Here is a 95,447-nt window from a genome sequence, read left to right on the forward strand (position 1 = left end):
CGTTCGCGCCTTCGCGTGAAACCAATCACGCCACCCACCCCGGATACTTGGCCTGCCAATCGGCCGTGTTCTTCTCGATCCACGCCGCGCAAGCGCCCTTCGCCAGGTCGCGTACCCGGCCCATATAGGCCTGCCGCTCGGCGACCGAGATCACCCCGCGCGCCTGGAGCAGGTTGAAGATGTGGCTCGCCTCGATCGCCTGCTCGTACGCGGGGATCGGCAGCTTGGTCTCAAGGCAGTTCTCGCACTCGGCCGCCGCCTTGCGGAACTGGTCGAACAGCGTCTCGGTATCGGCGACCTCGAAGTTCCAGGTCGACATCTGCTTCTCGTTTTCGAGGAACACGTCGCCATAGGTCACGCCCGCGTCGTTGAACGCCAGGTCGTACACGCTGTCCTTGTTCTGGATGTACATCGCCAGCCGCTCAAGCCCGTAGGTCAGCTCGCCCGCGACCGGCTTGCAGTCGAATCCGCCCATTTGCTGGAAATAGGTGAACTGCGTCACTTCCATCCCGTCGCACCAGACTTCCCAGCCCAGACCCCAGGCGCCGAGCGTCGGCGACTCCCAATCGTCCTCGACGAAGCGGATGTCGTGCTTGGTGAAGTCGATGCCGATCGCCGCGAGGCTGCCCAGGTACAGCTCCTGCAAGTCAGGCGGGCTCGGCTTTAGGATCACCTGATATTGGTAATAATGCTGCAGCCGGTTCGGGTTCTCGCCATAACGGCCATCGGTGGGGCGGCGGCAGGGCTGGACGAAGGCGGCGTTCCACGGCTCGGGCCCCAGCGCGCGCAGCGTCGTGGCAGTGTGAAAGGTGCCTGCGCCCATGCGCATGTCATAGGGTTGCAGGATCAGGCAGCCGCGCGTGCTCCAATAATCATGGAGCTTGAGGATCATGGCCTGGAAGCTGAGGGGTTCCGACATGCGCCGTGCTTTGGCGTGGCAGGCCCGCGTTGACAAGGCGGCAGTGGTTCCGGTCTAGCTCCGCCCATGTTCCGCGCCCTCCTCCTGGGGCTCGCGCTGCTGCTCGTCGGCGGCTGCGGGTCCAAGCACGCCGCCAGTGACGCCGATCCCGCTTTGTGGGTGGTGAAGGACGCCGACACCACGATCTATCTGTTCGGCACGGTGCACATGCTCAAGCCCGGGCTGAGCTGGTTCGACGAGGGCGTGCGGAAAGCGTTCGACGAAAGCGGCGAATTGGTGCTCGAACTCGTGATGCCCCCTGAGGCGGAAATGCAGGCGCTGGTGAGCGAATTGGGCATGACGCCTGACGCCACGCTGCTGCAACAGCTGCCGCCCGAGGCCGTCGACAAGCTGCACGCCACGCTTGCCGAAGCGGGTTTTCCTGCCAACGCGCTCGACCGCGCCGAGCCTTGGCTCGCGGCGACCATGCTGTCGTCAATGCCGCTGCGCGAACTGGGCTACGACGAAAAAGACGGCGCGGAACAGGTGCTTACCGCTGCCGCCAAGAGCGCGGGCAAGCGGGTGTCGGGCCTTGAGACCGCGCGCGAACAGCTAGGCTATTTCGACACGCTGCCCCTCCCCGCCCAGCGCGCGCTGCTGTTGGACACGCTCAAGGACCTGTCGAACACGGGCGGCACCGTCGACAAGATGGTGGCCGCGTGGAGCAAGGGCGATGCCGATGGGCTGGGCAAGATCATGAACCAGGACCTCGCCCGCTCGCCAGAACTCGCCAAGGCGCTGCTGGAAAGCCGCAACCGCAACTGGGCTGGCTGGATCACCCGGCGGATGCACAAGCCGGGCACCGTGTTCGTCGCGGTTGGTGCAGGCCATCTTGCAGGCGCGCAGAGTGTGCAGGCGATGCTCGCGGCGAAGGGACTGAAGGTCGAGCGCGTCGATTACTGATCCTTGCCCCTCCTCCCCTTTTCCGCTACAGGCCGCCGCTTCCGCGCCAGGGTCATCCCTGGAGGCCTGGCCGGGAATGGAACACTTTAGCACATTGGAATCGACACATGAGCGACACGCTTACGCTGTCGGCCGAGACGCGCGAACAGGTTGGCAAGGGAGCCTCCCGTTTGCTTCGTCGTGAAGGCCGCGTCCCCGCCGTGATCTACGGCAACAAGGCAGATCCCGTCAGCATCCACCTGAACGAGCGCGAGCTCCAGAAGCTGCTCAACACCGGGCACTTCTTCAACTCGGTCGTGATGGTCAATGGCGAGCGCACGCTGCCCAAGGACGTGGCATTCGACGTCGTGACCGACCGTCCGCTGCATGTCGACTTCCTGCGCATCTCCGAGCACGCGACCGTCACCGTTCAGGTGCCGATCGTGTTCGTCGACGAAGACGAGGCCCCCGGCCTGAAGCGCGGCGGCGTGCTCAACATCGTCCGCCACGAGCTGGAGTTGGTGGTCGACGCGGCTGAGATCCCCGACCAGATCGAGATCTCGGTCAAGGGTCTGGAAGTCGGCGACTCGCTGCACATCTCGGCGGTCACCCTGCCGCAGGGCGCGACTTCGGCGATCACCGACCGCGACTTCACCATCGCGACCGTGGTTGCTCCGTCGGCGCTCAAGTCGAGCGAAGGCGACACCGAGACGGAAGTAGCCGGCGAGTAATCACTCCCGCTTCGCGGTTCAAAAGATCGCCTCCGCACCCTAGGTGCGGGGGCGATCTTCGTTTTAGGGACTATGCGCATGCAGCTCTGGGTCGGCCTGGGCAATCCGGGGCCGCAATATGCGATGCACCGGCACAATGTCGGGTTCATGGCGCTGGACGCCATCGCCGAGGTGCATGGCTTCTCCGCACCCAAGAAGCAGTTCCACGGCTGGACTCAGGAAGGCCGTATCGGGCCGGAAAAGATCATCCTGCTCAAGCCCGCGACCTTTATGAACGAAAGCGGCCGGGCGGTGCGCGCGGCGATGGACTTCTACAAGTTCACCCCCGCCGACGTGACGCTGTTCCACGACGAGCTCGACCTGGTGCCGTTCAAGGTGAAGGTGAAGATCGGCGGGGGGACCGCCGGGCATAATGGCCTGCGTTCGACCGACGCGCATATCGGCCCGGACTTCCGGCGCGTGCGGCTGGGCATTGGCCATCCCGGGCACAAGGACCGCGTCACCGGCTATGTGCTGGGCAACTACGCCAAGGCCGAGATCGAGCCGCTGACCGACATGCTCGGTGCCATCGCCGCCGAGGCGGAGTGGCTGGCCAAGGGCGATGACCCCCGCTTCATGAGCGACGTGGCGTCGCGGCTGCAGGACTAACAAAAAAGAAAGGGGCCCCGGTCGCCCGGAGCCCCTCTCTATCAGCCCATAAGGCCGCTTACTTCTTGCCGACGACTTCGCCGACCAGACGCTGGTCGGCGCCGTTGAAGGTACCGGTGCCGGCGAAGGTGATGCCGACTTCCTTGGCCTGCGAGCCAAAGAACCCGCCGGAGATCGTGCCGGACAGCGGGCTGCCCTGCGTGAAGCTGCCGGTGAACTGGTTGTTACCCACGCCAATCGCGCCCTGCGCCGTGAAGGTGCCGTAGGGCGTGGTGGTCGCGCCATTGGTGGTCGTCAAATTCATCGTGACATTGACCAGCCCGGTCGCGAAGTTGACGCTCACCGTCACCGTGCCGCCCAGGCGGCTGATCGTGGTGGCACCGCCAGCGACGCTGACCAGGCGGGCGTTGACGCGCGAGGTATAGGCCTGGGTGCCAGTGGTCGGCATGTCAGTCAGTGCGGTCGGATAGCCGAACACCGAGTAGGTGATGCGCTTGGCACCCGTGGCCGAGTCACCGCGCCACCAATTCGCATAGCTGGTCTGCGTGAACTGCAGGCCGGTGTCGCTGGTGTTGGTCGCAGCGGCGATGGTGTTGTTCAGGAATTCCAGCTGCGAGAACTTGCCTGCCGTCGCGGTATCCGTCGTGCGGAACACGAACTCGGGCGCCGTGGTCGCCGGCGGGGTGGTGAGGTTCGCCTGCTTGAAGCGCGCTTCCTCGGTGTTTTCGCGGATCACGTAATCGGCGGTGGCAATCGCGTTGCTGGTTGCCAGGCGGACGCGGTTCGACAGCATTTCGGTGCCTGCGACGCCGAGGGTCACTGCCCCAGCGTCCGGATTGCCGGTGTAGCTGGTGGTCGCGTTGATCGTCGAGAACTCGGCCGCGGCTGCCAGCGGGAAGGCAGCATAGGTCGGCGACGCAGTGGGCGTCGGCGTCGGGCTGGTCGTCGGCGTAGGCGTCGGGGACGCGTCGTCGTCGTCGTCGCCGCCGCTGCAGCTCGCCAGCGCCAGGCCCGCCAAAGCGGCGCTCATGATGATGTGACGGCGAATCATTCCGTGCTCCTCTGAACTCAAACTTTGCCGACAAGGGCTCGCCGCCCTGTACCCCAGGTGAACGGGGCTACGTCAAGCGACGAACCGAAGGCTCTGGCTGAGGACAAGGCCCGTTCGCCCCTCCCCGCTTCACGCGCCGCTCCGCCTGGCAGCGAGGGCTGGACGGCAGCTGGATATGCTCTGCAGTGCGGGCAAGCCCCTGGAGCAGGCGGCGCTCGCGCGACCGCAGCGCAGGCAAGTCGCCCAGCCCGATCCGCTGCCGGAGATCGGCCGGCACCAGATCCACGGCCGCCCGGATCCCGAGCCGCTGGATGGGACGCAGCGGGCGCGGCATCAGCGGCGCGTCCCGAAGGACCGACAGGAACTCGTGCAGGATCGGCGATGGGCCGAGCCGAGGCGTCATTGCCGCGAACAGCGCGTCGAGTTCGGCGCCGGAGGCCGGCGGCGCCTCCACCCCGTACAGCGCGGCACCGGCCCTGGACTCGGCGAAGTAGCGGTCACGTTCCACCGGCGAGACCGGGCGGGCATAACGGTGATAGGCTTCCATAAACGCCCAGGTCGCCGTCGCCTGCACCCATAGCAGCAACTCGGGATCGTCGGCGGCATAGCGGATGCCCTCGGGCGTCGTGCCGCGGATCTGCGCGTGCATGCGGTTGACCCGTGCCGCCGTCGCTTCGAACACGCTGCGCGCGCCATAGACCGTGACCATCGCCGCCATGCCCGTGCGGCGCAGCCGCCGGCCGGGATCACGCTTGAAGCTGCTATGATCCCACACCCCGTGGCGCACCCTGGGCTCGCCGAGTTCCAGCAGCACCGCCGCGATGCCGCCGATATAGAGCGTTACTGGATTGCCATAGACGTCCCACGACACCGATCCCGCGGGCACCACCGCCGGCTCGCCGGGAGGCACCGTGAAGTCCACGCCCTCGGGGGCGAGGACCCGCGCCGCGACCCGGTCGAGAAGGCTGCGAATCATGGCACAATCAACGCCCTTTTCCGCGCTTGGCTCCCCTGCGCGCGCGAGCGGCTGGAAACGCGCGCGCTTTCCGCCTATCGAGCGCGCCAACCAGCCGGCATTTTCCGGCGCCACCAGATCAGGATCACGTTCCCCATGGGTTTCCGCTGCGGCATTGTCGGCCTGCCCAACGTCGGCAAGTCCACACTCTTCAACGCACTCACCGAAACCGCCGCGGCGCAGGCGGCGAATTATCCGTTTTGCACGATCGAGCCGAACGTCGGCAACGTCGCCGTGCCCGATCCGCGGCTGGACAAGCTGGCCGAGATCGCCGGATCGCAGAAGATCATCGCGACGCAGCTCGGCTTTGTCGACATCGCCGGCTTGGTGCGCGGCGCGTCGAAAGGCGAAGGGCTGGGCAACCAGTTCCTGGGCAACATCCGCGAAGTGGACGCGATCGTCCACGTCCTGCGCTGTTTCGAAAATGACGACATCCAGCATGTCGACAACAAGGTCGATCCGATCGCCGACGCGGAGACGGTCGAGACCGAGTTGATGCTGTCGGACCTGGAAAGCCTGGAAAAGCGCGTTCCTAACCTCATCAAGAAGGGCGCGCAGGGCGACAAGGAAGCCAAGATCGGCGCGAGCGTGCTCGGCCAGGCGCTGGAGCTGCTGCGCGACGGCAAGCCCGCGCGCCTCACCGTCCCCAAGGACGATGAAGAAGCGCGCGTCTTCGCCCAGGCGCAGCTGCTGACCGGCAAGCCCGTCCTCTATGTCTGCAACGTCAACGAGGAAGACGCGGCCAACGGCAATGCGCTGTCGGCCAAGGTGTTCGAAAAAGCGAAGGCCGAAGGCGCCGAGGCGGTGGTCGTCTCCGCCGCGATCGAGGCCGACATCGCGACCATGCCGGTCGAGGAGCGCGCCGATTTCCTCGCCGAGCTGGGTCTGGAGGAAACCGGCCTCGCCCGCGTGATCCGCGCCGGATACAAGCTGCTCAACCTGCTGACCTTCTTCACCGTGGGTCCCAAGGAAGCGCGCGCCTGGACCGTGCACCAGGGCGCCACTGCGCCGAATGCTGCGGGCGAGATCCATTCGGATTTCGAGAAGGGTTTCATCCGCGCCGAGACCATCGCCTATGACGACTTCGTCGCGCTGGGCGGCGAGTCCAAGGCCCGCGAAGCCGGCAAGCTGCGCGCCGAGGGCAAGGCCTATGTCGTGCAGGACGGCGACGTGATGCACTTCCTCCACAGCTGATGCGACGCACCATGCCCGGGCTTTAGGTTAGGGCATGGTGAAGTTGAGAAAGTTGGGACGCCGCGCAAAGCGCCGCTGCGCGTTACCCGTCGAACGCCGCCAGGATTGGGCACGGCCCCTCGCCGCCCCGGCCGCATTCATGCGCCAGCTTGCGCAGCGCATCCCGCGCCCGGCTGAGTTCCGCGATTCTGGCGTCCAGCGCTTCCAGGCGTTCGCGCGCCAGTTCTCGGGCGCGGGACCTGTCGTTGCGCGCGTCGAGATCCAGCAGCTCGGCGATTTGCTCCAGGGTAAAGCCCGCCCCCTGGGCCGAGCGGATGAAGCGCAGGCGGCGTAGGTCCGGTTCGCCGTAGCGGCGCACGCCGCCATAGCTCCCGGTACGCGCGGGTTCGTCGAGCAGGCCGCGGCGCTGGTAATAACGCACCGTCTCCACGCCGACCCCGCCTGCGTCCGCCAACTTGCCGATCGTCATCGTCATGCCGCTTGACTCCGTACCATGGTACGGGCGCTATATGGCGGCGCATGGCGAACAATGCAAAGCGCGCGATGCTGTATCGCATGGTCATGCCCGGGCATGTCTGCCCCTATGGGCTGAAGTCGAAATGGCTGCTGAGGCGGCATGGCTATGCCGTGGACGACCGGTCTCTGCGCACGCGCGCCGAAGTCGACGCGTTCAAGGCCGAGCACGGCGTAGCGACCACACCGCAGACGTTTATCGGCGGCGAGCGGATCGGCGGGCATGACGATCTGCGCCGCTTCTTCGGCAAGTCCGTCGCGGACAAGAACGCGACCAGCTACAGGCCGGTGATCGCACTGTTCGCGATGACCGCGTGCATGGCGCTTGCAGCCAGTGTCGCTGTCGAGGGCGCCCCTTTCACCCTGCGCGCGGCGGAATGGTTCGTAAGCTTCAGCATGTGCGTACTGGCGCTCCTGAAGCTCCAGGATGTCGAGCGCTTCTCGACCATGTTCCTCAACTATGATCTGCTCGCCCGGCGCTGGGTGCCTTATGGCTATGTGTATCCCTTTGCCGAAGGGTTGGCAGGCGTGCTGATGACGGCGGGGGTGCTGACCTGGTTGTCGGTTCCGGTAGCGCTGGTGATCGGCGGCATCGGCGCGGTGTCGGTGTTCAAGGCAGTGTATGTCGATCGGCGAGAGCTCAAATGCGCTTGCGTGGGCGGCGCCAGCAACGTCCCGCTGGGCTTTGTGTCGCTGACCGAGAACCTGTTCATGGTCGGCATGGCGCTTTGGATGCTGCTGCGTCCGATGGGAGTGATGTGATGCGTACCACCCTCGTTGCCCTGGCGCTGCTCGCGCCATTTCCGGCCATCGCTCAAGACCATGCCGGTCATGGGCAGCATCCTGCGCTGCCGACTCAGGAAACCACCTCGCCGGCGGATCACAACACGATGGACCATGGTCACATGGATCATGGTGCGATGGTTGAGGACGGCGTGATGGTCGCGGACAGCCATGCACTCCCCGCGACAACGCCGGGCACCGGTACGTCGCTGCTGCCAGGGGCGGAGGGCGGCATGCGCGGCGTGCATCTGACGCATGGCGGCGACTGGATGGTGATGGCGCATGGCGACGTCATGCTCGCCTATACCGATCAGGGTGGGCTGCGCGGCGAGGATGCGGTGTTCTCCGGCTCCATGGCGATGCTGATGGCGCAGCGGGAATGGTCCGATGGCACCCGAGTGCGCTTCAATGGCATGTGGAGCCTCGATCCCGTCAATGGCCGGCGCGGCTATCCCAATCTGTTCGCCACGGGTGAGACGGCCAACGGACGCCCGCTGGTCGACCGCCAGCACCCGCATGATTTCTGGATGGAGCTGTCCGCCCGCGTCGACGTGCCGCTGGGCGGCGGTGTCTCCGGCTTCCTGTATGGCGGGCCGGTGGCCGAGCCCGCACTCGGGCCCTCTGCCTTCGTCCACCGCCGCTCGGCACGATACCTCCCGCTCTCGCCGATCAGCCACCATTGGTTCGACAGCACCCATGTGACCTTCGGCGTGGTAACTGCCGGGCTGGCGACGCGCGGCGTGCAGCTCGAAGCTTCCGCCTTCAAGGGACGCGAGCCGGACGAGGAGCGCTGGGGCTTCGACACGCCCAAGCTCGACAGCTGGAGCGTGCGGGCAAGCTTCACGCCTTCCCCCAATTGGGCGCTGCAGGTCAGCCACGGCCGGCTCGAACAGCCCGAGGCGATGCATGCGGGCGAGGATGAGCGCCGCACCACCGCAAGCGCGCATTACGCCCGTGGCGGCTTCTCCGCGATGGCCGCATTTTCGGCCAAGGACCGCGTGCCGGGCCAGACGCTCACCGCCTGGCTGGGCGAGGCGAACTGGAACCTCGACAGCCATCACACCGTGTTCGGCCGGGTGGAAAATGTCGGCAATGACGAGCTTTTCCCCGATCATGACGATCCGCTGCACGACACGAAGTTCCGCGTGACGCGTTTCGAGGGCGGCTACGCCTATCGCATCCCCTTTGGCCGGGCCGAACTGGCGCTGGGCGGTTCGCTGGCGGCCTATGCCAAGCCTTCCGCGCTCGATGCAGCCTATGGCGACCGTCCGCTTAGCTACACGCTGTTCGCGCGGCTGGCCGTGGGGCAGTAGGACTTTTTTCGGCAACAATTGGCTGGCATCGGCGCGGCCATGCGTTTCCCCTCCAAGCTTGCCGCCGCCGCGTTTGCCGCCCTTCTTCAGGCCTGTGCAACTGCCCCGGTGCCCGTTCCCGCATCTCCGGCCAACGCTGTGGCCGAGATGCGCGAGCCGGTGACGATCCTCGTGTCGATCGACGGGTTCCGCCCAGACTATCTGAAGCGGGGCGTAACCCCGGTCCTTTCGCGGCTGGCGCGCGAGGGCGTTTCCTCGCCGATGCGGCCCAGCTTCCCGTCCAAAACCTTCCCCAACCACTGGACACTGGTCACCGGCCTGCGCCCTGACCGGCACGGCATCGTCGCCAACAAGATGGAGGACCCGGCTCGCCCGGACGAGGTCTTCACCATGGCCGTGGACGATCCCTTCTGGTGGAGCGAGGCTCAGCCGATTTGGGTCGACGCTGAAAAGGCCGGTATTCGCACCGCCACCATGTTCTGGCCCGGCTCCAACGTGCCGTTCGGCGGCACCGTCGAGCCAGGCGGTCACAACAAGGTGGTGGGCGGCACGCGCCCCAGCGACTGGCAGCAGTTCAATCAGGCCGTGACTGGTGAGCAGCGCGTGAATGGCGTCCTCGATTGGATGCGGCGTCCAGCTGCAACCAGGCCCAAGCTGGTGACTCTGTATTTCGATACGGTCGACACCGCCGGCCACGCCTATGGTCCCAACGACCGGCGCACCACCGACTCCGTTGCCGAGGTCGACCGGATGGTAGGCCAGCTGTTCGACGGGCTCGCCGCCCTGCGCCAGCCGGCGAACCTGGTGATCGTCGCCGATCATGGCATGGCGGAAACCAGCAATACGCGCATCGTGATGCTGGGGCTGCCGACCGACAGCTATCATCTGGTGGAGGCCGGTCCCTACGCGGCGCTGACGCCCACGCCGGGCCGTGAGGCGCTGGTAGAAAAGGCATTGCTCCGCCGCCACCCGCACATGGAATGCTGGCGCAAGGGCGAAATCCCGGCGCGCTTTCATTATGGGCGCAACCCGCGCGTACCGGCGATCCTCTGCCTGGCGGAAGATGGCTGGCTGATCAGCGACAAGCCCGCCAAGGGGCCGTTCACGCAAGGCGCGCATGGCTATGATGCCGCGTCGCCCGACATGGCGGCGCTGTTCATCGCCCATGGGCCCGCCTTCCGCGCTGCCCAGTTGCCGGCCTTTGACAATGTCGACGTCTATCCGCTGCTCCGCGACCTGATCGGGTTGCCGGCGAAGCAGGATGTCGACGGCACCGACGCTCCCTTTGGACGCGTGATCGGCCGCTGACCGGCTTGCACGGGCGCCGCTTTCGTCCGAAGCTCGCGCCCATGCAGTATCTGGATGATCTTTCCGTCGGCGACCGGGCGAGTTTCGGCCGCTACGAAGTCACGCGCGAGGAAGTGCTCGACTTCGCGCGCAAATATGACCCCCAGCCCTTTCACCTGTCGGACGAAGCGGCGGCGCAGACGCATTTCGGCCAGCTGGCGGCAAGCGGCTGGCACACCTGCGCGATGACCATGGCGATGCTGGTCGAGCATATGAAAACAAATCCCCAGGCAAGCCTGGGCGCCGCAGGCACGGACGAGCTGCGCTGGCTGAAGCCCGTCCACCCCGGCGACGTGCTACGCTGCGAAACCGAGATATTGGAGATCCGCCCGTCGCAGAGCCGCCCGGATATGGGCAGCATCCGCAGCCAGATGACGACCTTCAACCAAAAGGACGAGCCAGTGCTCCGCTTCGTCGCGCTCGCCCTGCTGCGCCGGCGCCCGCAAGGCTGACCTGCGCTAGCTAGGCGGAGCGACAACCGGCGCTCCGCCTCTAGGCCTTATTGCGGGCGCTGCGTCCGCCCACGCCAAGTTCCGCCACTGCGCGGCGGGGCGCTGGAACCGCCGCCCCGATAGGTCGAGGCGCCCGGCGGTACATGGCGGCGGTCGCTCCAGGTGCCGCTGTTCGGACGCGGGGTCGTGGCATCGGGCCGCGGCGGGCGATTGCCGCCATTCCAGTCGGGCCGCCCCGGGCGGTTGGGCCGCGAACCATTCCAGTCCGGGCGGTTAGGCCGATCGGGCCGGGCGCCATTCCAATCAGGACGGTTCGGTCGGTTTGCGCCGTCCCCGCCGGGTCGGCCTAGCCGGCCATCATTCCACCCCGGGCGTCCCAGTCCGCCGGGCCGGTTGCCCCACTGACCCCAGTTCGGGCGGCGATCGCCGCGCCAGTCACGCCCGCGATTTTCCCAATAGCGGCGCTGTCCCTGGTTCCAGCGATATGGACGGCGATAGCGGTCGTACACATAGACGCCCGAGCCCGGATAATAGTAATCGCCATACCAGCCGAAATAGCTGCCAAGCCCCGCGCCGCCATAGCCGAAGCCATCATAGCCGAAGCCGTCATAGCCATAGCCGCCATAGCCACCGTAATCGGCAACGCCATAGCCCACCGAAACCCCTGAATAGCCATAGCCGTCCTCGGCACAGCCGGCAGTGGTCAGGCCAAGCGCAGCGAGCATGCCGGCGGCGAGAACAGAACGAAGACCCATGGCGAACCTCTCAAGCCGCGGAAGGACCGGCGCGGCGGCGGTGTTATGGCTTAGAAGAACGTGGCGTCCGAAGTGATGTTCCGCAATGCGCCAGCGCAGCGGTCCTCTCGCTCCGAACGTCCCGTTTTGCGCCAGCCTGCCTGAACCGCAGCTTGCTCGCCGCCCCTGCAGAACGCTCGATCAGTGTCCCTCGAACGCAACCAGCGAGGAGACCGTCACACCTTCGTCGCGCAGCGCCTCCGCCCCGCCCAGTTCCGGCAGGTCGATGACGAAGCTCGCCTGCACCACCTCGGCGCCCGCCTTGCGCAGCAGCCGCACCGCCGCGCGCGCCGTGCCCCCGGTGGCGATCAGATCATCGACCAGCAGCACGCGCGCACCCGGCGTGCATGCGTCGGCATGGATGGCGATCCGGTCGGTGCCATATTCCAGCGCGTAGTCCTCCGCGATGGTGGCGCCAGGCAGCTTGCCGTCCTTGCGGATCAGCAGCACGCCCGTGCCCAGCTTCACCGCCAGCGCCGCGCCGAACAGGAAGCCGCGCGCCTCGACTCCCGCCACCAGGTCGATCGGCCCCTGCACCTGCTCGGCCATGCGGTCGATGGTCAGCCGCAGCCCCTCAGGGTCGAGCAGCAGCGTGGTGATGTCGCGGAACATGATCCCCGGCTTGGGAAAATCGGGAATCGTGCGGATGCGCGCGCGGATGTCGTCATTGTCGTTGGTCATGGCGCTTCCTTGAAAACAGAAATCCCGCCGGAGCAAGGCTCGCGGCGGGACTTCTTCACTCAGGCAATGGTGCCGGCGCTCAGTGCTTCACGCCGCGCCACACCGTCAGATACGCACCATAGGCCAGGCCCGTGGCGAGGATCAGGAACAGCACCACCGCCACGCCGGCACGGTGCCGGGTCTGCAGCGTCGGCTCCGCGGTCCACACCAGGAATGCCGCCACGTCCTTCGACATCTGGTCCACGGTCGCGCGCGTGCCGTCCGAATAGGTGACCTGGTTTTCACTGGTCAGCGGCGGCGGCATCGCGATGTTCAGGTTCGCGAAGTACGGGTTGTAATGGGATCCATCGGGAGTCTTGGCCGCCGGGAACTTCTTGAGCAGCTCGGCCGGCTGGTTCTGATACCCCGTCAGCAGCGAGTGGACATAGGCCGCGCCGTCATGCCGCGCCTTCGTGATCAGGCTCAGGTCAGGCGGGCTGCCGGTGCCGGGATAGTATACCTTGGGGAAGCGGTCCGACGGCAGGTTGTCGCGCTCGCCCCAGGTACCCGCCTTGGGGTCCTGCACCGGCTGCTTGATCGCCCAGTCCTTCGCGATCTTCTTCACCTCGGCTTCGTTATAGCCGATCTTCTGAAGGTCGCGGAACGACACCAGGTTCAGCGAGTGGCAGCTGGCGCAGACCTTTTCATACACCAGGAAGCCGCGCTGCAGCTGGGCGTTGTCGAACTTGCCGAGCGGCCCGTTCGAAGCGAGTGCGAGTTCCTCTGGATGCTTGTGGAACTCCTCCTCGGCGCTTGGCGGCGTGGGTTCCTTGATCATCGTCGTGATGGTGCCGACCAGCGCCAGCAACAGCACGAAGATGAAGCCGGCACCGATCAGGAACTTGATGGAGCGCGTGAACAGCGGAAGCATGTGGTCGTTTCCCCTTACGCGCGCAGCGCAGTTTCGGTCATCCGCGAGCCGCCATGGTCGCCCAGCACTGCCTCGGTGATCGAGTTGGGCAGCGGCTTGGGACGCTCCAGGCGCGAGATGATCGGAACGACGATCAGGAAGTGCGCGAAATAATAAGCGGCGCAGATCTGGCTGGCGATGACGATGCCGGGCGTCGCCGCCGAACCACCGCAATAACCCAGCACCAGCACGTCGAGCACCAGGATCCAGAAGGCGATGCGGTAGCCCGGGCGGAAGTTCGCCGAACGCACCGGCGACTTGTCGAGCCAGGGCAGGAAGAACAGCAGGATGATCGATCCGAACATCGCCACCACGCCCCACAGCTTGGCCGGGATGATGAAGTCCGCGGTGAAAGCGCGCAGGATCGCGTAGAACGGCCAGAAATACCATTCGGGCACGATATGCGCGGGCGTCGAGAGCGGGTTCGCCGGGATGTAGTTGTCCGGATGGCCCAGCAGATCGGGGTAGAAGAAAATCAGCGTCGTGAACACGAGCATGAAGATGCCGACGCCGAAGCCGTCCTTGGCCGTGTAGTACGGATGGAACGGCACCGTGTCCTGCTCACCCTTCACTTCCACGCCGGTCGGATTGCCCGAACCCGGAATGTGCAGCGCCCAGATGTGCAGGATCACGGCACCGGCAATCACGAACGGCAGCAGATAGTGGAGCGAGAAGAAGCGATTGAGCGCCGCGTCGTCCGGCGCGTAGCCGCCCAGCAGCCACACGCGCACCCACTCACCGACCACGGGGATCGCCGAGAAGAAGCCGGTGATCACCTGCGCGCCCCAGAAGCTCATCTGGCCCCAGGGAAGGACGTAGCCCATGAACGCAGTGGCCATGACGAGGAGGAAGATCACCACGCCGATCAGCCACACCATCTCGCGCGGCGCCTTGTACGATCCGTAATACAGGCCGCGGAAGATGTGGATGTAGATCACCAGCAGGAACATGCTGGCGCCGTTGGCGTGCGCGAAACGCAGGAACCAGCCTGCGTTAACGTCCCGCATGATCGTGGCGTTCACGCTTTCGAACGCACCCACAGCGGAAGTGTGGAAGTGCATCGCCAGCACGATGCCGGTGACGATCTGGATAACCAGCGCCAGCCCGGCGAGAACGCCGAAATTCCAGAAATAGTTGAGGTTGCGCGGCACCGGATAGCCGGCACCGATCGCATTATAAACGAAGCGCGGCAGCGGCAGGCGGCTGTCCACCCACTGCATGACCGGCGATTTGGGTTCGTATTGGCGTGCCCAGGGAAAGCTCATCAGCGTCTATCCTCAACCGACCACGACGACAGTGTCGGACGTGAATGCATAATCCGGAACCTGAAGGTTCGTCGGCGCCGGCCCCTGCCGGATGCGGCCCGCGGTGTCATAGGCCGAGCCATGGCATGGGCAGAAATAACCCCCGAACGGCCCGCGATTCTCGCCTTCGCCGGCACCCAGCGGCACGCAGCCCAGATGGGTGCACACGCCCAGCGTGATCAGCCAGTTCTGCTTGCCTTCCTTGGTACGCTCGGCGAGCGTCTGCGGATCGCGCAGGCTCGACACCGGCACCTTGTCCGCCTCGGCGATCTCCGCCGGCGTCAGGTTGCGCACGAACAACGGCTGCTTGCGGAAGCTCGCCTTGATCGCCTGCCCCGGCTCGATCGCCGACAGGTCAAGCTCAGTGGTCGACAGCGCCAGCACGTCGGCCGAAGGATTCATGGAATTGATCAGCGGCAGCACCGCGACAGCGCCACCGACACCTGCCACCGATACCGCGGCGACCTTCAGGTAATCGCGCCGGCGTAGATTCTCGATGGTATTGCCGGGAGGAACCACGGTCTGATCGGAAGAAACACCGTCTTCAAGCGTCGCCATGCATCAGCCCTTGCACTTCGAAACAACCCGCGGCGGATGCGCGGAAACGGGACACGGGCGAGTATTCGCCCAAAACCCCCGGTGCCCCCGGCGGCAGGCAGGGGTGATAGACGGGCATATGGAACTTTGCCAACAGGGTTTTTGCTTGAGGCGAACACATGCCAATGCTTGCTGCGCTGCAGCAGGACTTCGAGCGCGCATTTAATACACGCTGTTTCGCGCGCAGGGGTGACGCCGTACAGCCGGGGCGCTAGTCGGCTGCGCGATGCGCATCGCCCTGTTCCAGCCAGAGATTGCCGGCAATGTCGGCACCATCCTGCGGGTCGGCGCCTGCTTCGATGTGGCGCTCGACCTGATCGAACCGATGGGCTTCCCCTGGAGCGACCGCAGCCGCAAGCGCGCCGCGATGGACTATGACGATCGCGTGGACGTGCGCCGCCACGCCGATTGGGATGCCTTTGCCGCCGCGCTGACCGGGCGGCTGGTGCTGTTCACCACGCGCGGCGGCGTCGCATTGCCCCAGGCGCGGTTTGAACGAGGCGACACACTGCTGTTCGGGTCGGAAAGCGCAGGCGTGCCTGACTTCGTCCATGCCCATGCCGACCTTGCGGTCAGAATACCGCTTCAGCCCGCCGCCCGATCGTTGAACCTGGCGGTTGCGGTAGGGATCGGGATCGCCGAAGCGTTGCGCCAGACGGAAGGATTTGCCCCATGATCGAACTCGACCCGCAACAACAGCGCGCGCGCAGCTGGTTCGAAAGCCTGCGCGATTCGATCTGCGCCGAGTTCGAGGCGATCGAGGGCGAGGCAGGGTCCGATGCCCGTTTCCACTATACGCCCTGGGATCGCGTCGATGCCGCGGGCGCGCAGGGCGGCGGCGGCGTACGCGGCGTGATGAAGGGGCAGGTCTTCGAAAAGGTAGGCGTCAACGTCTCCACCGTCGGCGGCGCGTTCGAAGGCGATTTCGCCAAGAGCATCCATGGCGCGGGCGAAGATCCCAGCTTCTTCGCCACCGGCATCAGCCTGGTCGCCCACATGGCCAATCCGCACGTCCCCGCCGTGCACATGAACACCCGCTTCCTGACCACCACCAAACGCTGGTTCGGCGGCGGCGCTGATCTCAACCCGCCCATTCCCTATGCCGAGGATACCGAGGCATTCCACGCCCGGCTGAAGGCGGCCTGCGACGCGCACGACCCGGCTCACTATCCGCGATTCAAGGAATGGGCGGACGAGTATTTCTACATCCCGCACCGCAAGGTGCACCGCGGCGTCGGTGGCATCTTCTACGATCACCTGGAGAATGACTGGGAAGCCGATTTCGCCTTCACCCAGGATGTCGGCCGCGCCTTTCTCGACATCTTCCCGGCACTGGTGCGCCGGCGCATGAACATGCCCTTCACCGACGCCGACAAGGCCCGCCAGCTCGAATGGCGCGGCCGCTATGCCGAATTCAACCTGATCTATGACCGCGGCACGCTGTTCGGCCTGAAGACCGGCGGCAATATCGACGCCATCCTGATGAGCCTGCCGCCCGTCGCGACATGGGACTGATCCCCGTCGCCGATGGCCAGGTGGCCACGGTGGTCACGTCCCTGGAAATGCGGGAGCGGCCCCGCCCGCGCCCGCTGCCGCCCTCGCCGTTGCGGCTGGTACGCTGGGCAGCACCGGCGAGCGACAAGTACCGCACGCTGTTCCGCCGCGTCGGCGCACCCTGGCTATGGTTCTCGCGCCTGGTGATGGCCGAGGACGCGCTGCGCGCCATCCTCGATGATTCGCGGATCGAGGTGTATGCCGCGGTCGACCGCCATGGGATCGAGCTCGGCCTGCTCGAAATCGACTTCCGCATGGAGGCAGGCTGCGAGCTATCCTATTTCGCGCTGGTGCCCGAAATGACCGGCAAGGGGCATGGCGGCTGGATGATGGCCCATGCCCTGCAACTTGCCTGGCGCAAGGGCGTCGAGCGGGTGCGCGTCCATACCGGTTCGCTCGACCATCCCCGCGCGCTCGGCTTTTATCGCCATCACGGCTTCACCCCCACCCGCCGCACGGTGGAAACCTTTGCCGATCCGCGCCTGGCGGGCATCCTGCCCGCCGACGCCGCGCCTCACGTCCCGCTGCTGGGCACCTCCGCCGCGCGGTAGATCGCGGCCTGCAGGATCACCATCGCCAGCGATCCCGCCGCCGACACCGCTGCGGTCAATATCTCCAGCGGCAGCTGCAACAGCGGCGATCCGCCGCTCCGCTCCACCATCAGCGTCACAGCACTGAACAACAGCGCACCGACATAGCTGCACGCGAACACCATCACGCACATACCCGCCACGACCCAGCCGCGCCGCGCGGTCATGCGCACGCTGTCCATCACCGCGGCGAACGGCCCTCGCTCGGGACGGGTCACCACCGCCGCGCCGGTCAGGAACGCACGTCCGCCAATGTAGAGCGCGACGATTAGCAACAGCATCGATCCCAGCGCCATGGTGAACAACACGCAGGTCCAGGCGATCAGCAGCAGCGGCAGCAGCTTCAGCGTGCGCGCCATGGCCGCGCCCAGCGTGGGCCGGCTCCGGTCAAGCAGCAGTACCAACACCACGCCGCTCCCGAATGTGAGCAGCACCAGTTGCAGCACGATCCACCCACCTTGCTGCGCCAGCCATTCGCTGACGATCCGCAGCAGCTCCTGCCGGTCCGCAGTCTCTACCTCCGGCATCGGCAGGAACAGCCGCGTTGCCAGCGTCGGCAGGAAGAAGAACACCGACGCGACACGCACCAGCAGATCGCGCTCGCTGCGCCACAGCGCGCGGGCATCGACGAATACGGCGGGAACGCTCCAGGTCATGCCAGGCCCGCCGGGTCCCCGTGCGCGCCCGATCGGGCTGCCAGCGCAAGGTACAGCTTGGCCGTGAACCCGGCGAGCACGACCGAGAAGCCCGACTGCACCGCCGCCACCACGATCGAGGTGAGCACGTCCGCCAGGCTCAGCCCTTCGCCCGATCCGCCCGCGACGAGTTCGAACACGCTGCCGAACACCACCTGCGCGGCGAGCTGCGCCACCCAGCTGACCACCACATAGAGGATCAGCACGCCCAGGATGCGGAAACCATGGCCGCGCGTCAGCTGCCAGCTGCGCTTGACCGCGCTCAGCGCCCGACGTTCACGCACGATTGTAGGCGTGACGACCAGCAGCCGCGCGCCGAACCACAGAAACGCGCCCAGCAGCACCAGCATATAGATGCCCGCGAACGCCGCCACGCCCGCGCTCATGTTCAGCGGCTGTTCGACCGAAAGCGCCATCAGGTCCTGCCCGCTCAAGCCGATCGCAATCGCAATTGGCGAAGCGAGCACAAGCGCGGCGAGCAACAGCAACACGCTCACGCCCAAAGTCGCCGGAAGCCGGCTGAGCGCCACCCGGCCGGCGCTGCGGTCGGACACCAGGTCCAGGCCCATCGCCGTGATCGCCAGCGTGCCCCATAGCGACAGCACGGCAAAACCCAGCTGCAACAGTCCGAGCAGCAATCCCAGCATGGTCCCGTCGCGCGGTTGCAGCGCCGACAGACTGCCCTGGATCGAGGCGGGCACGAAAAAGGCGATCAGCGCCACCGGCAGGATGGCCGCGACATTGTCGCCGAGAAACTCGGCCGTGCGATCCCAAACGGTGCCCATCTTGACCATGCGTGTTCATTCCCGTGCCGCAGCAGCGCGTCCTGCATCAAGGCCACGCGCCGGTCTGTTACCCGCCGCCCGATGCAATGCCAATGCTTGCGAAACCGCCCGCAGGCGCGCAATCGGCGCTGCATGGCATCCCCGATTGAATGGCGCGTCGAACCAGGGCGCATAGAATACGGCGCCGCCCATGCCGAAATGGAAGCCCGCGCCGCCGCCGTCACCGCGCGCGAGGCGGCCGAGCTTGTCTGGCTGCTCGAACATCCCCCGGTCTATACCGCGGGCACCAGCGCCGATCCCAACGAACTGCTCGACGCGCGCTTCCCCGTGCATCGCACCGGGCGCGGCGGGCGCTACACCTATCACGGCCCCGGCCAGCGCATCGGCTATGTCGTGCTCGACTTGCGGGAGCGGCGGCGCGACGTGCGCAACTATGTCCATGCGCTGGAAGGCTGGGTGATCGCCGCGCTGGGTGCACTCGATATCGAAGCGTTCCGCGCGCCCGGGCGGATCGGCATCTGGACACTGGAGGGTGGTGTAGAGGCCAAGATCGGTGCGATCGGCGTGCGAATCCGCCAATGGGTTACGCTGCACGGATTCGCAGTGAACCTGTCGCCGTCGCTGGGCGATTTTGCCGGCATCGTGCCCTGCGGGATCGCCGAATTCCCGGTCACCAGCGCGGCGGCGCTGAGCAAAAACATCTCGCCAGCCGCCTTCGATCAAGCACTCTCCGCCACATTTATGCCCTTTTTAGAGGCTCTCAATCCTTGAGACGCAAAATCGAGTCTTGAGGGGCTGCCCCGAACCGTCTAATGTACACTCCGGTTTGGGTATTAGCGGCGCGTGCGTCGTCCAAATCCATTATCTAGGGAGCTTTTACATGCGTGCAGTCATTTCCAAGATCGTTGCTGGTTCGATGATCGCCGGCGCGGCCCTCCTGGCCTCGGCTTGCTCGAGCAACGACTCGAACACCAACGTGACCAACACCACCGAAGTCGTCCCGACCGAGAACATCGGCGCAACCGACACGATGGTCACCAACATCGACACCGCTGCTCCGATGGACAACGGCACGATGACCGACACCAACATGTCGGGCGACATGACCGGCAACATGTCGGGCGACATGACCGGCACCACCGGCAACGCGATGTAATCATCGCGCGCAAGCGTGTTGAAATGAACAAAGGGCCGTCCGGGCGACCGGGCGGTCCTTTTTCTTTGCCTGGCCCCCCTCCGGACTCCGTAATTCCACGACTTCGCAAAAAAGGCTTGGGCCCGGACTCGAAACCCCGTAACCGTGCGGATGCAAAAGGTTAAAGAGGGCGCAATGCTCGGTTCGCGTATCGCAATCATCGTCGCCGGCGCCGCCGGTCTCTTCGCCGCAGCACCCGCTTCGGCGCAGTTCTACCTGAAGGCGCCCACGCTGCCGAATGGGCGCGTCACCGGTGCGGAGCCCGGCATCGTCGCCTCTACACTGGCCGACGCCTCGCCCGTCGAGCTTCGCGCGGCCCTGGTGTGGAACCTGCGCGCGGCGCTCAACGTCGCGGCACTGCAGTGCCAGTTCGAACCGACGTTGCTGACGCTGCCCAACTACAACGCGCTCATCAAGGATCACGCAGAAGAACTGCGTACTTCTTATGGAACGCTTGAGAAATATTTCATTCGAACGCTGAAGAATCCCAAGGCCGGTCAAACAGAACTCGACCGCTTCGGCACTCGCGTCTATTCCAGCTTCTCTGCCGTGTCGGGCCAGCTGTCATTCTGCCAGACTGCTGCCGCAATTGGCCATGAGGCGCTGTTTACCAAGCGCGGCGAGTTCGGCGACCTTGCGCACGACCGCATGCGCGAACTCCGCGCCAGCCTGACTGCCTGGGGCGATCCGCTGGTCGGCGGCAACGTGTCGTTCCAATATCCCAGCTGGGGCCCGCTGCCGGTGTTCGGCAACGCCAAGTGCTGGAAGAAGCAGAGCTACCAGATCAAGCGCTGCGGCCCGGTGAATATCGCCAGCCGCTAGGGGAGCACAAACATCCCCGTCATCCCGGCCTTGAGCCGGGATCCCGCTTCTTCTTCTGGAGGTTTGAGAGCGGGACCCCGGCTCAAGGCCGGGGTGACGAAGAATTCAAATCGGACTGATCCCCGGCGAAGGCCGGGGCCTAGCTGCCACCGGCCTGACGAAGCGTCCCGCGCTCTCGATAAACCTTTGCAACTGGGCCCCGGCCTTCGCCGGGGAACGGCTTTTTCGATTACTTCGCGCCCAGCCCCAGCCCTCAGCGCAGCCCCAACAGCTTGTGCGTCTGCAACGAAAGCCGCCACCGCGGCCGCGCCATGGCCAGCGCGATCGCCGCCTCCTGGTTCTCCACGGCCCGCACATCGTCCATCGGCTGCACCAGGAAGTGGGCAAAGCCCCACCCCTCCATCGCCTCAGGGTCTATCCCAGCCTGGGGCCAGACGAGCTTCAGCTCGTCGCCCGACTGTTGCAAGACCTCGCTCCCCGCCTTGGGGCTGATGCACACCCAGTCGATATCCGGATGCGTAGCGATCGTGCCGTTGCTCTCGATGGCGATGCGGAAGCCCCGCGCGTGCAGCGCCTCGACCAGCGCATCGTCGACCTGCAGCATCGGCTCGCCCCCGGTCAGCACCACGAAACGCCCCGCCCGGCCGGGCCCCCAATGCCCCAGCACCGCCTCGACCAGGGCCTCGGCATCGGCAAACTTGCCGCCGCCCAGCCCGTCGACACCGACGAAATCGGTGTCGCAGAACCGGCACACCGCCGTCGCCCGGTCCTGCTCACGCCCCGACCACAGATTGCATCCGGCGAAGCGCACGAACACTGCCCGCGCCCCGGCGTTCACGCCCTCACCCTGGAGCGTGAGGAACATTTCCTTGACGGCGTAGCTCATGGCGCGGTCGCGTAGACCGTCGGATCCGGCAGCCCGGCTTCCTGATAGCCCTTGGACCGCAGGCGGCAGCTGTCACAGAGCCCGCAATGCAGTCCCTCGGGCGTCGGATCATAGCAGGACCAGCTCTGCCCGGCATCGAGCCCCAGCCGCTCGGCCTCACGTGCGATATCGGCCTTGCTCATATGCTGGAGTGGCGCCTGGATGCGGAAGGGCTGGCCTTCCACGCCCGCCTTGGTGGCAAGCTCCGCCAGATTCTCGAACGCGGCGATGAACTCGGGCCGGCAATCGGGATAGCCCGAATAATCCAGCGCGTTGACGCCGATATAGATGTCGCGCGCGCCCGCCGCCTCGGCCCAGCCGAGCGCCAGGCTGAGGAAAATCGTGTTGCGCGCCGGCACATAGGTCACGGGAATAGTGTCCCCCACGCCGTCCTTGGGCACCGCGATGTCGTCGGTCAGCGCCGACCCGCCGAACGCGCGCAGATCGAGCGGGATCACCACATGGCGCTCGGCGCCGACCATGGCCGCGACGCGCCGTGCCGCTTTCAGCTCCACCTGGTGGCGCTGGCCGTAATCGAAGGAGAGCGCGAACACGCGGTGACCGTCCTCGCGCGCCCGCGCGGCGGACACCATCGAATCGAGTCCGCCGGAAACCAGTACAATTGCAACGCTGTCAGTCATGAAGGGTCCGCTAGCCGCTTTTCGGCGTCAGGAAAACAAGGGCGGCGAATGCCTTACTGGCACTGCCCGACGCGGCGCGCCTCATATTGCTCGGCAAAGGGGGCGCCATCGACGATGCCCGACGTGTCGATCACGACGGTGTGGGAGGTGTCGACGGTGATGCTGGTGCGGCCATGGCCGCGCCCCGGACAGGTATAGCGGACCGTCGCGGAGGTGCCGCCATTCTCCACCACGACATGCTCGCACCGCGCGCCCCAGTGGCGAAGCTGCAGCAGCGCGGCCGGATCACGCAGGCAGATGCCGCGCGACGCGCCTTCGCCGTCGCGCAACTGCCACTGGCCGCGCTCAATCGCCTTGAGCGAACTCAGCGCCGACTGGCGCTGCGCCACGGCTGCCCCGGCACTGCCAAGGACCAGCACACCGGCAGCCGCCGACAACCATGCACGCCGAATCATCATGAAGGAATCCCGACCGGCGCCACGATCAGCGCCGGTCGGGCAAATAATACCGCTCGGTACATTTTACAATGTGGACGGTGCGAATTCGTCCAGCGCCAGCGGGAAGACCTTGGAGCAAAAGGCGCAATCGACGCTGATCGTGCCTTGCTCGTCCGCCATTTCCGCACGGTCCTCCGCCGCGAACTTGGTGAGCACACCCCGGTAATATTCGGCGCTGCACCGGCATCCACGGGTCAGGTCGACGCCGCTCAGCACGCGCACTTCGCGCTCCTCGTTGAACAGCCGCCACACCAGGTTCTCCAGCGGGATCGTCGCATCGCCCAGCTCGTCGATGCCCATGGTGCTGGCGAGCGCTTCCACGCCGTTCCACTCCGGGTGATCGAGCCGCACGTGCAGCCGCTCACGGCCCACCTCGCCCTCCGGCAGATGCTGGAGGAACAGGCCGCCCGCCACCAGCTTGCCGTCCGCCCCGCGGCGGTGCTGCAGGCGGATCAGGCTCGGGATCTGCTCGGACTGGAAGAAGTAGCTCTGCGCCGCTTCCGCCAGGCTGTCGCCGTCCAGCGGCACGATGCCCTGATAACGCTCGCCGCTCGTCGTCTGGTCGAACGTCACGGCCAGATAGCCTTCGTTGAACAGCGACTTGATCGACGGCTTCTTGCCCAGGCGGCTCAGGCGCACTTCGTCGAACTGCACATAGCCGCGCAGCTCGCCATTCTTGTAATCGCACACCAGCAGCTTGACGACGCCACGCTGGGTCTGCGCCTGGATGGTCAGCTGTCCCTCGCCATTCTTCAGCGTCGAGCCGAGCAGCGCGGCCAGCGTCACCGCCTCGGTCAGGATCGCCTCGATCGGCGCGGGATAGCTGTGCGCCGACAGGATCTGCTCCAGCGCCGAACCCAGCCGCACCATGCGCCCGCGCGCGTGGCTGTCAGGCAGGGTGAAGCCGATCACGCGGTCGGTGTCATGCACGGGTGCGGTAGTCATCGAACGTCTCCGCCGTCCGCGGCCCACATGACGTGCCATGCGCGGTCCAGTCGAACGGATATGTTTGGGGTTGCAGCAAAGATAGGGCGCGAGCGCCGTACTTCAACTCAGCCGGGCCTGACACTGAACGCAGCCCCCAAGAGTTCCCCGGCGAAGGCCGGGGCCCAGCTGCCAAGGTCATCGAGCGGCAGTACACACCCGCGAATGCGTCGAAACTGAGCCCCGGCCTTCGCCGGGGAACAGGGTGTGTATCAGCGGCGCCCGCTCAGCCGATCTGCCCGAACACCCAGCGCAGCACCGACTTCTGCGCGTGCAGCCGATTCTCCGCCTCGCTCCAGATCAGCGACTGCGGCCCGTCGATCACCGCATCCACCACTTCCTCCCCGCGATGCGCCGGCAGACAGTGGAGGAACTTCGCGTCTGGCTTGGCGGCTGCCATCAGCGCCTCATCCACCTGGAACGGCATCATCGCGGCCAGCTTAGTCTCGGCATGGTCCTGCCCCATCGAAATCCAGGTGTCGGTGACGATGATGTCGGCACCCTCCACCGCCTCGCGCGCGCTGCCGACCACCCGGGCCCGGCCCCGCCCGCGCGCCACATCAGCCTCGCTCGGCTGGAACCCCTGCGGGCACGCCGCGACCACGTCGAAGTGCATCAGCCCGCCGGCTTCCATGATCGACGCGAGCACGTTGTTGCCGTCGCCCAGCCACGCGACCTTCAGACCCGGCAGTGCCTTGCCGCTCTCGATGATCGTCAGCAGGTCGGCCATGATCTGGCACGGGTGCGACGCGTCGGTCAGCCCGTTGATCACCGGCACGCTGGCATATTTCGCCATGTCGACCAGCTTCTGATGGTCGTCGGTGCGGATCATGATCGCGTCGACATAGCCCGAGAGCACCCGCGCGGTATCGGCGATGCTCTCGCCCCGCCCGATCTGCATCGAGCCGGCGTCCATCACGATCGACGTGCCGCCCAGCTGCCGGATCGCCATGTCGAACGAAACGCGGGTACGCGTCGAGTTCTTCTCGAAGATCATCGCCAGTACGTGGCCCGCCAGCGGCGCATCGGCGTCGGCGCGACCCTTGGGGAAGCCCGCGCGCGCCTCCTTGCGCTGAAGGGCGTCCGCCAACATCGCAGCAACACCGTCGCCGCCCGCATCGCTCAAGTTCAGAAAGTGGCGAGTCATTCAAATCCTCCCCGGCACGGGGAGGGGGACCGCGCCGCATCGCGGCGTGGTGGAGGGGGCCCGCCCCAAACCACCAGCTCGCGGAGAGCCCCCTCCACCATGCTTTGCATGGTCCCCCTCCCCGTCCCCGGGGAGGATCGTTTTAGTCATCGCTCGGCCCGGCGAACGTGCGCGCGCCTTCGCTGAGCCGTTCGACGCACTCGGCGATATGGCTTTCGTCGATCACCAGCGGCGGCAGCACGCGGAACACATTCTCGCCCGCCGCCACGGTCAGCAGCCCGTGATTGTCGCGCAGATGCGCCACAAAGTCGCGGCTCACTGCCGTATCCTTCATCTTGATCCCCAGCATCAGCCCCTTGCCGCGGATCTCCTCGAACAGGTGATCATGGTTCGGGATCATCTGCTCGAACGCCTGGCGCAGCCGCTCGCCCATGCGCTCGACGTTCGGCAGGAAGTCGGGCTCGAGCATCACGTCGAGCACCGCCTGCCCCGCCGCCATCGCCAGCGGATTGCCGCCATAAGTCGATCCGTGGGTGCCGATCACCATGCCCTTGGCCGCTTCCTCGGTCGCCAGGCAGGCGCCCAGCGGGAAGCCCGCACCGATGCCCTTGGCCACCGTCATGATGTCGGGCTCGATGCCATAATGCTCGTACGCCCACATCTTGCCGGTCCGGCCATAGCCGCACTGGATCTCGTCGAGGATCAGCAGCAGGCCGTGTTCGTCACACGCCTTGCGCAGCCCGGTGATGAACTCCGGCGTGCCGGCGGTCATCCCGCCCTCGCCCTGCACCGTCTCGACCAGGAAGCCCGCGGTCTCGCCGTCGATCGCGGCCAGCGCCCCTTCCAGGTCGTTGAAGGCGACATAGTCGAAGCCGGGCAGCAGTGGCTCGAACCCGTCGCGCATCTTGGCCTGGTCGGTCGCGGAAATCGCGCCGAGCGAGCGCCCGTGGAACGCGTTCTTGAAGGTGATCAGCTTGGTGCGCTGCGGGTTGCCATTGGCATAGTGATAGCGCCGCGCGGTCTTGATCGCGCACTCGATCGCCTCGACGCCCGAATTGGTGAAGAACACCGTGTCGGCAAAGCTGACGTCGATGATCCGCTGCGCCAGCGCCTCGCCCTGCGGGCTACCATAAAGGTTCGACACATGCATCAGCGTCGCGGCTTGCTCGGCGATCGCCTTCACCAGATGCGGATGGCCGTGCCCCAGCGCGTTGACTGCGATGCCGGCGGCGAAGTCGAGATACTGCTCGCCGCGCTCGCCATAGAGGTACACGCCCTCGCCTCGCACCGGCCGCACACCGCACCGCGGGTAAACGGGCATGAGCGGGGTAATCGGCATGGGATGGTACCTCCTTAAGGAAACGCTGGGGGAAAGCTCCAGAAACGCAAAAGGGCGGCCAACCGGACCGCCCGGATCAGGTGTTTACGAGGGGGAGGCGGGCTGCGTCAACCGCCATCCATCCTCAGCTCTTGAGCTTCCACCCCCTGCGGATCAGCGTGTAGCACAGCACCGCCAGCACCAGGTCCAGCCCCAGGATCACTGCCGTGCCCAGCAGCACCGGCGAGTCCGCCACGCCCAGGAACCCGTAGCGGAAGCCCGAGATGATGTAGAAGAAGGGGTTGGCGTGGCTGATCGCCTGGAAGGTCGGCGCCAGCCGGTCCACCGAATAGAAGGTGCCCGACAGCAGGGTCAGCGGCGACACGACGAAATTGGTCACCGCCGCGGCATGATCGAACTTTTCCGCCCAGATCGACGTCAGCACGCCCATCAGCGCCAGGAACACCGATCCCAGCAGCCCGAACCACAGGATCGCCCACAGATGCGCCGGCGCCACATGCACGCCGGGCCACAGCGCCATCGCCAGCCACACCGCGCCGCCCACGCAAAATGCCCGCGTGACTGCGCCACCCACCAAAGCCGCCAGCAGCTCGGAGGTCGACAGCGGCGGCATCAGGTAATCGACGATATTGCCCTGGATCTTGCCCACCAGCAGCGAGAAGCTGGCATTGGCGAACGCGTTGTTGAGCATCCCCATCACGATCAGCCCAGGCGCGATGAAATCGGCGAAGTGAATCTCGTGACCCTGCAGCGACACCGTGCGCCCGCTGCCGCCCAGCGCCACGGTAAAGATCACCAGAAACATCAGCGTCGTGACCGCGGGCGCCCAAACAGTCTGGAGCTGCACCTTGAAGAAACGGCGCACCTCCTTCACATAGAGGGTACGCAAGCCTCCCCAGTTGATGTTTCGGATTACCGGGACACCCGGCTCGGGAAGCGCTTGGCCGCTTGAAGGCTGGATGGTCATGGCGCGTTCGCGTAACTGCTGCCGCCGCCGCCTGCAAGCTGCCGACTCACGAGTAAGGAAGACGATGAGCTGGACCGAAGAGCGTATCGAATCGCTGAAGAAGATGTGGGACAAGGGTTCCACCGCCACCCAGATCGCCGAAGAGCTGGGCGGCGTCAGCCGCAACGCCGTGATCGGCAAGGCGCATCGCCTGGGCCTCCAGTCGCGCCCCAGCCCGGTCAAGCAGAACGAGGCAAAGGCCGCGGCCGCCCTCATCGCGCTGACGGCAGCCGCCGCCGCGCCCGAGCCCGTACCGGCGCCTGAGGAAGCAGCGCCCCCGCCGCCGGCTCCCAAGCCCGCACCGGCCGTCGAAGCCGCGCCCGAGCCTGCCCCACGCCCGGTGCGCGCCGCCGCGCCTGCGCCCGAGGTGGAAGCCGAAGCGGACGCACCCCAGGCAGCCGCACCTGAGCAGCCCGCCCCGCGTCCCGATGGTCCGGTGATGCGCTCGGTCGGTCCTGGCGGCTTCGTGCGCCAGAACCCGGGCGACCAGGCCCCGCCGAGCACGCCCGCGCCCCCGCGCCGCCTGGTCCCTGCCAAGCCCAGCGACGCGATCGCCGGCAAGACCAGCCTGCTCGACCTCAACGACCGCATCTGCAAATGGCCGCTCGGCCACCCGGGCGAGCCCGACTTCCACTTCTGCGGCGACAAGGTGAATCCGGGCTTCCCATATTGCGTCGCCCATTGCGGCCACGCCTATCAGGCGCAGCTCCCCCGCCGTGACCGCCGTCCCGGCCCGCCCCTCCCCTTCGGCGGCGCGCCCCGCCGCTAAGGGATCGAACACGAAAAGGCCGCCGGCAAAACCGGCGGCCTTTTTATTTGCGCCCTCGTCATCCCGGCCTTGAGCCGGGATCCCGCTTCTTCTTTCACCCGCCCGAAACGCGTGACCCCGGCTCAACGCCGGAGTGACGGAAAGAAAAGACGGAAGGGCCCCGCCGCAAGCACCACGCTCGCAGCAGAGCCCCCTCGCATCAGAACCGCAGGCTCGCCGTCACGCGCGCGCTGTGCCAGTCGAACCGGTCGTCGCTGCGACGCATGTCGGTGCCGGCCGGGTTCACCAGCAGGAACGGATTGGTGGTCACCGGCGCGCTGCCCGGGCCAACCGCCACGGTCGGGCTCTCGTCGTTGACGTTGGTGTAGGTGTAAAGCACGCCGATCGAGAAATTGTCGGCCACACGCTGCTCGATGCCGCCGCCAGCGGTATAGCCCCAGGCGTTGCGCTTATCGTCGTCCAGCGTGAAGCTGTTCGCCGTGTTGCTGGTCTCGAAGCCACGGTTCACCCGCACCAGCGCCGCACCGCCGGTGATGTAGGGCAGCGTGTTGCCCATCGCATAGCCGGCGCGCAGGCGGCCCGCCGCGTTCCAGTCGATCTGTCGGGTAAAGGCATAGCGCGCGGGCGTGACGCTGTACGCGCTGCTCGCGTCGGAGATGTTGGACTTGCCGAACTCGCCGACTGCGCCGACGACGATGTTGCCGAACTGCACGTCATAGCCGACATGGCCGGCATAGCCGACCCGATCGCTGTCCTGCTTGCACCCGGTCGGAGTGGCACTCACGGCGCGTCCGCCGCAAAAGCCCGGCCCGAAGGCATTCAGGCCTCCCCGAGTGCTCACGGTATCGCCGAACGAGCCATCCAGATTGGTGTCGAACTCGATCGGGGCGTCACGGTCGCTGCCCTGAAGGTCGAGCCCCGCGCTGATCCCGACATAGGGGCCGGTCCAGTCCCGCTCCTGCGCGAAAGCCGGGCCGGCGAGAACAAGAGTGGAAGCGCCGAGGAAAAGCGCGGTTACGCTACGCATGTACAAGGATCCTGATTTACATGGATTAAGCCCACTCAACGCGCGGCATCCCCCAGGTCTCCCCTCGACACACTTTGTAATACGGAGGCTCCCAGCGCAGCGGGGGAGGAAACAGCCGCCGCGCCAGCGGCGGATGACGGAGGGGCGCCGCGCACCGCGCGGACCACGCGAGGAGCCGCCACCACAAGCCCCCCTCAGCCCCACCCCGAATCTTTGCACCCGGCCCCTGCGTGTACTATGGTTGTTCCATGGCCGAAGACCTGTTTGCCGCACCCGGCGTGCCCTCGGGCACCTATGACGCATCCTCGATCGAAGTGCTTGAAGGTCTGGAGCCCGTCCGGCGCCGCCCGGGCATGTATATCGGTGGCACGGACGAGCGTGCGCTCCACCATCTCGCCGCCGAAGTGCTCGACAATGCGATGGACGAGGCGGTTGCCGGCCATGCCAACCGCATCGAAATCCATCTCGAAGTCGGCAACCGGCTGACCATCGTCGACAATGGCCGCGGCATGCCAATCGACCCGCATCCCAAATTCCCCGACAAGTCCGCGCTCGAAGTCATCCTGTCGATGCTCCACTCGGGCGGTAAGTTCAGCGGCAAGGCCTATGCCACCAGCGGCGGCCTGCACGGCGTCGGCATCAGCGTGGTCAACGCCCTCTCGACCGACACCGTCATCGAAGTCGCGCGCGACCGCCAGCTCTACCGCCAGCGCTTCAGCCGCGGCCAGACGCTCGGGCCCCTGGAGCATCTCGGCGGCACCCCCAACCGCCGCGGCACGAGCGTCGCGTTCAGCCCGGACGCCGAGATCTTCGGCCCGGAGCTGATCTTCAAGCCCGCGCGCCTGTACAAGCTCGCCCGCTCCAAGGCGTATCTGTTCGCCGGCGTCGAAATCCGCTGGCGCTGCGATCCCTCGCTCCTCACCGACGATACGCCGGCCGAAGCGGTGTTCCAGTTCCCCGGCGGCCTGGCCGACCACCTCAAGGAACAGATCGGCACCCGCGAATGCGCCTCGTCCGAATTCTTCTCCGGGCAGCAGGAGTTCCCTGACGGCCAGGGACGGGTCGAATGGGCGGTCGCTTGGCCGCTGTGGAGCGATGGCTCGTACAGCTGGTATTGCAACACCATCCCCACCCCCGACGGCGGCACCCATGAACAGGGCCTGCGCCAGGCGCTGGTCCGCAGCATGCGCAGCTTCGGCGACCTGGTCGGCCAGAAAAAGGCCAAGGACATCACCGCCGATGACGTGATGGTCGGCTCCGAACTGATGCTGTCGCTGTTCATCCGCGAGCCGCAATTTCAGTCGCAGACCAAGGACCGCCTCACCTCGCCCGACGCCACTGCGCTGGTCGAGAAGGCCGTCCGCGACCATTTCGACCATTTCCTCACCGACAAGATGGAACGCGGCAAGGCGCTGCTCGGCTATGTGCTGGAGCGCATGGACGACCGCCTGCGCCGCAAGCAGGAGCGCGAGGTCAAGCGCAAGACCGCGACCTCCGGCCGCAAGCTGCGCCTGCCGGGCAAGCTCACTGACTGCGCCGCCGACAGCCCCGAAGGCACCGAAATGTTCATCGTCGAGGGTGATTCGGCCGGCGGCTCGGCCAAACAGGCGCGCGACCGCAAGACTCAGGCGATCCTGCCGATCCGCGGCAAGATCCTGAACGTCGCCAGCGCGACGAGTGCGAAGATCGGCGCCAACCAGGAAATCGCCGACCTGATCCTGGCACTGGGCTGCGGCACCCGCAAGGACTGCGACCCCAGCCATCTGCGCTATGAGCGCGTCATCATCATGACCGACGCAGACGTCGACGGCGCGCACATCGCCACGCTGCTGATGACCTTCTTCTTCCAGGAAATGCCCGACCTGGTCCGCCGCGGGCACCTCTACCTCGCCCAGCCGCCGCTCTACCGCCTGACGGTGGGCTCCAAGTCGCTCTACGCCCGCGACGACGCCCACCGCATCGAGATCGAGAAGACCGCCTTCAAGGGCAAGAAAGTCGAAGTCAGCCGGTTCAAGGGTCTGGGTGAGATGAACCCCAGCCAGCTTAAGGAAACCACCATGGACCCCAAGACGCGCGGCCTGCTGCGCGTCACCCTGCCCCAGGAATATGAGGAGCGCGCAGGCGTAAAGGACCTGGTCGACCGCCTGATGGGCAACAACCCAGCCCACCGCTTCGCCTTCATCCAGGAAAACGCCGCAAGACTGGATGAAGAGGTAATCGACGCCTGAAATCAGGCTAAGTGATTGACTTAATTACCGTCGTTCCCGCCAGCAGGTGCAGCCATGCAACCATTTTCCGCGTCGACCAGATAGTCGCCTAGGACGCTAGCGCCTCCACCAGGCTCCGCACCTTCTTCTGTCGCCACTGCGGCAACGGCGCCACGAACCAGAAGCCGAAGCGTGCCGCCCTGGGTTCGCCCACCACCTCCAGCCGCCCCGCTGCAAGATCAGCGCGCGCCAGCAACTCCGGCACCGTCGCACGCCCCAAACCCTGCACCGCCGCCTCGATGGCGAGCCCGGCATCGGCGACCCGCACCAGCGATGCCTCGTCCTCCGCCAGGCACCCTGCCCACGCGATTGCCGTGTCGATCCCGCCCCCGGGCCGCTGCACGGTCACCATGCCATCACTCTCGATCGCCTCGCCCTCATGCTCGCCCGGCCCCTCGCCCCAGCGGATCGCCAGGTCGAGATTGGCCTCGGTGAAGTCCAGCGCCTCGTCGGCAGGGACCAGCATGAAGCGCAGGTCGGGATCGCGCCGGGCAACCTCCGACAGCTTTGGCATCAGCCATTTGGCAGTCAGGTCACGCGGCGCGGCGATGGTCAGCGACTTGGACGATTGCCCCGCCTGCATCGCGCGAACGGACTCTTCAAACTGGAGGAATCCTGCGCGCAATGCGACCAATCCAGCCTCGGCCTCGGGCGTCAGTTCCAGCCCCTTGGTGGTGCGCCGGAACAGCACTACACCTAGCGTATCCTCCAGCGCGCGGATCTGCTGCCCGACCGCGGCCGGCGTCACCGCCAGCTCGTCGGCGGCGCGGGTGAAGGACAGGTGCCGCGCAGCAGCATCGAGCACGCGCAGGCCGTTCAGGGGAAGATGGGTACGCTTCATCCCGCCACCGCCGGCGCGGTCAGCGCGAATTTCGGGATGGCGACGTCGAACGCCGCACCGTCGGCGGCTATCATGTGGTAGCTTCCCTGCATGTTCCCCGTCGGCGTCGTAAGCGGACACCCCGAGACATAGTCGAAACTCGCACCCGGTTCGATCACCGGTTGTTCGCCGACGACGCCCTCGCCTTCCACCGTGTGACGCATGCCGCGTCCATCCGTGATGATCCAGTGCCGAGTCAGCAGCTGGACCGGAGCCGACCCCTCATTCTCGATGCGGATGTGATAGGCCCAGAACCATCGCCCGCGCGCCGGCTCCGACTGTTCCGGGAGATAGGACGCCGACACCCGCACCATGATGCCACGGGTCTGCGCCTCTTCCGTGAACAGCGCCTTCATCATAGCCCGACTTGCCGCAACGCCTGATCGAGGTCGGCGATCAGGTCGTCGGCATCCTCCAGCCCCACATTCAGGCGGAGCAGATTCTCGGTGACGCCCATCTCCAGCCGCTTCTCCTCGGCCAAACCCGAGTGGGTGGTGGAGGAAGGATGCGTCATCAGCGAGCGTGAATCGCCGATGTTGTTGGAGATATCGATCAGCTCCAGCCCGTCGAGCAAACCATGCGCCTGCGCACGACCACCCTCGACCTCGAACGAGAAGATCGGTCCTGCAGCCGCCATCTGCCGCATGAACAGTGCGTGCTGCGGATGGCTGGGCAGTGCCGGGAAGTTCACCTTCGGCACCCGGCCTTCCAGGAAGGTGCCGACCTTTAGCGCGTTCTCGCTCTGCCGGCGGATGCGCAGGTCGAGCGTCTCCAGCCCCTTGAGCACCACCCAGGCATTGAAGGCGCTGAGCGTCGGCCCGGTGTTGCGGTGGAAGGGCAGCAGCGTATTGTTGATGAAGTCCTCAGTCCCCGCAACCGCGCCGGCGAGCACGCGGCCCTGCCCGTCCATCATCTTGGTGGCCGAATAGGCGACGATGTCGGCGCCCCATTCCATTGGCCGCTGGAGCGCAGGCGTGGCGAAGGCATTGTCGACCACCGTCTTGATGCCGCGCGCACGGGCGATGCCGCACACCGCCTCCAGGTCGACCACGTCCATGGTGGGATTGGCAGGCGTTTCGAAGAAGAACAGCTTGGTGTTGTCCTGGACTGCGTCCTGGAACTGCTGCGGATCGCGGGCATCGACGATCGTCGCCTGAATCCCAAACTTGGGCAGCAGCGTGTCGGTCAGCCAGCGGCACGAGCCAAACGCCGCGCGCCCGGCGACGATGTGATCGCCCTGCTCAAGCTGGCACAGCAACGCCGCCGTCATCGCCGCCATGCCGGTCGCCATGGAACGGCACGCCTCGGCGCCTTCCAACAAAGCGATGCGCTGCTCCAGCATTTCCACCGTCGGATTCTGGAGCCGGGAATAGGTCATCCCCTGCTGTTCGCCCGCAAAGCGGGCTGCAGCGTCAGCGGCGCAGTCATAGGCGTAGCCCGAGGTGAGGAACAGCGCCTCGCTGGTCTCGCCAAACTCGCTGCGTGCGGTGCCGCCTCTGATCGCCTGGGTAGCGGGCTTCCAGTTGCGGGTAATGCTGGGGTCTTGTCCGGTGCGGCGCTTCATGTGCCTGCTTTGCCGGGGCGCGCGCCCTTACGTCAACCAAGTCCGGCATGACGCCGGTGAAATGATCGTTTAGTGCGCGGGCATGCTCGATCGCCTCAAGGCCCTCAGGAACCGCCCGTTTCTCGTTGCCCTGCTGGTCGGGTTAGCCGCACAGTTGCTCTTCACCGTGCATCTCGACCGGCCGAGCCGCATCATGTTCGACGAAGTGCATTATGTGCCGGCGGCGCAGGCGCTGCTCGATCTGGCGAGCCCGCGGAACATCGAGCATCCGCTGGTGGGCAAGGAACTGATCGCCGCGGGTATTGCGCTATTCGGCGACAATCCCTTTGGCTGGAGAGCCTTTGCCACGGCCGCTGGCACTGGCACCGTACTGGCGGTGTTCGCCTTCCTGTGGCTGCTGACTACATCCATGCGCGCGGCGCTGGTCGGCGCGGCGCTTGCGGCACTTAACCAAACGCTGTTCGTCCAGGCACGCACAGGGATGCTGGACGTGTTCCTGGGCGCGTTCCTGCTCTGGGGGCTGGTGCTGCTGCTCTGGGCGATGCGCGGTACCGCACGGCAGGCCTGGACGCGGTGGACAGGCGCGGCGGTGTTGCTGGGGCTGGCAACGGGCGTGAAATGGTCGGCAGTGCCCTACATCGCGCTGATCGGCTTGGCATTCCTGGTCATCCGGCTGCGCGATGCGCGGCAGGCACGGCGTTCGCTGGCATGGGTGCTCGCCGGGCGCGACCAGCCGCACTGGCGAGGGATCGCTACGGTGCCGGGCCTGCTGGTGCTGGGGCTGGTCAGCGTCGCAACCTACTTCCTGACCTTCCTGCCTGCCTTTTTCTACACCAATGCGCCGCTCACGCTTGGGGAGCTGATCCCGCTGCAACAGCAGATGTGGGCGCTCCAGACACAGGTCCTGCCGTCCCACACCTACCAGTCCGACTGGTGGAGCTGGCCGCTGATGCTCCGGCCGATCTGGTATTTTTATGAATGGGATCGCGGTGCCCAGCGCGGCGTGCTGCTGATCGGCAATCCGGTGGTGATGTGGGGCGGCCTGGCCGCGGTGCTCGCCTGCTTCTGGGCTGGTCTTCGCGAGCGGTCGAACCGCGCGCTTGCGGTCGCGCTCTTATGGACCGCCTCGGTGGCGATCTACGCCATCATCCCGAAGTCACTGGGCTTCTATTATTATTACCACCTGTCGGGTCTGTTCCTGTGCCTGGTGATCCCGGTGGCGTTCCTGCACTTGGACCGGGGGCGCGGACGCGGATGGGAGGAATGGTTCCTGGTCGCGGCAGTGGTCGCCTTCGTCTACTTCTACCCGATCCTGGCCGCGTCACCGCTGAAGGATGCGCAAGGGTTCCAACATTGGATGTGGTTCCCCTCCTGGCGGTAAGCCTCAGTACCGCCCCCAGGTGAAGCGCGACGAAAGCACGAAGTTCCAGACTGCGGCAACGACGATCCCCGCCAGCGCCGACAAGCGCCAGTCGCCATGCTGGACGTTGTGGAGGAAGGCGGCCACGCCGACATTGGCGACCGCCCCCACCGCACACACCACGCAGAAGCTGACCCAGCCGCCCAGAAGGGCACGCGCGCCCTTCAGCCGCTGTTCGCGATAGGTGAGCGCGTTGTTGAGGAAGAAGTTGAACGTCATCGCCACCACGACCGCGACGATCGTCGCTGTCACGAAGGGCGCTTCCGCCAGTCCGAACAGCAGCTCCAGCACCAGGAAGTGGACGCCCGCCCCCAACGCACCGATAGCGGAGAACATGGCGAAGCGGACCGGCACGACCTTGCCAAACATTCGGTCATACAGTGCGATGAGATATTCCATCGCGACGACGTGATCGAGCTTGCTCTCGCCCTCGGTGCGGGTGCGGAACACATAGGGCAGTTCGACGAACCTGAGCGGCCGGGGCGAGGCGGTCATGATGTCGAGCAGGATCTTGAACCCGATCGCCGAAAGCGTCGGCACCAGGCCGCGCACGACTGCCGTGCGGATCATGAAAAAGCCGCTCATCGGGTCGCTCAGTTCGGCCTTGAGCACGCGGCGCGAGAGCTTGGTGGCGAAGGCGGACTTGGCCACCCGGTCGCGGTCCCATTCGCCGGTACCGCCGCCTTCCACGAAGCGCGATCCGACCACCACGTCGAGCGTCGGATCGGCGGCGAGCGCGTCCAGCATGCTGGGCAACAGCCGCTCGTCATGCTGGAGATCGCCGTCGATCACCGCCACCACCGGCGCGGCGGTGGCGCACATCCCCTCAATACACGCCGAGGACAGACCGCGGCGGCCGATGCGCTGGATGACCCGGACGCGCGGGTCGACGCGGGCGAGTTCGCGTGCGGCGTCGGCGGTGCCGTCCGGGCTGTCGTCGTCGACGAAGATCGCTTCCCAGTTGCGGCCCTGCAACGCCTGATCAAGCTTGGCGATCAGCGTCGGAACGTTGGCGCGTTCGTTGAACGTCGGGATGACGACCGCAAGCTCCAGTAGAGTGTGCACTAGAGGGCCCGAAGCACTGCGTCGCCCATCGCTTCTGTGGTGTCGGTGCCGCCCAGATCGGGGGTGCGGACGCCGCTTTGTAGCGCGGACGCTACGGCATCCTCAATGCGCTTGGCCGATGCTTCATCGTTCAGTGAGTAGCGCAGCAGCATGGCGGCCGACAGGATCGCCGCGCATGGATTGGCTTTTCCTTGCCCGGCGATGTCCGGCGCGCTGCCATGGATCGGCTCGTACATGCCGTTGGCGCCGCTGCCGCCGCTCAGCGATGCGGACGGGAGCATGCCGATCGAGCCCGCGCACATGCTCGCCTGGTCCGACAGGATGTCGCCGAACAGGTTGCCGGTGACGATCACGTCGAAGTCGGCGGGGCGGCGAACCAGCTGCATGGCGGCGTTGTCGACATACATGTGGGTGAGGCGCACGTCGGGATACTCGGTGCTCAGCTCATTGACGACGTCGCGCCACAATTGCGAGGTTTCCAGCACATTCGCCTTGTCGACCGAGCACAGCTTGCGCCGGCGGCTGCGCGCCGTTTCGAACCCGATGCGGACGATGCGCTCCACTTCGGCTTCGTCATAGCCCATCCAGTCATAGCCCTGGCGCAGGCCCTCCATCGTCGTGCGGCGCCCCTTCTCGCCGAAATAGACGTCACCGGTCAGCTCGCGCACGATGACGAGGTCGAGGCCAGCAACGACCTCCGTCTTGAGCGGCGAGGCGTCTTCCAGGCCCGGAAAAAGCTTGGCGGGGCGGATATTGGCGAACAGGCCAAGCTCGCGGCGGATGCCGAGCAACGCAGCCTCGGGGCGCAGACGCCGCTCCAGAGCCTCGAAGCGGGGATCGCCGATCGCGCCGAACAACACCGCATCGGCGCGCTTGGCGAGCGCGATCGTTTCAGGCGGCAGCGGCATGCCGCATTGCAGATAGGCGGCGCCGCCAACCGGCGCTTCCTCGAAGGTCAGGTCCAGGCCAAGCGCTTCCAGCACGCGGCGTGCCTGGGTGGTGACCTCGGGCCCGATACCGTCACCGGGCAGAACAGCAATCAGCGGCATCCACGCTCCTTCGAGAAACTCGGCCCCGCTTTGCCGCCCACGCCCCCGTTAAGCAACCGCCCGCTTGAGCCGGTCGATAAGCCGCGCGCGGTTGGCGAGCACATCGGCGCTCCGCCCGATCAGCAGATCGCGCTCCAGGAAGTGCCCGGTGAGCCGCAATCCATCCAGGATGTCGCCCCATTCCGCCGAGCCGCCTTGCGTCAGGAAGGACGGCAGGCGCAGCAGCCGGTCCTCATACCCGCTCGCCCCCGCGCGGCTCACCGCGATCCCGGACTTGGGGCTGACAAAGGCGAGGTCGTGCGTGGTGCCGGTGGCGGCGCAGCGCTCCAGGTCGAGGCCGAAGCCCAGTTCGGCGAGCAGTAGCAGCTCGTAGCGAACCATTGCCGTCGCCCAACCTCGGGCGGCCGGCGCCGCTTCGATGGCGGCCAGCACCCCGTCCAGCGCGCCATAGAGGCGGGGATAAGGCTGCGCCTCGGGCAAGGTCGCGGCGGTGAGCGCGGTCGCCCATTGCAGCGCTACTGCGGGCAACGGCTCACCGAACAGCGGCGCGCGGCTGTGGATCAGTTCCACGGTAAGCCCGGCCAACTGCTCCTCGGTACGCGAGCGCCATTCGCCCAGGATCAGGTTGGCAGGCTGTAGCACCGGCCGCAGCGCCCGCGACCGGCCGCCGCGCACATAGCCGGGCTGAAGACCATCGCTCTCGGTCAGCGCGCGGGCGACGGCGCCATGCTCGCCATGCCCGCGTACGCTCAGGAGAATGGCTTCGGCGCGCAGGTACATGGCGCCGTGCTAGCCGCGGCGAATCCTTTTGGCGAGGTTGCCGAGCCCCGCGCCCAGCACCAGCCGCTTGGCCAGCGCCACGCTGCGGTCGAAGCCGCCCAGCGCCGCCATGGTCATGCGATTGGCAAAGGACGGACGCAGCAGCAGCAGGTCGACGCACGACACACCGCCGGTGGCGAACTGGCGCTTGTGCTGCCCTTCCCCTTCCGTGAAGTCGAAGGTCGCGAACGCGCCCTCGTCGAACAGGTCGTGCACCGCCTGAAGCTGGAGCACGGCGCCCGGCGACAGTTCGTTGAACGCCGGATCATGCCCGACATAGGCATAGATCACCGTGTCCCCGACGATCGGGCAATACAGATACGCAGCAGGCTCGCCGCCGATATAGAGCAGCCAGGCGCGCACACGACCGACCGCGGCGGAGGCATGCATGCTGCGCACGAAATCGGGATTGTCGGGCAGCCCTGAACCCAGCAGCCGTTCCTGATAGGTGCGCAGCGAAATGCGGCGCGCGGCGTCGTGGAACGCCTCCATCTCCGATGGCGCGGAGAAGGCGCGGATATCGAGCTGACCGCCCGAAGCCGCCGCCACCTTCTTGGCCTTGCGGCGCAGGCTCTGGCGGGCATTGGACGACAGCCCGGAAAACCACCGGTCGAAATCCAGCGTCAGGTCGAGATAATAGCGGGTGTAACGCTGGCGCACAAAGGGCAGCATGCCGCCCGACGCCTTGACCAGCGGCCCCATCAGCCCCTCGGGTAGCGACGTCACGGCATAGCCATGCGCCGCCCGGTCTAGCGGCGGCAGTCCGGGCAAGCGGGCGGCGCGGGCATCCGCCAGGCTGAGCGGCACGCGCACCAGCGTACGGTCCACGCTCATCAGCGTGCGGGCACCGATCTCGAACTTCAGCTTGGTCTTGCGCAGGCGCGCGGGATCCGCGCGAACTTCGCTCATCGCGTTCATGCCGCGCGCTCTTCGACCCAGTTCGACCAGAGCTGTTCGGCCTGGCGCAGGCGCGTGCGCACCAGGCTCGGCGCCAAAGGCCGATCCTGCGCGTCGAGCGGCATCGCCGGGCAGTCGCGGAAATGTGTCGTCACCAAAGTCCCCTGCCGTTCCGCCAGCATGCGGCACAATGATTCGAACCGGCGGACGTGCACTGCGTTTGGCCGCGTGCCGGCCCGATTGGCAAGCTCGAAGCCATGTCCGACAATGGTCACTGCGGCGTGCCGTTCCCTGGCTGCGTGGGCCAGCGCCGCGCGCATCTCGGCCGAGGACAGCGCACAGATCTGGAAGTGGCGCAGATGCCCCGGGCGATCCTCGATACAGGTCACCGGCACTTCGACAATGCCGTGATGCGCGATCGGCGCGATCTGGCGCGCGGGCAAGCCGATCGCGCTGGGCCAGGGATGCTCCGAGCCGTTATGGCTCGAGTCATAACGAAAGCCGAGCGCGGCGAGCGCGCGCAGCGTGTCGTCGTTGGCGGAATAGGAGCCCGAGCGGAACGCGGTGAGTTCGCCTGCGCCCGCCTTGCGCAGCAGATCGGCGGCCTGCGCAATCAGTTCGCGCTGGCCGTCCAGGCCATAGTCGATCAGCTCGAACAGGCCGAAGCCAGCGCCCTTGTCGTCCGCGCGCGCACCCGTCCAGTTGGGATGAAGGTGCAGCTGCACCTCCTGCCCGGCGTGCAGGATACGCTCCACCACGCGCTTCACGGGGTCGAGGCCATAGACCAGCGCCGGCATGGGATCGACGAAGAAACAGGCCTTCAGGCTGTGACGCGCCAGTTGCTCCAGCTGCCAGCTCACGCCCACCCCGGCGGGCTCCAGCGAGCGTTGGGCGATGGTGGCGATGTCGTGCCCGGCGACATGGTGGCGCCACATCAGCTCGGTATCGATCGTGATGAAGGCGCGGGTAGACATGACGCGAGTGTAGGTGTGGGGCAGTGAAGATTGCGTTTCGGCGCAGGATTGCCCGCCCGGTCAGGGCAAGCGCGAACGAATCGCAGGCAACTCGCATGGGCGAAACCGCCCCCGAAGCGCTTGCTCCGGGGGTGGCACGCGTCAGGGCGTTACGCCGTAGCGGGCATATTGCTCGTCGATCCGCGGCCACATGAGGCGGGCTGCGGCAAGATCGGCATCGCCCGCCTTGTCACCCTTCTTCTTCAGGATGACGCCGCGCAGATACAGGCTGGCGGTCATTTCCGGCGCGACTTCGAGCGCCGCGTTCAAGTCCCCCAGCGCATCGTCGATCCGGCCCATGCGGTAATAGACCAGCGCGCGACTGTCATAGATCGCCGCGGGCTGCTCGGCGATCTCGATCGCTCGCGTGCAATCCTTGAGCGCAGTGTCCAGCGCGACGTTCAACGTGCCCTTCAGCCAGCACCGGCTGTTCAGCAGGTCGGCCTTGCCCGGGCTCGTCTTCACCGCCCCATCCATTGCGGCAATCGCCTCGTCCGGACGCTTCGCTTCGGCCAGAAGATCGGCCTGAAGCGTGACATAGAAGGCCTGTTCGTCTCCGCCGGCGTCGATCCGCTCGGCGATCATCGCCAAAGCGCCATCCTGGTCTCCCTCACGGAAGCGCAGCGTTGCGACGGTGTTCACTGCACCCATCGAGGAGGGGTCGAGTGCGAGCGCCGCTTCGGCGTCCTTCAGCGCGGCGGCGTCATCCTTCATCTGCTGGAGCACGCTTGCCCGCCTGAGATACAGGTCCGCGCTCGGGGCAATGCCGATCGCCTTGTCCAGATCGGCCTTTGCCATCTTCCAGTCCCAGACGCTTATGTGGAAGTCGGCCCGAGTGCTATAACCGCCGGCCTCATCAGGCGCTTGCGCGATAGCCTTGCCATAGCCGGCGAGGATCGGCTGCAGCGCGCCGCTGCGCCGCGCCTCCTCCACCTGCCGCCATCCGGACGGATAGGCTTCCGGCGCTGCGATCTTCAACAAGCGGTTCTTGGCCAGCGACATCTGGCTGCGCGCGGCGGGAATGTCGGCCGCCGCGATCTCGTCGCCCGTGTTCTCGACCCGGTCCTCCACATGCAGGACGCCGTTCGCAAGCGTTGTCGTCCGCTTGATCCGTGCGCCGCCGAGCATTGCAGGCAGGTTTTGATCGCCTTCCAGCACAAAGCCATCACCCTTGGCTGGGAGCGTCACTTTGGTGCGATAGATCACCGTCGCGGGCCCCGCCCCGGCAACCGGAATGTCCTTCCAGGCAGGACGCGCGCGATCCGGGGCGAAACTGACCTCACTGACGATCTTGTCCAGTGGCATGCGGTACCGGGATTGCTCAACGGTCCAAGGGCTGCCCGCAATGCCGGTTGCGCGCATCGTCGCCGTGCCGGTTTCCGCATCATAGCCCATGCTGCTGTCGAAGATCACAGCGCCGCCGCCCAGGACTCGCTCGGCAGTGCCCTGCGCCGCTTCGTTGCGCTGCTCCCTGGTCATCTGGCTGGAGGCGGCCTGCCCCATACCGGCCATCGGACCGCGCATCCGCAATTCGAGCGTAAAGGGCGTCGGCAGCCTCAGGCCCGCGCGCTGATCATAGTCGATGTCGATCTCGACCAGGGGGCGGGCCGGGGCGCGTGCGGGCGGCGACAGCAACTCGGCACCCTTGGCGCGGAGCGGCAGCACATGGCGAAAGGGGGGAACATCGTCCAGGTCCGCGAGCCGCGTGCCGGACCCCGTGCCGTCCAGCCACAGGCTCTTCCCCCCGATGGTCGCCAGCACCAGAACATGGTCGAACGCCCCTGCGCTGGGCAGGCGGCCGGGCACCTGATCCCCCAGGTTGATATTCGCCGCCACGGCTTCGGCCTCGATATCGAGCGCACGCAGCATGGCGAGCAACAGCAACGTCTTGGCCTTGCAGTCACCATAGCGCAGCGTCCAGGTCTGCCCCGGCGATTGCGGCACATAGTTGCCGCCAGCCATGCCGTTGAACAGGTAGCGCACTTCATCCTGCACGAGCCGCAGCGCGGCGGCCGCGCGGACGCGCTGGTCCTGCGATGTCGCAGCGATCTTGGCCACTTCGGCGGCGAGCGGGCTGCCGGGCGCGATCAGGCCGTCGGTCTTGTACAGCGGCGCCATGACTCGGGAGATCGACGCCCAGTCGGCGAAGCTGGACACCTCCAGGATTGGCAGCTTGCGGTAACGGGCGGGCGCATCGGCCGGCAGTTCGGGAAGCTTTGCCAAGGGCATCGCGATTTCGACTTCGTTGAAGCCGCCCTTGGTCACCACGGCAGGCTTCAGCCCGTCGACATAGGTGCGCCAGCGAAGATCGGTCCCCACCGGCCAGCTCAGCCGCGCGCGGGCGAACTTGGCGCGGTTGGGTGCGGCGAGCAGCCCCTGCGCCGCCTGCACATTGCCCTGCAACGCCTTGTCGCTAATGGTGGTGGAATAGGCGACGCGCAGCACGTCGCCGACGCGGAGCCCTTCGGCCTGGAGGGTGGCGGTCAGCACGCCGTTCAACTGGCGCTGTTCCAACTGCTCCTCGCGACGAAGCACCTGGAAAGGCTGCGCGCCCGCGACCAGGTCGATGACCTCGCCGCCGCGCAGGATCTGGGCGCGGTGGATGATCAGATCGCCGGCGTCAGGCTGCCAGGCGAGCTTCACCTGCCCCACTTCGCTCAACATCTGCGCGGTGACCGCCCGGACGGCCTGGTCTACATAGGACCAGAGTTGCCCGTCGCTGACGCGCTGCTGCTGATCCAGGATCACCAAAGCAGGATCGGCATCGCTCAGCTTGGCGACCTCCGGCGCGGGCGCGGCCAGCACCCAGCCGGGTGCCGGCTGGTACAACGGCTTGTCGCCGGCATGGGCCACCCCGGCCATGCACAGAAACGGAACCAGCGAAACGCCGCTACGCCACATCATACTTCCCCCCGACTATCGGGAACGGAAAGTAACGGCTCTCCTGCCCGACACAAGCCAAGTTGTTGTGCAGGCGCGATGCAGTGAAACGGAGCGGCTAACGGGCGTGGTAGAAGTCGTAGACTTGTTGCGCGACGGCGGCGGACACGCCGGGCGCCTTTTTCAGGTCTTCCAGGCTGGCGTTGCGCACGGCGCGGCCGGTGCCGAAGTGCATCAGCAGCGCCTTCTTGCGCGCCGGGCCGATCCCTGGAACCTCGTCCAGCGGCGAAGCACCGATCGCCTTGGCGCGCTTATCGCGGTGCGCGCCGATTGCGAAGCGGTGGACCTCGTCGCGCAGGCGCTGGAGGTAGAACAGCAGCGGCGAATTGACCGGCAACGTGAGTTCGCGCCCGTCCATCAGGTGAAACACCTCGCGCCCGTCGCGGCCATGGTGCGGGCCCTTGGCGACGCCGACTAGGCAGACATCCTCGATGCCGAGGTCCTCGAGCACACCCTTCACCGCATTGAGTTGCCCACGGCCGCCGTCGATCAGCACCAGATCAGGCCACTCGCCCTGCGTTCGATCCGGGTCCTCGCTCTGCGCACGCGCGAAGCGGCGGCCGAACACCTCGCGCATCATGCCGTAATCGTCGCCGGCGATGGTTTCGGGGCGCTTGATGTTGAACTTGCGATACTGGTTCTTGCGGAAGCCCTCGGGACCGGCGACCACCATGGCGCCCAGCGCATTGGTGCCCTGGATGTGGCTGTTGTCATAGACTTCGATGCGCTGGGGTGACTCGGGCAGATCGAACAGGTCCGCGACCTCGGCGAGCAGTTTTGCCTGGGTGGTGCTTTCGGCCAGACGACGGTCGAGCGCCTCGACGGCGTTGCGCTGCGCCTGTTCGAGCAGGCGGCGGCGGGGGCCCCGCTGCGGCACCCCAATCGCGACTCTGTGCCCCGACCGCTCCGCCAGCGCCTCGGACAGGAGCTTGGCTTCTTCCAAATTGCGGTCGACGAAGATCGTCTTGGGCGGCGGCACTTCCTCATAGAACTGCATCAGGAACTGGGTGAGCACTTCGTCCTCGGGCACTTCGTTGGTGTGCGCGGGAAAGAAGCTGCGATGCCCCCAATTTTGGCCGCCGCGGATGAAGAAGGCCTGGATGCCCATCGTGCCGGACTTGCAGGCGAGCGCGAAGATGTCGACGTCGCCCACGCCTTCGGCGTTGATCGCCTGGCTGCCCTGGATGAAGGTCAGCGCCTTCAGCCGGTCGCGCAGGATCGCGGCCAGTTCGAAATCGAGATTCTCCGCCGCGGCCTGCATCTGCTCGCCGAGCTTAGCCTGGACCTGGGTCTTCTTGCCCTGGAGGAAGTTGCGCGCGTCGCCGACCAGCTCGGCATAGCCTTCGGTGTCGATCCGCCCTACGCACGGCGCCGAGCAGCGGCGGATCTGGTACAGCAGGCACGGCCGGTCGCGGGTGGCGAAGAAGCTGTCAGTGCACGAGCGCAGCAGGAACAGCTTCTGGAGCGCGTTGAGCGTCTGCCGCACCTGCCCCGCCCCGGCGAACGGGCCGAAATAATCGCCCTTGTAGCGCCGCGCACCACGGTGCAGCTGGACGCGGGCGAAGTCGTGATCCTGGCGCAGCAGGATGAACGGGAACGACTTATCGTCGCGCAGCAGGACGTTGTACGGTGGGCGATAGCGCTTGATCAGCTGCGCTTCGAGCAGCAGCGCCTCGGCCTCGTTGTTGGTGGTGACGATGGTCATCGACCGCGTCTGCGCCACCATGCGCTGAAGCCGCTTCGACAGGCGGGTGACCTGGGTATAGTTGGTGACGCGATTCTTCAGCGCCCGCGCCTTGCCGACATACAGCACGTCGCCGCGCGCATCCTGCATGCGGTACACGCCCGGGCGGATGGGCAGCGTCTGTAGCACGTTGCGGATTGCTGCGACGCCGGCCTCCAGGTCGGGCGTTTCCGCGCCGCGAACTGTATAGGTCGCGGTTTCCTCGTTGAATCGATTGGGGGAATTGGGGTCCGACATTGCCAGCCGATCTAGGGAGTCGTGCGCCGCCGCGCTACTTCTGCGCGGCCGCGTTTTCCATGCGCTGCGCCTCGGCTTCGATCTGGTTCATCATTTCCTGCGCGCGCAGACCGATATCCTGGCGCTCACGCTGCTCCTTGGCTTGATGACGTAGCGCCAGGACAAGCACGGCCGCTGCGAGCACGAGCGTGACGATGCCGGCGATCTGGAGCCAGCGATAGCGAGGGTTCGGGGCCATGCGGCAGCCTTAGCCGCGCTTCGCCACGCCGTCATGAAAAATGCCGCCCCCCAGCATCCTGGAGAGCGGCATCTAAACCTTGCGAGACGGTCGAACTCAGTTGAGCCGGCCGAGCCCCGAAATGGTGTGGTCGACCAGCGAACGATCGGCCGCGGCATCGTGCTTCTGCGCGATGATCGCAGCAGCCGCCTTAGTCGCCGCATCGGCAGCCTTGGCGCGGATCGCGTCCACCGCGGCGCGCTCGGCCGCAGCAATCTTGTCCTCGGCCATCTTGGCGCGGCGGGCGGTCAGTTCGGCCGCGTCGGCCTCTGCCTTCGCCAGCACGCCCTTTGCTTCTTCCTCGGCATGGGCGATCATCGCCTGTGCCTCGGTTTCGATCGATGCGATCTTGCGGGCATATTCGTCGCGAAGCGCTTCGGCTTCGGCACGAAGCTGCTTGGCCTCGTCCAGGCGCGAGCGGATCGCCGCGATCTGCCCGTCGAGCCCGCGGGCGATCGCCGCCGGCACGCGCTTGAACACCAGCACCGCCAGGAAGACTGCCATGGCGATCGACACCCAGACGGTAGCGTCCAGTCCGAACACCGACGGATCGGGATGGTGCGTGCCGGTCGGGCCGACGCCGCCTTCCTCGGTGGAAAGCGCATGCTCGCCGGTATCGCGCAGCGGCATGCCCTCGCCGTGACGCGCGGCGGTCAGATTGTTGTCGGCAGCTTCGCCGCCTTGGACCTGTGCCTCAGCCATGGAGCACCGCCTTCACTGCATTCTCGGCCTCGAGCGCCGAAACCTCCGTACCCGACAGGCGTGCGACGATGTCGCGTGCCGCGTCGGCAGCCACGGCCTCGATCTCCGCAGTCGCGGCAAGCGTCGCGCTGGCGATGCGAGCCTCGGCTGCGGCGATGTTGGCATCCTGCGCAGCGCCGGCGGCCTTGAGCCGCGTTTCGGCAGCCGCAGCACCCTGTGCCCGTGCTTCCGCAACGCGCTTGGTCGCCGCTTCACGCGCCGCGTTCTCACGCGTCCGCCACTGCTCTTCGGCCGTATCAGCAGCCGTGCGTGCGGCTTCCGCCGCCGCCAGGTCGCTGGTCACGGTCTGGTCGCGCTGGTCGACGGTGGAAAGCACCCGGGGCAACATGCCCAGGCCGACCACGAAGAAGACGAAGCCGAACGCCAGCAGCGTCCAGAAGATCTGGGACGCGTAGGTATCGGCGATCTGTTCTATCTGAGGCATTGCAATCCCATGCCGAAAACGGGCCGGCGCTTAAGGCCGGCCCGGAACCGTTAGGCGACGAAGATCAGCAGCACTGCAACGACGAACGCGAGCAGGCCGAGAAGCTCGGCGGCCGCGAAGCCGATGAACATGTTGCCCTGCTGGCTGGCAGCGGCACCCGGGTTGCGCAGTGCGCCCTGCAGGTAAGCCGAGAAGACGTTGCCCACGCCCAGCGCGGCCAGGCCGGCGCCGATTGCTGCAAGGCCAGCGCCGAGGAGCTTGATCGAGTCTGCGTCCATTTAAGATACTCCCTAGAAAAGTTCGAAGTGGGTCAGGAAAAGCGGATCAATGATGGTCGTGCAGGTGCACGGCATCGTTGATGTAGAGCGAGGTCAGCAGCGCGAAGACATAGGCCTGCACGCCAGCCACCAGCATTTCGAGTGCCGACACACCGGCCATCAGCGCGAAGCTCGGCACGCCGACAAGGATGCCCAGGCCTGCACTGGTGTTGCCAGCGTTGATGATGAAGCCAGCCAGCACCTTCAGCAGGATGTGGCCCGCGGTCATCGCGACGAAGAGCCGCAGCGCCAGGCTGAACGGGCGCACCATGAACGAGACGAACTCGATCGGGGCCACGAGCAGCAGCACGGGGATCGGCGTCCCCTTCGGCGCGAACAGCGAGAAGAAGCGGAAGCCATGCTTGGCAAAGCCGACGACCAGCACAATCGCGAAGCTCAGGATCGCCAGCACGCCGGTGACGGTGAAGTGGCTGGTGACGGTGAAGGGGTGCACGCCGACAATGCCGAACGGCAGCAGGCCGAGCACGTTGGCGAACAGGATGAACATGAACAGCGAGAACACGTAGGGCGTGAACTTGCGTCCTTCCTTGCCGATATTCGCCTTGAGCAGGTTATCGATGAAGTTGGTGAAGGTCTCCACCATCAGCTGCCAGCGGCCCGGCACGATCGCGCGCTTCATGCCGCCCAGCATGAACACCCACAGCGCCACGGCTGCGACGCACATCCAAAGGGCCGAATTGGTGAACGCGATCTGGTGACCGGCCAGGTTGAAGCCGTCCCAGATGGTCTGCACCTCGAACTGGTGCATTGGATCGATCTTGCCGCCGCCTGCCGCCACGCTCGTTTACCCTCAAGCCCAGTTAGCCAAAGCGCCCGAAGGTTCTCACTTCGAGCGCTGGTTTGAAATCCGTATGATGTTCCTGAAAGCGCTGACTATTCCAAGGAACAGCAGCGTCAACAGGAGCCAAGGTGACGTGCCGAGCAGCCAATCGAGCGTATAGCCGATCACCGCCCCGCCGATCATGCCGCCGATCAGTTCGGCCAGCACCCGATTGCCCAGGCGATAATTGGCATCAGCCTCGCCCGTCGGTGCGCCGTTCCTGACCGCCTCTTCCGATTTTGCCCGCCTTAGCCGCTCGTCGAGCGACGTGATGCGTGCATCCTCCTGAAGGGGTTTCAGCCCGGGCTCTTCCTCTGCCATCCCGCCTTTCCTTCTCCGTTTCCGGTAGCCAGCCGCGATGTGCCGAGGGCGAACCCGCCAGGCACCGGCGCTTTAGGAAGGGCCGCCGGGCGAGTCAACCTTTGCAACAATTCGGTAAGGCATCGTTCATCTGCGCACGCGGCGTGCAAGTCACGGCATGACGAACCGATTTTCGTGGCTATAGTCGCGGCCATGGCAGGGGAGCCCACCGACAATAGCGGTCATCGCGCACGGCTGCGGCAGCGCTTGTTCGAGGGCGGGCCCGACGCGCTGCTCGACCATGAACTGATCGAGTATCTGCTGGCCCTGGCTATCCCGCGCCGCGATACCAAGCCGCTCGCCAAGGCGCTGCTGCACGAGTTCGGCGGGATCGCCGGACTGCTCACCGCCGACGCCGAGGCGCTGGCGCGCGTGCCCGGCATGGGCGAGACCAGTGCGGCGGCGCTCAAGGCCGCGCACGCCGCGGCGCTCCGCCTGCTACGCAGCCAGGTAGCGGCGCGGCCGGTGCTCGCCAACCGGCAGGCACTGCTCGACTATCTGCGCGCCGACATGGCGCACCATGTGATCGAGCGGGTGCGCGTGCTGCACCTCAATTCCAAGAACATGCTGATCCGCGACGAACTGATGAACGAGGGCTCGGTCGACGAAGCGCCGGTCTATGTTCGCGAAGTTATCCGCCGCGCGATCGACCTAGGCTCGGCGGCAATCATCCTGGTCCACAACCACCCCTCGGGCGATCCCTCCCCCTCCCGCGCGGACATCGAGATTACGCGGGCCGTAGCCGAAGCGGGTAAGCGGCTGAACATCGTGGTGCATGACCATGTCATCCTCGGCAAGGAGGGGCATACCAGCCTAAGGGCGAAGGGGTTGATCTGAAGGGCGCCCGGGGCACTATCCGCAATCGTTCCCCGGCGAAGGCCGGGGCCCAGCTTCGGGATGCCATCGGGCCGCAACCCGCCGTCTCGGCCGGCTCGCAACTGGGCCCCGGCCTTCGCCGGGGAACTGTTTAGTACCCTAGGTGCCGTTCACCCCTTCGGGCGGTTGCGGTCCTTCTTGCGGGTCGCGTCCGGCGTTGCGGTCGGCGTCGCCCCCGGCGTAGGCTGTGCCGTCTGCGCGGCGGGAGCAGGCGTTGCCGTCGGCGCCGGCGCTCGCACAGCCTCGGCCGGATCGCCGGGAGGTGCGTCGTCGGTCATCGCCGCGGGATCGGCCTCTGGCTGTGGCGGTTGCGGCGCCGTCGGTGCGTGGCTTTCCGGATGCGTCGTGTTCGGTGTCGGGGTTTGCTGCGCCAGCGCCGGCATAGCCACCATCAGCGTCCCGGATACGAGCAATGCCTTCAGCATCATCTGCTCTCCTTTTATGCATTTCGGACGCGCCATCGGGGGGCGGCACGGAAATACCTGCACAACAAGGAATGCACCGCCGCGCGAGGGGTTCCCTCCCCTGCGTTTGCGGCCCCCTTCCCTCCCTGCTAGAGGGCCGCCGTCCCATTCCGTCGAGCCCCGCGCGCCCGACGCCCGAGCCAGAAGGAAAGCCATGGTCCCCCGTTATGCCCGCGCCGAGATGACGGCGATCTGGTCCCCCGAAGCACGCTTCGCCATCTGGTTCGAGATCGAGGCGCACGCGACCGAGGCACTGGGCGAGCTGGGCGTGGTGCCCAAGTCGGCGGCCAAGGCGCTTTGGGACTGGTGGGCGACCAAGCCCGTCATCGACGTCGCCGCGATCGACGCGATCGAGGCGGTCACCAAGCATGACGTTATCGCCTTCCTCACCTGGGTCGCTGAACAGGTGGGTGACGAAGCCCGCTTCATGCATCAGGGCATGACCAGCTCCGACGTGCTCGACACCTGCCTGTCGGTGCAGCTTGCCCGCGCCAGCGACATCCTGCTCGCCGATCTCGACCAGCTGCTCGAAACGCTCAAGCGCCGCGCGTTCGAGCACAAGCTGACCCCGACCATCGGCCGCAGCCACGGCATTCATGCCGAGCCGGTGACCTTTGGCCTCAAGCTTGCCGAGGCCTATGCCGAGTTCAAGCGCAACCGCGAGCGCCTGGTCGCCGCGCGTGCCGACATCGCCACCTGCGCCATTTCCGGCGCGGTCGGCACCTTCGCCAATATCGATCCCCGCGTCGAAGCGCATGTCGCGCAGAAGCTCGGCCTCGCCATCGAACCGGTTTCGACTCAGGTCATCCCGCGCGACCGCCATGCAATGTTCTTTGCGACGCTCGGCGTGATCGCCTCTTCGATCGAGCGCCTGGCCGTCGAGGTCCGCCACTTGCAGCGCACCGAAGTGCTGGAAGCCGAGGAGTATTTCTCGCCCGGCCAGAAGGGGTCGTCGGCGATGCCGCACAAGCGCAATCCGGTGCTGACTGAAAACCTGACGGGCCTCGCGCGCATGGTGCGCAGTGCCGCGATTCCGGCGATGGAGAATGTGGCGCTGTGGCATGAGCGCGACATCAGCCACTCCTCGGTCGAGCGGTATATCGGCCCCGACGCGACGATCACGCTCGATTTCGCGCTCGCGCGGCTCAACGGCGTGATGGACAAGCTGCTGGTCTACCCCAAGCGCATGCAGAAGAACCTCGACCGCATGGGCGGCCTGGTCCACTCGCAGCGCGTGCTCCTGGCGCTGACCCAGGCCGGGGTAAGCCGCGAAGACAGCTATCGCCTGGTCCAGCGCAACGCCATGAAGGTGTGGGAGAGCGACGGCGAGCTGTCGCTGCTCGAACTGCTCAAGGCGGATCCTGAAGTCACCGCCGCGCTGTCTGCGGAGGAACTCGAGGACAAGTTCGACTTGGGCTACCACTTCGCGCAGGTCGACACGATCTTCGCGCGCGTGTTCGGGTGAACCCCAGTCACAAGGCGCTGCGCGAGGGTACGCGGGAAGACCATGAGCGAGTCGACGCGGCCTTTGCCGCGTTCGACCTCGCCGACCGCAGGCACTATGCCGCGTTCCTGCACGCCCATGCCGAGGTCCTGCTGCCGCTGGAGGCCGCGCTCGACGCCGCTGGCGCCGAGCAGATCACGCCCGATTGGCCGACGCGCAGGCGTGGCGCGCAGATTCGCGAAGACCTCGCCTTCCTGCGCGACGTGGCGGTGGAGGCCCCGCAGGCAGAACCCGTCCAGTGGCAGCTGGATACGCCCGAAGCCGTCGCCGGCGCGCTTTATGTACTTGAAGGATCGAGGCTAGGCGGCAAGTTCCTTGCGCGACAATTGCCGGCCGACTTTCCCCGCGCGTATCTTGCTTCAGATCAAGCGGCTGAGAAATGGCGCAATTTGCTGGATCACATAGATATGATCCTGTACGAGCCTGCCCCATTGCAGTCCGCCCTTGCTGCCGCGCGCCACGCCTTTGCAGCCTTTGAGCGTTCCGCGGTGCGTTGGGTGCAAGTCAAGGACTGAGAGTGGCCGATCAGGAACGTGAATTCGACGTCGATCTGACCAATTGCGACCGTGAGCCGATCCACGAACTCGGCGCGATCCAGCCCTTCGGCTTCCTCCTGGCGCTGTCCACCGACTGGATGGTGCGCCGCGCCTCGGCCAATATCGACCAGTTCTTCGGAACCAGCGCCGAGGATCTGCTCGGCATGCCGGCGATCGAGCTGTTCGGCGAGCATGCGGTTCACACCATCCGCAATCGCCTGGCCATGCTCCGCGGCCCCGATGCGGTGGAACGCCTGTTTGCCGTCAAGCTTGTCGACGGGCGCCGCTTCGACTTCGCGCTCCACATGGTGGGCGACACGATCATCGTCGAAGGCGAAGCCACCAACGAGGAAAGCAGTACCGACGCGGGCTCGGCGATCCGCGCGATGATGGCGCGGCTGGACGCCACGCCCGACACCGCCGCCTTCTACCGCGAAGGCGCGCGCCAGGTGCGGGCACTGACCGGCTTCGACCGGGTCATGGTCTACCGCTTCGATCCCGACGGTTCGGGCGTCGTGGTGGCCGAAGCCGCTCGCTCGGGCATCGGCAGCTTCCTCGACCTGCGATATCCCGCCAGCGACATCCCCAAGCAGGCGCGCAAGCTCTATATCCGCACCCCCTTCCGCATCATCGCCGACGTGCATGCGGCGCCGGTGCCGATCCTGCCGCGGCTGGACGAAACCGGCGCACCGATCGACCTGTCGCTCTCGGTGTTGCGCTCGGTGTCGCCGATCCATATCGAATATCTCAAGAACATGGGCGTCGGCGCCTCCTTGTCGATCTCGATCATCGTCGAGGGTCAGCTCTGGGGCTTGTTCGCGTGCCACCATTACGGCCATCGCCGCCCGACCTTTGAGCGCCGCTCCATCGCCGAACTGTTTGGCCAGATGTTCGCGCTGAAGCTGGAAAGCCGTGAGCGCCGCGACCTCGCCAAGTTCGAAATCGCCGCGCGTGCCAGCAGCGACCGTTTGCTCGCCGCGGTAGCCGGCGACGCCACCCTGCTCGACAATCCCGAATGGCTCGCCGCCATGCTGCGCGAGACCGTGCCGTGCGACGGCATCGCGATCTGGATCAACGGCAAGTGCTCCTATACCGGGCTCACGCCCCCGGCGAGCGCCCTGCCTGTGCTGGTCCGCCGCCTCAACGCCATGGCCGCGGGCCGGATCTTCGCCACCGATCATCTTGCCGACACGCTGACATCGGCTGCCGACTATCAGGACGTCGCCGCCGGCGTCCTCGCTATCCCGATCTCGCGCTCCCCGCGCGACTATGTGATGCTCTTCCGCCAGGAAAAGGCGCGCACCGTCCGTTGGGCCGGCGATCCGCACAAGCCCGCGCAGCTCGGTCCCAACGGCGCGCGCCTCACGCCGCGCCAGAGCTTCGCGTTGTGGAGCCAGGAAGTCCGCGGCCGCTCCGAGCCTTTCACTGCGGTGGAAGTCCGCGTCGCCGAAATGCTGCGCGTCTCACTGATCGAGATCGTGCTGCGGCTGTCCGACGAGGCGCAGGAAGAACGCAAGCGCTCGTCCGAACGCCAGGAACTGCTGATCGCGGAACTCAACCACCGCGTCCGCAACATTCTCAGCCTGATCCGCGGCCTGGTCCGCCAGTCGCTTGATCCCGAGGCTGACACCCGCAACACCATCGCGCTTCTGGAAGGCCGCATCGAGAGCCTGGCGCGCGCACACGACCAGATCACGCAGGACAATTGGAGCGCCGCGCCGCTCGGCCGCCTGATCGAGACTGAGGCGGCCGCCTATCTCGCCGGCAAGAGCCAGCGCCTGAGCTGCGATGGCCCGCCCGTGCTGCTCGATCCCAACGCCTTTTCCACCATGGCGCTGGTCTTCCACGAGCTGATGACCAACTCCGCCAAATATGGCGCGCTGTCGGACAACGGCAACGTCCAGGTGAAGTGGCACATCACCGACGGCGGCGACCTGCGCATCAGCTGGCGCGAGCGGGGCGGTCCGGCGGTGCAGCCGCCCAAGCGCCAGGGCTTCGGCACCACCATCATCCAGCGCTCGATTCCCTATGATCTCGGCGGCACCGCCGATGTGCGTTATGTGCTGACGGGTCTGGAGGCCGACTTCTGCGTGCCCGCAGGCCACATCACGCTTGAGGAGCCGGGACGTCCCTCCGCTTCCGCCCCAGCCCGCGCCGTCCTGGCATCGGGAGAGGCCGCGCCCGTCGTCAAGCCGATCTCGGGCCTGGTACTACTGGTCGAGGATAGCCTGATCATCGCCATGGATGCCGAGGACATCCTGACTCGCCTTGGCGCCAGCCGCGTCGTCACCGCCGCAAGCAACAACCAGGCGCAGCGCGAGATTGCCGCCGAGCAGTTCGAACTCGCGGTGCTCGACGTCAATCTGGGCACGGAAACCAGCCTGCCGATCGCCGATACGCTGCGCGACCGCGGCATCCCCTATGTCTTCGCGACCGGTTATGGCGAGCAATTGCGCCTGCCCGAGGAGCATGAAGACGCGCTGGTGATCCAGAAGCCCTACACGCTGACCAGCCTGGGACAGGCAATCGCGCGGATGCTGCCGCCCGACGCCTGAACGCCAGCGCCGCGCCGCAGTAATCAGCCCGGCGCCGAGGCACCGGGCGAAGCAAACAGGGCCGAGGCTTTCCGCCCCGGCCCTGCTCCAACTCAATAAGCGGCTGCGCGCGCCTGGGTCGAGTTGTGGCCGCCATTGCGGTACAGCACTTCGCGGGCGCGATCGCCGTCGATGCCGGCGCCCTGCACGGTGACGACGACGCCGCCATCCTTCATGCGGCCGCCATAATAGTCGGCATCTTCATGGCTGACGCCGTGCTTGGTCAGCACTTCGTTGAACGTACCCGTCAGCGCGCCGACGCCAGCGCCGATCGCCATTGCCTCGGGCACTGCCGAAGCCGCGATCGCGCCAGCCGCTGCCAGCGGGCCGACGCCCGGGATCGCAAGCGCCGCGACGCCAAGGCCCGCGCCCAGTGCGCCGCCGCCCAGGATGCCGCGCAGCACGTTGCGGTGATGCTCGTCGGTGATCTCACCTTCGCCAGAGGTCGCGGTGGTGGTGCCGCCATGATGCGCAATGATCGAAAGATCGGTGTCCTGAACGCCCAGCGTCCGAAGCTCGGATACCGCGCGTTCCGCTTCCGCGTGCGAATCGAAGATTGCCGATGCGTGTACCATGAATGCTCCTCTTTGTTGCGCCGCTCTTCAGCGGTCTGCGGGTTCAACAAAGGGGGGACGGGCTCGTTCCTCCCGAACGAAATAGGACGGGACCGCCACCATCAGGCATCCAGTTCCCCGGCGAAGGCCGGGGCCCAGTTGCAATGTCGTCTGAGAGGATTGCCTGCCCTCACCACGTGCGCCGAAGCTAGGCCCCGGCCTCCGCCGGGGTACAGCCCACGCAAGCGCCGGAAGGCTTCAGCCCCGGCCAGAGCCTCAGCCCAACGCCGCCTTCAACTTGGCGAAGAACCCGGTAGATTCCGGGCACTCGTCCCCGGTCTCGGTCTCGCGGAACTCCTCCAGCAGCTCGCGCTGCCGCGCGGTAAGCTTGGTCGGCATTTCCACGGTCAGCTGCACCACCAGGTCGCCGCGCCCGCGGCCCTGGAGCACCGGCATGCCCACGCCGCGCTGGCGTACTTCGCGGCCCGACTGGGTGCCGGGCAGGATCTTCACGACGTGGCTCTCGCCGTCGAGCCCTGGCAGCGTGATCTCGCCGCCAAGCGCCGCAGTGGTGAAGCTGATCGGCGCGCGCGCATAGAGCGTGGTGCCCTCGCGATCGAAGATCGCGTGCTTCTTGACGTGGAGGAAGATGTACAGGTCGCCCGCCGGCGCCCCGCGTGCCCCCGCCTCACCTTCGCCGGTCAGGCGGATGCGCGTGCCTTCATCGACCCCGGGCGGCACGTTGATGCTCAGCGTCTTGGTCTTGTCGGTGCGTCCTTCGCCGCGGCAGTCGCGGCACGGATCGGCGATCACCTGGCCCGCGCCGTGACAGACCGGGCAGGTCCGCTCAACCATGAAGAAGCCCTGCTGCGCGCGCACCTTGCCATGGCCGTTGCACTGCTGGCAGGTCTTGGCCTGGGTGCCCGGCGTCGCGCCGGAGCCGGTGCAGGTGTCGCACAGCGCGGAAACGTCGACGGTGATCTCGGTGTTCTTGCCGTGGAACGCTTCTTCCAGCGTGATGTCCATGTCGTAGCGCAGGTCCGCGCCACGCAGGTTCGCGCGGCCACCGCCGCCACGACCGCCCATGAACTCGCCGAACACGCTCTCGAAAATATCGGAAAAGCCGCTGAAGTCCTGCGCGCCGTGCCCGCCGCCTGCGCCGCCCTGCTTGAACGCGGCATGGCCGAAGCGGTCGTACGCCGCGCGCTTCTGGGGATCCTTCAGGCAGTCATAGGCTTCGCTGATCGCCTTGAACTTGGCCTCGGAATCCGAGCATCCCGGGTTCTTGTCGGGATGATACTTCATCGCGAGCTTGCGGTAGGACGACTTGATCGTCCCCGCGTCGGCGGTGCGCTCGCACTGGAGCAGTTCGTAATAGTCGACTTCGGTGGTCATTCAAAAAGCCCTCTCCCCAGTTGAGGAGAGGATTGGGAGAGGGGCAGTCCGCCAGCGGCCCAAGCCACCACGGTCACCCCACTCCCCCTCTCCCCGGCCCTCTCCCCGCGAGCGGAAAGAGGGAGGGGTGTGTTTTTACGCCTTGTTGTCGTCCACCTCGGAGAACTCGGCATCGACGACTTCTTCGCCGCCCGCCTCGTTACCCGCAGCCGCGCCTGCATTCGGCGAGGCGTTCTCGGCCGACTGCTTCTCGTAGATCGCCTGCCCCAGCTTCATCGCCACCTGGGCGAGGTTCTGTGCCTTGGCCTGCATCTCGTCGGCGTCGCCGCCTTCGATCGCAGTCTTGGTCTCGGCGATCGCGGCCTCGATTTCGCCCTTCAGCGAAGCGTCGACCTTGTCGCCATTTTCCTGCAGCTGGCGCTCGGTGGTGTGCACCAGGCTCTCGGCGTTGTTCTTCGCCTCGGCCGCAGCGCGACGCTTCTTGTCCTCTTCGGCGAAGTTCTCGGCGTCGCGGACCATCTGCTCGATGTCGTTGTCGCTGAGGCCGCCCGAGGCCTGGATGCGGATCTGCTGCTCCTTGCCGGTGCCCTTGTCCTTGGCCGACACATTGACCAGGCCATTGGCGTCGATGTCGAAGGTCACTTCGATCTGCGGCACGCCGCGCGGCGCCGGCGGAATGCCGATCAGGTCGAACTGGCCCAGCATCTTGTTGTCGGCCGCCATTTCGCGCTCGCCCTGGAAGACGCGGATGGTCACTGCCTGCTGATTGTCGTCAGCGGTGGAGTAGACCTGCGACTTCTTGGTCGGGATCGTGGTGTTGCGGTCGATCATGCGGGTGAACACGCCACCCAGCGTCTCGATGCCCAGCGACAGCGGCGTCACGTCGAGCAGCAGCACGTCCTTGACGTCGCCCTGGAGCACGCCGGCCTGGATCGCGGCACCGATCGCCACGACTTCGTCCGGATTCACGCCGGTGTGCGGCTCCTTGCCGAAGAACGACTTCACGACGTCGCGCACCTTGGGCATGCGGGTCATGCCGCCGACCAGCACCACTTCGTCGATCGCGTCGGCCTTCAGGCCCGCATCGGCCAGCGCCTTGCGGCACGGCTCCAGCGTGCGCTGGATCAGGTCATCGACCAGACGCTCCAGCTCGGCGCGGCTGATCGACTTCACCAGGTGCTTCGGGCCATTGGCGTCGGCGGTGATGAAGGGCAGATTGACTTCGGTGGTCTGCGCCGAGGAAAGCTCGATCTTCGCCTTTTCGGCGGCTTCCTTCAGACGCTGCAGCGCCAGCTTGTCCTTGGTGAGGTCGATGCCCTCGGCCTTGCGGAACTCGTCGGCCAGATACTGGACGATCTTGGAGTCGAAGTCCTCGCCACCCAGGAAGGTGTCGCCGTTGGTCGCCTTCACTTCGAACACGCCGTCGCCGATTTCCAGCACCGAGATGTCGAACGTGCCGCCGCCAAGGTCATAGACTGCGATGGTCTTGTTGCTGTCCTTGTCGAGACCGTATGCCAGCGCAGCCGCGGTCGGCTCGTTGATGATGCGCAGCACTTCCAGGCCGGCGATCTTGCCGGCGTCCTTGGTCGCCTGACGCTGGGCGTCGTTGAAGTACGCCGGAACGGTGATCACCGCCTGGCTGACCGTCTCGCCGAGATACGATTCAGCGGTTTCCTTCATCTTCTGCAGGATGAAGGCGGAGATCTGCGATGGGCTATACTCTTCGCCGCCAGCCTTGACCCACGCGTCGCCGTTCGGGCCGCGCGCGATCGCGTACGGCACCAGCTCGGTGTCCTTCTTGGTCACCGGATCGTCGAAGCGGCGGCCGATCAGGCGCTTCACTGCGAAGATGGTGTTGTCGCCATTCGTCACTGCCTGGCGCTTTGCCGGCTGGCCGATCAGACGCTCGCCATCCTTGGCGAAGGCGACGATCGACGGGGTGGTACGCGCACCCTCTGCATTTTCGATGACCTTGGGCTTGCCGCCTTCCATTACGGCAACGCAGCTGTTGGTCGTGCCCAGATCGATACCGATTACTTTAGCCATGGTCCCTCAGTGGCCCCCAGTTCAAAAAGTTAAGCGCATGGCTCCTCGCGACCCTTTTTTAGGCGCCGCAGGGAACCGTTTCCGGGCAGGGATATAGGTGGCCCTGCGCTTGCCGCAAGAAGGACAAGATTCTACGACGCTTCCCGAATTGGGAGGACGGCGGATGCGAGGGATTTTGGGGATCGTTGCGGGGGCGCTGCTCTTGTCCGCCTGCCACCAGCAGCCCGCCGAGCCCGCGGTCGAGAAGGCCTGGGCTCGCCTGCCCGCGGTCTCCGGCAGGCCCGGCGCGGCCTATTTCACGCTGAAGGGCGGATCTCAGGCGGATAAGCTCGTCGGCATCGCCTCCCCCGCCGCCACTCGCGCTGAACTGCACGAAACGATGCAGCATGGCGGCATGAGCATGATGCAGCCGCTGCGCGAGGTCGCCCTGGACGCCGGCAAGACCGTCAACTTCGCGCCAGGCGGCCGGCACGTCATGCTGTTCGGTCTGTCGCCGAGCCTGAAGCCCGGCGCCCAAATCCCGCTGGTGCTAAGCCTCGCCAGCGGCAAGAAGCTGGAAGCCCAAGCCCAGCTCGTCGGCGCCGGCGACCCCCAGCCCTAGGCTTTAGTCGAACCGATTGTACGAAGGCGGATCGCTCGCCGGGAAGGACTCGTCCACCCCTTCGTCGACCTTGTCCCACACATCATCGGCGTCATGGTCGCGCATATGTTCGGGCCCCGCATCGCGGGTCTGGTCGAAGCTGCCCTTCACCGCACCCGGCTGCGCAAACGCCGCCGGCGTGACAGCGTCTTCTTCTTCCACCCGCCGCAAATAGCGGCCCAGCAGGAACGCGCCGGTCGCCACCGCGGCCACGCCGATCCACGCCCCGCTGCCGATGCTGCGCTTGCGATTGATCCCCGACATCATGCAATCACCCTCTTTTTATTCGTATACAAGAACGTATCCGCACCGACTATTTCGTCTGCTCGATCGCCGTCGCGGCGCCGCTGTCATGCTTCCGGGTGGCGAAGAAGACCACCAGCGCTGCCACGACGAACGCGACCAGAATGTAGGTGCCAAGCGCCGCCTTGGGCTTGTTCGAGGAAAGCTGCTTGTCTGGCTTGGGCATGATCGCTCCGGAACTGAGATGAAGGGCAAACGCCGCAAACGCCCGCTAGGTCCGCCGCGCCGTCGCGCGGCTGCCAAGCTGGTCGAGCGCATCGGCATTATCGCGGCCCCAGGCATAGAGCATCGCCACGGGCTCCACGAAACGCGTGCCCAGTTCGCTCAGGCGATACTCCACGGCCGGCGGCACCGCACTCTGCACATGGCGGGTGATCAGCCCCACTTCCTCCATTTCGCGCAGCGTCTGGGTCAGCATCTTCTTCGAGATTCCCGGCAGGCTGCGGTGGAGCACTCCCGTTCGCGCGGCGCCGCCATGCCGGACGTGCAGCGTGTGCAGCACCATGCTGGTCCATTTGGTCGCGAACAGCGCCAGCACACGCCGCGGCGCGCAATCCTCCCGCCACTCCTCATCGGCCGAGCCCGGCTGCATGACTGGTTACCTCCTGGTGCCTAGGTTCCTGTTTGGTGCCGTCTAGAAGCCGGGCCCGCCCCTGCCTAGCTCCCGCTTCGAACAAGCACGGGATCAAGAACATGGCAAAAACCGCACTGGTGGTCGGGGCAAGCGGCATTGTGGGCAGCGCGACCGCGGCGCTGCTGATCGAGCAAGGCTGGCGCGTGCACGGGCTCGCCCGTCGCCCGACGGCGCAGGAGGGCGTAGCGCCGGTTGCTGCGGACTTGCAGGACGCCACCGCCACGGCGCGAGCCCTCGAACATCTCAGCCCCGACGCGGTGTTCATCACCACCTGGCTGCGCCAGGACAGCGAGGCGGAGAATATCCGCGTCAACGCTGCGATGGTGCGCAACCTGCTCGATGCGCTGCCCAAGCCCACCGCCCCGCGCCATGTCGCGCTGGTTACCGGCCTCAAGCATTATCTCGGGCCGTTCGAAGCCTATGGCAAAGGCGTGCTGCCGCAGACGCCGTTCCGCGAGGAACAGGGCCGGCTCGATGTCGAGAACTTCTATTACGCGCAGGAGGACGAAGTCTTCGCGGCCGCCGAGCGCGACGGCTTCACCTGGAGCGTCCATCGCCCCCACACGGTGATCGGCAAGGCAGTCGGCAACGCCATGAACATGGGCACGACGCTTGCCGTTTATGCGACGCTCTGCCGCGAAACAGGACGCCCCTTCACCTTCCCGGGCTCTGCCGCGCAGTGGAGCGGACTGACCGACATGACCGATGCCGGTCAGCTTGCCCGCCAGCTGCTCTGGGCCACCGAAACCGAAGCGGCACACAACCAAGCGTTCAACATCGTCAACGGCGACGTTTTCCGCTGGCAGTGGATGTGGAGCCGCATTGCGGACTGGTTCGGCATCGAAGCGGCCCCGTTCGACGGTACGGCGCGCCCGCTTGAGCAGCAGATGGCGAACGACGCGGACACCTGGCGGCAGATCGCGCAGCGCGAGAAGCTGGCCGAGCCCGACCTCAACCGCCTGGCGTCACCCTGGCACACCGACGCCGATCTTGGCCGTCCGCTGGAAGTCGTCACCGACATGTCCAAGAGCCGGCGCCTGGGCTTCACTGCCTACCAACCGACCGACGACGCTTTCTTCGCGCTGTTCGAGCGGTTGCGGACGGATCGCCTGATCCCCTGACCGGCGTGACAAAGCGGGCCCGGCGCGGCATGTCATAGGCATGACCGCGTCGCGCCCACTCACGCCGGGGGAGACCCGGCTCGCCGCATCGGTGTTCGGCGAGGCCGTCGACTATGCGCAGGCGCGGGTCGCCAATCGCAAATGGGCGTTCTTCCAGCCGCGTAACACCACCATGGCCCCGCGCGGCACGATCCACTTTCACCCGCAAAGCGGCATCTATCATGAGGACTTCAGCCTTGCCCCCTTGGGAGTGCAGGGCCTGTTCGTGCACGAAATGGTGCATATCTGGCAGCATCAGTGCGGCATCTTCCTGCCGCTCAAGCGCCACCCTTTTTGCCGCTACGATTATGCGATCAAGCCCGGCCAGGCCTTTGCCCGCTACGGGCTCGAGCAACAGGCCGAGATCGTCCGCCACGCCTTCCTGCTGCGCCACCGCGCCATCATCCCGGGCGCGCCGCCGCTGAGCCAGTATGAAACGCTGCTGCCCTTTAAGCCTGCCTAGTCCTGGTTCGGTATCCGAACGTTGAAAGGCCGTGGCTGTACCGGGCGCGGCGTGACCGGCGCTGGGCGCACTTGCGGCACTGACGGAGTCGCATCGGGCTGAGCAGCGGGCGCGGGCGCGGGCTGAGGCGCACGCGGACGATCAGCGGGCGGGCGCGTGGGCGAGGGCCGGACCACCGGCGGCGTCACGCCACTGGGCGTTGCGGGTGCCGGTGTCCCGATCGGTGGACGCCGGTTCCAGCCGGGCCGCCCCTCCGGGCGCATGGGTCGCACTGGCCGCACGCCACTCAGCAACGTCGACTCGCCGGGTGCGACACCCGGCTGCGGCACAGGGCGAGGCCGGTTCCAGCCCGGCCGGTTGCTCCATGGGCGCGGCGGCCTCACGACTCCGGACGGCGCAGCAGCGGCAGGAGGCGCTGGGAGTGTACCCACCACCCCGCCCGGCCGCGTGCCGTTCCAACCCGGCCGCCGGGGACGATCCGGACGGCCCGATTCCGGAAGCCCTATCTCCGGGCGGCCCGCGCCCGGTGGCGGCGTCGTGATCACCGGCGGCAGGGCAGGAACCTGTGCGCCTGGGGCTCTAGGCCGGTCCGGGCGACCGGCTGAGGGCCGCGGACGATCCGGTCGGGTTGCGGGCCGGTCCGGGCGGGGGCGGACACCCTGGCGCGGCGGTTGGCCGGGCCGCGCATCGGGCCGCCGCCAGCGCGCGGGCGGTCTTCCCAGGAACCCGCCATCGCGCCATCGCCGAAAGCCATCGCCCAGGGCACGCCGACGCACGCGCTCATCGTTCAGCCGGTCGCGCCAGGTCCGCGCGGCCTGACTCTCGCGCTGCGCCCGCCACGCCGGCTGCGACAGGAAGCCCTGCTGCCACAGGTCGAGGAACCCGCCCATGTACAGGCTCGACTCGACCCATGCGCCACTGTCCACCGGCTCGCCCGCCCCGCTGCGCATCGCCCGCTTCAGCCGCTGCGCACGGTCCAGCAGCACCATCGCCTGCTCCAGCCGCGCCGTGCCTTCCAGTTCCGACAGCGCAGTGCCGTCCGCGTCATACGCCATCGCCAGATCGCCCGCTTCGAACGCGAAGCTTGCGCCGGGCTCGACGGCGAGGAACGGCGTGGCGCTGCGCGGCTCGAAATAATAGCTGCGCATGCCTTCGGCGGCTTCTTCGACGATAACCACGTGGCCGTCGCGCAACTGCCAGGCCCAGGGCTCGACATCCGCGAAGGTGAAGGCCGTGTCTGGCGGCGAGTCGCCGATCACATCCCAGAGCGCATCAGCCCGGTCGATCCAGGCATAATCCTCCGGCGCGCCTGCCCGTTCAGCCGGCGGCTCCTGGCTGGCGGCGGAAAAGATCCGGGTGTCCTGCGCCGCCACTGGCATCGCCACGCTCAGCGCGGCGCAGAGCGCCAGCGCCGCGGTCACGCCGCCCAACCCGTTCTTCCGCTCCGCCATCGACGCTCTCCCCAGCCTGCTGCACGCAGCATCCTGCTGGGGGCGTGAATGGCACATGACCAAATCCCGCGGAAGTCAGCCTGGGTCAGCCGCCGTCCGGCGCGTCAGCCGGACAGCGGTGCCTCGCGCTACTTGTGCCCGCCGCCGCCAGCATTCTGCTTGGAAGCGGTGCGGCTGTTATCCGCATCCTTTTCGTGCTGCTTCTCGCTACCGGCCTGCGTCTCGCGGCCGCTCTTGCCGTCGTGGTCGCCCTTCTCTGCCATGTCGCTCTCCTGCGTTAGTTTGCGCAGGAAAGAACCGGCGAAGCGGGCGCCCCGTTCCGGCGGTTCGTCGCTCAGTCGGCGCCGACCAGCTTCTTGGCCTTGTCCACGATCTTGTGGACCACCCCTTCTTCGGCCGCTTCGGCCTCTTCCTTGGTCTTGAACGCCACGCCTGCGGGCTCGGCCGGCGGCGCATAGATCGAGAAGAGCTTCAGGGGCCCATCACCCTTGTTGATGATGTTGTGCTTGGCGCCCTTGGGGATCACGATCACGCGGTTCTCGACCACTTTGGTGCGGCTGCCGTCCACCACCGCCTGGCCTTCGCCCGACACGAAGAAGGTCGTCTGGTCCGCAGGGTGCGTTTCCTCGCCGATCTCTTCGCCGGGCTGAAGGTGCATCAGCACGATCTGGATGTTATCGTCCAGATACACTTCCTTCTGGAAGAAGCTGTTCTTGCCAGCCGCCTCGATCAGGTCCTTGTTGAAAACCGCCATCTACATGCTCCCGTCGTCGCGGCTCCTAGAACCGGTGCGAGCAATCGGGGTTCCCTCGACCGCTCCATTCGAAGGCTCCAGGCCTTCCGCTACGTAGATTCACGAGGGGCAGGCCCGCGCGCTTCGTTCCGGCACCGTCCTATAATGTGCACAGGTCCGAGGGCCCAACGCATAGCCGAAGACCGGGCGCATCGCCCCAGGCGCTTCTTTCAACTGGATTTCTTGCATGCCTATCCTCCTTTCCAGCGCTCTATGCGCGCCGTTGCTTCTCTGCGCCGCAAGCGCGCCTGCGTTTGAAGAGCGCAAGGACAGCGACAAGCCTGCGCAGAACTTTCCGGAAAGCGCCTCGGCGAAGCCCGCAGTCGACACGCTGCGCCGCTTCCCCAACGAAGCGACAGGCGAAGGCACCACCACCGAAGGCTTCAACCAGCATCGCTGGGCCGAGGACTGGCGCGCTTACAAGGATCCGGTCAAGCGCGACGACGTCTTCGATCGCCTCAAATATCTCCCGCTCGCGGGCGACGGCGACGTGTACCTCACCCTCAGCGGCGAGGCTCGCGCCCGGTTCAACCATCTGACCAATCCGGGCCTGAACCGTGGGCCAGCACAGGACCAGGAGCTGCTGCGTCTGGTTGGCGGTGCCGACCTGCATCTTGGCAAGCATTTCCGCCTGTTCGGCGAGCTCGCCAGCGGTCAGATCACGGGCGAAAATATCGGCGTTCCCGCGACCAATCTGAAGAACGATCTGTTCGCCCAGCAATATTTCGCCGAAGCGACCGTCGACATCGGTCCTGCTGCGGTGGGCGTGCGCTATGGCCGACAGGAGTTCTCCGACGGTGCCGCACAGTTGGTCTCTCAGCGCGACAACAACAGCCTGGCCCTGGTTCTGAACGGCATTCGCGGCTGGGCGCGCACGTCAGACCTGCGCGCCGACGTGTTCGACCTGAAGTTCACCACGCTCGGCTCGGAAGGCCTGAGCGACGATCGCACCGATGACGGCCACCGCTTTTCGGGCGTCACCTTCGGCTATGCCCTGCCCAAGACGCTGTTCGGAAAGTCGAAGCTCTATTTCGACCCCTTTATTTGGCGCTTCCGGAGCTCAGGCCAGCGCTGGGGCGTCACCACGGCCACCGAAGTGCGCAACTATCTGGGCGCGCGGCTGTGGGGCAGCGCGGGCGACTATACGATCGACTGGACGGTGACGCACCAGAGCGGCGAGTTCGGCGATCGCGAGATCGATGCGACTCAGATTTTCATGGCGCAGAACGTGCTGCTCAGCAAATCCTCGGCGCTCAAGCCGCGCCTGGGCTTCCACTTCGACTATGGTACCGGCGGCAATGCCAACGGCACGGGCAAGCTCGGCACCGCCGCGGCGCCGTTCGGCAACACGATCTACTTCGCCTATACCACGGCGGTCGGCCCGACCAACCTGCGCATGATCGCGCCGACCTTCGCCTTCTCTCCGGCCAAGACGATCAAGGTTGCGACTGAATATAGCTGGGTGATGCGCGACGATTTGTCGCAGCCGGTGTATCGCGGCAGCGCAACGCCCTATGCCCGCACCGCCGACGTGGAGGGCCGCGACGTCGCCCAGCTGGCGCGGTTGCAGGTGGTGTGGACGCCCACCCGCCGCTTGTCCCTGACGGGACGCTACGAACACCTCTTCACCGGCGAAGTGTTCGAGCGCGCAGGCTATACGGACTATGACTTCTTGGCGCTCTGGGCGAACTGGCGCTTCTGACATCAAGTGGCGGGCCAAGTCGCCGCCCCGTAACGACTTGGCACCGTCATCAATTCGCGTTGCCAGGCCGCCGCAAAAGGCTTGCTGACAGGCCGTGAGGCGCTGTAGGTGACAGACCTATGACAGTTCCTCCGCCGGACCGGTCACGGGATCGCCGGATCGAGGATCCGACGAACCTCTGGATCATCCATCCCGCAGGCCGCGTGCTCCTGCCGGGGTTTCTGGCGCGTGGCATTTCGGCGAACGCGGTTTCGTTCGGCGGCCTGGCCTTGGGCGCTGCCGCTGCGCTCTCGTTCAGCCAATGGCATGTCTGGCCCTTTGCGCTGTTGGGCCTGCTTCTTTCGGTCGGCTGGCTGATCGCCGATGGCTTGGACGGGATGATTGCCCGCGCCACCGGCACCGCAAGCCCGCTCGGCCGCGCGCTGGATGGCTTGTGCGATCATGGCGTTTTCGCGCTGATCTACATCGTGCTTGCGGTGTCGATCGGCACGGTGGAAGGCTGGGTCCTCGCCTGGGCCGCCGGCGCCGCGCATGCCGTGCAGGCCAATCTGTACGAAAGCGAACGCGCCCGCTTCCATCGCCGGTGCAAGGGCATTGGCGCCGCGCCGCCGCCTGCGCCCAGCCGCAATCCGCTGGTGCGGCTGTACGACCGCGCCGCCGGCATGCTGGACGGCCTGGCCGCGCCGTTCGACGCGGCAATGGGACGTCAGCGCGACCCCAGCCGGTTGGCGCTTGAATATGGCGCCCGCGCCACGCGCCCGATGCGGCTGTTGAGCCTGCTCACCGCCAATGTCCGCGTGTCAGCCATTTTCCTTGCCTGTCTGGCTGGAAATCCCCGGCTGTTCTGGTGGTTCGAGCTCGTGCCGCTCACCGCAGTGCTCGTCATCGGCCTGTTCTGGCACCGCGCCGTCGAGGCGCGCCTGATCCGAAGCCTGGGCACCCAGCCCGGGCAAACTTCCAATACCGAACAATCACCCACGCAAAGGACGTGAAGTAGTAATGTCGAGCATCAACATCGCCGTGGTCGGCGTCGGCAATTGCGCCAGCTCCCTCGTACAGGGACTTTCCTATTACCGGGAAGGTGCCAACGATACGGTCGGCCTGATGCACTGGGACCTGGGCGGCTACCGCCCCAGCGACATCCAGGTCGTCGCCGCGTGGGACGTGGACAAGCGCAAGGTCGGCAAGGACGTGGCAGAGGCGATCTTCGCCAAGCCCAACAACACCGCCATTTTCTGCTCCTCGGTCGAGTCCACCGGCGCCACCGTGCGCATGGGCAAGGTCCTGGACGGCGTCGCCGACCACATGGCCGACTATAACGACGACCGCACCTTCATCGTCGCTGAAGAGCGTGAGCCGACCAAGGAAGAAGTCGTCGCCCTGCTGCGCGAGACCAAGACCGACGTGCTGATGAACTATCTGCCGGTCGGTTCGCAGGCCGCATCCGAGTTCTACGCGGAATGCGCGCTCGAAGCCGGCGTCGCCTTCGTCAACAACATTCCCGTGTTCATCGCCAGCAACCCGGAATGGGCGCAGCGCTTCACCGATGCCGGCGTGCCGATCATCGGCGACGACATCAAGGCCCAGCTCGGCGCGACCATCGTCCACCGCGTGTTGACCGATCTGTTCGCCAAGCGCGGCGTCAAGCTGGAGCGCACCTATCAGCTCAATACCGGCGGCAACACCGACTTCCTCAACATGTCGAACCACCGCCGCCTCGCCTCCAAGAAGATCTCGAAGACCGAGGCCGTGCAGTCGGTCGCGGCCGAGCGCCTGGACGACGAGAACGTCCATATCGGCCCGTCCGACTATGTACCGTGGCAGAACGACAACAAGATCTGCTTCCTGCGCATGGAAGGCTCGATGTTCGGCGGCGTGCCGATGAACCTCGAACTGCGCCTCTCGGTCGAGGACAGCCCGAACAGCGCCGGCGTCGCGATCGACATGATCCGCTGCGCCAAGCTGGCCAAGGATCGCGGCATCGCCGGCCCGATCGACGCCGCCTCGGCCTATTTCTGCAAGCATCCGCGCACGCAGATGACCGACGATCTCGCCCAGCTCGCGGTCGAAGACTTCATCGCCGCCGCATAAGGTGATCGACACCGCGATCCTGCTCGCGGCGGGCGAAGGCAGCCGCCTTCGCTCGGCCGCCCCGTTCAAGCCGCTGTGCCGGGTGGGTGGGCATACCTTGCTCGCCCACGCCCTGTACGGCCTGGCACAAGCGGGGCTGTCGCGGGCAGTGATCGTGCTCGGCTACGGCGCCGACAGCATCGAGGCGCATCTGCGCGCCCGCCGCTGGCCGATCGCCATAGAAACCGTCCGGACCGAGGATCACCTCAAGCCCAACGGCACCTCGGTGCTCGCGGCGCAGCCCCATATCGCCGGCGGCGAAGCACTGCTGGCGATGTGCGACCACCTCGTCGACCCCATCCTCTACCGCCGCATGGCGCAAGTAGGCGCGGGCGGCGGCACCCGCCTCGCCATCGACCGCCGCATCGGCAGCGACTGGGTCGACCTGGACGACGTCACCCGCGTCCAGACCCGGGGCGAGCACATCGTCGCCATCGGCAAGGGCCTGGAGCCCTATGACTGCTTCGACGCCGGCGTCTTCGCCACAGGCCCCGCGCTGTTCGCCGCTTTAGGCCAACTCGCCGCGCCCTCCCTCACCGAAGGCATGCGGCTCCTGGCCGCGCAGGGCCAGGCGCTGGTTACCGATTGCAGCGACCTCGACTGGATCGACGTCGACGACCAATGGGCGCTGGACAAGGCGGAACGCTGGCGTGGGGTGGCTGTCGCTCGGGCGTGACTTGGCAAGTACGCCGTCGCCCGTGGTGCTACAGGGTAGCCGGACTATTCGATTTTCGCCCAAAACTATGCAGACGGGATATAGATCTAGCTGCTCCGCGCCTTGCTAGTGCCATATCGGGCTTAGCAACCCACCTGCGCCCAGTGATACAAGTTCCTGTCACCGTGCTCGCGGAGCCGATGAGATCAATGCTTCATCTTAACCGGTGGCAGGATACATCTCTTCGAGAGATGGCTCTCGCTGAGAATCCTACTAGTGCAGCCGATCACTTCACCGCAACTTTCCTGCCGACGCCGTGCCGTCGAACGAAACGCGCGATTATTGAGTGCTAGTTGCGCTCCACTCGCATTTCCCTAAACTAAAAATAGGGAGAGGCATTTTGTTCAAATCCAAGACGGTCTTTGTGGTTGGTGCGGGCGCGAGTTGTGAGGCAGGCCTGCCAAGTGGGGAGGCTTTGAAGACCAATATCGCCAGAGTGATGGACATCCGCTTCAACGATTGGGGAAGCGAGCTTATCTCGGGCGACTACAGGATGGTGGATGCTCTTCGTGCAGCAGCCCGCGCAGCCGGGGACGAGCGAGGGAACATCAATCCTTACCTGCACAAAGCATGGCGTATCAGGGATGTGGTTCCAGCGGCAGCTATTTCTATTGATAACTTCCTAGACGCCCACCGCGGCGATGCCCAGATGGAACTTTGCGGGAAGCTTGGGATAGTGAAGTCCATCTTGGACGCAGAAAAGCAAAGCAAGCTGAAACCGCGAGAACCGGGCGAAGCAGATTTCACTCTCCGTGACCTCTCCGGCACATGGTACGTCGGCTTTCTCCAGATGCTCACCGAGGGCCTTCGGCGAGGGCATGCTCATGAAATATTTGATAATGTTAGCATAATCACATTCAATTACGACCGGTGTATTGAACGTTTTTTGGCGCAAGCTCTTGCTGACTACTACGACTTTTCCCCGTCGGCTTCTCAGGAGATTGTCTCCAACCTCCGCATTTTCCACCCCTATGGCCAAGTCGGGAAACTTCCGTGGCAGATCGAGAGTGGAGGTGTCGCCTTCGGGTCCGACTACGGAAACCTTCTTCAACTCGCAGGACAGATCAAGACGTTTACAGAAGGCCTAGATGATCAGCAAATTTTGAGCGGCATGCACGACGCAGTCGGCGATGCCGAGGTTCTGGTCTTTCTAGGATTCGCGTTCCATCCTCTTAACATGGAACTGCTAACACCTGGGTATTCTACAGCTGCTCAACGGATCTATGCTACAACCTTGGGGCTATCCGATAGCGACGAAGCCGTCATCGAAGATGATATCCTACGTATGCTCGGCAAAGATGATCTTGCATTTTTCGATCAGCAGTCACTCAAGCCAGAAATGGCAAAGATGAAGTGCGGCGACTTTTTTCGTCACTACTTTCGAAGCATCAGCGCCGCCCCAGAAGGATGATACGGCAGGAGCTTTTTCCGGATATTGCTAGCACATCCGAATAGGGGTACATTCGAAGGATGGATTTCTCGATACCAGAGGTTCCACGCCTCAAATCGATTCCGGAACATGCATTTGATGCGCTGGTGCTCGAAATTGATCGCTTCCAACAGCGCCTTACGGGAGAACAAGAGGTCGGCGTAGTCGCCAACGGAGCCGGCCTTATAATCCACGTGGGCCAACTCCGCTTCTCTGGGCAGATGATCGTGTTCGACGGCGTTGATGGCGACGGTCGTGAAGCTCGCCTTATTCAGCACTATACGCAAGCCAATGTGCAAATGATCGCGGTTCAAAAGCTTGCCGACCAGCCGCGACGCATCGGATTTTGATCTAGGCTCCTTAGTGAGTTCTCAGATGAAGCCTCCTAACGCTTCTTAAGGCGCCACTTCCTTCCCCTCATAGTCAAACAGCTTCCCGCTATCCGGCACCTTCAGTTCCTCGATCACGTCGAGCAACTGCATCGCCGCGCGGTCGGGGGTGAACAGCCGCCCGGCCTGCACATTGCCCTGGAACGGCTTCGACAATGCGGTGTCGACCGTGCCCGGATGCAGCGCCACCACGATCGCGCGGCTGCCCCGGCGGCGTTCCTCGATCGCCAGCGTGCGGACCATCATGTTGAGCGCCGCCTTGGACGCGCGATAGCCGTACCAGCCGCCGACCTGGTTGTCGCTGATCGATCCCACCCGCGCCGACAGCGCCGCGAACACCGCGCGTCCGTCCTTGGGCATCAGCGGCAGGAAGTGCTTTGCCACCAGCGCCGGGCCGATCGTGTTGACGGCATAGACCTGCGCCAGCCACGCGGGATCGAGGTCGCGCACTGCCTTTTCCGGGCCATGGCTGTCCGCGTGGAGCACCCCTGTCGCGACGATCACCAGCCCGGGCGCCGGCCCCTTGCCCACCAGGGCCGCCGCGGCGGCGATGCTGGCCTCGTCGCTCAGGTCGAGATGCTGCGCCCCACCGCGCGACCGGGCAAAACCGTGCACCACGTCAAACGCGCCCTCCTCGATCAGCGCCGCTTCCAACGCGCCGCCGATCCCGCCCGAAGCGCCGATGACCACCGCTGCACCGTTCATCGCCGCGCCCCCAAACCGCTATTCTCCTCGGTGACAGGCGCCCCCTCACCCCGCTCCAGCGCCGCATACAGCGCCATCCACCGCGGCGTGATCGCGTCCAGCCGCGCCTGGTCCCGCGGCGTAATCGCATGGTCCACCCCCGGCTCGCCATAGGCGTTGAGGATCTCCGCGCGCTCCCGCGCCACCGCGACATATTCCTCCGCCACCGCATTGCCCGGCTCCGCGCCCAGCACATTGGCGCGATACCGCAGGGAATCGAACACCGCTTGCGGATCGCTCAGGAACAGCGTGCGCGTCTGCCCGTACAGCATCGGCGTCACGTCGATCAGCCTGCCCTCCGGGCTCCGCCAGATGCCATGATGCTCCGCCTCGAAATAGCGCCCCGGCCAGCGCCAGATCGCCCAGCCATAGGCCACTTCGCCGCCACCCCGCGCCACCGCTGCTGCGGCATTGTCGAAGCAATAGGCGATGCGCGCCGCCTCGCCCGGCACCACGTCCACATATTCGGGCACGCCGGGCGCCACTGTGACGCAGAACGCCAGCACCGCATCATCGATCACCTGCGGCGTATCCGTACCCAACGCATGCTCCTGCGAGTCTCCAAGCCCAGGCACTTCGCCCCAACCGAGCCGTCGCGCAAGGCCGGCAACCGCCTACAGCAAGCTGGCCTGCGCGCCCGGCTGGTGCGAGGCCCGCGTCTCGACGCGCGCCGCCCGGCGATTGGGACTCACCAGCGGCGGCAGCTTGGGCTTCAGCCCGCCGAACAGCTCCGCCAGCGTGAAGATCTGGAGCCGCGGAAAGCGCCCGAACTCCATCTCGGCAATCCCGTGCGCCGCGGCCTCTTCCGCCATCCCGCGCGTCGGCAGCCCTGCGCACACGAATACGCCCAAAGGGTGCTTGTCCCGCTGCATCACGCCCCAAAGATCGCGCACCATCGCCGGGTTGATGTGGGTGCCGGCCTTCACGGAAATCACCCCGGTCTCCGGCTTGGCCCCGCGCCCAAGATAATAGAAGTACCCGTCGACCCCCTTGTCGCCGCCCTTCTTGCCACCCATCCACGGCCACCCACCCAGCTTCAGCGTGATCCAGGCCTGGAACTGGTGCGGATCGTCGCGCGCCAGCCGCTGGGCCGAAGCAAGATCGCGCGGCACGCCCACGGTCTCGAACTCCACGCCGTCACCATAACCCTCGCGCAGCCGCTTCTCGATCAGCCCGATCGCCAGATGCGTGACATCGATCCCGATCCACCGACGCCCAAGCTTCTGCGCCGCATCGACCGCCGTCCCGCACCCGCAGAAGGGATCAAGCACGACATCGCCCGGGTTGGAGGAGGCGGTTATGATCCGCTCCAGCAGGGCACGCGGCTTCTGGGTCGGATAGCCGAGCCGCTCCTGTGCCTGCGAATTAAGCGGCGGAATATCATCCCACAAGTTCTGCATGGGGCGGCCACCACGCTCATCCAGATAAAGCTTCAGCCGCAATCGTCCGTCGGACTTGGCTGGATAGTGGAGCAGGCCCTCCTCATCATATTGCCGCATCTTGTTCTGGGTACACGTCCAGCCATTGGGATGAGGCTTGTAGGTAATGCCGTTTAGCGCCGCGTAGTCATAGTGCAGATTGGGCCTCACGCCCGGGTTGCGCATGTCTCGCGTGGTGAAGCGTCGGCCACTCGCGTCAACTTGATTATACTTGGTGTCGATGTGCTTCTCGGAGAGCGGCATCATCGGTTTGTTCCAGACGGGACTTGGCCCCTTCGAGTAGTAGAAGATCGTGTCGGTCACGTCGCCATAAGTAGCGGAGACGTTGCCGTGCGCACTGGTCCGCTTCCAGACGATCTCGTTCCGGTACCTCTCCAACCCAAACACCGCGTCCAGCACCAGCTTGAGGTAATGGCTCGCCGTCGGATCGCAGTGCAGGTACAGGCTCCCGGTCGGCTTCAGCACGCGGTGCAGTTCCACCAGCCGCACCGCCATCATCGCCAGGTACGCCAGCATCGCGTTCGTGCCGATCGACGCGCGCATCGCCTGCATTAGCGTGTGCAGTGCATGATTGCCGCTATGCATGATGTCGAGCAGCGCCTCCTCGGCGGCAGGTCCCCAACTCCAGGTGTCGTCGAACGCCTCGATGCTGGCGTCAGCACCCGACCCGATCGGCGACTTGAACAGGATGTTGTAGCTCGCATTCGAATTGAACGGCGGATCCAGGTAGATCAGGTCGACGCTTTCGTCCGGCACATGCTCGCGCAGGACATCGAGATTATCTCCATAATAGAGCTGGCTCAACGCGTCGTCTCTCCAGTGACGTGACCCGGTGCGAGGCAGTACTTGATCAAAACGTGAGCGGTTGCCGAACATTGTCCGTTACGGAGCAGCGCTCCCTCCCCAGAACCCCGCAACAGCATGGGCCGCGAGAGATGGCGGGCCAGAACAGCTGCCTCCGTTTCGGTGCTTTCGTCCGCGCAAGCCGCCACGCTGGCGAAACCCGATCGCTCTTCCTATCTCCGGCTCTGGCACTCCCTTTAGAACAAAGCTAGAACCCACCGCATGGCACTTACCACCATCTCCGTCCGCGGCGCGCGTGAGCACAATCTCAAGGGCGTGGACATCGACATCCCGCGCGACACGCTGACGGTGATCACCGGCCTGTCGGGCTCGGGCAAGTCGAGCCTGGCCTTCGACACCATCTATGCCGAGGGGCAGCGCCGCTATGTCGAGAGCCTGAGCGCCTATGCGCGTCAGTTCCTTGAGATGATGCAGAAGCCCAATGTCGAGCATATCGAGGGCCTCTCCCCCGCCATCTCGATCGAGCAGAAGACCACCAGCCGCAATCCGCGCTCGACCGTGGCGACGGTTACCGAGATCTACGATTACATGCGCCTGCTATGGGCGCGCGTCGGCGTGCCCTACAGCCCCGCCACCGGCCTGCCGATTAGCGCCCAGACCGTCAGCCAGATGGTCGACCGCGTGCTCGCCCTGCCCGAGGGCACCCGCCTGCTCCTCCTCGCCCCCGTCGTGCGCGGCCGCAAGGGCGAGTATCGCAAGGAGCTCGCCGAGTGGCAGCGCGCCGGCTTCCAGCGCGTCCGCATCGACGGCGAGATGTACCTGATCGAGGAAGCGCCCGCGCTCGACAAGAAGTACAAGCACGACATCGAAGTCGTGGTCGATCGCCTGGTCGTCCGCGAGGATATCGCCACCCGCCTGGCGGAGTCCTTCGAAACCGCGCTCAAGCTCGCCGAGGGCCTGGCCTATGTCGACTTGACCGACGGCGTCGTCCCCGGCCGCGAGAACGACGCGGCGGACGCGGGCGCGATGAAGGGCGCCGGCATCCCCGCCAACCGCATCGTCTTCTCCGAAAAGTTCGCCTGCCCGGTCAGCGGCTTCACCATCCCCGAGATCGAGCCGCGCCTGTTCTCGTTCAACGCGCCGCAGGGCGCCTGCCCGGCCTGCGACGGCCTGGGCGAAAAGCTCGAATTCGACGAAGACCTCGTCGTCCCCAATCACGAACTGACGATCAAGAAGGGCGCGATCGTCCCCTGGGCCAAGTCCAACCCGCCCTCCCCTTACTACATGCAGGTGCTCGGCTCCCTCGCCCGCGAGTTCGGCTTCAGCCTCGACACCAAGTGGAGCGAGCTGCCCGAGGAGCATCGCTACGCCATCCTCCACGGCACCCGCGGCAAGGCGGTCACGCTCACCTTCGTCGACGGCAAGAAGTCCTACGACGTCAAGAAACCGTTCGAGGGCGTGATCGGCAACCTCAACCGCCGCATGCTCCAGACCGAGAGCGCGTTCATGCGCGAGGAGCTGAGCAAGTACCAGGCCGCGCACCCGTGCGAGACCTGCGGCGGCGCGCGCCTCAAGCCCGAGGCGCGCGCCGTCAAGGTCGCGGGCGAGGACATCTCCCACGCCACCCACCTCTCCGTTGTCGACGCGCTCGCCTGGTTCCAGAAGCTGCCCGACACGCTCACCCCCCAGCAAAAGGAAATCGCCCGCGCGATCCTTAAGGAGATCGACGAGCGCCTAGGCTTCCTCAACAATGTCGGCCTCGACTATCTCAACCTCGACCGCACCTCCGGCACGCTCTCGGGCGGCGAGAGCCAGCGCATCCGCCTCGCCAGCCAGATCGGCAGCGGCCTATCGGGCGTGCTCTACGTCCTCGACGAGCCCAGCATCGGCCTCCACCAGCGCGACAACGACATGCTGCTCGCCACGCTCAAGCGCCTGCGCGACCTCGGCAACACCGTGCTGGTGGTCGAGCATGACGAGGATGCGATCCGCACCGCCGATTATGTGATCGACATGGGGCCGGGCGCCGGCGTCCATGGCGGCGAAGTCGTCGCCAAGGGCACGCTCGCCGAAGTCCTCGCGACCGAAGGCTCCGTCACCGCCGACTATCTCAACGGCACCCGCGAAGTCCCGCTCCCCGCCAAGCGCCGCAAGGGCAATGGCAAGAAGCTCACCGTCCACAACGCCACCGCCAACAATCTGCGCGGCGTCACCGCGTCGATACCCTTGGGCACCTTCACCTGCATCACCGGCGTGTCGGGATCGGGCAAGTCGAGCTTCACCATCGACACGCTCTATGCCTCGGCCGCGCGCACCCTCAACGGCGCCCGCGTGCTCGCCGGCAAGCACGACAAGATCACCGGGCTTGAGCATTGCGACAAGGTGATCGACATCGATCAGTCGCCGATCGGCCGCACCCCGCGCTCGAACCCGGCGACCTATACCGGCGCCTTCACCCAGATCCGCGACTGGTTCGCCGGGCTCCCGGAGGCGCAGGCGCGCGGCTACAAGCCCGGCCGCTTCTCGTTCAACGTCAAGGGCGGCCGGTGCGAGGCGTGCCAGGGCGACGGCGTGCTCAAGATCGAGATGCACTTCCTCCCCGACGTCTATGTCGAATGCGACGTCTGCCACGGCGCCCGCTACAACCGCGAAACGCTGGAAGTGAAGTTCAAGGGCAAGAGCATTGCCGACGTGCTCGACATGACGGTCGAGGACGCGCACGAATTCTTCAAGGCCGTGCCCCCGATCCGCGACCGCATGGCGATGCTCGCCGAAGTGGGCCTGGGTTACGTAAAGGTCGGGCAACAGGCCACCACCCTCTCGGGCGGCGAGGCCCAGCGCGTCAAGCTCGCCAAGGAACTCGCCCGCCGCGCCACCGGCCAGACCCTCTACATCCTCGACGAGCCCACCACCGGCCTCCATTTCGAGGATGTCCGCAAGCTGCTGGAGGTCCTCCACGCCCTGGTCGAACAGGGCAATACCGTGGTGGTGATCGAGCACAACCTCGACGTCATCAAGACCGCCGACTGGGTCCTCGACCTGGGTCCGGAGGGCGGCGTCAAGGGCGGCGAGATCGTCGCCCAGGGCACTCCGGAGACGGTGGCGAAGGAACCGCGCAGCTTTACGGGGAAGTATCTGGCGCCGCTGCTCAAGCCGCGCAAAGTAACCGAACAGCAAGCCGCCGCCGAGTAACCTTGCCTCTCCCCAATAGGGAGAGGGAGGGACCCGTCGCGCAGCGATGGGAGGGAGAGGGGCATGACCGAAGCACCGGACGCCGAGCAGGACCTGCAAGCCCATTTCGAAGCCGAGGACATGCGCCTCCGCGTCCAGATCGCCGGCTATGCCGGCGTCGCGGTGGTGGTGCTGCTCATAGCGCTCGCGCCGATGCTTTCCGGCCTGAATATCGCCGGCGACGGGTGGCGCCTATTCGTCTGGGCGACCGTCTCTCTACCGCTGCTGACCATCACCGGCCTGGCTTGGAAACGTGGCCGCTTCCGCATGGCGAGCGGCCATGTCCATCGCGGCTGGATCGTCCGCGCAGCAGCGGTGTTGGTCCTTGCTTTGTCGTTCGGGTTTTTCTGGTTCTGATAACCTCACGCAGGGCAATTGCCAGACGGTGGATAGTAGGAGATCGTGCTAGGGTGCGCACCAGATTAGCACGGTGTACTGCAGAGCTATCCGGGGACGCCTGCCACCCGATTCAAGGCGAAGTAGGTTGCGAAAGGCGAGAGCTAAGAATCAATCGCTGCTGCGCCTTTGTTGAGGATCATAGGAGACGATTGTGGCAAGAGGTGACAGGAGCAAGAGCAGACATCGCGGATCACGAATTCGAGATCATCATCGAGAAGGTAAGCGCCTCTTGCCACCTTATGCCAGGCTCCCTGGATCAGTGGAACTTTCCTCATGGAGGGATGAAAGGTTACCAGAAGTTATTTGGGCGGCATTGATATGCACCAGGTTAACTCGGGATTTGTATTTAGGTATATTTAGAGATATATCTATAGCGACGAAGGATAACTCTGAACTAGTTTTCGAGGGGATGGGCCACTCAAGGCTAGCCAAGCTTTCAGCCGATGAATTCAAGACATTGCTAGCTCCTGTGCTAAACTTAAAGGATGCGGTTGCAGCCCTAGCCCCACTCCGGTTGCTGCCAGATCTACCTGATATCCAGCATTGGCTTCCTTACATTCCCGACATTACAAACACTCAAGAAGCATGGACCAGCCTAGCTGAAGCAATTGCTGCGAATTCATGGCATCAATCGGAAAGCGCCACTGATATTAGGTGGCTTAAGGTCATCACGATGATCACAGCGGGAAAGATAAACTATCCCGGTGAGATGGCAGAATCATTTCAGTCAATCCTCGGATACCCTGCTGTTGGCGACATGCGGAAAGTGCGCCCATTAATTCGCGCAACTGAAATGGCGTTCGCCATGCCGATAGCCGATCCTACGTCGTCACACTGGCCGCTAAACTTCTGGAAGGTATGCCTAAACTTAACGGGCTGTGTTCCGGCTCCCATAAGACAGCCTCAGGATATCAACGTCTCTAAGATGATTGATGAGACAATAAGAATTTACGCTGTAGCAGCGGAGCATTTTCATAACTCTATCAGCACTACAGACATAGATGACCGCCTTGATGGCACCTTTGGCCTAACTTTATACGGCATAGTCACGCAGATCACGCTGCTGATGTCAGATTCCCATCAGAGGGTTCAAGGTAGACTTCTTGTTAGAACCCTTGTGGAAATATACATCACACTCTCTTTCCTAATAAAAAAAGATGATGATGTTTTTTGGAAAAGGTATCGTAATTATGGCAGCGGTCAAGCTAAGCTCGCCTACCTAAAATTGATAGATCTGGATAGCGATGAAGTACCATCGTATGTTCGGTTAAATGAGCTTGAGGAATTAGCTAACGAAGACCGCTGGCAGGAGTTTGTAGAAATAGATCTTGGCAACTGGGCGAAGCTGGATTTAAGGAGAATGAGCGAGGAAGCGGGAGTCAAAGACGTGTATGATCGTTATTATTCCTGGCCTTCTGGCTTTGTTCATGGGCAATGGTCAGCAGTAAGAGACACAGTTTTTGACCTCTGTGTTAATCCGCTGCATCGTTATCATAGAATACCATCACCACCACGACTGGACATGGGCAGTGTCGCTCCAGACGGAGCAAAGCTAGTGAACTTAATTCTCGATCTGCTCAATCAAGCTTACCCTCCTTTCAAGCCGCGCCTGAAGGTAAAACACGGCATCCAAGATTAAGAACCGGACGCGTCAAATCATTTCACAGTTCTTGGTAAGCGCTCGTGCAGCCGATCGCTCCAAAAAAACTCTTATGATTGCATGCTAGAACCATGCCCCACCTCCCCACCAACCCGGCCCATCTCGGCCCCGGCGCCACCGCATCGGTCGAGCCCGAGTTCACCGGCATGGAATGGTACGCCGCCTACACCGCGCGCCACGCGGCCGACGGGATCGAGGGTCGGCTCGTGTCGCAATACAGCTTCACCGAAAGCTGGGACTCGTGGGAGGTCCACCCGCACGGCGCGGAGATGGTGATCTGCACCGCCGGCACCCTGACGCTCCACCAGGAGCATCCCGACGGCAGCACCGAAACCGCCACCCTCCACGCGGGCGACTATGCCATCAACCCGCCCGGCACGACCGGGGTCCCCGCAAAGTAACACTTTGCGGGGTGGTGTGGGCACACCGCCGACGTGGCGCAAGGCACCACCGCCACCGCGATCTTCATCACGCCGGGCGAAGGCACCACCCACCGCCCGCGCTGAGCCGCGCCTCAGACCAGGCCTTCGCCCACACCCACCACCATCAGCAGCACGATCGCCACCGCCAGCATCGCCACGTTCGCGCGCCGCCCCTTCACCTTGAGCAGCGCGGTCAGCAGCGCCACCAGGCACAGCCCGCCGCCGCCGACCAGCCATTCTGCGGCCTCGCTCATCGCCAGTTCCGCCTCGGGCGACGGCTTGACGATCTCCAGCGCGATCTGCCCGATCCAGCTTCCGACGTTCGCGATCAGCAGTCCGGCGATCACCAGCCGGTTCTGCTTGTCGTACCAGTCGTCGAAATCGGGCCATTGCTCGGGCTCGTCAGGAAAAATCAAAGTCGCGGCCAGGTAATAGATGCCGACGATCCCCAGCACGGCGACCAGCGTCAGGTAATCCGCGCCGATCTGGTTGCGCGCCTCCCACGCCACCAGCCAGAAGCTCATCAGGTCGAGCACGACCAGCAGGCCCAGCAGCGGTGTCAGCCAGCCGATCCGCACCGGCCGGTTGCCGCGCTTGCGCTTCAGCGCCCGCGAGAACCCACCCAGCACCTCGGCCACCGCCAGCCCCAGCAGCAGCCCGAACACCGCGAACACCAGCTCAAATGCAGACATCGCCTTCCCCCTCGGCCCCACTCCCCAGCAGGTAAGCAGCTTCTCCCCCGCCCCGGCATAAAGCAAGCATGTCGCTACGCCCGGGCACTGGCTGCCGCGCGGCCTTGCAATGTAGGATTTGGCCTGCTTTGCTCGCGCGGTGACCTTTCCGGCCAGCCAAATCGAATGGGCTCGGGCGCCTGAAAAAGGTGCGTTTGGCCTAAACTTTTCTAAACTTCCAAGCGGTCTGGCCCGCTTCCGGGCGGCGCACTTGTAATTCTTTGGCAAGCGCCCATATGTAGTGCGCTTCAGTCGCAATTGACGGTCTTCGGCGCTTTGCGGCCCTTCTTCCTTCTCTCTGCCTTGCAGCACGAGGTTCGTCCAAAATCGGGCGCGCCGACCACAGAAGGAATATTTTCCATGAGCAGCAACATCGGCACCGTTAAGTTCTTCGACGCCACCAAGGGTTATGGCTTCATCGCCCCCGACAATGGCGGCCAGGACGCTTTCGTGCACATCAGCGCCGTCGAGCGTTCGGGCATGGGCACGCTGAACCAGAACCAGCGCGTCAGCTATGACCTTGAGAACGACAAGCGCGGCCGCGCATCGGCCGTGAACATCGACGCCGCCGAATAATCCTTCCCTCTGTCCGGCGCGCCTCGTTTCGCGGGGCGCGCCATTCTAACCTCACCGACGGGAGCTTCACTTATGGGTAACCAACCCGATTATCGCGGTCAGGCCGCCAAGTGCCGCGCCGACGCCGATGCTTCCACGCTCGACAATGTCCGCGACCGCAATCTGCGCGCGGAGGCCGCATGGCTTGAAATGGCCCAGCGCCAGGACCGTGTGAGCGCGTCGCGCCGTGAACGTGAGGCACCCTTACAGGAAATTGCATGAATTTGATTGATACCGTTCCCGCTACCCAGACTGCGCGCCGCACCCGGCGCACCCTGACTCCGATCTTCTGCCCGCGCGAAACCGCCCGGGCTGCCGTGCGCGAAGTGCTCGGCTGAGCGCGCGACCCGCTGGAACTGCACAGTCTTGCAGATCGCGGGTCCGCTCTCCATCTACCCATCAGCGTGCCGGCACGTTCCCACGGGAACCTTCGCGCCCTTCAACACTTCCGACTTTAGACAAAGGGGCTGGCGGACCGCCGGTCCATCTCCCCCTGCGTCGCCATTCGGAAGATGGCCGCCGCGCGAAAGCGGCGGCGCATTCGTCAACGCAAAACAGGAAAACGATGAACTTCTTTACCAACATTCACGAAATGCAGATTACCCGTAGCAACAACCACTCGTTCTCGGCCTTCGTGCCGATGCATCGCCGCCTCTTCCCGATTGAACCCTGCCCGCGCGAAGTCGCGCGCGCCGCGGTCCGCGAAGTGCTCGGCTAAGCCCCAGGCGGGCGTTTCGGGGCGCTTTTATCAGCGACCGATCCGCCCGCGCTCAGGCCTGATTTCTTCAGGGGAACACCACCCCAGCCTGCCCGTTAAGCCAGCAACCCCAATCATGACGGGATTGCACCATGGCAGCCAAGACTCCCCCCAAGCGCGAACCCCGCGCGAATGACAACGGCGACACCTCCGGCACGCTCTCCAAACAAGTCGCGGCGAACAAACCCAGCGGCCGTTCGCTGGCAATCGGTACGCTGTCGGCAGGTGCCGTGATCGGCGCCGTCGTCGCCGCGTTGTTCGGCGCAAAGAAGCTGAGCAAGCGCAGCTACACCGACGGCCAGCCGCTCGCCCCGGGCGCCCAGCCCGACCCGGCGCCCACCCCCGCCGAAGGTCCCGCCGCCGCGCAGGCCGCCCCGACAGCCGGCTCGGCCGAGCATGTCCCCACCGACCTGATGGGCGACAAGCATCCCGGCTTTGAGGACCGCGCCGTCGATGCCTTCCGTCCCGATCCCACCGCGCCGATCCCCGTTGGCGAGCGCGACGCCTTTCGCCCAGCGCTCGCTGGTGCATCGGCCCCGACGCTCGTTTCCGGCCAGGCGCAGGAAAACGAACGCCTCAACGCCACGCCGTCCTGATCAGCAAGGAAACACGACAATGAGCATCTTCGGCAAGATCAAGGACGCGATCTTCGGCAAGGGCGGCGGCCCCTTTGGCGACAATTATCTCGGCCACAGCAACAACCGCCGCGACACACCTGCGCCTGCCCCCCAGGCTCCGGCGGCGACTCCGGCGCCCCAAACACCGTCCGCCCCCCAGGCCCAACAGCCGGCACCCGCTGCGCCGGCCCAGCCGCAGCAGCCGGTGGATGTCGAGCAGGTACTGACCGGTATCGCCGCGAGCAAGGGCAATCCCGCTCTCAACTGGCGCACGTCGATCGTCGACCTGATGAAGTTGCTCGACCTGGACTCCAGCCTCGACAACCGCAAGGAACTGGCGACTGAGCTCGGCTATACGGGCGAAAAGAACGGCTCGGCGGAGATGAACATCTGGCTCCACAAGGCCGTGATGCAGCAGCTCGAGAAGAGCGGCGGCAAGGTTCCGGCCTCGCTGAAGGACTGAGCCATGGCAGTCGACTACACGCAGCTGTCGAAAGGGCTAGGTTGGTTTTCCCTGGCGCTCGGCGCGGCTGAATTGCTGGCACCCCGCAAGATCACCCAGGCGCTCGACGCCGAGGGTAACGAGCGGCTGGTAAAGGCATTTGGCGCGCGGGAGATCGCCGCTGGCCTCGCCATTCTCGGTGCGCCCGCGCATACAGAGCGGGTCGGCTCGCGGGTGGCGGGGGATGCGTTGGACCTTGGCGCCCTCGCGCTCGCCGCACGCAACTCCCCGCGCAACCCTTGGGTATGGGGAGCGATAGGCTTCGTCGTCGGCGCAACGGTCGCCGATGTGCTGGTGACACGAGGTCTGAAACAGGTGCCCACGCTGGACGACATGGATCCCGCCAAAGCACCGCCGCCGCGTGCCGGCTCAGGCAAGGCAACCTCTCCAGAGCCTGCCCATACTGCCAGCGGAACGCCACCGGTCGTCGCGTGATCGCAACCTTCGCGGATGCTCGGGCATTGCCTGTGTATCCGACAACCTAGGGAGATCACGATTGCGTACCCTGATGCTCGGCGCTTTGGCAGCTGCCGCTGGCCTCAGCGCCTGCACAGACACCGGCTATGGCACCGGCTTTGGCGGCGGAGGTTACCGTAGCTATGACTGGAACCGGCCGGACCCGTCCTATGGGGACTATTATGCCGATCGCTATTACCGCGGAGGCAACTACCGCGAGCGCCGCCTGTCGCGGAACGACCGCGTCTATCGTGGGCAGAATGGCCAATATTATTGTCGCCGCTCGGACGGCACCACTGGCCTGATCGTCGGCGGCATTGCGGGCAGCGTGCTCGGCAATATCATCGCGCCTGGACGTTCCGAAACCCTCGGCACGCTTCTCGGTGCCGCTGCCGGCGCAGTTGCTGGCCGTGAGATCGAGCGGAACCAGGATCGTAACCAGGTTCGCTGCCGCTGACCCGGCACTTCCCGCCGCTTCCAAGCGGGCGGCGCAAACGGAGAATATGCGTATGACAACCCGCACCGCAACCGCCCGCTACGAAGGCTTCGGCAAGGAAGGCAACGGCCAGCTTACCGCGCCTTCGGGCGTGCTCGATGCGACGCCCTATGGCTTCAACACGCGCTTTGGCGATGAGAAGGGCACCAACCCGGAAGAGCTGATCGCCGCGGCGCATGCCGGCTGCTTCACCATGGCGCTCAGCTTCGCGCTCGCCAAGGCTGGGTTCAGCGACGGCAGTCTGGAAACCAAGGCGGCGGTGAAGCTGGAGCAGGATGGCGAGGGCGGGTTCACGATCACGCGTTCCGACCTGACGCTGACTGCCTCAGTGCCCGGCATTTCCGCGGAGCAGTTCGAAGCGCTGGCCCGCAGCGCGGAGCAAAATTGCCCGGTGTCCAAGCTGCTGAAGGCCGAGATCAACCTGGACTATACTTTAGCCTGAGCATCATCCGCGCCCGGAGCCCATCCGGGCGCGGCCAGTTCGAAGCCGGAGAATTCAAAACCGGGTACGACCACGCAAGTGAGCAGCGCCCATCCCTCGCACGCAGTCGCAGCTTGCCACGTGCCGTTCGGCACCCGCGCTTGCGGCGACTGACCGCCAAGCACGTTGCCCCCGAGCACCACCGTTTTCGTGATTGCCGCATCATCACCGATGTGGAGTTTCAGCGGCGCTCCGGCATGCCACAACCAAAGCTCGTCAGCATCGACGCGGTGCCAATGCGACCGCTCGCCTCCTTCCAGCAGAAAGTGGATCGCCGTTCCCGCCGCGCGTTCTCCTTCAGCCGCCTCGGCCCGCCACGTTTCCCGGTACCAGCCACCTTCTGGATGCGGAGCCAAGCCGAGTTTTTCGATGATCGCCTGTGCTTCGCTCACCCTAACCTCCGATGACCGTCCTGTAGTTCTGGGTTCATGAAACCGGCGGTACAGGCGGGACGTTTCGTTACCAGTTCCAAATGATGAATGATCTAGGGAGTAGTTCAAATGCGTAATCTGATGCTCGCCGCTGGCGCACTGTCGCTGCTGGCCCCCGTTTCGATGGCGCTGCCGACCGCGAAGGCAGAAGCCAAGTCGTACAGCTACAAGGACGATCAGCGCCGCTCGCGCTATCGGGAATGGCGCGGTCGTGACGGCCGGACCTATTGCAAGAAGTCGAACGGCACCACCGGCCTGGTGGTCGGCGGCATCGGCGGCGCGCTGGTGGGCCGGACGATCGATACCCGGGGCGACCGCACTGGCGGCACCGTACTCGGCGCTGTTGCAGGCGCACTGGCCGGCCGTGAGATCGACCGCGCCAACAGCAACAATCGCCGTCGCTGCCGCTAAGGCTGGCTGACCGCACGCGGAGCATGGAGTTAACGCTTAGGCGCGTATAAGCGCCGCCATGCTCCAAGTGCTGGTCCTTTCCACACTCTTCCCTGACGCGACCCGGCCGAACTTCGGCATCTTCGTCGAACGTCAAACGCAGGCGCTTGCCGCCCGAGACAATGTCGAAATCAGGGTAGTCGCGCCACGCGGCATTCCGCCTTGGCCTCTTTCCCTGCTCGACCGCTATGCCCTCCTCGCCGCGCTTCCCGATCACGAAACCTGGAACGGGTTGCAGGTAGATCGACCGGCCTTTCTGAACCTTCCGGGCACCGGCGGCCGTTTCCATGCCGCAGCGCTCACTCGAGCCGTGATTTCCGTTCTGGACCGCATCCGTGGCGAATTCCCGTTCGACGTGCTCGCAGCGGAATTCTTCTTCCCTGACGGGGTATCCGCAGTGGCCCTTGGCCAGCGCTATGGCGTACCGGTGTCGATCAAGGCGCGCGGCTCGGATATTCATCGCTGGGCCAGCAAGCCAGGGGTGGGCCGCCAGATCGTCGGAGCTGGATGCGCCGCCGACGGAATGATCGCTGTATCCGAAGGTCTGCGCGACGACATGGCCGCGCTCGGCATGCCGCGGGAGCGGATTTCCTGCATTGTCACGGGCGTCGACCTGTCCCGCTTCGCACCCGTGGACCAGATTGCAGCCAAAGCGGCACTGGGCGTGAAGGGTCCGCTGGTGCTGTCTGTCGGCGCGTTGATCCCGATCAAGGGGCATGAGATCGTGATCGAAGCGGTAGCAGCGCTCCCCGGCGTGACCCTATGGATCGCGGGCGAGGGCCCTCACCGCCCCATTCTTGCCAGGAAGATCGCTAAGCTCGGCTTGGGAGACCGCGTGCGGCTGCTGGGCGCGGTTCCGCACGACCAGGTCGCACGGCTGCTTGCCGCTGCCGACATCATGGCACTTGCGTCGGAGCGCGAGGGGCTGGCCAATGCCTGGATAGAGGCACTGGCCAGTGGGACGCCCATTATCATCCCCGATGTCGGCGGCGCCCGGCAGGTTGTACGCACGCCCGAGGCCGGCCGCATCGTGCCAAGAACGCCCGCAGCATTTGCTGCGGCAATCCATGCACTGATTGCATCGCCGCCACCAGCAGCAGCCGTACGAACCACGGTCGAGCCGTTTACCTGGGAAGCGAACAGCCGCAACCTTCACGCCTATTATCAGGCGTTGATCGACCGCCACCGCGCGACACACGCCTGACGGAACGCGCGCCTCGCTGCTCCGTTCGACTGAGCGTGGGGGGTGATGGAGGTAGCGATGGAAGACGACAGCCGGCCCCAACACGGTGCCGCACCGCGCGGAAGCGATGGCAGCACGCTTGCCGATCAGTTGAACCAGACGACCTCACCGGACGCGGGCGGAACCGTGTCGGGCTCGCGCGAAGAAGACGCTCGTTCCCGCCCGGGCGAACTCGAGATCGTGTTCGACGCTGAAGAAGACGAGCATGGCGGTCATTGATCCGCCGACGGAACTCACTGCCCCCCTTCTCGCGTTGATCGTGCAAGGTGCGAACACAGATGCCGCTTCGCGGCGTGGAGGATTGAATGGGCAGTAAGAAGAAAAAGGACGAGGACCGCACGGCCAAGCCGGCAAAGGCAGCCAAGCCGCCCAAGGCGGAGAAGAGCAAAAGCCTGCTTCCCAAGACGATCAACGGCGCCAAGCTGCCCAAGGACGTGCGCGAGAAGCTGGCCGATCTGGCCAGGCATCCTGTGGTGGCCGACCTGCTCGCCGCCGGGCTCGTCGCGCTGGCCGCCCGGATCAAGAACGAGCCCAAGGTCAAGGAAGGCGCCGCAAAAGCAGTCAGCAACGCGCTGGATGCGGGTGCCGGAACCGGGCAGGACATGGCGCACCTCGCCGCCAACATCGCCACGGCGGTGGTTACGCCCGTGGTGACACGGATCCGCAATGCCGCCGTCGCGGCGGCTGCGACGCCCGCCGAGGAACCCGAAACCGAGAGTTTCGCTGCGACGCCCGAAGAAGCAGCACCGGAAGAAGCGGCACGCAGCGGCCAAGCCGGAAGCACCGCTAGCGAAGCCGCCAAGCCACGCGCCACCCGGAGAGCGGCTCCCAAGCCCGCAGCAGCGCCCCAGGAGACGAACGATGCCTGACACACCCGGCGGCACCAATCCGCACAACCTGTCTACCGATCACCAGAAGCCCGGCGATGCGGCCCTGCCCAAGGACACGATGGACAGCGGCAATGACGAAGCCCATTGGGCCAAGGACTATGATCCTGCCGGTGATGTCGGCAAAGCCAACCCGAGCGGCAATCCTACCGATTGAGCTAAGGGCTTCCCGATCCGTCGGGAAGCCCTTCTCGCATCACAGCACGTAGCGGCTGAGGTCGGTGTTGCGTGCGATGCTCGACAGCTGCCGCTCGACATAGGTCGCGTCGATCAGCAGCGTCGAACCTGAGCGGTCCTCCGCGTCGAAGCTGACTTCCTCGAGCAGCTTTTCCATCACCGTCGCCAGGCGGCGCGCGCCGATATTCTCGACTTCGCCATTCACTTCCGCGGCGATCTTGGCAACCGCGCGGATGCCGTCCTCGGTGAAATCGATCGACACGCCCTCGGTGCCCAGCAGCGCGGCATATTGCTGCACCAGGCTCGCCTTGGTGTCCGACAGGATCGCGACGAAGTCCTCCTCGGTCAGCGCCTTCAGCTCAACCCGGATCGGTAGTCGGCCCTGAAGCTCAGGCAGCAGGTCCGATGGCTTGGCGACGTGAAACGCCCCTGACGCGATGAACAGGATATGGTCGGTCTTCATCGGCCCGTACTTAGTCGCGACGGTGGTGCCTTCGATCAGCGGCAGCAAATCGCGCTGCACCCCTTCGCGGCTCACAGAACCACCGCGCACGTCGGACACGGCGATCTTGTCGATCTCGTCGAGGAAGACGATCCCGTTCGCCTCGGCGTCGGCCAGCGCCACGCGGCTGACCTCGTCCTGGTCCAGCCGCTTGTCGGCCTCTTCCTCCACCAGCTTGTCCCACGCACTGCGCACATTGAGCTTGCGGCGCTTGAGCGGCGTACCGGCCAGCCCCTTCATCATCTCGGACAGGTTGATCATCTGCGGCGCGCCACCCGGCACGTCGAACGGCATGGTCGGCGCCTGCTCGACTTCGATCTCGATCTCGGTGTTGTCGAGCACGCCGTCATGGAAGCGCTGCTTGAACGCCTCGCGCGTCGCGGTGCTCGCATCCTTGCCGGTCAGCGCATCGAGCAGGCGGCCCATCGCCGCTTCCTCGGCCTTGTCCTTCACGGCGGAGCGGCGGCGCTCCTTCTCCAGCCGGATCGCTTCTTCCACGAGGTCGCGGGCGATCTGCTCGACATCGCGGCCGACATAGCCGACTTCGGTGAACTTGGTCGCTTCGACCTTCACGAACGGCGCGTCGGCAAGTCTTGCCAAGCGCCGGCTGATCTCAGTCTTGCCGCAACCAGTCGGCCCTATCATCAGGATGTTCTTCGGCGTCACCTCGTCGCGCAAGTCGGCGCTGAGCTGCTGGCGGCGCCAGCGATTGCGCAGCGCGACCGCGACTGCCTTCTTGGCGTCGCGCTGGCCGATGATGTGGCTGTCGAGCGCAGCGACGATCGTCTTGGGGGTAAGGTTCTGGTTCATGTAAACTCTTGGCTGGCCGATCGCATCGGCCGGTGAAGTTGAGAAAGTTGCGGCCTTCGGAGTCGCTCAGCTCGCGCTGTCGAGCGTTTCCACGGTCAGCCGATCGTTGGTGTAGACACACAGCTCGCCCGCAATCTTCATCGCCTGGCGCGCGATCTTCTCGGCGTCGCTTTCATAGTCGACCAGCGCCCGCGCCGCGGCGAGCGCGAAGTTCCCGCCCGATCCGATCGCCGCCACGCCACCCTCGGGCTCCAGCACGTCGCCATTACCGGTGACGACCAACGTCACGTCCTTGTCGGCGACGATCAGCATCGCCTCCAGATTGCGAAGGTACTTGTCGGTCCGCCAATCCTTGGCCAGTTCCACCGCCGCGCGCAGCAACTGTCCTTGGTGCCGCTCCAGCTTGCTTTCCAGCCGCTCGAACAGCGTGAAGGCGTCGGCGGTAGCGCCCGCGAAGCCCGCGATGACCTTGCCATCGCCCAGCGGCCGCACCTTGCGCGCATTCGGCTTCATCACCGTGTTGCCGGCCGAAACCTGGCCGTCGCCCGCGATCACCACCTTGCCCGATTTGCGCACGGAGAGAATGGTCGTGCCGTGCCACGCATTGTTCTTGTCACTCATAGGCCGTCGCATATGGGGAGCGTGTCGCAATCGCGCAAAGGGGCGCATCCACGTCCGAGGCCAGGCTATTGCACGGCCAAGGAAAAACCCTCGCCTCAGCATGCTCCCGAGCGGTATGGCCGATCCACCCTTCCTGCGGAGCGACCATGCGCCACGATGACAACCTGACCACCGACCGCCAGACCTTCGTCACGCATCTCGAATGCTCGATGACCGGCGAGCGCTACGAGGCGGATCAACTCCACGGCCTCTCGCGCGCCGGCCGCCCGCTGCTGGTGCGCTACGATCTGGAGGGCGTGAAGGCCGCGCTGACCCCTGACATCCTCGCCCGGCGCCCCGCAGACCTGTGGCGCTACCGCGAGCTGCTGCCGGTCCGCCGCACCGAGAATATCGTCAGCCTGGGCGAGACGGCCACGCCGATCATCCCTCTAGAGAAGGAGCCCGGCAATGTCTGGGTGAAGGATGAAGGCCGCCTTCCCACCGGGTCGTTCAAGGCGCGCGGGCTGGTGATGGCGATCGCCATGGCAAAGGAGCTCGGCGTCGCCACCATTGCCATGCCGACCAACGGTAATGCCGGCGCGGCAGCGGCGGCCTATGCCGCGCGCGCGGGAATCGAGGCGGTAATCTTCTGCCCAGCCGACACGCCCGAAATCAACGTGCGCGAGATCGCCGCTCAGGGTGCGCGCGTCTATCGCGTCAACGGCCTCATCGACGATTGCGGCAAGATCGTCGGACAGGGGAAGGAAACGCGCGGCTGGTTCGATCTCTCCACCCTCAAGGAACCATATAGGATCGAAGGCAAGAAGACGATGGGGCTCGAACTCGCCGAGCAATTCGGCTGGGAACTGCCCGACGCGATCTTCTATCCCACCGGCGGCGGCACCGGGCTGATCGGCATGTGGAAGGCGTTCGACGAGATGGAGGCGCTCGGCTGGATCGGCGCCAAGCGTCCGCGCATGTATGCCGTCCAGGCCGAGGGCTGCGCACCAATCGTCCGCGCTTTCGAAGCCGGCGAGCGCCACGCCACCCGCTGGGAGGACGCGCATACCGTCGCGGCGGGCATCCGCGTGCCACAGGCCGTGGGCGACTTCCTGATCCTGGACGCAGTGCGCGCGAGCGGCGGCAAGGCGCTGGCGGTCAGCGACGCGGCCTTGGTGCAGGCGGTGGACGACGCCGCGCGTAAGGACGGGCTGCTGATGTGCCCCGAAGGCGGCGCCACCCTGGCGGCGTACCGCGATGCGCTTGCAGGCGGGTTGGTGGACGCCGAGGAACGGGTGGTGCTGTTCAACTGCGCCACCGGGCTGAAATACCCGCTCAGCGACCAGTCGCACTATCTCGACCGTCATCAGCCGATCGACTGGGCAGCACTCTAAAGGGGTTCTCGATCCTTCTCTTGCGAGCGGAGGATCGAGGTTCGACTCACCTGGGCGCTGTATCGACTCGGATGGACGCAGCCCAGGGAACGCGCGACTCCGCCGAACGCTCAGCGCCGCATGCGTGCCAAGCGGCTGAATTCCTCGATGATCGACCGCATCGTCTTCGACGACGAAGCGGAGACGCTGGTAATCTCGTTCAGGCAATCGGGACGCTATGTCTATTCGGGGGTGCCGCGCGCGATCTATGACGCGCTGGGCAAAGCGGTCTCGGCAGGCGCTTATTTCAACCAATGCATCAAAGGGCGGTTTCCGTGCCGGCCCGAACGCCGCCGGCATCGCCCTGCCGAAGGCTGAACACCGCTCGCCTCGAAACGCGTGGGGTCGCGTAACCTAGCGCTCGACAACCACCCTAGAGGTGGAACATAAAGGGACCATCCGAGTCGCTTTCCTTCCGTCGGCGGCCAAGCTGTCGCGCAAGATGTTGCGTTGGTCGCGCCGCCTGCTCCCAAGATAGCGGATTTTCTCCACAAGAAAGCTGCAGGCGCCGTACGCAATGCGACTAGCCGTGGGCGCCGATTTTGCGTAGGATGACGTCGTGAACTTGGATGCCCTGAGGGACCTTTAGGGGTGCCCGAAGCGGCAGGTGCGGAGTCGGGGTTGATGCAACGGGCGGGCCAGCAATCGGCATCCGAATTCCGGCGCAATGCGCGACGTCGCTCCGCTCGCCCCATGGCCAACGTGATGCCCTCGGCGGGCAAGTCCCTCCCCCACGCAGGGGGAGGGCACCTCGCGTCAAAGCGGCTGGCCGCCCTCTTCTTCCTCGAAGGTTACCGCGACATCGGCATTGGCCGAGAGGCGGACCTGGTCGCCCTCGACATCAGCGACAAGGCCGAGCGAAATGAAGTGGTGATGCCCTTCATGCGACTGTTCGGCGCCTTCGATCTGCGCGCCCGAGTCCTTCTTGGTGAGCTTGATGCGGTCGCCCTCGACCTTGTCGACGGTGCCGACATGGACGCCGTCGGCGCCGATGACTTCCATATGCTCGCGGATTGCAGTTGCGTCGGCCATTTGGGGTCTCCCGTGGTTGGTTCGCGGACTGAACGCGCCCGGTGGGGAAACGATGCAGGCTGTGGCGGGCTTCGTTATTCATATGAGGGGATGGGCGCATGAAGGGGCTTCGTACCATGGCCGCGCTGAGCACCCTGGCGCTGCTGGCCGCGTGTGCGCGCCAGGCATCGAGTACGGTGCAGGCCGACGCGCCGGGGCTCCTGTTCGGGCTCTGGCACGGGTTCATCTTTCCCGCCGCCTGGCTGCTCAGCCTCTTCATGCCGGACGTCGCGGTCTATGCCGTGCCCAACAACGGCGGGTGGTATGATTTCGGCTATTTCCTGGGCATCTGGTTCTTCGGCGTGGGCGCGTGGCGCGGCAAGAAAGTGGTGTACCGCACCCGCGTGGTGCACGACCGCGGCACCGTGATCGATCACCGATGACCCGCAGCCTCGCCATCATGGCCGGCGTCGCCGGAGCCGCGGGTGCGACGGGCCTCGCAACGCTGGTTCGTCCCAAGCTCGCGCGCGACGCGCTGCGCCTGGCCGACGCGGAGGCGACGACGTACGCGCTGCGGATTGCTGGGATGATGCTGTTCGCGCTGGGGCTGTTCCTCGGCGGCTTCGCGACGGTCGCGACCTTGGCAGGAGGACCGGTATGACCGCCTTCGCCGTAGGTCCCTGCCCTGCCACCTTTCCGCTAATCAAACTTATCTAATTCACCCGGAGTAACCCTCATGCCGCTTCTCGAAGCCCGCAAGACCTACAAGCCCTTCGAATATCCCTGGGCGTTCGATTTCTGGAAGCGCCAACAGCAGGTGCACTGGTTGCCCGAGGAAGTGCCGCTGGGCGAGGATTGCCGCGACTGGGCGCAGAAGCTCACAGAGCATGAGCGCAACCTGCTGACGCAGATCTTCCGCTTCTTCACCCAGGCCGACGTGGAAGTGCAGGATTGCTACCACGAGAAGTATGGCCGCGTGTTCAAGCCGACCGAAATCAAGATGATGCTCGCGGCCTTCTCCAACATGGAGACGGTGCATATCGCGGCGTACAGTCACCTGCTCGACACGATCGGCATGCCCGAAAGCGAGTACGGCATGTTCCTCGAATATAGCGAGATGAAGGACAAGCACGACTATCTGCAGAAGTTCGGCGTCGACACCGACGAGGACATTGCCAAGACGCTGGCGATGTTCGGCGGCTTCACCGAGGGGCTGCAGCTGTTCGCCAGCTTCGCGATGCTGATGAACTTCCCGCGCTTCAACAAGATGAAGGGCATGGGCCAGATCGTCAGCTGGTCGGTGCGCGACGAGAGCCTGCACTGCGAAGGCATCATCCGGCTGTTCCACGCCTTCGCCAAGGAGCGCGACTGCCTGACAAAGGCGGTCAAGGAAGACATCATGGACATGTGCCAGACCACGGTCCGGCTGGAGGACGCGTTCATCGACCTGGCGTTTGAGCAGGGTCCGGTGACCGGCATGACGCCCAAGGAGATCAAGAAATATATCCGCTACATCGCCGACTGGCGGCTGGGCCAGCTGGGCCTGAAGCCGATCTACATGATCGACGAGCACCCCCTGCCCTGGCTCGCACCGCTGCTGAACGGCGTCGAGCACGCGAACTTCTTTGAACAGCGCGCGACCGAATATTCGAAGGGCGCGACGCGGGGTCAGTGGAACGAGGTGTGGGAATCGTTCGACAAGCGCCAGAAGGTCAAGACCGTGCCGGTGGCGAACGAAGACGCTGGCGAGGGCGACATGTTCTCCAACGCCGGAGTTGCCGCGGAATAATCCAGCGCATCCTTCGCGAGGTTCCAGCAGGCGCCCGGCTTCCCTTAGGAAGTCGGGCGTTTTGCTATCTGCTTGCGGAAACCCGGGGCGCCAGCGGTCCGTTCGTTGCAGGCGTCCAGGCCCGCTTCATTGCTAGCTTAATCCGATCTACGCCTACTGCCTTCATCAACCACGTGGAGCCCGGTGCGGCGGTGCAGCTCCGTCATCGACCCAGCAAGCGCGCTGATTGCAGGCTCAAAGTCATCCCAAGCTCCCCGATTTCCGCACCTGAACGGGACGAGTTCCCCCTGAATGCGGATTTTCCTCGAAGTAGAGTGAATAAGGCGAACCCGACATAAAATGTCACGGAAACGTAATCGCTCGATCAATAGCGTCAGGCGGAGGCGCACCCGAGGGATAATCCGCCAAGCCTCAGCTCAACACGCCGGTTTTCCGCCATTTTCTGGCCCGAAACGATCGTGACATTCCTGCAACACTGGCCCGGGTTTCCTCGTTCGAGCGCTAGCCGCAGTGCAACAAATGCCTATCTCGACGCTTCTGCCACCCGACGGCACCGCCCAGCGCTCGGCGTATCGGAGCCTGCGGTGCCGGCTAGTATTTTAACTGCGTAAGAGGTTTTTTCACCATGCGTACCCTGCTTGCTGCTGCGGCCTTCGCCGCGGTCCTCCCGACTGTTGCCTCCGCTCAGGATTACAGCGCGACCGACACGACGGCGACCACCACCGCCGACACCACCGCAACCGAGACCGCACCCGACGGTTCGCCGGCATTCGGCATCGAGCCGTATTTCGGCATCATGGGCGGCTGGGAGCAGTTCGACGACAACAAGATCCCGGCAGGCATCCCGGCTTCGTCGAACGGCGTCGACTATGACGGCGGCCTCGTGCAGGGCGTGCTCGGCGTGAACGTGCCCGTCGGCCCGTTCTTCGTCGGTGCTGAAGGCAACGTCGCCAAGGGCTTCTCCGGCGCGATCGACTGGGAATATGGCGTTGCCGGCCGCGCAGGCGTCCGTCTGGGCGACAGCGGCATGATCTATGCCAAGGCTGGCTACCAGTGGGTCAACTTCGACCGTCTGGGCGATGACAGCCGTGACTTCCACGACATCACCGCCGGTCTGGGCGTCGAAGTCGGTCCGAAGGACATCGGTCTGGGCGGCATCACCGGCAATTCCGGCGTGCGCTTCCGCCTGGAGCTGAACAGCTTCGGCAAGGACTTCAACAGCTTCCAGCCGATGGCCGGTGTGATCGCACACTTCTGATGCTGGGTTGATGGGACGCGGGCAGGCGGAAACGCCGCCCGCGTCTTGTCGCGCCAGCCACTCGGCTGAGCGCCATGTTTACGGTTCGTTAACCCGCACCCTTCACCTTTTGGTAACGCATTCGGCGGATGTTTCGCCGGAGCAGTTCCAAGGTGGCCCATGGTCCGGCGTAACGGCTTTCTCCTCCTATTCCTGATGCCCGCGCTCAGCGCATGCGCTGGACACAAGCGCCCTGCCACCATCGCTGTAGAAGCGGTGGAGACGCCGATCACCTGGCGCGACACGATCGCGCCGCGGGATCGCGCGACGATCGACACCCTGCCCCAGCGGCTTGCCGATTTCGGTACCAAAGTGCCGGCACGGCAGCGGCTTGCACAAGGTGCGCTGCTCGATCCCGCCGCCGCACTGGACCATGCCACCCTTCCTCCTGGCGCCTATCACTGCCGCGCACTGCGCATTGCGCGAAAGGTGATCCGAAAGGGCGAGGCCGATTTCTGCCACATCAGCGGCGTGCCCGAAGGTCTCGGCTTCGTGAAGCAGACCGGCACCGCGCCGACGGCCGGCTACCTCTATTCCGATGGCAACCGCTATGTGTTCCTCGGTGCCAAGCAGCGCAAAGCAGGCGACAATGCCTTGGCCTATGGCGCCAACCAGGCCGCCGATATGGTGGGCGTGGTCGAGCGAGTGGGTAATTTCCGCTGGCGCATGGCGCTGGCGGGCGCGGCACTAGGCCAGCTCGACCTGTATGAGCTCACGCCAGTGCCCCCCGAGCAGCAGCCCAAGGGCTAAGCTATTCGCACCAGGGGCGTCGGCGGCCCTCCCAGGGACGAGCCAAGCCCTCCTCGATGAGCTGCTCGCCCAATGACTGGCCGTCGCGCATCACCACGCGCAGCTTGCGCCCATAGCGATCGGTGTCGCGCCCTTCGACCGCAAGCGTAACCGGTCCCCGGTTGAGCAACGCCTGCAGCCGGCGCGTGGCGGCATTTCCCAGCCGGCGCTCTTCGGCGCACCGCGGCGGGTGGGTTTCAGGCGCGTCGATATCGGCAACGCGAACGCGCTCCCCATGCATCCAGAAGCTGTCTCCATCGACCACGCAATTGGTGCCGCCGCCGCGGTGGCAAAGGCTGAAATGGACCGCCGCGGCGGGCTTGGCAGCCTCTGCGCTGGGCGGGCCGATCGTCGCCTCCCAGCCGGTGGCGGCCAGACCCGCTGCGGCGGCGCCGAGTAGGACCAGCAGGGTATTGCGGAGGCGGGACTTGGGCCGGGAACGCCGGCGGCGGTACGCAGACTGAAAACGCATGCCCGGCGTCTAGCTGCCGGTTCCTTAGCAAGAGATGGATAGCCGGTCCGGATCGGCAGCATCGCGGGACAAGCTCGGCAGGAACGGAGGTATTGCGGGATTAGGTCCGTTGTGGATCCGATCGCCGCCATCGCGATATGGTGGCGCATGGCACAAGGCGATGCTCCTCGGATCGAATATGGTTGCGAACGCTGCGGCGAAACCGCTGTGACGCGAGAGGCTTGGGCCGAATGGGACATCCCGGCCCAGGCCTGGGTTCTCAGCGCAACATTCGACTTCGCGTTCTGCCACCACTGCCATCGGCAAACGGTGCTGGTCGCGCGGGAGGTAGGCTGCTCCTAGCCAAACTTTCGTCACCCC

Annotated in this window: 108 protein-coding genes; 54 read left to right on the forward strand and 54 right to left on the reverse strand. The window is 65.5% G+C overall.

Annotated features, from left to right (window positions below):
• Positions 1-25: 25 nt before the first annotated feature.
• Entirely contained in the window at positions 26-919 is an 894-nt protein-coding gene (locus tag LQ953_RS11745) for a glycine--tRNA ligase subunit alpha (RefSeq protein WP_231031092.1), read from the reverse strand.
• 66 nt (positions 920-985) lie between these two features.
• On the opposite strand from LQ953_RS11745, the gene LQ953_RS11750 reads away from it, so the two are divergent.
• The 3 genes from LQ953_RS11750 (at position 986) to pth (ending at position 3,219) form a co-directional block, all read left to right on the forward strand.
• A complete protein-coding gene (locus tag LQ953_RS11750; protein ID WP_231031093.1) occupies positions 986-1,861 on the forward strand; it encodes a TraB/GumN family protein in 876 nt (291 codons plus the stop codon).
• 107 nt (positions 1,862-1,968) lie between these two features.
• Positions 1,969-2,571: a 50S ribosomal protein L25/general stress protein Ctc gene (locus LQ953_RS11755; RefSeq protein ID WP_231031094.1), complete on the forward strand. Its 603-nt coding sequence runs from the start codon at positions 1,969-1,971 to the stop codon at positions 2,569-2,571.
• Between the two features lie 78 nt (positions 2,572-2,649).
• A complete protein-coding gene (gene pth / locus LQ953_RS11760; protein ID WP_231031095.1) occupies positions 2,650-3,219 on the forward strand; it encodes an aminoacyl-tRNA hydrolase in 570 nt (189 codons plus the stop codon).
• A 58-nt stretch (positions 3,220-3,277) separates the two neighbouring features.
• Here the strand turns inward: pth and LQ953_RS11765 are convergent, their stop codons facing one another.
• Positions 3,278-4,270, reverse strand: a complete 993-nt coding sequence (locus LQ953_RS11765) for a transferrin-binding protein-like solute binding protein (RefSeq protein WP_231031096.1) — start codon at positions 4,268-4,270, stop codon at positions 3,278-3,280.
• A gap of 67 nt (positions 4,271-4,337) precedes the next feature.
• Positions 4,338-5,246, reverse strand: coding sequence for an oxygenase MpaB family protein (locus LQ953_RS11770; RefSeq protein WP_231031097.1), 909 nt, complete (start codon positions 5,244-5,246; stop codon positions 4,338-4,340).
• A 135-nt stretch (positions 5,247-5,381) separates the two neighbouring features.
• Between LQ953_RS11770 and ychF the strand changes: the two genes are divergently transcribed.
• Positions 5,382-6,479: a redox-regulated ATPase YchF gene (gene ychF, locus LQ953_RS11775; RefSeq protein WP_231031098.1), complete on the forward strand. Its 1,098-nt coding sequence runs from the start codon at positions 5,382-5,384 to the stop codon at positions 6,477-6,479.
• Between the two features lie 82 nt (positions 6,480-6,561).
• Here the strand turns inward: ychF and LQ953_RS11780 are convergent, their stop codons facing one another.
• Positions 6,562-6,954: a MerR family transcriptional regulator gene (locus LQ953_RS11780; protein ID WP_231031099.1), complete on the reverse strand. Its 393-nt coding sequence runs from the start codon at positions 6,952-6,954 to the stop codon at positions 6,562-6,564.
• Between the two features lie 44 nt (positions 6,955-6,998).
• On the opposite strand from LQ953_RS11780, the gene LQ953_RS11785 reads away from it, so the two are divergent.
• The 4 genes from LQ953_RS11785 to LQ953_RS11800 are packed head-to-tail and all read left to right on the forward strand — an operon-like array spanning position 6,999 to position 10,887.
• Positions 6,999-7,754: a MauE/DoxX family redox-associated membrane protein gene (locus tag LQ953_RS11785; RefSeq protein WP_231031100.1), complete on the forward strand. Its 756-nt coding sequence runs from the start codon at positions 6,999-7,001 to the stop codon at positions 7,752-7,754.
• Positions 7,754-9,088, forward strand: coding sequence for a hypothetical protein (locus tag LQ953_RS11790; RefSeq protein ID WP_231031101.1), 1,335 nt, complete (start codon positions 7,754-7,756; stop codon positions 9,086-9,088). The genes LQ953_RS11785 and LQ953_RS11790 overlap by 1 nt, the downstream gene beginning before the upstream one ends.
• Positions 9,089-9,127: 39 nt before the next feature.
• Complete coding sequence (locus tag LQ953_RS11795) at positions 9,128-10,396, forward strand: alkaline phosphatase family protein (protein ID WP_231031102.1); 1,269 nt, start codon at positions 9,128-9,130, stop codon at positions 10,394-10,396.
• A gap of 41 nt (positions 10,397-10,437) precedes the next feature.
• Positions 10,438-10,887 (forward strand): MaoC family dehydratase, encoded by a 450-nt coding sequence (locus LQ953_RS11800; RefSeq protein WP_231031103.1) that lies wholly within the window; start codon positions 10,438-10,440, stop codon positions 10,885-10,887.
• A 47-nt stretch (positions 10,888-10,934) separates the two neighbouring features.
• Here the strand turns inward: LQ953_RS11800 and LQ953_RS11805 are convergent, their stop codons facing one another.
• The 5 genes from LQ953_RS11805 to petA all read right to left on the reverse strand — a co-directional run bounded on the left by LQ953_RS11805 (position 10,935) and on the right by petA (position 15,173).
• Entirely contained in the window at positions 10,935-11,642 is a 708-nt protein-coding gene (locus tag LQ953_RS11805) for a hypothetical protein (RefSeq protein ID WP_231031104.1), read from the reverse strand.
• Between the two features lie 180 nt (positions 11,643-11,822).
• The gene (locus LQ953_RS11810; protein ID WP_231031105.1) at positions 11,823-12,362 is read right to left on the reverse strand and encodes an adenine phosphoribosyltransferase; all 540 of its coding nucleotides are present in this window, start codon (positions 12,360-12,362) and stop codon (positions 11,823-11,825) included.
• A gap of 79 nt (positions 12,363-12,441) precedes the next feature.
• A complete protein-coding gene (locus LQ953_RS11815) occupies positions 12,442-13,272 on the reverse strand; it encodes a cytochrome c1 (protein WP_231031106.1) in 831 nt (276 codons plus the stop codon).
• A gap of 14 nt (positions 13,273-13,286) precedes the next feature.
• Entirely contained in the window at positions 13,287-14,576 is a 1,290-nt protein-coding gene (locus LQ953_RS11820; protein ID WP_231031107.1) for a cytochrome b, read from the reverse strand.
• 12 nt (positions 14,577-14,588) lie between these two features.
• On the reverse strand, positions 14,589-15,173 hold the full coding sequence (gene petA, locus LQ953_RS11825) for a ubiquinol-cytochrome c reductase iron-sulfur subunit (RefSeq protein WP_231031108.1): 585 nt from the start codon (positions 15,171-15,173) through the stop codon (positions 14,589-14,591).
• Between the two features lie 265 nt (positions 15,174-15,438).
• Between petA and LQ953_RS11830 the strand changes: the two genes are divergently transcribed.
• Genes LQ953_RS11830 through LQ953_RS11840 form a run of 3 tightly spaced genes read left to right on the forward strand, consistent with a single transcriptional unit; the run spans position 15,439 to position 17,317 of the window.
• On the forward strand, positions 15,439-15,888 hold the full coding sequence (locus LQ953_RS11830; protein ID WP_231031109.1) for a tRNA (cytidine(34)-2'-O)-methyltransferase: 450 nt from the start codon (positions 15,439-15,441) through the stop codon (positions 15,886-15,888).
• Positions 15,885-16,727: an oxygen-dependent coproporphyrinogen oxidase gene (gene hemF / locus LQ953_RS11835; protein ID WP_231031110.1), complete on the forward strand. Its 843-nt coding sequence runs from the start codon at positions 15,885-15,887 to the stop codon at positions 16,725-16,727. Before LQ953_RS11830 ends, hemF begins: the two co-directional genes overlap by 4 nt.
• A complete protein-coding gene (locus LQ953_RS11840; protein ID WP_231031111.1) occupies positions 16,718-17,317 on the forward strand; it encodes a GNAT family N-acetyltransferase in 600 nt (199 codons plus the stop codon). Before hemF ends, LQ953_RS11840 begins: the two co-directional genes overlap by 10 nt.
• On the opposite strand, the gene LQ953_RS11845 is transcribed toward LQ953_RS11840, so the two are convergent.
• Positions 17,281-18,012 (reverse strand): hypothetical protein, encoded by a 732-nt coding sequence (locus LQ953_RS11845; RefSeq protein WP_231031112.1) that lies wholly within the window; start codon positions 18,010-18,012, stop codon positions 17,281-17,283. The genes LQ953_RS11840 and LQ953_RS11845 overlap by 37 nt on opposite strands.
• Positions 18,009-18,845, reverse strand: coding sequence for a glycerophosphoryl diester phosphodiesterase membrane domain-containing protein (locus tag LQ953_RS11850; RefSeq protein WP_231031113.1), 837 nt, complete (start codon positions 18,843-18,845; stop codon positions 18,009-18,011). The genes LQ953_RS11845 and LQ953_RS11850 overlap by 4 nt, the downstream gene beginning before the upstream one ends.
• Before the next feature lie 123 nt (positions 18,846-18,968).
• Between LQ953_RS11850 and lipB the strand changes: the two genes are divergently transcribed.
• The 3 genes from lipB (at position 18,969) to LQ953_RS11865 (ending at position 20,853) form a co-directional block, all read left to right on the forward strand.
• Positions 18,969-19,607: a lipoyl(octanoyl) transferase LipB gene (lipB, locus tag LQ953_RS11855; RefSeq protein WP_231031114.1), complete on the forward strand. Its 639-nt coding sequence runs from the start codon at positions 18,969-18,971 to the stop codon at positions 19,605-19,607.
• Positions 19,608-19,716: 109 nt separating this feature from the next.
• Positions 19,717-19,992, forward strand: coding sequence for a hypothetical protein (locus LQ953_RS11860; RefSeq protein WP_231031115.1), 276 nt, complete (start codon positions 19,717-19,719; stop codon positions 19,990-19,992).
• A gap of 174 nt (positions 19,993-20,166) precedes the next feature.
• On the forward strand, positions 20,167-20,853 hold the full coding sequence (locus LQ953_RS11865; protein WP_231031116.1) for a hypothetical protein: 687 nt from the start codon (positions 20,167-20,169) through the stop codon (positions 20,851-20,853).
• Positions 20,854-21,106: 253 nt separating this feature from the next.
• Here LQ953_RS11865 and queE read toward each other — a convergent pair whose 3' ends face one another.
• The 7 genes from queE to LQ953_RS11900 all read right to left on the reverse strand — a co-directional run bounded on the left by queE (position 21,107) and on the right by LQ953_RS11900 (position 27,353).
• Entirely contained in the window at positions 21,107-21,739 is a 633-nt protein-coding gene (gene queE / locus LQ953_RS11870) for a 7-carboxy-7-deazaguanine synthase (RefSeq protein WP_231031117.1), read from the reverse strand.
• Positions 21,736-22,419, reverse strand: coding sequence for a 7-cyano-7-deazaguanine synthase QueC (gene queC / locus LQ953_RS11875; protein ID WP_231031118.1), 684 nt, complete (start codon positions 22,417-22,419; stop codon positions 21,736-21,738). The genes queE and queC overlap by 4 nt, the downstream gene beginning before the upstream one ends.
• Before the next feature lie 53 nt (positions 22,420-22,472).
• Positions 22,473-22,877, reverse strand: coding sequence for a DUF3617 domain-containing protein (locus LQ953_RS11880; RefSeq protein WP_231031119.1), 405 nt, complete (start codon positions 22,875-22,877; stop codon positions 22,473-22,475).
• A gap of 63 nt (positions 22,878-22,940) precedes the next feature.
• On the reverse strand, positions 22,941-23,861 hold the full coding sequence (hslO, locus tag LQ953_RS11885) for an Hsp33 family molecular chaperone HslO (protein ID WP_231031120.1): 921 nt from the start codon (positions 23,859-23,861) through the stop codon (positions 22,941-22,943).
• Positions 23,862-24,126: 265 nt separating this feature from the next.
• Positions 24,127-25,047, reverse strand: coding sequence for an ornithine carbamoyltransferase (argF, locus tag LQ953_RS11890; RefSeq protein ID WP_231031121.1), 921 nt, complete (start codon positions 25,045-25,047; stop codon positions 24,127-24,129).
• A 142-nt stretch (positions 25,048-25,189) separates the two neighbouring features.
• Positions 25,190-26,386 carry an aspartate aminotransferase family protein gene (locus tag LQ953_RS11895; RefSeq protein WP_231031122.1) on the reverse strand — a complete coding sequence of 399 codons (1,197 nt, stop codon included), beginning with the start codon at positions 26,384-26,386 and terminating at the stop codon, positions 25,190-25,192.
• A gap of 124 nt (positions 26,387-26,510) precedes the next feature.
• A complete protein-coding gene (locus tag LQ953_RS11900; RefSeq protein ID WP_231031123.1) occupies positions 26,511-27,353 on the reverse strand; it encodes an ABC transporter permease in 843 nt (280 codons plus the stop codon).
• Between the two features lie 64 nt (positions 27,354-27,417).
• Here LQ953_RS11900 and LQ953_RS11905 point away from each other — a divergent pair, with 64 nt between their 5' ends.
• Entirely contained in the window at positions 27,418-28,161 is a 744-nt protein-coding gene (locus tag LQ953_RS11905; RefSeq protein WP_231031124.1) for a GcrA family cell cycle regulator, read from the forward strand.
• 199 nt (positions 28,162-28,360) lie between these two features.
• Here the strand turns inward: LQ953_RS11905 and LQ953_RS11910 are convergent, their stop codons facing one another.
• Positions 28,361-29,188 carry an outer membrane protein gene (locus LQ953_RS11910; protein ID WP_231031125.1) on the reverse strand — a complete coding sequence of 276 codons (828 nt, stop codon included), beginning with the start codon at positions 29,186-29,188 and terminating at the stop codon, positions 28,361-28,363.
• Positions 29,189-29,436: 248 nt separating this feature from the next.
• Here LQ953_RS11910 and parE point away from each other — a divergent pair, with 248 nt between their 5' ends.
• Complete coding sequence (gene parE / locus LQ953_RS11915; RefSeq protein ID WP_231031126.1) at positions 29,437-31,416, forward strand: DNA topoisomerase IV subunit B; 1,980 nt, start codon at positions 29,437-29,439, stop codon at positions 31,414-31,416.
• Positions 31,417-31,504: 88 nt separating this feature from the next.
• On the opposite strand, the gene LQ953_RS11920 is transcribed toward parE, so the two are convergent.
• Genes LQ953_RS11920 through LQ953_RS11930 form a run of 3 tightly spaced genes read right to left on the reverse strand, consistent with a single transcriptional unit; the run spans position 31,505 to position 33,899 of the window.
• Complete coding sequence (locus LQ953_RS11920) at positions 31,505-32,296, reverse strand: LysR family transcriptional regulator (protein ID WP_231031127.1); 792 nt, start codon at positions 32,294-32,296, stop codon at positions 31,505-31,507.
• The gene (gene apaG, locus LQ953_RS11925) at positions 32,293-32,691 is read right to left on the reverse strand and encodes a Co2+/Mg2+ efflux protein ApaG (RefSeq protein WP_231031128.1); all 399 of its coding nucleotides are present in this window, start codon (positions 32,689-32,691) and stop codon (positions 32,293-32,295) included. Before apaG ends, LQ953_RS11920 begins: the two co-directional genes overlap by 4 nt.
• A complete protein-coding gene (locus LQ953_RS11930; protein WP_231031129.1) occupies positions 32,691-33,899 on the reverse strand; it encodes a trans-sulfuration enzyme family protein in 1,209 nt (402 codons plus the stop codon). Before LQ953_RS11930 ends, apaG begins: the two co-directional genes overlap by 1 nt.
• Positions 33,900-33,981: 82 nt before the next feature.
• Between LQ953_RS11930 and LQ953_RS11935 the strand changes: the two genes are divergently transcribed.
• Positions 33,982-35,280 carry a phospholipid carrier-dependent glycosyltransferase gene (locus tag LQ953_RS11935; RefSeq protein WP_231031130.1) on the forward strand — a complete coding sequence of 433 codons (1,299 nt, stop codon included), beginning with the start codon at positions 33,982-33,984 and terminating at the stop codon, positions 35,278-35,280.
• A gap of 3 nt (positions 35,281-35,283) precedes the next feature.
• Here LQ953_RS11935 and LQ953_RS11940 read toward each other — a convergent pair whose 3' ends face one another.
• The 13 genes from LQ953_RS11940 to LQ953_RS12000 form a co-directional block, all read right to left on the reverse strand.
• The gene (locus LQ953_RS11940) at positions 35,284-36,384 is read right to left on the reverse strand and encodes a glycosyltransferase (protein ID WP_231031131.1); all 1,101 of its coding nucleotides are present in this window, start codon (positions 36,382-36,384) and stop codon (positions 35,284-35,286) included.
• Entirely contained in the window at positions 36,384-37,433 is a 1,050-nt protein-coding gene (gene leuB, locus LQ953_RS11945; protein WP_231031132.1) for a 3-isopropylmalate dehydrogenase, read from the reverse strand. The genes LQ953_RS11940 and leuB overlap by 1 nt, the downstream gene beginning before the upstream one ends.
• Positions 37,434-37,481: 48 nt before the next feature.
• Entirely contained in the window at positions 37,482-38,213 is a 732-nt protein-coding gene (gene recO, locus LQ953_RS11950; protein WP_231031133.1) for a DNA repair protein RecO, read from the reverse strand.
• Between the two features lie 9 nt (positions 38,214-38,222).
• Positions 38,223-39,170: a GNAT family N-acetyltransferase gene (locus LQ953_RS11955; protein WP_231031134.1), complete on the reverse strand. Its 948-nt coding sequence runs from the start codon at positions 39,168-39,170 to the stop codon at positions 38,223-38,225.
• Positions 39,167-40,123 (reverse strand): polysaccharide deacetylase, encoded by a 957-nt coding sequence (locus LQ953_RS11960; protein WP_231031135.1) that lies wholly within the window; start codon positions 40,121-40,123, stop codon positions 39,167-39,169. The genes LQ953_RS11955 and LQ953_RS11960 overlap by 4 nt, the downstream gene beginning before the upstream one ends.
• 141 nt (positions 40,124-40,264) lie before the next feature.
• Entirely contained in the window at positions 40,265-43,066 is a 2,802-nt protein-coding gene (locus LQ953_RS11965; RefSeq protein WP_231031136.1) for a DUF3857 domain-containing protein, read from the reverse strand.
• Positions 43,067-43,160: 94 nt separating this feature from the next.
• The gene (gene uvrC / locus LQ953_RS11970; protein ID WP_231031137.1) at positions 43,161-45,083 is read right to left on the reverse strand and encodes an excinuclease ABC subunit UvrC; all 1,923 of its coding nucleotides are present in this window, start codon (positions 45,081-45,083) and stop codon (positions 43,161-43,163) included.
• Between the two features lie 34 nt (positions 45,084-45,117).
• Positions 45,118-45,321 carry a hypothetical protein gene (locus LQ953_RS11975; RefSeq protein ID WP_231031138.1) on the reverse strand — a complete coding sequence of 68 codons (204 nt, stop codon included), beginning with the start codon at positions 45,319-45,321 and terminating at the stop codon, positions 45,118-45,120.
• A gap of 96 nt (positions 45,322-45,417) precedes the next feature.
• Positions 45,418-46,062, reverse strand: a complete 645-nt coding sequence (locus tag LQ953_RS11980; RefSeq protein ID WP_231031139.1) for a F0F1 ATP synthase subunit B family protein — start codon at positions 46,060-46,062, stop codon at positions 45,418-45,420.
• Positions 46,055-46,546, reverse strand: a complete 492-nt coding sequence (locus LQ953_RS11985) for a F0F1 ATP synthase subunit B family protein (protein ID WP_231031140.1) — start codon at positions 46,544-46,546, stop codon at positions 46,055-46,057. The genes LQ953_RS11980 and LQ953_RS11985 overlap by 8 nt, the downstream gene beginning before the upstream one ends.
• Positions 46,547-46,596: 50 nt before the next feature.
• Positions 46,597-46,824 carry a F0F1 ATP synthase subunit C gene (locus LQ953_RS11990; RefSeq protein WP_033922931.1) on the reverse strand — a complete coding sequence of 76 codons (228 nt, stop codon included), beginning with the start codon at positions 46,822-46,824 and terminating at the stop codon, positions 46,597-46,599.
• Positions 46,825-46,870: 46 nt separating this feature from the next.
• Complete coding sequence (locus tag LQ953_RS11995; protein WP_231031141.1) at positions 46,871-47,632, reverse strand: F0F1 ATP synthase subunit A; 762 nt, start codon at positions 47,630-47,632, stop codon at positions 46,871-46,873.
• 75 nt (positions 47,633-47,707) lie between these two features.
• On the reverse strand, positions 47,708-48,025 hold the full coding sequence (locus LQ953_RS12000; RefSeq protein WP_231031142.1) for an AtpZ/AtpI family protein: 318 nt from the start codon (positions 48,023-48,025) through the stop codon (positions 47,708-47,710).
• A gap of 192 nt (positions 48,026-48,217) precedes the next feature.
• Between LQ953_RS12000 and radC the strand changes: the two genes are divergently transcribed.
• Positions 48,218-48,901, forward strand: a complete 684-nt coding sequence (gene radC, locus LQ953_RS12005) for a RadC family protein (RefSeq protein WP_231031229.1) — start codon at positions 48,218-48,220, stop codon at positions 48,899-48,901.
• A gap of 149 nt (positions 48,902-49,050) precedes the next feature.
• On the opposite strand, the gene LQ953_RS12010 is transcribed toward radC, so the two are convergent.
• The gene (locus tag LQ953_RS12010) at positions 49,051-49,365 is read right to left on the reverse strand and encodes a hypothetical protein (protein WP_231031143.1); all 315 of its coding nucleotides are present in this window, start codon (positions 49,363-49,365) and stop codon (positions 49,051-49,053) included.
• 193 nt (positions 49,366-49,558) lie between these two features.
• Between LQ953_RS12010 and purB the strand changes: the two genes are divergently transcribed.
• From purB to LQ953_RS12025, 3 genes are read left to right on the forward strand one after another with little or no spacing between them, the layout of a single operon-like run.
• Entirely contained in the window at positions 49,559-50,869 is a 1,311-nt protein-coding gene (gene purB / locus LQ953_RS12015; protein WP_231031144.1) for an adenylosuccinate lyase, read from the forward strand.
• Positions 50,866-51,423 (forward strand): biliverdin-producing heme oxygenase, encoded by a 558-nt coding sequence (locus LQ953_RS12020; protein ID WP_231031145.1) that lies wholly within the window; start codon positions 50,866-50,868, stop codon positions 51,421-51,423. Before purB ends, LQ953_RS12020 begins: the two co-directional genes overlap by 4 nt.
• 2 nt (positions 51,424-51,425) lie before the next feature.
• Positions 51,426-53,999, forward strand: a complete 2,574-nt coding sequence (locus tag LQ953_RS12025; RefSeq protein WP_231031146.1) for an HWE histidine kinase domain-containing protein — start codon at positions 51,426-51,428, stop codon at positions 53,997-53,999.
• 92 nt (positions 54,000-54,091) lie between these two features.
• Here the strand turns inward: LQ953_RS12025 and LQ953_RS12030 are convergent, their stop codons facing one another.
• From LQ953_RS12030 to dnaK, 3 genes are all read right to left on the reverse strand, one after another.
• Positions 54,092-54,613: a hypothetical protein gene (locus tag LQ953_RS12030; protein WP_231031147.1), complete on the reverse strand. Its 522-nt coding sequence runs from the start codon at positions 54,611-54,613 to the stop codon at positions 54,092-54,094.
• A gap of 255 nt (positions 54,614-54,868) precedes the next feature.
• Positions 54,869-55,987 carry a molecular chaperone DnaJ gene (gene dnaJ / locus LQ953_RS12035; protein WP_231031148.1) on the reverse strand — a complete coding sequence of 373 codons (1,119 nt, stop codon included), beginning with the start codon at positions 55,985-55,987 and terminating at the stop codon, positions 54,869-54,871.
• A 135-nt stretch (positions 55,988-56,122) separates the two neighbouring features.
• The gene (gene dnaK, locus LQ953_RS12040; protein WP_231031149.1) at positions 56,123-58,033 is read right to left on the reverse strand and encodes a molecular chaperone DnaK; all 1,911 of its coding nucleotides are present in this window, start codon (positions 58,031-58,033) and stop codon (positions 56,123-56,125) included.
• Between the two features lie 163 nt (positions 58,034-58,196).
• Between dnaK and LQ953_RS12045 the strand changes: the two genes are divergently transcribed.
• Positions 58,197-58,634 carry a copper chaperone PCu(A)C gene (locus tag LQ953_RS12045; RefSeq protein ID WP_231031150.1) on the forward strand — a complete coding sequence of 146 codons (438 nt, stop codon included), beginning with the start codon at positions 58,197-58,199 and terminating at the stop codon, positions 58,632-58,634.
• Between the two features lie 3 nt (positions 58,635-58,637).
• On the opposite strand, the gene LQ953_RS12050 is transcribed toward LQ953_RS12045, so the two are convergent.
• The 3 genes from LQ953_RS12050 to LQ953_RS12060 are packed head-to-tail and all read right to left on the reverse strand — an operon-like array spanning position 58,638 to position 59,568.
• Positions 58,638-58,940, reverse strand: coding sequence for a hypothetical protein (locus LQ953_RS12050; RefSeq protein ID WP_231031151.1), 303 nt, complete (start codon positions 58,938-58,940; stop codon positions 58,638-58,640).
• 46 nt (positions 58,941-58,986) lie between these two features.
• Positions 58,987-59,142: a hypothetical protein gene (locus LQ953_RS12055; protein WP_231031152.1), complete on the reverse strand. Its 156-nt coding sequence runs from the start codon at positions 59,140-59,142 to the stop codon at positions 58,987-58,989.
• Positions 59,143-59,187: 45 nt separating this feature from the next.
• The gene (locus tag LQ953_RS12060) at positions 59,188-59,568 is read right to left on the reverse strand and encodes a winged helix-turn-helix transcriptional regulator (protein ID WP_231031153.1); all 381 of its coding nucleotides are present in this window, start codon (positions 59,566-59,568) and stop codon (positions 59,188-59,190) included.
• A 101-nt stretch (positions 59,569-59,669) separates the two neighbouring features.
• Here LQ953_RS12060 and LQ953_RS12065 point away from each other — a divergent pair, with 101 nt between their 5' ends.
• Both LQ953_RS12065 and LQ953_RS12070 read left to right on the forward strand, forming a co-directional pair.
• Positions 59,670-60,731, forward strand: a complete 1,062-nt coding sequence (locus LQ953_RS12065; RefSeq protein ID WP_231031154.1) for an SDR family oxidoreductase — start codon at positions 59,670-59,672, stop codon at positions 60,729-60,731.
• Positions 60,732-60,771: 40 nt separating this feature from the next.
• On the forward strand, positions 60,772-61,233 hold the full coding sequence (locus tag LQ953_RS12070; protein WP_231031155.1) for a vgr related protein: 462 nt from the start codon (positions 60,772-60,774) through the stop codon (positions 61,231-61,233).
• On the opposite strand, the gene LQ953_RS12075 is transcribed toward LQ953_RS12070, so the two are convergent.
• From LQ953_RS12075 to LQ953_RS12080, 3 genes are all read right to left on the reverse strand, one after another.
• Positions 61,230-62,684, reverse strand: coding sequence for a hypothetical protein (locus LQ953_RS12075; protein WP_231031156.1), 1,455 nt, complete (start codon positions 62,682-62,684; stop codon positions 61,230-61,232). The two genes, LQ953_RS12070 and LQ953_RS12075, sit on opposite strands and share 4 nt — an antisense overlap.
• A 128-nt stretch (positions 62,685-62,812) precedes the next feature.
• Entirely contained in the window at positions 62,813-62,947 is a 135-nt protein-coding gene (locus LQ953_RS16235; protein ID WP_269141469.1) for a hypothetical protein, read from the reverse strand.
• A 71-nt stretch (positions 62,948-63,018) separates the two neighbouring features.
• Complete coding sequence (locus LQ953_RS12080; protein ID WP_231031157.1) at positions 63,019-63,438, reverse strand: cupin domain-containing protein; 420 nt, start codon at positions 63,436-63,438, stop codon at positions 63,019-63,021.
• Positions 63,439-63,664: 226 nt separating this feature from the next.
• On the opposite strand from LQ953_RS12080, the gene LQ953_RS12085 reads away from it, so the two are divergent.
• The 6 genes from LQ953_RS12085 to LQ953_RS12110 all read left to right on the forward strand — a co-directional run bounded on the left by LQ953_RS12085 (position 63,665) and on the right by LQ953_RS12110 (position 69,803).
• The gene (locus tag LQ953_RS12085) at positions 63,665-65,179 is read left to right on the forward strand and encodes an alginate export family protein (protein ID WP_231031158.1); all 1,515 of its coding nucleotides are present in this window, start codon (positions 63,665-63,667) and stop codon (positions 65,177-65,179) included.
• Positions 65,180-65,298: 119 nt separating this feature from the next.
• Positions 65,299-66,171 (forward strand): CDP-alcohol phosphatidyltransferase family protein, encoded by an 873-nt coding sequence (locus LQ953_RS12090; RefSeq protein ID WP_231031159.1) that lies wholly within the window; start codon positions 65,299-65,301, stop codon positions 66,169-66,171.
• A 7-nt stretch (positions 66,172-66,178) separates the two neighbouring features.
• Positions 66,179-67,270 carry an inositol-3-phosphate synthase gene (locus tag LQ953_RS12095; RefSeq protein ID WP_231031160.1) on the forward strand — a complete coding sequence of 364 codons (1,092 nt, stop codon included), beginning with the start codon at positions 66,179-66,181 and terminating at the stop codon, positions 67,268-67,270.
• A gap of 1 nt (position 67,271) precedes the next feature.
• Positions 67,272-67,985: a phosphocholine cytidylyltransferase family protein gene (locus LQ953_RS12100; protein ID WP_231031161.1), complete on the forward strand. Its 714-nt coding sequence runs from the start codon at positions 67,272-67,274 to the stop codon at positions 67,983-67,985.
• 379 nt (positions 67,986-68,364) lie between these two features.
• A complete protein-coding gene (locus tag LQ953_RS12105; protein ID WP_231031162.1) occupies positions 68,365-69,435 on the forward strand; it encodes a hypothetical protein in 1,071 nt (356 codons plus the stop codon).
• A gap of 59 nt (positions 69,436-69,494) precedes the next feature.
• Positions 69,495-69,803, forward strand: coding sequence for a hypothetical protein (locus tag LQ953_RS12110; protein ID WP_231031163.1), 309 nt, complete (start codon positions 69,495-69,497; stop codon positions 69,801-69,803).
• A 45-nt stretch (positions 69,804-69,848) separates the two neighbouring features.
• Here the strand turns inward: LQ953_RS12110 and LQ953_RS12115 are convergent, their stop codons facing one another.
• The 3 genes from LQ953_RS12115 to LQ953_RS12125 all read right to left on the reverse strand — a co-directional run bounded on the left by LQ953_RS12115 (position 69,849) and on the right by LQ953_RS12125 (position 72,829).
• The gene (locus LQ953_RS12115; protein ID WP_231031164.1) at positions 69,849-70,547 is read right to left on the reverse strand and encodes an SDR family NAD(P)-dependent oxidoreductase; all 699 of its coding nucleotides are present in this window, start codon (positions 70,545-70,547) and stop codon (positions 69,849-69,851) included.
• Positions 70,544-71,128, reverse strand: a complete 585-nt coding sequence (locus LQ953_RS12120) for a hypothetical protein (protein ID WP_231031165.1) — start codon at positions 71,126-71,128, stop codon at positions 70,544-70,546. The genes LQ953_RS12115 and LQ953_RS12120 overlap by 4 nt, the downstream gene beginning before the upstream one ends.
• A 72-nt stretch (positions 71,129-71,200) precedes the next feature.
• Positions 71,201-72,829, reverse strand: a complete 1,629-nt coding sequence (locus tag LQ953_RS12125; RefSeq protein ID WP_231031166.1) for a site-specific DNA-methyltransferase — start codon at positions 72,827-72,829, stop codon at positions 71,201-71,203.
• Positions 72,830-73,090: 261 nt separating this feature from the next.
• On the opposite strand from LQ953_RS12125, the gene uvrA reads away from it, so the two are divergent.
• The 4 genes from uvrA (at position 73,091) to LQ953_RS12145 (ending at position 78,520) form a co-directional block, all read left to right on the forward strand.
• Complete coding sequence (uvrA, locus tag LQ953_RS12130; protein ID WP_231031167.1) at positions 73,091-76,021, forward strand: excinuclease ABC subunit UvrA; 2,931 nt, start codon at positions 73,091-73,093, stop codon at positions 76,019-76,021.
• Between the two features lie 63 nt (positions 76,022-76,084).
• Complete coding sequence (locus tag LQ953_RS12135) at positions 76,085-76,417, forward strand: hypothetical protein (protein ID WP_231031168.1); 333 nt, start codon at positions 76,085-76,087, stop codon at positions 76,415-76,417.
• 301 nt (positions 76,418-76,718) lie between these two features.
• Positions 76,719-78,098: a DUF5677 domain-containing protein gene (locus tag LQ953_RS16375; RefSeq protein WP_231031169.1), complete on the forward strand. Its 1,380-nt coding sequence runs from the start codon at positions 76,719-76,721 to the stop codon at positions 78,096-78,098.
• 92 nt (positions 78,099-78,190) lie between these two features.
• A complete protein-coding gene (locus LQ953_RS12145; protein WP_443026575.1) occupies positions 78,191-78,520 on the forward strand; it encodes a cupin in 330 nt (109 codons plus the stop codon).
• 113 nt (positions 78,521-78,633) lie between these two features.
• Here the strand turns inward: LQ953_RS12145 and LQ953_RS12150 are convergent, their stop codons facing one another.
• Positions 78,634-79,233: a hypothetical protein gene (locus LQ953_RS12150; protein ID WP_231031170.1), complete on the reverse strand. Its 600-nt coding sequence runs from the start codon at positions 79,231-79,233 to the stop codon at positions 78,634-78,636.
• A gap of 399 nt (positions 79,234-79,632) precedes the next feature.
• On the opposite strand from LQ953_RS12150, the gene LQ953_RS12155 reads away from it, so the two are divergent.
• From LQ953_RS12155 to LQ953_RS12190, 8 genes are all read left to right on the forward strand, one after another.
• The gene (locus LQ953_RS12155) at positions 79,633-79,848 is read left to right on the forward strand and encodes a cold-shock protein (protein ID WP_231031171.1); all 216 of its coding nucleotides are present in this window, start codon (positions 79,633-79,635) and stop codon (positions 79,846-79,848) included.
• Between the two features lie 72 nt (positions 79,849-79,920).
• Positions 79,921-80,109, forward strand: coding sequence for a hypothetical protein (locus LQ953_RS12160; RefSeq protein ID WP_231031172.1), 189 nt, complete (start codon positions 79,921-79,923; stop codon positions 80,107-80,109).
• Between the two features lie 343 nt (positions 80,110-80,452).
• The gene (locus LQ953_RS12165; RefSeq protein ID WP_231031173.1) at positions 80,453-80,605 is read left to right on the forward strand and encodes a hypothetical protein; all 153 of its coding nucleotides are present in this window, start codon (positions 80,453-80,455) and stop codon (positions 80,603-80,605) included.
• 131 nt (positions 80,606-80,736) lie between these two features.
• Positions 80,737-81,240, forward strand: coding sequence for a hypothetical protein (locus tag LQ953_RS12170; RefSeq protein WP_231031174.1), 504 nt, complete (start codon positions 80,737-80,739; stop codon positions 81,238-81,240).
• A 19-nt stretch (positions 81,241-81,259) separates the two neighbouring features.
• On the forward strand, positions 81,260-81,724 hold the full coding sequence (locus tag LQ953_RS12175) for a DUF3597 domain-containing protein (protein ID WP_231031175.1): 465 nt from the start codon (positions 81,260-81,262) through the stop codon (positions 81,722-81,724).
• A gap of 3 nt (positions 81,725-81,727) precedes the next feature.
• The gene (locus tag LQ953_RS12180; RefSeq protein WP_231031176.1) at positions 81,728-82,198 is read left to right on the forward strand and encodes a hypothetical protein; all 471 of its coding nucleotides are present in this window, start codon (positions 81,728-81,730) and stop codon (positions 82,196-82,198) included.
• A 61-nt stretch (positions 82,199-82,259) separates the two neighbouring features.
• Positions 82,260-82,676 carry a glycine zipper 2TM domain-containing protein gene (locus LQ953_RS12185; protein ID WP_231031177.1) on the forward strand — a complete coding sequence of 139 codons (417 nt, stop codon included), beginning with the start codon at positions 82,260-82,262 and terminating at the stop codon, positions 82,674-82,676.
• 52 nt (positions 82,677-82,728) lie between these two features.
• Positions 82,729-83,157, forward strand: a complete 429-nt coding sequence (locus LQ953_RS12190) for an OsmC family protein (RefSeq protein WP_231031230.1) — start codon at positions 82,729-82,731, stop codon at positions 83,155-83,157.
• Here LQ953_RS12190 and LQ953_RS12195 read toward each other — a convergent pair.
• Complete coding sequence (locus LQ953_RS12195; protein ID WP_231031178.1) at positions 83,142-83,588, reverse strand: cupin domain-containing protein; 447 nt, start codon at positions 83,586-83,588, stop codon at positions 83,142-83,144. The genes LQ953_RS12190 and LQ953_RS12195 overlap by 16 nt on opposite strands.
• Positions 83,589-83,696: 108 nt before the next feature.
• Between LQ953_RS12195 and LQ953_RS12200 the strand changes: the two genes are divergently transcribed.
• From LQ953_RS12200 to LQ953_RS12220, 5 genes are all read left to right on the forward strand, one after another.
• Positions 83,697-84,038, forward strand: a complete 342-nt coding sequence (locus LQ953_RS12200; RefSeq protein WP_231031179.1) for a glycine zipper 2TM domain-containing protein — start codon at positions 83,697-83,699, stop codon at positions 84,036-84,038.
• Between the two features lie 58 nt (positions 84,039-84,096).
• A complete protein-coding gene (locus LQ953_RS12205; RefSeq protein WP_231031180.1) occupies positions 84,097-85,281 on the forward strand; it encodes a glycosyltransferase in 1,185 nt (394 codons plus the stop codon).
• Between the two features lie 57 nt (positions 85,282-85,338).
• Positions 85,339-85,539, forward strand: a complete 201-nt coding sequence (locus LQ953_RS12210) for a hypothetical protein (protein WP_231031181.1) — start codon at positions 85,339-85,341, stop codon at positions 85,537-85,539.
• 86 nt (positions 85,540-85,625) lie between these two features.
• Positions 85,626-86,189: a hypothetical protein gene (locus tag LQ953_RS12215; RefSeq protein ID WP_231031182.1), complete on the forward strand. Its 564-nt coding sequence runs from the start codon at positions 85,626-85,628 to the stop codon at positions 86,187-86,189.
• Complete coding sequence (locus LQ953_RS12220; protein WP_231031183.1) at positions 86,182-86,364, forward strand: hypothetical protein; 183 nt, start codon at positions 86,182-86,184, stop codon at positions 86,362-86,364. Before LQ953_RS12215 ends, LQ953_RS12220 begins: the two co-directional genes overlap by 8 nt.
• Positions 86,365-86,403: 39 nt before the next feature.
• On the opposite strand, the gene hslU is transcribed toward LQ953_RS12220, so the two are convergent.
• Positions 86,404-87,696, reverse strand: a complete 1,293-nt coding sequence (gene hslU, locus LQ953_RS12225; RefSeq protein WP_231031184.1) for an ATP-dependent protease ATPase subunit HslU — start codon at positions 87,694-87,696, stop codon at positions 86,404-86,406.
• 66 nt (positions 87,697-87,762) lie between these two features.
• Positions 87,763-88,317 (reverse strand): ATP-dependent protease subunit HslV, encoded by a 555-nt coding sequence (hslV, locus tag LQ953_RS12230; RefSeq protein WP_231031185.1) that lies wholly within the window; start codon positions 88,315-88,317, stop codon positions 87,763-87,765.
• A gap of 146 nt (positions 88,318-88,463) precedes the next feature.
• On the opposite strand from hslV, the gene LQ953_RS12235 reads away from it, so the two are divergent.
• A complete protein-coding gene (locus LQ953_RS12235; protein ID WP_231031186.1) occupies positions 88,464-89,690 on the forward strand; it encodes a threonine synthase in 1,227 nt (408 codons plus the stop codon).
• A 120-nt stretch (positions 89,691-89,810) separates the two neighbouring features.
• Entirely contained in the window at positions 89,811-90,047 is a 237-nt protein-coding gene (locus LQ953_RS12240; protein ID WP_231031187.1) for a KTSC domain-containing protein, read from the forward strand.
• A gap of 438 nt (positions 90,048-90,485) precedes the next feature.
• On the opposite strand, the gene LQ953_RS12245 is transcribed toward LQ953_RS12240, so the two are convergent.
• The gene (locus tag LQ953_RS12245) at positions 90,486-90,761 is read right to left on the reverse strand and encodes a DUF2171 domain-containing protein (protein ID WP_184088536.1); all 276 of its coding nucleotides are present in this window, start codon (positions 90,759-90,761) and stop codon (positions 90,486-90,488) included.
• Between the two features lie 98 nt (positions 90,762-90,859).
• On the opposite strand from LQ953_RS12245, the gene LQ953_RS12250 reads away from it, so the two are divergent.
• The 5 genes from LQ953_RS12250 (at position 90,860) to LQ953_RS12270 (ending at position 94,576) form a co-directional block, all read left to right on the forward strand.
• Positions 90,860-91,183, forward strand: a complete 324-nt coding sequence (locus tag LQ953_RS12250) for a hypothetical protein (RefSeq protein ID WP_231031188.1) — start codon at positions 90,860-90,862, stop codon at positions 91,181-91,183.
• A complete protein-coding gene (locus LQ953_RS12255; RefSeq protein ID WP_231031189.1) occupies positions 91,180-91,401 on the forward strand; it encodes a hypothetical protein in 222 nt (73 codons plus the stop codon). Before LQ953_RS12250 ends, LQ953_RS12255 begins: the two co-directional genes overlap by 4 nt.
• Before the next feature lie 75 nt (positions 91,402-91,476).
• Entirely contained in the window at positions 91,477-92,529 is a 1,053-nt protein-coding gene (locus LQ953_RS12260) for a ribonucleotide-diphosphate reductase subunit beta (protein ID WP_231031190.1), read from the forward strand.
• A gap of 625 nt (positions 92,530-93,154) precedes the next feature.
• Positions 93,155-93,787: an outer membrane protein gene (locus tag LQ953_RS12265; protein ID WP_231031191.1), complete on the forward strand. Its 633-nt coding sequence runs from the start codon at positions 93,155-93,157 to the stop codon at positions 93,785-93,787.
• 159 nt (positions 93,788-93,946) lie between these two features.
• Positions 93,947-94,576 carry a DUF4893 domain-containing protein gene (locus LQ953_RS12270; protein WP_231031192.1) on the forward strand — a complete coding sequence of 210 codons (630 nt, stop codon included), beginning with the start codon at positions 93,947-93,949 and terminating at the stop codon, positions 94,574-94,576.
• Position 94,577: 1 nt separating this feature from the next.
• Here LQ953_RS12270 and LQ953_RS12275 read toward each other — a convergent pair whose 3' ends face one another.
• A complete protein-coding gene (locus tag LQ953_RS12275; protein ID WP_231031193.1) occupies positions 94,578-95,087 on the reverse strand; it encodes a thermonuclease family protein in 510 nt (169 codons plus the stop codon).
• Between the last annotated feature and the right edge of the window lie 360 nt (positions 95,088-95,447).

This window comes from Sphingomonas sp. IC-56, from assembly GCF_021043375.1.
Taxonomy (GTDB): Bacteria; Pseudomonadota; Alphaproteobacteria; order Sphingomonadales; family Sphingomonadaceae; genus Sphingomonas.

Excerpts from the sequence above, each read along its gene's own strand:
- LQ953_RS11905 (WP_231031124.1), top strand. The coding sequence starts at position 27,418 with ATGAGCTGGACCGAAGAGCGTATCGAATCGCTGAAGAAGATGTGGGAC.
- LQ953_RS12010 (WP_231031143.1), bottom strand. The coding sequence starts at position 49,365 with ATGCTGAAGGCATTGCTCGTATCCGGGACGCTGATGGTGGCTATGCCG.
- LQ953_RS11795 (WP_231031102.1), top strand. The coding sequence starts at position 9,128 with ATGCGTTTCCCCTCCAAGCTTGCCGCCGCCGCGTTTGCCGCCCTTCTT.
- LQ953_RS11900 (WP_231031123.1), bottom strand. The coding sequence starts at position 27,353 with ATGACCATCCAGCCTTCAAGCGGCCAAGCGCTTCCCGAGCCGGGTGTC.
- LQ953_RS12075 (WP_231031156.1), bottom strand. The coding sequence starts at position 62,684 with ATGGCGGAGCGGAAGAACGGGTTGGGCGGCGTGACCGCGGCGCTGGCG.
- LQ953_RS11930 (WP_231031129.1), bottom strand. The coding sequence starts at position 33,899 with ATGAAGCGCCGCACCGGACAAGACCCCAGCATTACCCGCAACTGGAAG.
- petA (WP_231031108.1), bottom strand. The coding sequence starts at position 15,173 with ATGGCGACGCTTGAAGACGGTGTTTCTTCCGATCAGACCGTGGTTCCT.
- LQ953_RS12255 (WP_231031189.1), top strand. The coding sequence starts at position 91,180 with ATGACCCGCAGCCTCGCCATCATGGCCGGCGTCGCCGGAGCCGCGGGT.
- LQ953_RS12160 (WP_231031172.1), top strand. The coding sequence starts at position 79,921 with ATGGGTAACCAACCCGATTATCGCGGTCAGGCCGCCAAGTGCCGCGCC.
- LQ953_RS12245 (WP_184088536.1), bottom strand. The coding sequence starts at position 90,761 with ATGGCCGACGCAACTGCAATCCGCGAGCATATGGAAGTCATCGGCGCC.
- LQ953_RS11980 (WP_231031139.1), bottom strand. The coding sequence starts at position 46,062 with ATGGCTGAGGCACAGGTCCAAGGCGGCGAAGCTGCCGACAACAATCTG.
- LQ953_RS11975 (WP_231031138.1), bottom strand. The coding sequence starts at position 45,321 with ATGGCCCCGAACCCTCGCTATCGCTGGCTCCAGATCGCCGGCATCGTC.
- LQ953_RS11990 (WP_033922931.1), bottom strand. The coding sequence starts at position 46,824 with ATGGACGCAGACTCGATCAAGCTCCTCGGCGCTGGCCTTGCAGCAATC.
- LQ953_RS12145 (WP_443026575.1), top strand. The coding sequence starts at position 78,191 with ATGCCCCACCTCCCCACCAACCCGGCCCATCTCGGCCCCGGCGCCACC.
- LQ953_RS12095 (WP_231031160.1), top strand. The coding sequence starts at position 66,179 with ATGTCGAGCATCAACATCGCCGTGGTCGGCGTCGGCAATTGCGCCAGC.
- purB (WP_231031144.1), top strand. The coding sequence starts at position 49,559 with ATGGTCCCCCGTTATGCCCGCGCCGAGATGACGGCGATCTGGTCCCCC.
- LQ953_RS11880 (WP_231031119.1), bottom strand. The coding sequence starts at position 22,877 with ATGATGATTCGGCGTGCATGGTTGTCGGCGGCTGCCGGTGTGCTGGTC.
- LQ953_RS16235 (WP_269141469.1), bottom strand. The coding sequence starts at position 62,947 with ATGGCAGAGAAGGGCGACCACGACGGCAAGAGCGGCCGCGAGACGCAG.
- radC (WP_231031229.1), top strand. The coding sequence starts at position 48,218 with ATGGCAGGGGAGCCCACCGACAATAGCGGTCATCGCGCACGGCTGCGG.
- LQ953_RS11750 (WP_231031093.1), top strand. The coding sequence starts at position 986 with ATGTTCCGCGCCCTCCTCCTGGGGCTCGCGCTGCTGCTCGTCGGCGGC.
- LQ953_RS11800 (WP_231031103.1), top strand. The coding sequence starts at position 10,438 with ATGCAGTATCTGGATGATCTTTCCGTCGGCGACCGGGCGAGTTTCGGC.
- queC (WP_231031118.1), bottom strand. The coding sequence starts at position 22,419 with ATGACTGACAGCGTTGCAATTGTACTGGTTTCCGGCGGACTCGATTCG.
- hslO (WP_231031120.1), bottom strand. The coding sequence starts at position 23,861 with ATGACTACCGCACCCGTGCATGACACCGACCGCGTGATCGGCTTCACC.
- LQ953_RS11840 (WP_231031111.1), top strand. The coding sequence starts at position 16,718 with ATGGGACTGATCCCCGTCGCCGATGGCCAGGTGGCCACGGTGGTCACG.
- argF (WP_231031121.1), bottom strand. The coding sequence starts at position 25,047 with ATGACTCGCCACTTTCTGAACTTGAGCGATGCGGGCGGCGACGGTGTT.
- LQ953_RS11765 (WP_231031096.1), bottom strand. The coding sequence starts at position 4,270 with ATGATTCGCCGTCACATCATCATGAGCGCCGCTTTGGCGGGCCTGGCG.
- LQ953_RS11785 (WP_231031100.1), top strand. The coding sequence starts at position 6,999 with ATGGCGAACAATGCAAAGCGCGCGATGCTGTATCGCATGGTCATGCCC.
- LQ953_RS11955 (WP_231031134.1), bottom strand. The coding sequence starts at position 39,170 with ATGAACGCGATGAGCGAAGTTCGCGCGGATCCCGCGCGCCTGCGCAAG.
- LQ953_RS11965 (WP_231031136.1), bottom strand. The coding sequence starts at position 43,066 with ATGATGTGGCGTAGCGGCGTTTCGCTGGTTCCGTTTCTGTGCATGGCC.
- LQ953_RS11790 (WP_231031101.1), top strand. The coding sequence starts at position 7,754 with ATGCGTACCACCCTCGTTGCCCTGGCGCTGCTCGCGCCATTTCCGGCC.
- LQ953_RS11935 (WP_231031130.1), top strand. The coding sequence starts at position 33,982 with ATGCTCGATCGCCTCAAGGCCCTCAGGAACCGCCCGTTTCTCGTTGCC.
- dnaK (WP_231031149.1), bottom strand. The coding sequence starts at position 58,033 with ATGGCTAAAGTAATCGGTATCGATCTGGGCACGACCAACAGCTGCGTT.
- LQ953_RS12050 (WP_231031151.1), bottom strand. The coding sequence starts at position 58,940 with ATGATGTCGGGGATCAATCGCAAGCGCAGCATCGGCAGCGGGGCGTGG.
- pth (WP_231031095.1), top strand. The coding sequence starts at position 2,650 with ATGCAGCTCTGGGTCGGCCTGGGCAATCCGGGGCCGCAATATGCGATG.
- LQ953_RS12070 (WP_231031155.1), top strand. The coding sequence starts at position 60,772 with ATGACCGCGTCGCGCCCACTCACGCCGGGGGAGACCCGGCTCGCCGCA.
- LQ953_RS11810 (WP_231031105.1), bottom strand. The coding sequence starts at position 12,362 with ATGACCAACGACAATGACGACATCCGCGCGCGCATCCGCACGATTCCC.
- LQ953_RS11995 (WP_231031141.1), bottom strand. The coding sequence starts at position 47,632 with ATGCACCAGTTCGAGGTGCAGACCATCTGGGACGGCTTCAACCTGGCC.
- apaG (WP_231031128.1), bottom strand. The coding sequence starts at position 32,691 with ATGAAGGCGCTGTTCACGGAAGAGGCGCAGACCCGTGGCATCATGGTG.
- LQ953_RS12260 (WP_231031190.1), top strand. The coding sequence starts at position 91,477 with ATGCCGCTTCTCGAAGCCCGCAAGACCTACAAGCCCTTCGAATATCCC.
- LQ953_RS12165 (WP_231031173.1), top strand. The coding sequence starts at position 80,453 with ATGAACTTCTTTACCAACATTCACGAAATGCAGATTACCCGTAGCAAC.
- LQ953_RS11780 (WP_231031099.1), bottom strand. The coding sequence starts at position 6,954 with ATGACGATGACGATCGGCAAGTTGGCGGACGCAGGCGGGGTCGGCGTG.
- LQ953_RS12275 (WP_231031193.1), bottom strand. The coding sequence starts at position 95,087 with ATGCGTTTTCAGTCTGCGTACCGCCGCCGGCGTTCCCGGCCCAAGTCC.
- hemF (WP_231031110.1), top strand. The coding sequence starts at position 15,885 with ATGATCGAACTCGACCCGCAACAACAGCGCGCGCGCAGCTGGTTCGAA.
- LQ953_RS12190 (WP_231031230.1), top strand. The coding sequence starts at position 82,729 with ATGACAACCCGCACCGCAACCGCCCGCTACGAAGGCTTCGGCAAGGAA.
- LQ953_RS11960 (WP_231031135.1), bottom strand. The coding sequence starts at position 40,123 with ATGTCTACCCGCGCCTTCATCACGATCGATACCGAGCTGATGTGGCGC.
- LQ953_RS12200 (WP_231031179.1), top strand. The coding sequence starts at position 83,697 with ATGCGTAATCTGATGCTCGCCGCTGGCGCACTGTCGCTGCTGGCCCCC.
- LQ953_RS12240 (WP_231031187.1), top strand. The coding sequence starts at position 89,811 with ATGCGTGCCAAGCGGCTGAATTCCTCGATGATCGACCGCATCGTCTTC.
- LQ953_RS11830 (WP_231031109.1), top strand. The coding sequence starts at position 15,439 with ATGCGCATCGCCCTGTTCCAGCCAGAGATTGCCGGCAATGTCGGCACC.
- LQ953_RS11865 (WP_231031116.1), top strand. The coding sequence starts at position 20,167 with ATGCTCGGTTCGCGTATCGCAATCATCGTCGCCGGCGCCGCCGGTCTC.
- LQ953_RS11845 (WP_231031112.1), bottom strand. The coding sequence starts at position 18,012 with ATGACCTGGAGCGTTCCCGCCGTATTCGTCGATGCCCGCGCGCTGTGG.
- LQ953_RS12085 (WP_231031158.1), top strand. The coding sequence starts at position 63,665 with ATGCCTATCCTCCTTTCCAGCGCTCTATGCGCGCCGTTGCTTCTCTGC.
- LQ953_RS12060 (WP_231031153.1), bottom strand. The coding sequence starts at position 59,568 with ATGCAGCCGGGCTCGGCCGATGAGGAGTGGCGGGAGGATTGCGCGCCG.
- ychF (WP_231031098.1), top strand. The coding sequence starts at position 5,382 with ATGGGTTTCCGCTGCGGCATTGTCGGCCTGCCCAACGTCGGCAAGTCC.
- LQ953_RS12155 (WP_231031171.1), top strand. The coding sequence starts at position 79,633 with ATGAGCAGCAACATCGGCACCGTTAAGTTCTTCGACGCCACCAAGGGT.
- LQ953_RS12205 (WP_231031180.1), top strand. The coding sequence starts at position 84,097 with ATGCTCCAAGTGCTGGTCCTTTCCACACTCTTCCCTGACGCGACCCGG.
- uvrA (WP_231031167.1), top strand. The coding sequence starts at position 73,091 with ATGGCACTTACCACCATCTCCGTCCGCGGCGCGCGTGAGCACAATCTC.
- LQ953_RS12175 (WP_231031175.1), top strand. The coding sequence starts at position 81,260 with ATGAGCATCTTCGGCAAGATCAAGGACGCGATCTTCGGCAAGGGCGGC.
- LQ953_RS11850 (WP_231031113.1), bottom strand. The coding sequence starts at position 18,845 with ATGGTCAAGATGGGCACCGTTTGGGATCGCACGGCCGAGTTTCTCGGC.
- LQ953_RS12110 (WP_231031163.1), top strand. The coding sequence starts at position 69,495 with ATGGATTTCTCGATACCAGAGGTTCCACGCCTCAAATCGATTCCGGAA.
- LQ953_RS12215 (WP_231031182.1), top strand. The coding sequence starts at position 85,626 with ATGGGCAGTAAGAAGAAAAAGGACGAGGACCGCACGGCCAAGCCGGCA.
- LQ953_RS11745 (WP_231031092.1), bottom strand. The coding sequence starts at position 919 with ATGTCGGAACCCCTCAGCTTCCAGGCCATGATCCTCAAGCTCCATGAT.
- hslV (WP_231031185.1), bottom strand. The coding sequence starts at position 88,317 with ATGAGTGACAAGAACAATGCGTGGCACGGCACGACCATTCTCTCCGTG.
- LQ953_RS12000 (WP_231031142.1), bottom strand. The coding sequence starts at position 48,025 with ATGGCAGAGGAAGAGCCCGGGCTGAAACCCCTTCAGGAGGATGCACGC.
- leuB (WP_231031132.1), bottom strand. The coding sequence starts at position 37,433 with ATGCCGCTGATTGCTGTTCTGCCCGGTGACGGTATCGGGCCCGAGGTC.
- LQ953_RS11895 (WP_231031122.1), bottom strand. The coding sequence starts at position 26,386 with ATGCCGATTACCCCGCTCATGCCCGTTTACCCGCGGTGCGGTGTGCGG.
- dnaJ (WP_231031148.1), bottom strand. The coding sequence starts at position 55,987 with ATGACCACCGAAGTCGACTATTACGAACTGCTCCAGTGCGAGCGCACC.
- LQ953_RS11805 (WP_231031104.1), bottom strand. The coding sequence starts at position 11,642 with ATGGGTCTTCGTTCTGTTCTCGCCGCCGGCATGCTCGCTGCGCTTGGC.
- LQ953_RS11860 (WP_231031115.1), top strand. The coding sequence starts at position 19,717 with ATGCGTGCAGTCATTTCCAAGATCGTTGCTGGTTCGATGATCGCCGGC.
- LQ953_RS12030 (WP_231031147.1), bottom strand. The coding sequence starts at position 54,613 with ATGGTACACGCATCGGCAATCTTCGATTCGCACGCGGAAGCGGAACGC.
- LQ953_RS12210 (WP_231031181.1), top strand. The coding sequence starts at position 85,339 with ATGGAAGACGACAGCCGGCCCCAACACGGTGCCGCACCGCGCGGAAGC.
- LQ953_RS12180 (WP_231031176.1), top strand. The coding sequence starts at position 81,728 with ATGGCAGTCGACTACACGCAGCTGTCGAAAGGGCTAGGTTGGTTTTCC.
- LQ953_RS11920 (WP_231031127.1), bottom strand. The coding sequence starts at position 32,296 with ATGAAGCGTACCCATCTTCCCCTGAACGGCCTGCGCGTGCTCGATGCT.
- LQ953_RS11910 (WP_231031125.1), bottom strand. The coding sequence starts at position 29,188 with ATGCGTAGCGTAACCGCGCTTTTCCTCGGCGCTTCCACTCTTGTTCTC.
- LQ953_RS12090 (WP_231031159.1), top strand. The coding sequence starts at position 65,299 with ATGACAGTTCCTCCGCCGGACCGGTCACGGGATCGCCGGATCGAGGAT.
- LQ953_RS12220 (WP_231031183.1), top strand. The coding sequence starts at position 86,182 with ATGCCTGACACACCCGGCGGCACCAATCCGCACAACCTGTCTACCGAT.
- LQ953_RS12235 (WP_231031186.1), top strand. The coding sequence starts at position 88,464 with ATGCGCCACGATGACAACCTGACCACCGACCGCCAGACCTTCGTCACG.
- LQ953_RS11815 (WP_231031106.1), bottom strand. The coding sequence starts at position 13,272 with ATGCTTCCGCTGTTCACGCGCTCCATCAAGTTCCTGATCGGTGCCGGC.
- lipB (WP_231031114.1), top strand. The coding sequence starts at position 18,969 with ATGGCATCCCCGATTGAATGGCGCGTCGAACCAGGGCGCATAGAATAC.
- hslU (WP_231031184.1), bottom strand. The coding sequence starts at position 87,696 with ATGAACCAGAACCTTACCCCCAAGACGATCGTCGCTGCGCTCGACAGC.
- LQ953_RS12055 (WP_231031152.1), bottom strand. The coding sequence starts at position 59,142 with ATGCCCAAGCCAGACAAGCAGCTTTCCTCGAACAAGCCCAAGGCGGCG.
- recO (WP_231031133.1), bottom strand. The coding sequence starts at position 38,213 with ATGTACCTGCGCGCCGAAGCCATTCTCCTGAGCGTACGCGGGCATGGC.
- LQ953_RS12045 (WP_231031150.1), top strand. The coding sequence starts at position 58,197 with ATGCGAGGGATTTTGGGGATCGTTGCGGGGGCGCTGCTCTTGTCCGCC.
- LQ953_RS12115 (WP_231031164.1), bottom strand. The coding sequence starts at position 70,547 with ATGAACGGTGCAGCGGTGGTCATCGGCGCTTCGGGCGGGATCGGCGGC.
- LQ953_RS11770 (WP_231031097.1), bottom strand. The coding sequence starts at position 5,246 with ATGATTCGCAGCCTTCTCGACCGGGTCGCGGCGCGGGTCCTCGCCCCC.
- uvrC (WP_231031137.1), bottom strand. The coding sequence starts at position 45,083 with ATGTCGGACCCCAATTCCCCCAATCGATTCAACGAGGAAACCGCGACC.
- queE (WP_231031117.1), bottom strand. The coding sequence starts at position 21,739 with ATGAGCTACGCCGTCAAGGAAATGTTCCTCACGCTCCAGGGTGAGGGC.
- LQ953_RS12135 (WP_231031168.1), top strand. The coding sequence starts at position 76,085 with ATGACCGAAGCACCGGACGCCGAGCAGGACCTGCAAGCCCATTTCGAA.
- LQ953_RS11985 (WP_231031140.1), bottom strand. The coding sequence starts at position 46,546 with ATGCCTCAGATAGAACAGATCGCCGATACCTACGCGTCCCAGATCTTC.
- LQ953_RS12250 (WP_231031188.1), top strand. The coding sequence starts at position 90,860 with ATGAAGGGGCTTCGTACCATGGCCGCGCTGAGCACCCTGGCGCTGCTG.
- LQ953_RS12270 (WP_231031192.1), top strand. The coding sequence starts at position 93,947 with ATGGTCCGGCGTAACGGCTTTCTCCTCCTATTCCTGATGCCCGCGCTC.
- LQ953_RS12080 (WP_231031157.1), bottom strand. The coding sequence starts at position 63,438 with ATGGCGGTTTTCAACAAGGACCTGATCGAGGCGGCTGGCAAGAACAGC.
- LQ953_RS12265 (WP_231031191.1), top strand. The coding sequence starts at position 93,155 with ATGCGTACCCTGCTTGCTGCTGCGGCCTTCGCCGCGGTCCTCCCGACT.
- LQ953_RS12150 (WP_231031170.1), bottom strand. The coding sequence starts at position 79,233 with ATGTCTGCATTTGAGCTGGTGTTCGCGGTGTTCGGGCTGCTGCTGGGG.
- LQ953_RS12065 (WP_231031154.1), top strand. The coding sequence starts at position 59,670 with ATGGCAAAAACCGCACTGGTGGTCGGGGCAAGCGGCATTGTGGGCAGC.
- parE (WP_231031126.1), top strand. The coding sequence starts at position 29,437 with ATGGCCGAAGACCTGTTTGCCGCACCCGGCGTGCCCTCGGGCACCTAT.
- LQ953_RS11755 (WP_231031094.1), top strand. The coding sequence starts at position 1,969 with ATGAGCGACACGCTTACGCTGTCGGCCGAGACGCGCGAACAGGTTGGC.
- LQ953_RS11820 (WP_231031107.1), bottom strand. The coding sequence starts at position 14,576 with ATGAGCTTTCCCTGGGCACGCCAATACGAACCCAAATCGCCGGTCATG.
- LQ953_RS12170 (WP_231031174.1), top strand. The coding sequence starts at position 80,737 with ATGGCAGCCAAGACTCCCCCCAAGCGCGAACCCCGCGCGAATGACAAC.